This window comes from Nocardia arthritidis NBRC 100137 (assembly GCF_001612765.1).
Classification (GTDB): domain Bacteria; phylum Actinomycetota; class Actinomycetes; order Mycobacteriales; family Mycobacteriaceae; genus Nocardia; species Nocardia arthritidis.
Genome location: NZ_BDBB01000003.1, coordinates 113,187 through 193,941, shown reverse-complemented (window position 1 = coordinate 193,941; position 80,755 = coordinate 113,187). Strand labels below are relative to the sequence as shown.

The 80,755-nt window shown below is 68.8% G+C and carries 56 protein-coding genes and 1 pseudogene (1 of these 57 running past the window's edge); 28 read left to right on the top strand and 29 right to left on the bottom strand.

Going from position 1 to position 80,755, the window contains the following annotated elements:
• On the top strand, positions 1 to 1,138 hold a 1,138-nt coding region (locus NA8_RS03585), incomplete at its 5' end, for an acyl-CoA dehydrogenase family protein (RefSeq protein ID WP_169810453.1).
• 220 nt (positions 1,139 to 1,358) lie between these two features.
• On the opposite strand, the gene NA8_RS03580 is transcribed toward NA8_RS03585, so the two are convergent.
• From NA8_RS03580 to NA8_RS03560, 5 genes are all read right to left on the bottom strand, one after another.
• Positions 1,359 to 1,562 (bottom strand): hypothetical protein, encoded by a 204-nt coding sequence (locus NA8_RS03580; protein ID WP_063048906.1) that lies wholly within the window; start codon positions 1,560 to 1,562, stop codon positions 1,359 to 1,361.
• The gene (locus NA8_RS03575; protein WP_157106507.1) at positions 1,556 to 26,050 is read right to left on the bottom strand and encodes a non-ribosomal peptide synthetase; all 24,495 of its coding nucleotides are present in this window, start codon (positions 26,048 to 26,050) and stop codon (positions 1,556 to 1,558) included. The genes NA8_RS03580 and NA8_RS03575 overlap by 7 nt, the downstream gene beginning before the upstream one ends.
• A gap of 1,126 nt (positions 26,051 to 27,176) precedes the next feature.
• The gene (locus NA8_RS03570; protein WP_157106510.1) at positions 27,177 to 27,629 is read right to left on the bottom strand and encodes a pyridoxamine 5'-phosphate oxidase family protein; all 453 of its coding nucleotides are present in this window, start codon (positions 27,627 to 27,629) and stop codon (positions 27,177 to 27,179) included.
• Positions 27,630 to 27,815: 186 nt separating this feature from the next.
• The gene (locus NA8_RS03565; protein ID WP_063048904.1) at positions 27,816 to 29,183 is read right to left on the bottom strand and encodes a wax ester/triacylglycerol synthase family O-acyltransferase; all 1,368 of its coding nucleotides are present in this window, start codon (positions 29,181 to 29,183) and stop codon (positions 27,816 to 27,818) included.
• A gap of 183 nt (positions 29,184 to 29,366) precedes the next feature.
• Positions 29,367 to 38,474, bottom strand: a complete 9,108-nt coding sequence (locus NA8_RS03560; protein ID WP_063048903.1) for a non-ribosomal peptide synthetase — start codon at positions 38,472 to 38,474, stop codon at positions 29,367 to 29,369.
• Positions 38,475 to 38,781: 307 nt separating this feature from the next.
• Here NA8_RS03560 and NA8_RS03555 point away from each other — a divergent pair, with 307 nt between their 5' ends.
• On the top strand, positions 38,782 to 39,864 hold the full coding sequence (locus NA8_RS03555; RefSeq protein WP_084466492.1) for a cupin domain-containing protein: 1,083 nt from the start codon (positions 38,782 to 38,784) through the stop codon (positions 39,862 to 39,864).
• Between the two features lie 32 nt (positions 39,865 to 39,896).
• Entirely contained in the window at positions 39,897 to 41,531 is a 1,635-nt protein-coding gene (locus tag NA8_RS03550; RefSeq protein ID WP_063048902.1) for an FAD-binding oxidoreductase, read from the top strand.
• A gap of 89 nt (positions 41,532 to 41,620) precedes the next feature.
• Here the strand turns inward: NA8_RS03550 and NA8_RS03545 are convergent, their stop codons facing one another.
• Entirely contained in the window at positions 41,621 to 42,589 is a 969-nt protein-coding gene (locus NA8_RS03545) for a TIGR03557 family F420-dependent LLM class oxidoreductase (protein ID WP_063048927.1), read from the bottom strand.
• Between the two features lie 178 nt (positions 42,590 to 42,767).
• Positions 42,768 to 43,544: an MHYT domain-containing protein gene (locus tag NA8_RS03540; RefSeq protein ID WP_157106506.1), complete on the bottom strand. Its 777-nt coding sequence runs from the start codon at positions 43,542 to 43,544 to the stop codon at positions 42,768 to 42,770.
• A gap of 383 nt (positions 43,545 to 43,927) precedes the next feature.
• Between NA8_RS03540 and NA8_RS34840 the strand changes: the two genes are divergently transcribed.
• The 3 genes from NA8_RS34840 (at position 43,928) to NA8_RS03525 (ending at position 46,436) form a co-directional block, all read left to right on the top strand.
• Positions 43,928 to 44,632 carry an MBL fold metallo-hydrolase gene (locus NA8_RS34840; protein ID WP_245663656.1) on the top strand — a complete coding sequence of 235 codons (705 nt, stop codon included), beginning with the start codon at positions 43,928 to 43,930 and terminating at the stop codon, positions 44,630 to 44,632.
• Positions 44,633 to 44,649: 17 nt separating this feature from the next.
• Entirely contained in the window at positions 44,650 to 45,180 is a 531-nt protein-coding gene (locus tag NA8_RS03530) for a hypothetical protein (protein ID WP_063048900.1), read from the top strand.
• 152 nt (positions 45,181 to 45,332) lie between these two features.
• Positions 45,333 to 46,436, top strand: a complete 1,104-nt coding sequence (locus NA8_RS03525) for a CapA family protein (protein WP_063048925.1) — start codon at positions 45,333 to 45,335, stop codon at positions 46,434 to 46,436.
• Here the strand turns inward: NA8_RS03525 and NA8_RS03520 are convergent.
• Both NA8_RS03520 and NA8_RS03515 read right to left on the bottom strand, forming a co-directional pair.
• A pseudogene (locus tag NA8_RS03520) lies at positions 46,417 to 47,064 on the bottom strand (dienelactone hydrolase family protein); the annotation flags it as partial. The gene NA8_RS03525 and the pseudogene NA8_RS03520 overlap by 20 nt on opposite strands.
• 114 nt (positions 47,065 to 47,178) lie before the next feature.
• On the bottom strand, positions 47,179 to 47,937 hold the full coding sequence (locus NA8_RS03515; RefSeq protein ID WP_157106505.1) for a hypothetical protein: 759 nt from the start codon (positions 47,935 to 47,937) through the stop codon (positions 47,179 to 47,181).
• Positions 47,938 to 48,491: 554 nt separating this feature from the next.
• On the opposite strand from NA8_RS03515, the gene NA8_RS33435 reads away from it, so the two are divergent.
• From NA8_RS33435 to NA8_RS03495, 5 genes are all read left to right on the top strand, one after another.
• Positions 48,492 to 48,662, top strand: coding sequence for a hypothetical protein (locus NA8_RS33435; RefSeq protein ID WP_157106504.1), 171 nt, complete (start codon positions 48,492 to 48,494; stop codon positions 48,660 to 48,662).
• A 226-nt stretch (positions 48,663 to 48,888) separates the two neighbouring features.
• The gene (locus NA8_RS03510; protein WP_063048898.1) at positions 48,889 to 49,647 is read left to right on the top strand and encodes an SDR family oxidoreductase; all 759 of its coding nucleotides are present in this window, start codon (positions 48,889 to 48,891) and stop codon (positions 49,645 to 49,647) included.
• Between the two features lie 86 nt (positions 49,648 to 49,733).
• Positions 49,734 to 50,288 (top strand): class I SAM-dependent methyltransferase, encoded by a 555-nt coding sequence (locus tag NA8_RS03505; RefSeq protein WP_063048897.1) that lies wholly within the window; start codon positions 49,734 to 49,736, stop codon positions 50,286 to 50,288.
• 9 nt (positions 50,289 to 50,297) lie between these two features.
• A complete protein-coding gene (locus tag NA8_RS03500; protein ID WP_063048896.1) occupies positions 50,298 to 50,723 on the top strand; it encodes a MerR family transcriptional regulator in 426 nt (141 codons plus the stop codon).
• Between the two features lie 173 nt (positions 50,724 to 50,896).
• The gene (locus NA8_RS03495; protein ID WP_063048895.1) at positions 50,897 to 51,097 is read left to right on the top strand and encodes a hypothetical protein; all 201 of its coding nucleotides are present in this window, start codon (positions 50,897 to 50,899) and stop codon (positions 51,095 to 51,097) included.
• 43 nt (positions 51,098 to 51,140) lie between these two features.
• Here the strand turns inward: NA8_RS03495 and NA8_RS03490 are convergent, their stop codons facing one another.
• Entirely contained in the window at positions 51,141 to 51,419 is a 279-nt protein-coding gene (locus tag NA8_RS03490; protein WP_040866913.1) for a hypothetical protein, read from the bottom strand.
• A 181-nt stretch (positions 51,420 to 51,600) separates the two neighbouring features.
• On the opposite strand from NA8_RS03490, the gene NA8_RS03485 reads away from it, so the two are divergent.
• Complete coding sequence (locus NA8_RS03485; RefSeq protein ID WP_063048894.1) at positions 51,601 to 51,885, top strand: ANTAR domain-containing protein; 285 nt, start codon at positions 51,601 to 51,603, stop codon at positions 51,883 to 51,885.
• 112 nt (positions 51,886 to 51,997) lie between these two features.
• On the opposite strand, the gene NA8_RS03480 is transcribed toward NA8_RS03485, so the two are convergent.
• Entirely contained in the window at positions 51,998 to 52,759 is a 762-nt protein-coding gene (locus NA8_RS03480; protein WP_063048893.1) for a trans-aconitate 2-methyltransferase, read from the bottom strand.
• 251 nt (positions 52,760 to 53,010) lie between these two features.
• Here NA8_RS03480 and NA8_RS03475 point away from each other — a divergent pair, with 251 nt between their 5' ends.
• Both NA8_RS03475 and NA8_RS03470 read left to right on the top strand, forming a co-directional pair.
• Complete coding sequence (locus NA8_RS03475; RefSeq protein WP_063048892.1) at positions 53,011 to 53,202, top strand: hypothetical protein; 192 nt, start codon at positions 53,011 to 53,013, stop codon at positions 53,200 to 53,202.
• 72 nt (positions 53,203 to 53,274) lie between these two features.
• A complete protein-coding gene (locus tag NA8_RS03470) occupies positions 53,275 to 53,721 on the top strand; it encodes a nuclear transport factor 2 family protein (protein ID WP_063048891.1) in 447 nt (148 codons plus the stop codon).
• A gap of 30 nt (positions 53,722 to 53,751) precedes the next feature.
• On the opposite strand, the gene NA8_RS03465 is transcribed toward NA8_RS03470, so the two are convergent.
• Positions 53,752 to 55,059, bottom strand: a complete 1,308-nt coding sequence (locus NA8_RS03465) for a glycosyltransferase 87 family protein (protein ID WP_084466490.1) — start codon at positions 55,057 to 55,059, stop codon at positions 53,752 to 53,754.
• A 168-nt stretch (positions 55,060 to 55,227) separates the two neighbouring features.
• Between NA8_RS03465 and NA8_RS03460 the strand changes: the two genes are divergently transcribed.
• Both NA8_RS03460 and NA8_RS03455 read left to right on the top strand, forming a co-directional pair.
• On the top strand, positions 55,228 to 55,857 hold the full coding sequence (locus tag NA8_RS03460) for a UdgX family uracil-DNA binding protein (RefSeq protein ID WP_063048890.1): 630 nt from the start codon (positions 55,228 to 55,230) through the stop codon (positions 55,855 to 55,857).
• A 19-nt stretch (positions 55,858 to 55,876) separates the two neighbouring features.
• Positions 55,877 to 56,269 carry an ankyrin repeat domain-containing protein gene (locus NA8_RS03455; protein WP_063048889.1) on the top strand — a complete coding sequence of 131 codons (393 nt, stop codon included), beginning with the start codon at positions 55,877 to 55,879 and terminating at the stop codon, positions 56,267 to 56,269.
• A gap of 5 nt (positions 56,270 to 56,274) precedes the next feature.
• On the opposite strand, the gene NA8_RS03450 is transcribed toward NA8_RS03455, so the two are convergent.
• Positions 56,275 to 57,648, bottom strand: a complete 1,374-nt coding sequence (locus NA8_RS03450) for an FAD-dependent oxidoreductase (protein ID WP_063048888.1) — start codon at positions 57,646 to 57,648, stop codon at positions 56,275 to 56,277.
• 152 nt (positions 57,649 to 57,800) lie between these two features.
• On the opposite strand from NA8_RS03450, the gene NA8_RS03445 reads away from it, so the two are divergent.
• Together NA8_RS03445 and NA8_RS03440 are read left to right on the top strand one after the other, a co-directional pair.
• The gene (locus tag NA8_RS03445) at positions 57,801 to 59,363 is read left to right on the top strand and encodes an amino acid permease (RefSeq protein ID WP_063048887.1); all 1,563 of its coding nucleotides are present in this window, start codon (positions 57,801 to 57,803) and stop codon (positions 59,361 to 59,363) included.
• Positions 59,364 to 59,440: 77 nt separating this feature from the next.
• The gene (locus NA8_RS03440) at positions 59,441 to 60,148 is read left to right on the top strand and encodes a hypothetical protein (RefSeq protein WP_063048886.1); all 708 of its coding nucleotides are present in this window, start codon (positions 59,441 to 59,443) and stop codon (positions 60,146 to 60,148) included.
• Between the two features lie 16 nt (positions 60,149 to 60,164).
• Here the strand turns inward: NA8_RS03440 and NA8_RS03435 are convergent, their stop codons facing one another.
• A complete protein-coding gene (locus NA8_RS03435) occupies positions 60,165 to 60,656 on the bottom strand; it encodes a carboxymuconolactone decarboxylase family protein (RefSeq protein WP_063048885.1) in 492 nt (163 codons plus the stop codon).
• On the bottom strand, positions 60,653 to 61,735 hold the full coding sequence (locus NA8_RS03430; RefSeq protein WP_063048884.1) for an NAD(P)H-dependent amine dehydrogenase family protein: 1,083 nt from the start codon (positions 61,733 to 61,735) through the stop codon (positions 60,653 to 60,655). The genes NA8_RS03435 and NA8_RS03430 overlap by 4 nt, the downstream gene beginning before the upstream one ends.
• 311 nt (positions 61,736 to 62,046) lie before the next feature.
• Between NA8_RS03430 and NA8_RS03425 the strand changes: the two genes are divergently transcribed.
• From NA8_RS03425 to NA8_RS03415, 3 genes are all read left to right on the top strand, one after another.
• Positions 62,047 to 64,131, top strand: a complete 2,085-nt coding sequence (locus NA8_RS03425) for a tetratricopeptide repeat protein (protein WP_063048883.1) — start codon at positions 62,047 to 62,049, stop codon at positions 64,129 to 64,131.
• Between the two features lie 294 nt (positions 64,132 to 64,425).
• Complete coding sequence (gene erm / locus NA8_RS03420; protein WP_063048882.1) at positions 64,426 to 65,238, top strand: 23S ribosomal RNA methyltransferase Erm; 813 nt, start codon at positions 64,426 to 64,428, stop codon at positions 65,236 to 65,238.
• 62 nt (positions 65,239 to 65,300) lie between these two features.
• The gene (locus NA8_RS03415; RefSeq protein ID WP_245663655.1) at positions 65,301 to 66,464 is read left to right on the top strand and encodes a lactate 2-monooxygenase; all 1,164 of its coding nucleotides are present in this window, start codon (positions 65,301 to 65,303) and stop codon (positions 66,462 to 66,464) included.
• Between the two features lie 98 nt (positions 66,465 to 66,562).
• Here NA8_RS03415 and thpD read toward each other — a convergent pair whose 3' ends face one another.
• The 7 genes from thpD to NA8_RS03380 all read right to left on the bottom strand — a co-directional run bounded on the left by thpD (position 66,563) and on the right by NA8_RS03380 (position 72,432).
• Positions 66,563 to 67,468 (bottom strand): ectoine hydroxylase, encoded by a 906-nt coding sequence (gene thpD, locus NA8_RS03410; protein ID WP_063048880.1) that lies wholly within the window; start codon positions 67,466 to 67,468, stop codon positions 66,563 to 66,565.
• Positions 67,469 to 67,476: 8 nt separating this feature from the next.
• On the bottom strand, positions 67,477 to 67,875 hold the full coding sequence (locus tag NA8_RS03405) for an ectoine synthase (RefSeq protein ID WP_063048879.1): 399 nt from the start codon (positions 67,873 to 67,875) through the stop codon (positions 67,477 to 67,479).
• A complete protein-coding gene (gene ectB, locus NA8_RS03400; RefSeq protein WP_063048878.1) occupies positions 67,872 to 69,149 on the bottom strand; it encodes a diaminobutyrate--2-oxoglutarate transaminase in 1,278 nt (425 codons plus the stop codon). The genes NA8_RS03405 and ectB overlap by 4 nt, the downstream gene beginning before the upstream one ends.
• Positions 69,146 to 69,604, bottom strand: a complete 459-nt coding sequence (ectA, locus tag NA8_RS03395; RefSeq protein ID WP_245548964.1) for a diaminobutyrate acetyltransferase — start codon at positions 69,602 to 69,604, stop codon at positions 69,146 to 69,148. The genes ectB and ectA overlap by 4 nt, the downstream gene beginning before the upstream one ends.
• Positions 69,605 to 69,831: 227 nt before the next feature.
• Complete coding sequence (locus NA8_RS03390; RefSeq protein WP_063048877.1) at positions 69,832 to 70,872, bottom strand: sensor histidine kinase; 1,041 nt, start codon at positions 70,870 to 70,872, stop codon at positions 69,832 to 69,834.
• 55 nt (positions 70,873 to 70,927) lie between these two features.
• The gene (locus NA8_RS03385) at positions 70,928 to 71,638 is read right to left on the bottom strand and encodes a response regulator transcription factor (RefSeq protein WP_063048876.1); all 711 of its coding nucleotides are present in this window, start codon (positions 71,636 to 71,638) and stop codon (positions 70,928 to 70,930) included.
• A gap of 446 nt (positions 71,639 to 72,084) precedes the next feature.
• A complete protein-coding gene (locus NA8_RS03380; protein ID WP_245663654.1) occupies positions 72,085 to 72,432 on the bottom strand; it encodes a hypothetical protein in 348 nt (115 codons plus the stop codon).
• Positions 72,433 to 72,602: 170 nt separating this feature from the next.
• On the opposite strand from NA8_RS03380, the gene NA8_RS03375 reads away from it, so the two are divergent.
• Positions 72,603 to 72,899 carry a hypothetical protein gene (locus NA8_RS03375; protein ID WP_063048874.1) on the top strand — a complete coding sequence of 99 codons (297 nt, stop codon included), beginning with the start codon at positions 72,603 to 72,605 and terminating at the stop codon, positions 72,897 to 72,899.
• Between the two features lie 27 nt (positions 72,900 to 72,926).
• Here NA8_RS03375 and NA8_RS03370 read toward each other — a convergent pair whose 3' ends face one another.
• The 4 genes from NA8_RS03370 to NA8_RS03355 form a co-directional block, all read right to left on the bottom strand.
• Positions 72,927 to 73,712, bottom strand: coding sequence for an RNA polymerase sigma factor SigF (locus tag NA8_RS03370; RefSeq protein ID WP_063048873.1), 786 nt, complete (start codon positions 73,710 to 73,712; stop codon positions 72,927 to 72,929).
• Positions 73,702 to 74,079: an ATP-binding protein gene (locus tag NA8_RS03365; RefSeq protein WP_245663653.1), complete on the bottom strand. Its 378-nt coding sequence runs from the start codon at positions 74,077 to 74,079 to the stop codon at positions 73,702 to 73,704. Before NA8_RS03365 ends, NA8_RS03370 begins: the two co-directional genes overlap by 11 nt.
• Positions 74,080 to 74,297: 218 nt before the next feature.
• A complete protein-coding gene (locus NA8_RS03360; RefSeq protein ID WP_063048871.1) occupies positions 74,298 to 74,981 on the bottom strand; it encodes a PAS and ANTAR domain-containing protein in 684 nt (227 codons plus the stop codon).
• Between the two features lie 86 nt (positions 74,982 to 75,067).
• Positions 75,068 to 75,481: an STAS domain-containing protein gene (locus NA8_RS03355; RefSeq protein ID WP_063048870.1), complete on the bottom strand. Its 414-nt coding sequence runs from the start codon at positions 75,479 to 75,481 to the stop codon at positions 75,068 to 75,070.
• A gap of 378 nt (positions 75,482 to 75,859) precedes the next feature.
• Here NA8_RS03355 and NA8_RS03350 point away from each other — a divergent pair, with 378 nt between their 5' ends.
• Positions 75,860 to 77,071, top strand: coding sequence for a glycosyltransferase (locus tag NA8_RS03350; protein WP_063048869.1), 1,212 nt, complete (start codon positions 75,860 to 75,862; stop codon positions 77,069 to 77,071).
• A 16-nt stretch (positions 77,072 to 77,087) separates the two neighbouring features.
• Here the strand turns inward: NA8_RS03350 and NA8_RS03345 are convergent, their stop codons facing one another.
• Together NA8_RS03345 and NA8_RS03340 are read right to left on the bottom strand one after the other, a co-directional pair.
• Positions 77,088 to 77,600, bottom strand: a complete 513-nt coding sequence (locus tag NA8_RS03345; protein WP_063048868.1) for a DUF6328 family protein — start codon at positions 77,598 to 77,600, stop codon at positions 77,088 to 77,090.
• Positions 77,587 to 77,886: a ChaB family protein gene (locus tag NA8_RS03340; RefSeq protein WP_063048867.1), complete on the bottom strand. Its 300-nt coding sequence runs from the start codon at positions 77,884 to 77,886 to the stop codon at positions 77,587 to 77,589. Before NA8_RS03340 ends, NA8_RS03345 begins: the two co-directional genes overlap by 14 nt.
• Positions 77,887 to 78,028: 142 nt before the next feature.
• Between NA8_RS03340 and NA8_RS03335 the strand changes: the two genes are divergently transcribed.
• Genes NA8_RS03335 through NA8_RS03325 form a run of 3 tightly spaced genes read left to right on the top strand, consistent with a single transcriptional unit; the run spans position 78,029 to position 79,587 of the window.
• Positions 78,029 to 78,592: a nucleotidyltransferase gene (locus NA8_RS03335; protein ID WP_063048866.1), complete on the top strand. Its 564-nt coding sequence runs from the start codon at positions 78,029 to 78,031 to the stop codon at positions 78,590 to 78,592.
• Positions 78,593 to 78,862 (top strand): BON domain-containing protein, encoded by a 270-nt coding sequence (locus tag NA8_RS34835; protein ID WP_063048865.1) that lies wholly within the window; start codon positions 78,593 to 78,595, stop codon positions 78,860 to 78,862.
• A gap of 5 nt (positions 78,863 to 78,867) precedes the next feature.
• The gene (locus tag NA8_RS03325; protein WP_063048864.1) at positions 78,868 to 79,587 is read left to right on the top strand and encodes a metallophosphoesterase family protein; all 720 of its coding nucleotides are present in this window, start codon (positions 78,868 to 78,870) and stop codon (positions 79,585 to 79,587) included.
• Between the two features lie 13 nt (positions 79,588 to 79,600).
• Here the strand turns inward: NA8_RS03325 and NA8_RS03320 are convergent, their stop codons facing one another.
• Positions 79,601 to 80,020, bottom strand: coding sequence for a CBS domain-containing protein (locus tag NA8_RS03320; protein ID WP_063048863.1), 420 nt, complete (start codon positions 80,018 to 80,020; stop codon positions 79,601 to 79,603).
• 196 nt (positions 80,021 to 80,216) lie between these two features.
• Between NA8_RS03320 and NA8_RS03315 the strand changes: the two genes are divergently transcribed.
• Together NA8_RS03315 and NA8_RS03310 are read left to right on the top strand one after the other, a co-directional pair.
• The gene (locus NA8_RS03315; RefSeq protein ID WP_063048862.1) at positions 80,217 to 80,558 is read left to right on the top strand and encodes a hypothetical protein; all 342 of its coding nucleotides are present in this window, start codon (positions 80,217 to 80,219) and stop codon (positions 80,556 to 80,558) included.
• A 62-nt stretch (positions 80,559 to 80,620) separates the two neighbouring features.
• Positions 80,621 to 80,755, top strand: the 5' end (the start) of a protein-coding gene (locus NA8_RS03310) for a hypothetical protein (protein ID WP_063048861.1). Its footprint extends 324 nt past the window's final position; 135 of the gene's 459 nt are visible here — the first part of the coding sequence; its start codon is at positions 80,621 to 80,623; its stop codon lies off the right edge, out of view.

Genomic DNA, 80,755 nt, shown 5'->3' with positions numbered 1-80,755 from the left:
GAAATTCCACTTCGATCACGAGACCGGCGAGCTGGGCGAGCGCAACGGCGTCTTCGTCACCAACGTCGAGCACAAGATGGGCCTGAAGGCCTCCGCCACCTGTGAGGTCACCTTCGGCGGCCACGGCATCCCCGCCAAGGGCTGGCTGGTCGGCGAGGTACACAACGGCATCGCGCAGATGTTCCAAGTCATCGAGGAAGCGCGGATGATGGTGGGCACCAAAGCCATCGCGACCTTGTCCACCGGCTACCTCAACGCCCTCGAATACGCGAAGACACGCGTGCAAGGCAGTGATCTGACCCGGATGGCGGACAAGGCCGCGCCGAAGGTGACCATCACCCGGCACCCCGACGTGCGCCGGTCGCTGATGATGCAGAAGGCGTACGCCGAGGGGCTGCGCGCGATCTATCTCTACACCGCAGGCCATCAGAACGACGTCGTCGCGCAACACATCTCGGGTGCCGACGCCGATCTGGCCGCTCGGGTCAACGACCTGCTGCTGCCGATCGTCAAGGGCGTCGGCTCGGAGCGGGCCTACCAGTACCTGACCGAATCGCTGCAGACCCTCGGTGGTTCCGGCTTCCTCCAGGACTACCCGATCGAGCAGTACATCCGCGACGCGAAGATCGACTCGCTCTACGAAGGCACCACCGCCATCCAGGCGCAGGACTTCTTCTTCCGCAAGATCGCCCGCGACCGCGGCGTCGCACTCGCCCACCTCGCGGGCAAGATCCGCGACACGGCGCAATCCACCGACGGCAACGGCCGGCTCAAGGCGGAGAAGATCCTGCTCGCCACCGCGCTCGAAGACGTCCAGGACATGGCGGGCCGCTTCACCCAGCACCTGCTCGCCGCCCAGCAACAGCCCACCGAGTTGTACAAGATCGGGCTGAACTCCGTTCGCTTCCTGCTCTCCGTCGGTGACCTCCTCGTCGCCTGGCGGCTGATCGTCGCCGCCGAGATCGCCTCGGCCGCACTCGACGCCGGCCCCGGCGAGCAGGACCGCGCCTTCTACGAAGGCAAAGTCGCCGTCGCGTCGTTCTTCGCCAAGACGGTCCTGCCGCACTTGAGCGCGGAATGGTCGGTGATCTCCGACGTCGACATCAGCGTCATGGATCTCGACGAAGCCGCGTTCTGACCCGGGCCGGACCCGCGAAGGGGCCCGGGGCGCGTCGCCGGAACGACGGCTCAGCAGCGGAGTGCGGTCCCGGAAGACCGCGCCGGGAGAGCAGACCGGCACGGGAACAGTCCGGAAAGTTCCGGCTTGTTCCCGTGCCGGGTCGAACATCTTCGATGCGGTGGCACGGTCGCGGCGCGCCGGTCGGGGAACGCGTCAGACGGTCCTCCGGCCGGATGGCTCAGATCTCGGGCAATTCCGTTCCGCGCAGGCTCGGGTCCTGCCGGACGATGTCCCCCGGTCGCAGGAGCGCGGCGGTCAGCCGATAGAAACCGGCGGTCGACATCTCGCTCCACAACATCCGCGCCTCGGCCGGACTGGCGCAGGCCACCGTCCTGCCGTCCTCGAGCCGCAGTTGCTGCAGGCCGTCGAGAGTCTTCAGCATTCGTTCAAGAACCTTTCGAGGATCGGGCCGATAACGGCCAAGGCGGGCGGGTGAGTCAATTCGAGATGTCGTGCGTCGACGACCGTATTGCGCAGGTCGCCGGTGACGAACGGCCGCCACGTCCGCACGGCGGCGTCGTGGTCGGCGCGGTCCTTGCCTGCGGTGAAGAAGACCAGGTCGCCGTCGAAGACGTCCGGCCGGTACTCCTGGGCGATCGCGGTGGCGGTCTGGAAACTCTCCATCACCCGGTCGACCTGTTCGGCGGTGAACATCCCGGTGGCGGTCACCTGCGCACGGATCACCGCCCAGGCCTGCTCATGGGTGTCCGCTGCCACCTCGGCGCCGAGATCGAACAACTCACGCCAGCCACCGAGCAGATCGGCCATCAACTCACCCGGCGCGGGCTCGTTCGCGGTGGCGCTCATCGACGCGGCCAGCGCCTCGGAGTCGCCCACGGCGCTGTCCATCATGGCCAACATGCCGACCTGCTGACCCGCGCGCTGGAGCCGGACCGCGACGGCATGCGCGATCGCGCCGCCCAGTGACCATCCGAGCAGGTGATACGGCCCGCTCGGTTGCACTCGGCGTATCTCGGCCACATAGCGTTCCGCCAGTTCATCGACGGACTGCGCACAACGTTCGCCCGCTACGACGTGCGGATCCTGCAAGCCATAGACCGGCCGGTCCTTGTGCAGATGTTCGACCACGCCGCCGTAGAACCAGGCCAGCCCGCCCGCGGGGTGTACCGCGAACACCGCGGGCTTGCGGCCGTGCGCGCGCAGCGGGAGCAACACTTGCAGGCCCGAGCCGCCTGCCGTGCCGTCGGCCCTGGCCGCCAATCCTCGCGGCGTCGCGTCGTCGAACATCCACGGCAGCTGGATCGTCACGCCGCGGGTGCGCAATTCGGTCACCACCATCGTCGCCAGCAGCGAGTTGCCGCCGAGATCGAAGAAACCATCGGTGACCCCGACCCGCTGGACACCCAGGACCTGTGCGTAGACCTCGCCGATCACTTTCTCCGTGTGGGTCCGCGGCGCCACGAACGCGGTCGTCGATTCCTCGAACTCGGGAGCGGGCAACGCCTTTCGATCGAGCTTGCCGTTGACCGTCAAGGGCAACGCGGGCAACACCATGATCGTCGCGGGCACCATGTAGCCGGTCAGCACCCGGGCGGCGGTCTCCCGGACCTCGGCCGGATCGATCCGCTCGCCGTCCACGCCAACGACGTAGCCGATCAGCTGGTCCACGCCGCGATCGTGCCGGTGCACCGTGACCGCGGCCTGGGTGACGAGCGGGTGGCGCAGCAGCGCCGCTTCCACCTCGCCGAGTTCGATGCGGAAGCCGCGCAACTGGACCTGCGCGTCGGCCCGGCCCGCGTAGACCAATTCCAGCCCGCTCGCGGACTTCCGCCACCTCCCCACGTCCCCGGAACGGTAGAGCCGGGCGCCGTCCCGACCGAACGGGTTGGCCACGAATCGGCCCGCGGTCAGCGCCGCTGCTCCCAGATAACCTCGCGAGAGCTGGCCACCGGCCACGTAGATCTCGCCGGCGACGCCGATCGGCGCCGGACGCAGCCGGTCGTCGAGGACGTACACCCGCAACCCGGGGAGCGGGGCGCCGATTCCGGCCGCGCTCGTCCGCGTGACCTCGGAGAACGTCACGTGCACGGTCGTCTCGGTGATGCCGTACATGTTGACCAGCCGCGGCGATCCCGGCGCATGCGCGGCGAACCAATCGTCCAGCCGGGCGGCGTCCAGCGCCTCGCCACCGAAGACGACATACCGCAGAGCGAGATCCCCTGCGGGACAATTCGATTCGCGATATCGGCGCTCGGCCTCGACGAATCCGTAGAACGCCGAGGGGGTTTGGCTCAGCACTGTCACTCCCTCCCGGGCCACGACCTCCACGAACGTCTCCGGCGACCTGGAGGTGTCGTAATCCACCACGACCACCTTGCCGCCGGACAGCAGCGCGCCCCAGATCTCCCACACCGCGAAATCGAAGGCGTAGGAATGGAACATCGTCCACACGTCATCGGGCCCGAGGTCGAATCGCTCGGCCGCGTTGGTGAACAGGGTGACCGCTTCCCGATGGCTGACCGTCACGCCCTTCGGGCGGCCCGTCGATCCCGACGTGTAGATCACGTAGGCGACGTTGCCCGGCCGCGCACCCGATGCCACCGCCGGACCGGAAGCGTCCGCGCAGTCCTCTACGAGCAGTACCGGTGCGGCGCACTCCGGCACCGCCACGGACATGCCCGCCGAAGTGAGAACCGCAGCCGGACGAGCGTCGTCGAGCATGAATCGCAGGCGCTCCGGCGGATACGCCACATCCAGCGGCAGATATCCCGCGCCGGAGCGCAGGACGCCGAGCAGGCCGATCACCAGGTCGACCGTGCGTGGCAAGGCCACGGCCACCAGCGATTCCGGACCCACTCCGTGCTCGGCCAGCCGGGCGGCCACCGCGGCGGCGCGCCGATCCAGCTCCGCGTAGGTCAGCTGCGACGCCCCGTCGGTCACCGCGATCGCGTCCGGTCGCGCGGCGGCCTGGGCGGTGAACAGCTCGGTGAGTGTCGTGTCCGCCACCGCGGCGCCGGCGCTACCGGCCGCGTCGAGCAGCTCGCGGCGCTGCGCCGGGCCCGCGAGGTCGATGTCTCCGACCGCGATCGCGGGATCAGCGGTCACCTCCTCCAGGATCCGCACGTAGGCCTGCGCGAACCGGGTCATCGTCTCCTCGCCGAACAGATCGGTGGCGTAGGTCAGGCGTCCCCGCATGCCGTCCGGCTGCCCGTGGTCGGCTGCGCGTTCGACCAGGTTCAGATTCAGGTCGGCCTGCGCCGGTTCGAATCCGTTCTCGACCGGTTCGACGGTGAGGCCGGGCAGCTCCAGCACGGCCTTGCTCAGGTTCTGGACATCGAGCGTCACCTGGTACAGCGGCAAATGCGCGGTGGACCGGGGTGGATTGAGCGCCTCCACCACTTGCTCGAAGGGCACGTCGGCGTGCGCGAACGCCGCCAGGTCGGTGTCGCGGGTCGCCGCGAGCAGATCGGCGAACGACTGGTGCGACGACACCCGCGACCGGAGCACGAGGGTGTTGACGAACATGCCGATCAGATCATCGAGTTCGCGCTCCCCGCGTCCGGCCACCGGGGTGCCCACCGCGACGTCGCCGGCTCCGGCCAGCCGCGACAGCAGGACGGTCAGCGCGGCGTGCATCACCATGAAGACCGTCGCGTTCGCCGTGCGCGCGACCGCGCCGATGCGCTCCCGCAGCGAGGCGGAGATCTCGAAATCCACTGTCCGGCCGCGCATGGACGCCACCGGCGGGCGCGGCAGGTCGGTGGGCAGCTCGAGCAGTTCGGGCAGCCCACCGAGGGTGTCCTTCCAGAAGCGCAGCTGCCGGGACATGATCGAGCCGGGATCGCGCTCGTCACCCAGTACGTCGCGCTGCCACAGCGTGTAGTCCGCGTACTGGACCGCGAGGGGCGGCCAGATCGGTTCCGTCCCTTGCTTGCTCGCCTGATAGGCCAGCGCCACGTCCCGCGCGAGTGGCAGCATGGACTGCCCGTCGGCGCAGATGTGGTGCACCGCGATCACCAGGACGTGCTCGTGTTCGCCGAGTCGGAGCAATTCCATGCGCAGTGGCGGCGCCTGCGTCACGTCGAAGCTCGCCGAAACGGTAGCGAGCACCCGCTCCATCAGCCGCTCCGCCTCGACCGGGACGGCGCTCAGCCCGGCCGGGACCTCCTGGGCGGGGACCGCGACCTGGTGTGGCGTCCCGTCGGTCATCGGGAACTTGGTCCGCAGGGACTCGTGCCGATCGATGACCAGCTCGCACGCACGGCGCAGCGCGTCGATGTCGAGTTCGCCCGTCAGCCGGATCGCCAGCGGGATGTTGTAGGCGCCGACGGAGGTGTCGAGCTGGTTGAGGAACCACATCCGCTGCTGTGCCAGCGACAACGGCACCAGTGCCGGGCGGGTGCGCGCTACCAGCGGTACACGGACCGTCCGCTCGGAGTTGTCCAGGCGGGCGGCGAGTTCGGCGACCGTCGGCGCTTCGAACAGGTCGCGCACGCCGACGCTCACTCCGAGTGCGGTACCCAACTGGGCGGTCACCCGCGTCGCCGACAGCGAGTTGCCGCCGAGGTCGAAGAAGCTGTCGGTGGCTCCGACCCGGTCGATGCCCAGGACGTTGCCGAAGACCTCCGCGACATGCCGTTCGGTTTCCGTACGCGGAGCGGTCCAGGCCCGCGCCGAGAACTCCGGTGCGGGAAGCGCCAGGCGATCGAGTTTCCCGGTTCGGGTGAGCGGGAATTCGGCGAGCACCATGCACAGATCGGGCACCATGTGCGCGGGCAGCCGCAGCCGCGCGGCGGCCCGGACATCCTCCGGATCCAGGTCCTCGGAGCCGACCAGGTAGCCGACGAGCCTGCCGACGCCGCGCTCGTCTTTGCGCAGCACGACCACCGCGTGTTCCACACCGGGTTGTCCGGCGAGAACCGCTTCGATCTCACCGAGCTCGATGCGTTGACCGCGGATCTTGACCTGGAAGTCGCCGCGGCCGAGGTATTCCACGGTGTGTTCCGGGGTCCAGCGAGCCAGGTCGCCGGTGCGGTACATGCGTGATCCCGGCGCGCCGAACGGATTCGCCACGAACGCGCCCGACGTCGCCACCGGCCGGTTCACGTATTCGCGGGCCAGTTGCACTCCGGCGAGATACAACTCACCGACCACGCCGACCGGCACCGGTCGCAGCCACGCGTCCAGCACGACGGCCTCGACGCCGCGGATCGGGCCTCCGATCGTGACGGTCTCGCCGGGATACAGCGGATCACTGATGCCGGCCAGGATTGTCGCCTCGGTCGGTCCGTAGCCGTTCAGCAGTCGCCGTCCCGGCGACCACTGCGTGACGATCTCCGGTGTCACCGCCTCACCGCCCGCCATCAGCACTCGGAGGGAATCCAGCCCCTTCGGGTCCATCGTCGACAGCACGCTCGGCGTCATGAACGAGTGCGAGACACGTTGCGCACGAATGAATTCGGCCAGTTCCGGGCCGCCGAAAACGTCCGGCGGCGGCACCACGAGCACCGCGCCGTTGGCATGGGCCAGCAGCAGCTCGAGGACCACCACGTCGAAACCGGGAGCGGACGCGTTCAGTACCCGCGACCGGTTGTCCACGCCGAATTGATCACGTTGCACGGCGGCGAAATTGGCCAGTCCCTCGTGGGTGACGGCGACGCCCTTCGGTGTGCCGGTCGAGCCCGAGGTGTACAGCACGTAGGCCGTGTCGCGATGACGCGGCTTGCGCACCCTGTCCCGGTCGGTCACCCCGGCCGAGGACCGCGCCTCGATCGCCTTCCGGGTTTCGGGATCGTCGAGCACAAGCCGCCGGACCGGGTCGGGTACCAACCCTCGCGACGCAACCACCGTGAGCGCGACCCGCACCCGCGAGTCGGCGACCATGTGCGCCACGCGTTCTGCCGGATTCCGTGGATCCACGGGCAGGAACGCGGCCCCGGTCTTGGCGACCGCCCACATGCCTGCCACGAAATCCACCGAGCGCGCCATCGCCAACGCCACCTGGTCACCCGGGCCGACACCCCAGTCGATCAGCTCGCGCGCGACACGGTTCGACCAGGCGTCCAGCTCGGCATAGGACATCGTGCCCTCGTTCGAGACCACCGCCGTCGCGGCCGGTTCCACCGCCACACCGGCGGACAGCAACTCCGCCAGCACTCGGGGCGATTCGGCGCGGCCGCCGCTGGCGGGCACCAGATCACGGCGCTCGGCCGCGGACAACAGGTCGAGCCCGTCCAGCCGCGCCCGCGGATCGCTCGTGATGGCGCGCAGCACGGTCTCCAGGCGGGCGGCCAGACCCGCGGCCGTCCGGTCGTCCACGCGTGCCTGCTGGTAGCGGATCATGATGTGCAGCCGGTCGGTCTGGTGGGCCTGCACGGTGATCGGGTAGTGCGCGGCATCGCTGCCGTCCGCCGCGACCACCCGCATGCCGTCGATGTCCGCGTCGCCCAGGCCGCTGCTGTCGACCGGGTACGACTCGAAGACGACCAGGGTGTCGAACAGCTGGGCAGCGCCGGCGGCCGACAGGATCCGGGACAGCTCGATGTCGTGATGATCGAGCAGGCGGGTGTTGTCGGCCTGCAGCCGCCGCAACGCGTCCTCGATGGTCGAAGCCCGCGGGACGTGCACGGGCACCGGAATCGTGTTGATGAACAAACCGATCATCGATTCCACGCCGGGGAGGTCGGCGGGACGTCCGGAGACCGTGCTGCCGAACACCACGCGCTCGACGCCGAGCAGGTTGCCCAGGACCACCGCCCAGGCGAACTGCACGATCGTCGCCATGGTCACCGCCCGCGTCCGGGCGAATTCCACCAGCTCGGTGGTGGCGGCGTGATCCAGGACGACCGCCAGGTCGACCGGGATGCCGACCGTCGTGTGCGTGCGCGCATCGGCGACCACCGTGGGTTCGGTGAACTCACCGAGGGCTTCGCGCCACACCTCGACACCGGCGGATGGTTCGCGCCGATCCAGCCATTCCAGGTAGCTGCGGTACGAGGCCGCGGCGGGCAACAGTTCGGCGCGCGCGCTCACCGCGTAGAGGCCGATCAGCTCGCGCCACAGCAACGGCAACGACCAACCGTCCAGCAGCAGGTGGTGTGCCGTCAGCACGAGCCGGAAGTCCTGCGGCGCCACGGCGATGAGCAGGAACCGCAGCAGCGGAGGATCAGCGGGATCGAACGGGACCGCACGCTCGGCCTCGATCAATTCCTCCGGTGTGGTCGTGCCGTCGCGCAGATCCACCCGTCGCCAGCGCACCGCCGCGGCCGCCGGAATCACCTGCGCCGGAACGCCGTCGGCCGTTCGGACGAAGGCGGCGCGCAGGTTGGGATGACGCTCCAGCAAGGCCGCCGCGGACCGCTCGAGCCGATCCTCGTCGATCACGCCGGCGAGGGCCAGTGTCGATTGGGCCGTATAGACGTCGAGATCGCCGGCGGCGAGTTCGGCGTGGAACAGCAGGCCCGCCTGCAGCGGAGCCAGCGACCAGACATCGCCGAGGGATCCGTAGCGCCCGGCGAAGGTGTCCAGGTCCGACTGCGTGACCGCGACGAGCGGAACGTCGGCGGGTGAGAAGCCCCAGTCCTCGTCGGCGCGGGCCGCCAGGGCGATCCCGGTCACCGCGTCTACCCACGCGTCGACGAGTTCGGCCACGTCGGCGTCCTCGAGCAGCCGGGACGCGTAGCCGATATGCGCCGACAGTCGAGGTCCCGCCTCGGTGTCCACGATGTTCACATCGATCGTGATTGCCGCGGCCGCGGGCATGTCCGGATCGAAGGCGCCCCGCCGGTCGAACGGCTCGTCGGTCGGAATCCACGCGAGGTCCGACAGCGTCGTCAGATCGACGCCGACCCGTCCGAGGTTGTTGAAGCTGATCTGCGGCTCCGGCAGTGCCGCGAGCAGGTCGGACGTGCCCGCGTGCAGGTAGCGCAGCAGACCGTAGCCGATGCCCTTGTCCGGGATTCGGCGCAACTGGTCTTTCACGGACTTCACCGCGGCGCGCGGATCGTCCGGTTCGACGCCGCTCAGGTCGAGCGCCACCGGGTAGGTGTTGGTGAACCACCCGACCGTGCGGGAGACATCCGCGCCCTCGGCGATCTGCTCCGCACGGCCGTGCCCTTCCAGCAGAACTTTCACACCCGCGTGCGCGATACCGCGTCGGTGCCGCCAGCGTGTCGTCGCCATCGCCAGACCGGCCAGCAACGCGTCGTCGACGCTGCCGTGCGCGGCCCTGGGTACCGCGTCGAGCAACGCCGCGGTCACCTCCGCCGGGAGGGACACCGTCAGATGCCGCACGGTCGAGTGGGTGTCGAGGGCGGGATCGAGCACCGCGCTGCCGAGCAGCGGATCGGGGGCCGCGCCCATCCGGCGCCACAGCTCGAGCTCCTCGGCGCGGGCCGCTGCGGCGTCGGCCACCGCGTGCGCCCACCGGCGCATGGAGGTGCCCTGTGCGGGCAATTCCACCGCGCGTCCCTGCGTGACCTGCTGCCAGGCGGTCGCGAAGTCGGGAATCAGGATCCGCCACGACACACCGTCGACCGCCAGGTGATGGACGACGACGAGGGCGCGCGCTTCGGCGTCGACACCGGGTTCGGGCAGCAGGCACACCACCTGCACCATCCGGCCCGCCGCCGGGTCGAGACGGTCGGACGCCTCTCCCAGCGCCGCTTCCACCACCGCGGTGAAACCTTCGCTGCCCGGCGGCTCCTCGGCGCGGAAGGTGCGCGTGAACACCGCGCTCGCCGCGTCCGCAGCGCTCGGCGGCGGCACCTCCAGGCACTGTTCGCGCAGCCGCGCGCGCAGCATGTCGTGCTGTTCGAGCACTGCTCGTACCGTCGCGGTCACGTCGTCGACTCGCGCGTCGCGCGGCAAGCGCACCAGCATCGACTGAGCGAACCGCGGGGCGGCGCCGAGGCGTTCGGTGAACCAGGAGACCACCGGCGTGAACGGGACCTCGCCCACGCCGCCGCCCGGCAACTCCGCGAGCGAGACCCGTTCGGCGGCCGCGGCGACCCGCGCCAGCCCCCGGACGGTCTTGTGCTCGAAGATGTCGCGCGCCGTCACGATGACACCCGCCGACTTCAACCGCGAAGCCAGCTGGATCGACAGGATGGAATCACCGCCCAGGGTGAAGAACGAGGTGGTGACGCCGACCGACTCGATCCCGAGAACGTCCGCGAACGCGGCCGCGACGGTGCGCTCCACCTCCGTCGTCGCCTCTGCCGCGTCGTCCCCGGCAGCTCGGAAAACCGGTTCCGGCAGAGCTTTCCGGTCCACCTTGCCCGTCGAGGTGATCGGCATGCGGTCGAGCACGGTGACCACCGACGGCACCATGTGCGCGGGCAATACCGACGCGACGTGATCGAGCACGGTGTCCGGGTCGAGGACCCGCGCGGCCTCGGTCACGATGTACGCGGCCAGCAGCGGCTGTCCGCTCGGCCCCGTACGGCTGACCGTGACCGCCGCGGCCACCTCGGGATGCGTGAGCAGCGCGGCGTCGATCTCACCGAGTTCGATGCGCTGGCCACGGATCTTGATCTGGAAATCGCTGCGGCCGACGTACTCCAGGGTGCACTGCGCCGTCCAGCGGACGATGTCGCCGGTGCGGTACATCCGCGCGCCCGGCCCGCTGTAGGGATTCGCGACGAACGCGCCGGCCGTCACGGCGCGCCGGTCGAGGTAGCCGCGCGCCAGCTGCGCCCCCGCAAGGTACAGCTCCCCCGCGACCCCGACCGGCACCGGGCGCAATCGCGCGTCCAGCACCAGTGCCTCCGCGCCCCGGATCGGGCCGCCGATCGCGATCGGATCGCCGGGCCGCACCGGATCGCTCATCGTGATCACGATCGTGGTCTCGGTGGGGCCGTAGATGTTGTGCAACCGCCGTCCGGGCGCCCAGGTGGCGATCAACTCCGCGGGCACCATCTCCCCGCCGACCGCGAGCATCCGCACCGACTCGAGACCGGCGGGTGACATGGTCGCCAGCACGCTCGGCGTCAGGAAGGCGTGCGTCACCCGATGCGTGCGGATCAACTCGGCCAGATCCGGGCCGCCGAACACCTCCGGCGGCGAGACGACCAACGTCGCGCATGCCGCGTGCGCCATCAACGCTTCCAGCAGCACCGCGTCGAAGGCGGGCGCCGCTACCTGCAGAACGCGGGAGGACCCGTCGACCCGATAGCGATCACGCTGCTCGGCCGCGAAGTTCGCCAACCCCGCATGCGTGACCATCACACCCTTCGGCGTTCCGGTCGAACCGGACGTGTAGATCAGGTAGGCGGCATCCTCGGTCCGCAGAGCACGTCCGCGATCCACGTCGGTCACCGACCGGTCGGACTGGGCGGCGATCTCGTCGGCCGTGCGGGAATCGTCGAGCGTCGACCAGCGCACGCCGTCCGGCAGCGACGCGCGCGCGGCCGCGAGCGTGATGCCGATGGCTACACCGGAATCACCCACCATGTGCGCGATCCGCTCGACGGGGTAGCGCAGATCCACCGGAACGAAAGTGGCACCGGTCTTCGCGATCGCCCACATGGCGACGTGATAGTCGATCGATCGGGGCACCGCCAGCGCCACGAACACTCCCGGCCCCGCGCCTCGGCTGATCAGATGGCGGGCGAGCCGGTTGGCCCTGCGGTCGAGTTCGGCGTAGGTGAGGGTTCCGGTGTCCCCGATCAGGGCCACCGCCGACGGCGCCGTGGCAACGGCCGTGGCCAGCAGGTCCGGCAGCAAGCAAGGCCGCGTGTCGTCGCCGCCGCGCGCAGGCACCAGGCGTTCGGTGTCGGCGGCGCCCAGCAGACCTATCCGGCCGATCGGCCGCGCCGGCTCGGAAGTGACCGCCTCGAGGACCCGGACGAACCTCTCGGCCAGCGAATGCGCTGTCGACTCGACGAAAAGATCGGTGGCGTAGATGATCTCACCGTCGATCCCGGCGGGCCGATCGCCCTCGCGGCGTTCGGTCACCAGCACGGTGAGGTCGGCCTTGGCCTGCGCGATACCGGGGTCGAGAACCTCGACACCGATGCCGGGCAGTTCGAACCGGGCCGCCCGGGTGTTCTGCAACCCGAACATCACTTGGAACAGCGGCGAATACGCCGTGGAACGCGGACGGCCGATCACGTCGACCAGCCGTTCGTAGGGCAGGTCGGCGTGGGCGAGCGCTCCCAGGTCCACGTCGCGCACCTCGGCGAGGAGTTCCCGGAACGACCGGTCGTCATCGACCCTCGTGCGCAGCACCACCGTGTTCACGAACATGCCGACCAGATCGTCGAGTTCCGGCCTGCCGCGACCGGCGACCGGGGTGCCGACCGAGATGTCGTCGCTGTGCGCGCTGCGCGCCAGCAGGATCGCCAGCGCCGCGTGCAGGACGACGAACACGGTGACGCCCTCGCGGTGGGCCAGCCGCACGATCTCGTCGTGCAGCCGCGCGGGCATCTCGAACCGGATGGTACCGCCGGCGGTGGAGATGGTGGCCGGGCGCGGCCGGTCCGTCGGCAGGGCCAGCAGCTCCGGGGAACCGTCGAGAGCGTCGGTCCAGTAGTCGATCTGGCGCGCGATCAGCGACGACGGGTCGTCCTCCGAACCGAGCAACTCCTGCTGCCACATCGCGTAGTCGGCGTACTGCACCTCCAGCGGTTCCCATCGCGGCGCGTGGCCGCTCACCCGCGCCCGGTAGGCGGCGAACACGTCGCGGGCCAGCGGAGCCATCGACGCGCCGTCGGCCGCGATGTGATGGACCACGACCACCAGCACGTGCGCGTCGGGGGCGGTGCGATACAGCCGCGCCCGCACCGGCGCCGAGTCCGTGATGTCGAATCCCACTTCGACGGCTTCCCGGATCCGGTCGGCCAGTTCCGTCTCGCCGTCGACCGGCTCCGGTGCGAACGTCACGTCCGCGCCGATCGCCGTGACATCCCGCACGACCTGGCAGGGTTCGCCGTCCACGAGCGGATACACCGTCCGCAACGGCTCGTGCCTGGTCACCACGTCGAGGAATGCGGCCCGCAGCGCATCGGTGTCCAGCGAGCCGGTCAGCCGGGCCGCGAAGCAGATGTTGTAGGCCGCCGAGGCGGTGTCGAACTGGTTGAGGAACCAGATCCGCCGTTGCGCCGCCGCCAACGGGACCGCACCGAGACGTTGCCGCGCGGTCAGCGGAGCAACGGTGGACCGGGTCCGCATCGAAATCCGTTCCGCCAGAGCGGCTATCGTCGGTGCGTCGAACACGTCCCGGATGCCGACGTCGACACCGACTGCGGCCTGGGCCCGCGCCGCGAGCTGGGCGGCAGACAGCGAGTTGACGCCGATCTCGAAGAAGTTCGCCGTCACGCTCACGCGGTCGGCTCCGGTGAGTTCGGTGACCAAGCGCGCCAGCGCCGCCTCGGCGTCGGTGCGCGGCGAGACGAAGGTTTCGCCGTCGTCGAACACCGGCCGGGGCAGCGCCGACCGGTCGAGCTTGCCGTTGGCGGTGAGCGGCATCGCCTCCAGCACCTGCACACTGTCCGGCACCAAGTAGGACGGCAGTGCGCGGGTCAGCTGTTCGCGGATCGCGCGGCCGTCGGTCACCGCGCCGGGAGCCGATGTCACGTATCCGACGATGCGTTCGGTGGTCACGATGGCCACCGCGCGCGCCACCTGCGGAATCGCGCGCAGCGCGGCTTCGATGTCACCGGGCTCCACCCGCTGACCGCGCACCTTCACCTGGAAGTCACCGCGGCCCAGATACTCCAACTCCCCGGTCTTGCGCCAGCGAACCAGGTCGCCGGTCCGGTACAGCCGCTCCCCCGCCGCGCCGAACGGGTTCGCGACGAAGGCGGCGCAGGTGAGTCCGGCACGCGCGTGGTAGCCGCGCGCCAACTGGACGCCCGCGACGTACAGCTCACCGACCACGCCGGCGGGCACCGGCCGCAACCGTGAATCCAGGACGTAGACCTTCATGCCCGCGGCAGGCGCTCCGATCGGCACCGTCGCGGCAGTCGTCTCCCGCTGCGCGCACCGCTGGGCGGTGACCACCTCCGCCTCCGCGGGCCCGTACCAGTTCACCACCTCCGCCTGCGTGAAGACACGCGCCGCGGCGTCGACCGTGCGTTGCGCCAGCGCCTCACCCGCGACGAACACCCGGCGGACCGAAGGCAGCTCGGCGACGCCCGCGGATTCGAGCAGGACATCGAGCATCGACGGCACGAAGTGAACGGTGGTGATCTCGTGCCGCGCGATGACGTCCGCCAGGTACGCGGGGTCGCGATGTCCGTCCGGCTCGGCGACGACGATGTGCGCACCGGTCTGCAACGGCCAGAACAGCTCCCACACGGCGATGTCGAACGTGATCGGCGTCTTGTACAGCACGGCGTCGGACGTTCCGTGCGGCCACTGCCGTTGCGCCCACGCCAACTGGCTCACGGTGGCGGCATGGGTCAAGGCCACGCCCTTCGGGACGCCGGTGGACCCGGAGGTGAACAGCACATAGGCCAGATGGTTCGGCCGCAGCGGTGTGCGCCGCTGCGCGTCGGTGATGCGGTCGCCGGACAGATCGGTCACGTCGAGCCGGTCGATCGGCGCGTACTCGAAACCCTCCGGCAGATCGCCGCCATCGGCCGCGGTCGTCAGCACCAGCAGTGGACGGGCCGCGCCCAGCACGTGCGCGATCCGTGCGCTCGGGTGATCAGGGTCGATCGGCAGGAACGCCGCGCCCGCCTTCACCACCGCGTAGACAGCCGTGACCAGTTCGGCCGACCGGCGGATGGCCACCGCCACGATCGTTTCCGGCCCTGCGCCGCGTGCGATGAGCCATCGGGCCAGCTGATTGACCCGTGCGTCGAACTCCCGGTAGGTCGAGGTGCTTCCATCCGGAAGTCGCAACGCCGTGTTGTCCGGGGTGCGCGCGATCTGTTCGTCGAAGACATCGACGAGCGTGCGGCCGGGTGCGGCAGAGCCCCCCGTGTCGTTCCACCGTTCCAGTACCCGGGACCGCTCAGCCTCGTCGAGCAACCCGATCTCGCCGACGGTGGCCTCGGCGTCGCGGGCCGCGGCGTCGAGCACCCCGACGAATCGGTCGGCGAAGCGCCGCACGGTGTCCTCGTCGAAGAGGTCCGTGGCGTAGGTCAGGCGCAGCGTCATACCCGTCGGCTCGTTGTGCGTGCCGTGGCTCTCGCTCACCATCAGCAGCAGGTCGTAGATCGCCGCGCTGTCGCCGGGGTCCACGTTCTCCACGGTGAGCCCCGGCAGCTCGACGCGAGCCCGCGCCATGTTCTGATAGGCCAACAGCACCTGGAACAGCGGCGTGTGCGCGGTCGAGCGCACCGGGTTCAGCGCGTCCACCAGTTGCTCGAACGGCACGGTGGCGTGGTCGAACGCCTCGATGTCGGTGCGCCGTACCTGGTCGAGCAGGCTCGAGAAGCTCTGGTCGAGCGTGATCGGCGTCCGCATCACCAAGGTATTGACGAACATTCCGACCAGGCCGTCCAACGAACGGTCGCCGCGTCCCGCGTGCGGCACGCCGACGGTGACGTCGTCGCTGCCGGACAGCCGCGACAGCAGCACCGCCAGGGCCGCGTGCACCACCATGAACGTGGTGGCCCCGGATCGCCGCGCGAGCGCTTCCACCCGACCTTGCAGTTCCCCGGTGATGGGGACTTGGATCACCGCGCCGCGCTGGGACTGTTCGAGCGGCCTCGGCCGGTCGGTCGGCAACTCGAGCAGATCGGGCACACCCGCGAGTTGTGTTCGCCAGTAGGCGATGTCACGGGCCACGTACGAGTCCGGGTCGTCCGCGGAGCCGAGGACCGCACGCTGCCACAGGGCGTAGTCGGCGAATTGCACGGGCAGCGGCGCCCAGTCCGGCGCGGCGCCACCGGAGCGCGCTCGATACGCGGTCACCAGGTCGGCGGCCAGCGGAGCCACCGAGAAGCCGTCGCAGGCGATGTGGTGGGCGGCCAGCGCGAGCGTCCACGCTTGATCCGACAGCTGGTACAGCGCCACGCGCAGCGGCACGCCCACGGCGACGTCGAATCCGGCGCCGCAGAACTCGGCCAGCCGGTGCGGCAGTTCCCGCTCCCCGACCGCCTGCGGGGTGAGGTCGCACGTCGCCAGCACGTCCTCGGCGTTCAGCACGACCTGGGTGGGCGTACCGTCGACCGCCGGGTACATGGTGCGCAGGCTCTCGTGCCGCTCGACGACATCGCCGACAGCGGCCGTCAGGGCCGCCGGATCGAGTTCGCCCTCCAATCGAATCGCCAGCGGCACAATGTATCCGGGGGCGGACGGATCGAACTGATTGAGGAACCACATCCGGGTCTGCGCGTGCGACAGCGGGATACGGTCCGGCCGCGGGGCCGCGGTCGGCGCCGGAAGACTCGGGACCGCGCGCAACCGGGTGATCCGCTCGGCCAGACCGGCCACGGTCGGGGCCTCGAAGATCGCGCGCACCGGAATGGTCACGTCCACGACGTCGCCGATCCTGCTCAGCGCGCGCGTCGCGACCAGCGAGTTGCCGCCCAGCTCGAAGAAATTGTCGTCCGCGCCGATCTCGGGCCGGTCGAACAGTTCCGCGAAGACCGCGGCGATCGCCTGTTCCACCAGACCCCGGGGGGCACGGAACTCCGACTCCTGAACACCCGGGTCCGGCTCGGGCAACGCCCGGTAGTCCACCTTGCCGTTGGCGTTGAGCGGAATCGAGTCGACCAGGGTCACCGACGACGGCACCATGTAGGCAGGCAGCCGATCCAGCAGGAAGCCCCGGATCTGCCGTACGTCCAGCGCCGCGTCCGCGACCACGTAGACGACCAGCCGCTGCTCGCCGCCGTCGGCGCGTACCTGTGCGACGGCCGCGTGCACCTGCTCGTGCGCGATCAGCGCGGCTTCGATGTCGCCGAGTTCGATGCGCAGACCGCGCACCTTCACCTGGGTGTCGGCGCGGCCGACGTAGCGCAGCTCGCCGGCCTCCTCCCAGCGAACGAGGTCGCCGGTGCGGTAGAGGCGCGCACCGTCCGCGCCGCCGAAGGGATCGGCGACGAACGTCGCCGCGGTCAGGCCCGGACGGTCGTGGTATCCGCGAGCCAGCTGGACGCCGCCGAGGTACAGCTCACCGGTGACGCCCACCGGCACCGGATGCAACCGCGAATCCAGCACGTGCACGGTCACATTCGCCTCGGGCACGCCGATCGGTACGGCCACGCCCTCGACCGCGTCGATCCGATGCGCGGTGACGCTCACCGCCGCCTCCGTCGGACCGTACAGGTTGTCGATGCGGGCATCGCTGAATTCCCGGAAACGGCGGACCGTTTCGGCCGGCAGCGCCTCCCCGATGCACAACACACGCCGCAGGGCCGGGAACTGCCGGGAGGCAGCAACCTCGAGGAACGCCGAGAGCAACGATGGCACGAAATCCACCGTGGTCACTCGGTACTCGGCCAGCAACCGAGCAACCTCACGCGGATCGCTCTGCGCGTCGGGACCTGCGACCACCAGCGCCGCGCCACAGGTGAGGGCGGAGAACAACTCCCAGACCGACAGGTCGAACGTCACGGGTGTGCGCAGCAGCATGACGTCGTCGCCGCCGAGACGGTAGTGCTCACGCATCCAGCGCAACTGGTTCACCACCGCGGCGTGCGGGACGGCCACGCCCTTGGGCACACCCGTCGAACCGGAGGTGTAGATGACGTACGCCAGATCCTCCGGGCGCAGCGGCCGCGTCCGGTCGGCATCGGTCAGCGCCGATCCGTCCAGGTGCTCGGCCTCGAGGTCGCCGAGCGCCCAGACCGGCACGCCGGTGGGCAGATTCGCCCGGTCGTCCGGACGGGTGAGCACCGCGACCGGCCGCGCGTCGGAGAGGACGGCAAGCACCCGGTCGGCCGGGTGGTCCGGATCCAGCGGCAAATAGGCCGCCCCCGCCGCATGGATGGCGTACAGCGTGGCCAGCAGATCCACCGAGCGGCGCATCGCCACCGCCACCACGGTTTCCGGGCCGGCTCCGCGCCGGATCAGCGCACGGGCCAGGGAATTCACCCGCGCACCGAATTGCTGGTAGTCCATCCGCGCCCCGCTCACGGCGTCGATCACCGCCGGGTATTCCGGAGTCAGTGCGACTTGCACGGCGAACAAGTCCGCGACCGTCACCGCCGGCGCCCGCGTGTCCGCACCGCTCGACCGCAGCGCGATCCGCCGTGCCTCCTGCTCGGTCAGCAGATCGATGTCGCCGATGGCGCGGGTGGGATCGAGGACGATCGCGCGCAGCAACAGCAGGTAGCGGTCGAACATCGCCGCGACCGTCGCCTCGTCGAAAAGATCTGTCGCATAGCCGAATTCGACTGCCATGTCACCCGGTTCGCCATCCGGCTCCAAGGCGTCGACCAGGTTCAGGTGCAAGTCGTACTTCGCCACGCTCGGATCGGCCATCTGCGCCGAGACCGTCAAGCCCTCGAACCGCACCGTGGGGATCTCGATGTTCTGGAACGAGAATCCCACCTGGGTCAGCGGCGCGTGTGCCGTCGAGCGCGGCGGATTGAGCACCTCGACCAGACGCTCGAACGGGATGTCGGCGTTCTCGAACGCGGCCAGGTCGGTGGCTCTGACCTGATCCAGGATCCGGACGAAGGACGCGCCGGGCGCGATGTAGTTCCGCAACACCAGCGTGTTGACGAACATGCCGACCAAACCGTCCAACCCCGGCTCGCCACGACCGGCGATCGGTGTGCCGACCGCGATGTCCCCGGTACCGGACAGCCGCGCCAGCAGCGCCGCGTAGGCCGCGTGCATCACCATGAAGACCGTCGCGTCGTGACGGCGGGCCAAGGCGACCACCGCACGGTGCAGATCCGCGGGCAGGACGGCCGAGACGGTCGCGCCGCGGAACGACTGCTTCGCCGGCCGCGGACGGTCGGTGGGCAGATCCAGCACCTCGGGCAGGTCGGCGAGGGCCGCGAGCCAGTACCGTGTCTGGGCGACGGTCGGGCTGTGCGGATCGTCCTCGGTGCCCAGCATCTTCCGTTGCCACAGCGCGTAATCGGCGTACTGCACCGGCAACGGCGCCCATTGCGGCGCCTGGCGGCGGACCCGAGCCCGGTACGCGGTCATCAGGTCGGCGGCCAGCGGCGCGAGCGAGGACCCGTCGAAGCTGATGTGATGGACGACGAGCACCAAAGCATGGTCGCCGGGAGCGCTGCGCAGCAACGCGACCCGGAACGGAACCTCGATGGTGACGTCGAAGCCCACCGTGACCTCGGTGGCGACGCGCGCCTCGACCTCGTCGGCCGCGACCGGTACCGGCGCCAGCGGGGGCAGCGCCGTTTCCACCGGGACGATCACCTGATGCGGCCCGCTGTCGCTGTCCGGGTAGACGGTGCGCAGCGCCTCGTGCCGTTCCAGCACGTCCGCGACGGCCGCGTGCATCGCGGCCACGTCGAGGTCACCCGACATCCGCACGACCAGCGGAATGTTGTAGACCGGCGAGCTCGTGTCGAACTGGTTGAGGAACCACATGCGGGCCTGAGCGGGCGACAGCGGGATCCGCTCCGGGCGCTCCTGCGGCGCCAGCGGCACCCGGGTCGCCGCGTCGGCACTGCGCAGGCGCTCGGCCAGCGCACCGATGGTCGGCGTCTCGAAGATGGCGCGCAGGGGCACCTCGACACCGAACGCGCCGCTGAGTTGCGCCGCCGCGCGGGTGGCCGACAGCGAGTTGCCGCCGAGATCGAAGAAGCTGTCGAGCACGCCGACGCGGTCGATGCCCAGCACGCCCGCGCAGATGTCGGCGACGATCTGCTCGGTCGCGTTGCGCGGCGCGACGAACTCCACGGCGGGCGCGAATTCCGGTTCCGGCAGCGCGGCGCGGTCGACCTTGCCCACCGACGACAGCGGGAGGGTGTCGAGCACCATGACGGTGTCCGGAACCATGTGCGACGGCAGGCGTTGTGCCGCGTACTTCGTCAACTCCGCGGTCTCGACGGCGCCGCCGGCGGGCACCACGTACGCCGCCAGCCGTGATCCGCTCTCGGCGTGCACGCCCACCACGACCGCTGCCGCGACGCTCGGATGCCCGGCGAGGACGGCTTCGATCTCGCCGAGTTCGATGCGCTGGCCGCGGATCTTCACCTGGAAGTCGGTGCGCCCCAGGTATTCCAGAGTGTGATCGGCGGTCCAGCGCGCCAGGTCGCCGGTGCCGTACATGCGGGTGCCCGCGGGGCCGTACGGGTTGGCCACGAACGTTGCGGCCGTGGACGCGGGCCGGTTGAGGTACCCGCGCGACAGCTGCACGCCCGAGACGTACAGCTGACCGGTCACCCCGACCGGGACGGGTCGCAGCCGTTCGTCCAGCACCACCGCGTCGACGCCGCGGATCGGGCCACCGATGGTGACCGGGTCGCCGACGCACAGCGGATCGCTGATCGCGACCATGATGGTGGTCTCGGTGGGCCCATACCCGTTGTGCAGCCGTCGCCCCGGAGCCCACACCGCGACCGTCTCGGCCGACACCGCTTCCCCGCCCGCCACCAGCACCTGCAGCGAATCGAGACCGGCGGGCGACATCGTCGCCAGCACACTGGGCGTCACGAACGCGTGCGAGACCTCCTGGGCGCGTATCAATTCCGCCAGCTGCGCCCCGGCGAACACCTCAGGCGGCGACACGACCAGCAGCGCGCCGTTCGCGTGCGCCATCAGCAGCTCCAGCATCACCGCGTCGAAGCCAGGCGCGGCCACCTGCAACACACGTGACCTGCGATCGACGCGATAGCGCTCACGCTGCTCGATCGCGAAATTCGCCAAGCCCTCGTGCGTGACCGCCACGCCCTTCGGCTTGCCGGTCGAGCCCGAGGTGTACACCACGTAGGCCGCGTCGGCCACCCGGCAGGCGCGCACGCGGTCCGCGTCGGTCACCGCGGCCGCGGACTGCGTGGCGACGAACGCCTGGGTGCCCGGATGGTCGAGGATCAGTTGCCGGACATGCCCGGGAAGCAGGGTGCTCGAGGCCTCGACGGTGAGCGCGACCTCCACATTCGAGTCCGCGACCATGTGCGCCACCCGCTCGCCGGGGTAGCGCGGGTCCACCGGGACGAACGCGGCACCGGCACGCGCCACCGCCCACACAGCGACCACGAACTCCACCGACCGCCCCATCGCCAGCGCGACCTGGTCCCCCGGCCCGACGCCCCAGTCGATCAGCACTCGCGCGAGACGATTCGACCACTCGTCCAGCTCCCCGTAGGAGAGCACCCGAGCGCCCGCCACCACGGCCGGCGCGGTGCGATCGCCGACCAGCAGCACATCCGCCAGCACCCGGGGCTTCTCGGCGCGACCGCCGGAGGCCGGGACCAACCCCAGCCGCTCGACACCGGACAACAGATCCACTTCGCCGACCCGGGCCCGGGGATTCGACACGAACGCGTCGAGCATCCGGTTCAGCCGCTCGGCGAGTTCTTCGACGGTCTCCCGGTCGAAGAGGTCCGTGGCGTAGTTGATGCGCAGCGCGACATCGCCGCCCGCCGCGGTGTTCTCGGCGACGGTGACGATGACGTCCACCTTCGCCGGTTCGGCACCTGGATCCAGCAGCTCGACGGTGAGTTCGGACAGCTCCAGGCTCGCCCGGTCCATGTTCTCGAACGCAAGATACACCTGGCACAGCGGCGCGTACGCCATGGACCGCTTCGGATGCAGTTCGTCCACGACACGCTCGTAGGGCAGGTCGCTGTTGGCGAAGGCATCGACGTCGATGTCCTTGACCCGCGCCAGGAACTCGGTGAACGACTCCTCGAAGGACACCTCGGTGCGCAGCGGCACGGTGTTGACGAACATGCCGATGAGGGGCTCGAGCGCACGCTCGCCGCGGCCGGCGACCGGCGTGCCGATGGTGATGTCCGCCGAACCCGACATCCGCGCCAGCAGCACGGCCAGCGCGGCGTGGACCACCATGAACGTCGTGACGTTGGCCGCGCGGGCCAGCCGCTCGATTCCGGCGAAGGTCTCGGCGGGGATCACGGTGTCCGCGACGTCGCCGCGCATGGATTGGCGGGCCGGGCGCGGACGGTCGGCGGGCAGCTCCAGGACCGGCGGCATGCCCGCCAATCGCTGCGACCAATACCGCAGCTGCTGGGCGGCTCGCGACTCCGGATCGTCCGGATCGCCGAGCAGGCTGTGATGCCAGACGCTGTAGTCGGCGTATTGGACGCTCAACGGCTCCCAGTCCGGACGCTTCCCCTGCACCCTCGCCTCGTAGGCGACGGCGACATCGACCGCGAGCGGCCGCAGCGAGGATCCGTCACAGCAGATGTGGTGCAGGATCACAGCCAGCACATGTCGCGAGCGGTCGGTCGTGGCCAGCAGCGCCACCTGGATCGGGGCACGTTCGCGCAGATCGGTCCCGACCGATGCCAGCTCGCGGATCCGGTGCGCGATGTCGTCCGGATCGGTCGGCTGCGGGGTCAGGTCGAGACCGGCGGCGACCTCTTCGGCGGGCAGCACGACCTGGGTCCCCTCGCCGTTCACGGCGGGGTAGACGGTGCGCAGCGATTCGTGCCGATCGATCACGTCGGTCAGCGCGACGCGCAGCGCCGCGGTGTCGAGACGTCCGGTCAGTTGCACGATCAGCGGGATGTTGTAGGCGGCCGAGGCCGGGTCGGTCTGGTTGACCAGCCACATCCTGTTCTGCGCCGGCGCCAGCGGAATGGGCTCGGGCCTGGCTGCCGCGCGCAGCACGGGCCTGCCGGAGCGGCCACCGTCCTCGAGGTGCGCGGCGAGTTCGGCGACGGTCTGCTTGACGAACAGGTCGCGGACCGACACGTCGCACCGGGTCACCTCCGCGATGCGCACGGCCGCGCTGGTCGCGGTGATCGAGTTGCCGCCGAGTTCGAAGAAGCTGTCGAACACGCCCACCCGGTCGGTGCCGAGAACCTCCGCGAACACGTCCGCGATCGACTCCTCGACCACCGTGCGTGGCGCGACGTAGGCGGCGGCCGAATCGAAGACCGGCTCGGGCAGCGCCCGGTAGTCCACCTTGCCGTTCACCGTCAGGGGCACCGCCTCGAGCACGACGACGCTCGACGGCACCATGTATTCCGGCAGCATTCCGGCGACGTGCGTACGCAGGGCGTCCGGCTCGCAGCTCGCGCCGACGGCGGGCACGACGTAGCCGACCAGCCGGGCGGCCTCCGTGCCGGCCAGATGCACGACGACGACGGCTGTGGCGACGCTGTCATGGCTCAGCAGCGCGTTGCGGATCTCGTCCAGCTCGATCCGGAACCCGCGCAACTGCACCTGCTGGTCGGCGCGGCCGCGGTATTCCAGCTCGCCCTTGTGATTCCAGCGCGCCACGTCCCCGCTGCGGTAGAGGCGCTCCCCCGGCAGCCCGAACGGATTCGCGACGAAACGTCCCGCGCTCAGCGCCGGTCGCCGCAGGTAGCCGCGAGCGAGTTGGGCGCCCGCGACGTAGATCTCGCCCCAGGCGCCCAGCGGGCACGGACGCAAGCGCTCGTCAAGGACATATGTTCGCAAGCCCGGCAACGCCGGGCCGACCGTGCTCGGCGCTCCCGGAACGGCGATGTCCGGCGTGAGGTCGGTGTAGGTGACGAACACGGTGGTTTCGGTGATTCCATAGCTGTTGGCCAGGACCGGAAGATTCGGGTTGTGCTCGTACCAGTCGGCCAGCGCGGCGGGATCGAGAGCTTCACCCGAGAGGACGACCAGCCGCAGCGACAGCGCACCTTCGGGCTCCCCGGCGTGCGCGTAGCGCTGTCGTGCGGCCGCGAACTGGTAGAACGCCGACGGCGTCTGGCTGAAGACCGTGACCCGTTCGCGCGCCGCGAGACGCACCACGTCGTCCGGCGATCGGGTGGTGAGGCTGTCCACGACGACGATCCGGCCGCCGGTGCTCAGCGCACCGAAGATCTCCCAGACCGAGTAGTCGAAGGCGAAGGAGTGGAACAACGTCCAGACATCGTCGGACCGGATGCCGATTTCGGCGCACGAGTTCACCAGATAGGTGGACACGGCGCGGTGGGTGATCGAGACGCCCTTCGGCCGGCCGGTCGATCCGGACGTGTAGATGACGTACGCGAGGTGGTCGGGGCGCAGCAAGCCATTCCGATCGGAATCGGTGATCGGGTCCGCGGCCCGCTCCCCGGCGAGAAGGTCGTCGAACAGCACGACGCGGCCGGGATCGCCCGGTACGTGCTCGCGCATGCTTCGCTTCGTCACCACCGCGATCGGGTTCGCGTCGCCCAGCACGTATTCGAGCCGGTCGGCCGGATGGGCTGTGTCCAGCGGGAGGTACCCGGCGCCCGACTTCAGCACCCCGAGCACGGCGACGATCAGATCCGCATCCCGTGGCATCGCGATGGCCACCAACGATTCCGGCCCCGCGCCGAGTGCGATGAGCCCGCGGGCGAACCGATTGGATCGTTCGTCGAGTTCGCGGTAGGTGAGCGTGGTGGCCTCCGAGGTCACCGCCACCGCCGCCGGCGTGGCCTCCGCCTGTGAGGTCAGCAGTTCCACCAAGGTGGCGGAGGGGGATTCACCGTCGTGGCCCGCGAGCTCCTCGACGATGCGCAGTTCTTCGGCGGGTCCGACGAGCTGGAGGTCGCCGATGCGGGTGTCCAGGGGCGAGTCCATCATCCGGTGCAGGAAATCGAGGAACCGGTCGGCGTGCGACTCGAGTTCGTCCTGCCCATAGAGGTTCGGGTTGCCGTGCAGCTCGATGAGCAGCGGGGCGTCCGCGCCCGAGCGGTACAGGTTGAGCTGCAGATCGTCGAGCGCGCCGGAGGTCAGTGCGCGATAGCGGCCCACGGCCGAGCCGAGCCGAATCTCGGAGTCGAAGAACAGGATGTTCACGATCGGGCCGAACGAATTCGCGGCCGAGTCGATCGCGGCCGAGTCGCGGCGCAGATCCTCGAACCGGTACAGCTGGTGGCGCATCGCCGAGACGAGCTCGGACACCGAGGCGCGGACCAGTTCCTCGACCGTGGTCGAGTGGTGCACGGCGAAACGAATCGGCACCATGTTCGCCAGCATCGCGGCGGCGTTGCGCAGGCGCTTGGTCACACGGGCGGTCACGGGCAGAGACAGCGCGACGTCCTCGGTGCCGGTCATCCTGGCGAGGAAGGCGGCGAACGCGGCGATCACCACCTGCGCGGCCGACGCGTTCACCTCGTCGGCGAAGCGGTCGAGCCGGTCGGACAGGTGGGCGGGCAACTGCAAACCGGCCACGCGGTCGACCTTGCCGAAACGGGCCGTGCGGCCGGACAAGCTGACCGGCGTGGGCAGGTCGGAAACCTTGTTCAGCCAGAATGTCTTGTCCGCCTCGTAGCGTGAACTGGTGCGATAGGCGTGCTCCGCTTCGACGATGTCGCGCAGGCTCGCCGCGTCCAGTCGCGTCGGAGCCCTGCCCTCCAGCAGCGCGTTGTAGTGCTCGGCCATCCGGGTCAAGCTGTTGAAGGCGCCGTACCCGTCGATCACCAGATGGTGCGCGCGGCCGTACCAGAAGTAGTGGTCTGCACCGACCCGGATGAGCCGCGTCTCGGTGAGCCGGTCACGGCTGAGGTCGACCGCCTTGGTGTTGTAGTCGCGGCGCATCCATTCCATCGCCGCCGCGACGGGATCCTCCGCATCGCTGAAGTCCAGCACCGGCGCGTCGTAGATGATGCTTCGGTCGACGAATTGATACGGCCGACCGTCGGATTCGACCACACGCACCACAAGGGACTCGGTTTCGTGCCCGCCGTCGTTCACCGCCCGCGTGAACACTTCGTAGTCCACCGGGCCCTTGATCTCGACGCAGTGTGCGATGTTGACAGCCGGTCCACCGGGCATATGGTCCGCGAGCCACATACCGTACTGCGCACTCGAGAGCGGAATCAGCCCCTGATCGCCGTCGGCAGTTCCGTCTGACTTCAGATTCATCGCATGACCCCTTATTAATACCCGGACGCGCGAAGGCACGACGGAAGGACGTCGGCCCACCGCATCCGAGATCTGGCTCTTGTATGCACTTCATCTACTTCGCAGCGGCGCCACCCCTGCTCCGCGCCGCGCCGTTCAGGTTTCGCGGGTAGCTCGATCCGCCGGTGTCCGGCATGAACCGGACATTCTCGGCGACTTCCACACCTCCCGTTTGTCGGTATTTCAGTCGTCTCAAAATCTGAAAACAGAACTTTTGAATCTACCGTGAAGCATCGACACTCTGGCGGGACAAGCTATCTGACAGCAGCTCGGGTCAGTCTAGTGGTATCAAACCTCCCAGCTCCGCACGGAGGCCGGGCGTTTCGAATCTCGTTTCGAGCAATGCGACCGTGACGCCGCCCGCGCGATGGAGCCGCCGCGCGCACGTATCGCTCCTGGAAGTGCCTGGTGCAAGCGGGCGGATCCAGACAGGAACACCCGCGATCGGGCATCGTACATCCCGGGCAGGGGCGGGAATCAAGCCGGGAGGCCATCGTCATCCACGCAGCGGACAGCGTCCACCGACAGCCGATCTGCCGCTCGGGAGATTGCACCACAAGGGAATCTGCATCACCGATAGCAATATATCGGCAATCACTCATCGCGAGAGCGCCCCCGCATCAATTTCCATTCGGATCCGTCATGCAATTTTCCGAATACCAGTCCATGCAACTCAACCCCAAAGGAATCTCGTTATACGAATTCTCGATACATAGTTCCGCCTGGAATCAGGTACGTGTTCTTTCGAATTCCGCGTCGGGAGCCGGAGTCTTTCCGAAAGGATGCCGCCGAACACGGGCGTTTCAGCGCTTACGTTTCGCACGGTTCGGCGCGCGGACCGGCGGCGGGCGCCGGTCGGCGGAAGGCCGCCGAGAGGTATCCGGCCGGTCAGACCGCGAATCGACGCCGCCGATCGGCGCGAGGCCGCACGCGCGAGGGCGGCGTCCGGTCGGTACAAACGCCCACCGCGGCTACGCCGAGCATGCCCACCCGCCATGGAGTGCGCTATTCCCGCAACGAACTCGCACGTCGGGGCCGAACCCGCGCAGGACCTCGCCGGATATGCCCACAAAGAATTCTCGGGATGATGGTTCGGTAAATCCGAACTACTCTCTCCCGCTGCGGCCTAACGCTGTTGCTCGACGAGCCGGAAGCCGGTGACGATGGTGGGTTCGATCGCGATGACCGTATCCATCATCCCCTCGGCCCACGGGCGCAGCAGCCGCGTATAGCGCGCGACCCGAGCGGGATCGGTGACCGTCCGGGCCAGGCCGGTCACGACGACCGACCAGCCCACATGGCTCACCGCGTCGATGTCGTCGGCCTCATAGGCCACGACGACGGAGGGATCGGTACGGACGGTGTCGGTGAGCCGCGACGTGACCCGCGTACGCACGATGACCGCACCACCGTCGACGAAATGGTTGACCGGGCGGATCGCCGGGAGGGCATCGCGGGTGAACACCACACGCCCGTAGGCCACACCGGCCAGCAGCCGCAGCGCCTCGTATCGGTCGATCTCGACCATCGCGCGGCCGAGGATGCCGCTGTCCGCGACGCGGCCGCCGGAGGCGATCATGACCTCGTGCTCAGGCACATCGTGCGTGCTCCCACCTGGCAACGACCTCGCTTTCCGGTCTTCACTCGACACCACGGCCTCCCATACCATCACCGGGTCCCACTGCCGGACAGGGCAGAAAGTCCCCGATCGGTCCTCTTCCGGCAGGCGCGACGGCGGCCCGAGCCACCCGCCGACCGACACTCCTCACGGCCCGGTCGCCTCCGGCCGGGACGGTCGCCGGATCCCCGCACGCTCCCGCAGCCGCCGGATCTCCCGCTCGATGCCCTCGGCGAGCACCGCGATATCGGGCGCGCTGTCGTAATCCCCGGTGATCCCGAACGTCAGTTGCCCCGCATAGCTGAGCACCGCGATCGCGGTGCGCAACCGCATGGCGATGGGCGTGGCCGGCAGCAGTTCGGTTACCGCCTGCCCCCGCACGGTCAACCGCTCGCGTGGGCCGGGCACGTTCGTCACCAGCGCGGCGACGGTTCGCTGCGGAAACCGCGCCAGCAGACGCAGACTCCACGCGATGGGCGCGAACGGGAGCCGGCCCGCCAACGCGAGCACCGAGTTCTCCGCTTGCGCTTCACCTCGCGACTTGTGTCCGGTCATCCGCCGCCGAATAGCGTCCAGCCGCTCCACCGGGTCGGCGACATCGATAGGCAGGAATGGCAGCATCGCCGAAACACGATTGTCGAGCGTGGATTTCGCCTGCTCGGATCGCATCGACACCGGGACGAGAACGCGCAGTTTGTCCGGTGCAGGCCGCTCGGCACGGCCGACCAGCAGGTCGCGATAAGCGGCGGCGACCACGGCCAGGACAACATCGTTGACCGTGACGTCGAACGCCGCGCGGATCTCGTGGATGTCCGACAGAGCGGCCCGGGCCACGACGTACCGGCGCTGGCGTCCGATCGGTCCGTTGAGCGAACATTCCGCGGCGGGGGACACGACGGCGGACACCAGGGGGGTCAGACCGCGCGTCATGGCGGCCACTGAGCGCGGCACGACGACGGGCAGCCGCGTCACACCTCGCACCACGTCGAGCCACCGCATCTCGGTGCGACTTCGCGGCTCGGGCGCGGCGTTCTCGGCCTCTCCCGGTACGGCGTCGCAGAGACTCCGCAACACCGAGAGACCTGACACGCCGTCCACCAGGCTGTGATGCGCTTTGACCAGCAGTGCCCAGCGGTCCCCCGCGAGATGTTCGACGACGACGCATTGCCACAGCGGATGGTCGCGATCGAGCCGCTCCTCCAGTTCCGTGGCCACCAGTTCACACAGCCCGCGCTCGTCACCCGGCGTGGGCAGCGCGGTCCAGCGGATGTGGTGTGCGAGGTCGAAATTCGGGTCGTCCTCCCACACCGGCGTGGCCAGGTCGAGCGGCGCCCGCCGCACCTTCTGGCGCAGGCGTGCGTTCTGTTCCACTCCCCTGGCGAGGATGCCGCCGAACTCGCTCCTGTCTGGCGGAGCACCGGAGATGATCGCTACCGCGCCGATTCCGAGACTGATATGCCGGTCGGAGTCCTCTAGTTCCATGAAGCCCGAATCGAGGGGCTGCAGTTCTGTCATGGGCATGCTCATTCCGGTTCGTCCTCTCAGCATGGCGCAAAGCGCCGGGCGAGATGATGGCCGAAGGTCACCGAAAGCAGGGCACTCCGGCTTCCTCCGCGGTACCGCGCCGGTCGCACGGTTCTGCGCGCCGTCGGTGGAACCGGCCGAAGGCCGCCGCCGAAGCCCGGCCGCGCCGCTGATTCACCGGCGGGCCGGGTGTTCCCCCTCCGGTTCGCCCGCATGCCACGCCCGTGTCAGCACTTCGGCGATCCGGGCCAGACCCGATGCCGTGGTCATCCGCCAATGCGTCGTCGGCACGGCGTGGTTGTGCACTCGGCCGTCGATGACCTCGCTCCAGATCGACGCGCCGACAGCCCCGGTCGGATCGTCGAGCGCGGCGGTGAAGTAGACGACGTCGCCCCGGTACACGGGCGGGTCATAGGCGCTGCGCAGCGCCACCGAGTGCACCGCCGCGTCGAGGATCCGGGTGACGCGATCGGAGCCGAACGACGCGAACGGCTCGGGGAGTTCGGCCATCTTCTGGGGAAGCGCGGCCCAGTCCACATCCGCGACATTGCCGAGGTCGCCGGCCTGCTCACCGAGCAAACCGCCGATCAGCTCGGCCACCGGCACCTTGCCGGCGTCGCCGGGCGGGGTGCCCGGTGGGTCCGCCATGTAGCTGTCCATCACCGCGAGCAACGCGACCTGCTCGCCTTCGCGTTGCAATTGCACGGCCATCTCGTGCGCGATGACGCCACCGAAAGACCAGCCGAGCAGATGGTAGGGACCGGCCGGTTGTTTCGAGCGGATCAGCCGGATATAGCGGTGGGCCCATTCCTCGATCGAAGCCGGCATCATCTCGTCGGTCGCGAGCACGGGCGTCTGCAGACCGTAGAGGGGTCGCTCGGGGTCGAGGTAGGCGGCGAGGCCGGCATACGACCAGGAGATTCCCGAGACGGGGTGCACGCAGAACAGCGGCGCGGCCGCACCCGCGGGGCGCAGCGGCAGCAGCATGTCGAAGGCCGCTTCGGTCTCCACCGTGCCGCTCGCACGGCGGGCCAGGTCGGCGACCAGCTGCGCCGGCGTGGGTGCGGTGAACACCCGCATCACCGGAATCCGCGTGCCGAGCGCGGTCGACAGCCGAAGCGTCAGCTTCGCGGCGAGCATGGAGTTTCCGCCGTGTTCGAAGAAGTTGTCGTCCATGCCGAAGCGCTCGGCGCCGAGCACCGCGGCGAAGGCGGCGGCGACGGTCGCCTCGGCAGGGGTGGCGGCCGCGCGGAATCCACGCGTCCGGAATGCGGGCGCGGGAAGGGCCCGCCGGTCGAGCTTGCCGTTCGGGGTCAGCGGGATGGCATCGATCACGACGATCCCGGCGGGAACCATGTAACCGGTCAGGTATTCGGCCACCCGACCGCGCAATTCGGCCGGGTCCAGCCGCGCGCCCGGCTCGGGTAGCACGTAGCCCACGAGCTGATCACCGAGGGCGGGATCGGTCCGGACCAGTGCGACGGCCTGGCACACGCCGGGACAACGCAGCAGCGCCGCTTCGATCTCGCCCAGCTCGATCCGGAAGCCGCGCAACTGCACCTGCTGGTCGCCGCGACCTGCGTAGGCGAGCCCGGCGTCGTCGCCGAATCGGCCCCAGCGCGCGAGGTCGCCCGACCGGTACATCCGGGATCCGGGCGGGCCGAACGGATTCGCGACGAACCGCGTCGCGGTGAGCCCGGGCCGCCCCGAGTAACCACGGGACAGCTGAGCGCCCGCGACATAGATCTCACCGGGAGTACCGAACGGCGCCGGGCGCAGGCGGAGGTCCAGCACGTGGGTGTTCAGCCCGGGCAGCGGCCGGCCGATCAGGCTGACCGGACTGTCCATCAGGTGCGCACCCACCTCGAGGAAGGAGACGTGCACGGTGGTTTCGGTGATGCCGTACATGTTGACCAATCGCGGCGTGTCCCCCGAATGGCGCTCGGACCAGCGTCGCAGGTGCCGCAGATCCAGCGCCTCGCCGCCGAATATCACATACCGCAGGGAGAATTCGCCGGAGGCGGGCGAGGCGTCACGGTCGGCTTCGACGAGTTGGCGGAACGCCGACGGCGTCTGGTTCAACACCGTCACCCGCTCGCGAATGAGCAGTTCGCGGAACAGCTCCGGTGAGCGCGATGTCGCATAGTCGACCACGACGACCGTGCCGCCGGTCACGAGCGCGCACCACAGCTCCCACACCGAGAAGTCGAAGGCGAAGGAGTGGAACAGCGTCCAGACGTCACGCTCGCCGAAGGCGAACAGCGGCTGCGCCCCGGTGAACAGCCGCACCGCATTGCGGTGCGTCACGCCGACACCCTTCGGCATGCCCGTCGAGCCCGAGGTGTAGATGATGTAGGCCAGGTTGTCCGGAAGCAGCGGCGCCGTCCGGTCGGCATCGGTGATCGGATCGTCGGCGAACTCCGCTGTCTGCTCGAGCAAGACGGTGCGCAGTTCGGCGTCCGGGAGCGCCGGGCGCTCCGCAGCGGTGGTCAGCACGCACACCGGCGCCGCGTCTGCGAGGACGAAGGCCAGGCGCTGCGCCGGATAGGTGAGGTCGATGGGCAGGTACGCGGCGCCGGCCATGAGCACACCGAGCAGCGCGACCGGCAGGTTTTCGGTACGCGGCACCGCAACGGCCACAACGGTTTCGGGGCCCGCTCCGGCCGCGATCAGCGCGCGGGCGATGCGATTCGCGCGCCGCCGCAGCGCCCCGAAGCTCAGCGTGGCGGCACCGAATCGGACCGCCGTCGCCCCGGGCCTGCGCCCGGCCTGCGCACCGATCAGCTCGGGCAGTGTCGCTGTCGGCGCATTCTCTGCCTCGCACGATCGCGCTATCGGCGGAAAGCCTTCGTCCTCGTCGAGAATGTCGATGTCCCACACCCGTGCCGAGGGATCTTCCGCGACGGCGGACACGATGCGCTCGAACCGGCGGGCGAAGGCGCGGACGGTCGGCTCGCCGAAGAGTTCGGTGGCGTAGGTGAAGGTCACGGCCAGTTCCGACCGGCCGTCGTCGCGAAGCCGTGGCTCGACGGCGACGTGCAGATCGAATTTGGCCGTGGTCTCGCCGTTGCCGACAGCGGTGATCGTCAGGTCCGGCAGTTCCAGAGTGGGTTGCTCGATGTTCTGGAACGACAGCACCACCGGCAACAGCGAGTTGTGGGCTCCGGTGCGCGCGGGGGCGGCTTCCTCGATCACACGCTCGAACGGCACGTCGCGGTTGGCGAACGCCGACAGAGCCGTTTCCCGGGTCCGGTCGACGAGATCGTCGAAGGTCGCGCTGGGATCGACCTCGACACGCAGCGCCAACGTATTGACGAACATCCCGACCAGGTCGTCGAGTGCGCGGTCGCCGCGCCCGGCGACCGGGGTACCGATCACGACATCCGTGGCGCCGCACAGGCGTCCGACCAGTGTGGCGAGCGCCGCGTGCACCACCATGAACAGCGTCGCGTTGTGGTCGCGCGCGATCCCGGTCAGCTGCTCGTGGATCCGCGCCGGGATGGTGCGGCCGATCGACGCGCCGCGGGTCGATGCCGTCGAGAGGCGCGGGTGATCGGTCGGCAACTCCAGCGGCCCCGCGAACCCGGCAAGCTGGTCTCGCCAATACGACATTTGTTGTGCTGCTATGGAATCGCCGCCCTTCTCGGATCCCACGACGGCGCGCTGCCAGATCGCGAAATCGGCGTACTGCACCGGCAGGGGCGGCCAGTCCGGCGCAGCGCCCGCGAGACGGGACGTGTAGGCGGTCACCAGGTCGCGGGCCAGCGGCGCGAGCGACGAGCCGTCCGCCGCGATGTGGTGGGTCACGATGACGAGCAGGTGATCGCGGTCCGAGCTGAACAGCCGGAGCCGAATGGGTGCGGCCGCAGTCACGTCGAAGCCCGCGGACATCAGCTCGTTCACCCTGTCCGCGACATCGGCGACGCCGTGCTCGACCGCGAGGCCTGCGGGTAGTACCGCGCCCGCGGAAAGAATCTCCTGATACGGCTGTCCGTCGGCGTCGACCGGGTAGCGGGTGCGCAGCACCTCGTGCCGTTCGATCACATCGGCGACCGCGCGACCCAGCGCGGTCGGGTCGAGGACGCCGGTCAGCCGGACGGCGAAGGGCAGGTGGTAGGCGGGCGAGTCCGGGTCCATGCGGTTGAGCAACCACATCCGCTGCTGCGCGAGCGAGAGTGGGATGCGATCCGGCCGCCGCGACCGCGCCAAAGGCGGACGAGCAGTGCCCGCGCCACCGGCCTCGACCCTCGCGGCAAGCGCCGCGACCAGGGGCGCCTCGAACAGGTCGCGCACGGTGACCTGCGATCGCAGCGCCTCGTTGACCCGCGCGACGGCTCGGGTCGCGAGCAGCGAATTGCCGCCGAGGGCGAAGAAGTCGTCGTCGATGCCCACTCGCTCGACGCCGAGCAGATCGGCCAACACCTGCGCCACGGCCTGTTCCACGGGGTTGCGAGCTGCCCGGAACTCCCTGACCTCGACCGCCGGCGCGGGCAGCGCCTTGCGATCGAGTTTGCCGCTGGCGTTCAGCGGCAGGGCGGAGAGTTCCACCAGTGCGGACGGCATCATGTACGCGGGGAGGACCGTCGCGATCGCGGCCGTGAGTTCGTCGCGGTCGATGACCTGCCCGGGGCACGCGACCACGTACGCCGCCAGCCGCTCCCCCGACGCCGAAGGCATCACGGCCGCGACCGCTTGGCTCACCGACGGTTGTGCGAGCAGCGCGGTCTCGATCTCACCGAGCTCGATCCGCTGTCCGCGGAACTTCACCTGGAAATCGGTGCGCCCGAGGTATTCCAGTCGCTGGGGCTCGTCCGGGGCGGGTGCGTGCCAGAGGGCCAGGTCGCCCGTTCGGTACATCCTGGTGCCGCGGCCGAACGGGTTCGCGACGAAACGGCCCGAGGTCTGTGCCGCCTGGCGCACATATCCACGGGCGAGCTGGTCACCGGCGAGGTACAGCTCGCCCGGAACCCCGGGCGGCACCGGCCGCAGGCGCGAATCGAGCACGTAGACCTGGGTATTCCACTGCGGCCTGCCGATCGGCACCGTCGTCGCGTCGCCCGTCCCGGCGGGCTGGTATGTCACCGACACCGCGGCCTCGGTGGGGCCGTACAGGTTGTGCACCTGCGCACCGGTGACCGACCGGATCGCGCGCACGGTCTCCGGCGGCAGAGCTTCGCCGATGAGGAACAGATACCGCAGTGTCACAAGACTTTCCGCCGCCGCGTGCGCGGCGAACGCGGTCGCCATCGAAGGCACGAAATCGGTGACGGTGATGCCGTGCTCGGCGATGGTCGCGGCGAGATAGGCCGGGTCGCGGTGCCCGTCGTGTTCGGCGACGACGAGCTTCGCGCCCGACCGCAGCGGCATCAGGTAGCCCCACAGCGAGACGTCGAAGGTGGCAGCGGTCTTCTGCAGGTACGCATCCCCAGGTCCGAGGGGGTACTGGGCGAGCATCCACTCGATCTGGTTGCCGATCGCCTTGTGCGAGACCGCCACGCCTTTCGGGCGTCCGGTCGAGCCCGACGTGAAGATGACATACGCCGGGTGCTCCGGCAGCACCGTGCGCGCCAGTTCCTCGGAACGCAGTGGAGCGCCCGAACGCCGATCGGCTCCGAGGGCGTCCAACTGCAGGACGGCGACGTGGCCGGGCATCGGCACCGCGTCGGCGGATGTGGTGAGCACACAGACGGGGCGGGCGACGTCGAGCACGTGCGCGATCCGCTCGGCGGGATGGTCGGGGTCCAGCGGCACGTACGCGCCACCGGCGGTGAGAATCGCGTACATGCCGACCACGAGATCCAGCGAACGCCGAACCGCCAGCCCCACCAAGGTTTCCGCGCCGACACCGTGGTCGACCAGTACCCGGGCGAGCCGGTTGACCCGCTCGTCGAACTCGCGATAGGTCAGTTGCCGGTCCAGGTAGACGACCGCCACATCGTCCGGATGCCGTTGCACCGCACGCCGGTACCCGTCGAGCACCAGACCGGCGGGGATCTGGTGGCGGGTGTCGTTCCACTTGACCAGGATCTCGGTGCGCTCCGCGGCGTCGAGCAGTTCGATCTCCCCGACCACGTGATCGGCCGAATCGGCCACGGCCGTGAGAATCCCGCACAGCCGCCGGGCGAACCCCGCCACCGTCGCCTCGTCGAACAGCTCGGTGGAATAGGTGAACGCCGCCGAGATCCCCAGCGGCGTCCGCTCGTCCTCGTGCGGCACCATGGTCAGTTCGAGATCGAATTTCGTCAGCGGCAGCGTGAAGTCCAGCGCGGAGACCAGGAGCGCGGGCAGCTCCAGCGTCGCCTGCGCGAAATTCTGGAAGGTCAGCATCGTCTGGAACAGCGGGTGATGGGCGCTCGACCGCACCGGGTCCAGCACCTCCACCAGGCGTTCGAACGGCACGTCGGCCTGCCCGAACGCCTCGAGGTCGCGGGTACGCACCCGCTCGAGCAGCTCGGCGAAGGTGTGGCCAGGATCGATCTCGGTACGCAGCGCGAGGGTGTTGACGAACATGCCGATCAGGCCGTCCACCGCGGCTTCGCCGCGGCCGGCCACCGGCGTGCCCACGGTGATGTCCCGGGTGTTCGACAGCCGGGCCAGCAGGACGGTGTACGCGGCGTGCACGACCATGAACAACGTCGCGTCGTTTCGGTGCGCCAGCCGGTTCAGCGCCGCGTGCACCGTCGCGTCGATCTTGAATTCGTGCGTGGCGCCCCGGCCCGAGAACACCGCCGGGCGCGGGCGGTCGGCGGGCAGGTCCAGCCGTTGCGGCAGCTCGGCCAGCCGCTCCCGCCAGAACCCGAGCTGACGGGCGAAGAGGGAATTCGGATCGCTCTGCGCGCCGAGCATTTCGCATTGCCACAGCGTGTAATCCGCGTACTGCAAGGGCAGCGGCGTCCAGGCGGGAGCGCGGCCTGCGGCCCTGGCCGAGTACGCGGTCATCAGGTCGGCGGTCAGGGGGCCCATGGAGGAGCCGTCCGCGGCGATGTGGTGGACCACGCCCACCAGGACGTGCTCGGTCTCGTTGGAGCGCAGCAAGCGCAACCGGATCGGCGGCGCCGCCGTGACATCGAAGCCCTCGACCACCGCGGCGACCGTACGCTCGGGGATCTCGGCTTCGGCGACGTCGAGCACCGGCAGCTCGGGTACCGCGACCGGATCCGTCATCGGGTGCACCCGTTGGCTGCCCATCCCCTCGTGCTCGGGGTAGCTGGTCCGTAGTACCTCGTGCCGCTGCACCAGGTCCCGGATCGCGGCCCGCAGCGCGTCCACGTCCAGCTGCCCGCTCAACCGCACCGCCAGCGGGATGTTGTGGCTCGCTCCGGCCGGGTCGAATCGGTTGAGGAACCACATCCGCCGCTGCGCGAACGACAGCGGCACCCGCTCCGGTCGAGCCATCGGTCGCGGCACGGAATGCGACCCGGGGCCCAGTTCGTCCAGGCGTTCGGCCAATTTCGCCACCACCGACGCCTCGAACAGCAGCGCGACCGGAACGCGGACGCCCAGCGCGGCGCCCAGCCGCGCGGCCGCCTGCGTCGCGATCAGCGAATTGCCACCGAGCTCGAAGAAGTCGTCGTTCGCTCCGATGCGGCCGGGCTCGGCGTCGCCCGGCGGCAGGAGCAGCGCGGCGAAGACTTCGGCCACCACCCGCTCGGCCGGCGTACCGGGCGCCCGGAACTGCCTGGCGGTGAGTACGGGCTCCGGCAGCGCGGCGCGATCCAGCTTGCCGACCGGGGTCAGGGGAAGCTCGTCGAGTACCGTGATCGCGGCCGGAACCATATAGGCGGGAAGGGTTTTCGCGAGCAGACCGATGAGTTCGGCGGTATCCAGCGCCACCCGGCCGCTACCGCACGCAGTGGACTCCACCCGTGGCAGCACGTAGGACACCAGCGCCGCGCCACCGGACGGCAGCGTGGTGCCCAGGGTCGCGGCGTAGTCGATGTCGGGGTGGGCGGTCAGCGCGTTGTCGATCTCACCGAGCTCGATCCGCAGCCCCCGGATCTTGACCTGGAAGTCCACCCGGCCGTGATGTTCGAGAAGTCCTGCCGCGGTGCGCCGTACCAGATCACCGGTGCGATACATGCGAGCGCCGGGTACCGCCGCGAACGGATTGGCGACGAACCGGTCGGCGGTCGGCGCGGGTCGGCCGAGGTAGCCCTCTGCCAGCGCGGGACCGGACAGATACAGCTCCCCGACCACGCCCGTGGGCACCATCCGTAGCCGCGCGTCGAGAACATGGACGCCCAGCGCCGGCACCGGAGTACCGATATGGGTCGCGCCGCCCGCGCACAGCGCCTCGGTGCCGGTCGCGAAGATGGTGGTCTCGGTGGGGCCGTAGACGATGTAGAAGGACCGGTCGCCGGTCGCCCACCGGGCGGCCAGTTCGGGGCTCACCCGCTCCCCACCGCACAAGATGGCCTTCAGATCGCCGAGTCCGGCCGGCTCGATGGATTCGAGCGCTCCCGGGGTGATGCACAGATGCGTCACGCGCTCGCGCCGCAACAGATCGGCCAGCTCGACCCCGCCGAACACGGTGGGCGGCGCCACGACCAGAGTCGCGCCCGCCGAGAAGGCGAGCAGCATCTCGATCACCGAGAAGTCGAAGCTGGGCGTGCACAGGTGCGAGACACGCGATCGGCTGGTCACCGCCCGCGCGGCGATCTCGTGCTCGACCAAGCTCGCGAGGCCGGCATGGGTGACCGCGACGCCTTTCGGCTTGCCCGTCGAGCCGGAGGTGTAGATCACGTAGGCGAGGTGCTGTTCGGTCAGGGCACGCGACCGGTCCAGATAGCAGACCGAATGACCGGGCTCGGCGGCAGCCCGCTGCCGGTGGACCGCGGAGTCGAGTTCGATCCACTCCATCCCGGGCGCGGTGAGTGCGGCCCGGTGCGCCGAGGTGGTGAGGCCGACGACCGCGCCGGAATCCGCGATCATGTGCGCGATTCGCTCCGCCGGATACGACGGGTCGATGGGCACGTAGGCGGCGCCGGTCTTCGCGACCGCCCAGACCGCCAGCACCGACTCGACCGAGCGGGTGATCGCCACCACGACGAAGTCTCCCGGCCCCACACCGAACCCGATCAGGTAGCGGGCCCATCGCGAGGACGTCTCGTCCAGCTCCCGATAGCTGAGCTCACGCTGATCCGCGGAATCGCCCGTCGGATTGTACCGGATGGCCGCGGAATCGAACGCCGTATCGACCGCAGCGGTAAGCAGTTGAGGGAAAAGGAGATTGCGTGCTCGTGAATGTGGGGCGCGACGTGCGGAACGGCGTGTCGTGGTCATACGGCGGCGAGTTCACTCTCTGGTCGATCACTGTCCGCTCTGGCGATGGAGCCAGAAGCAGTGCCTCAAATGCGTGAACCATGACCCGAGCGTGCGGATCGGACCTTAGCGAACTCCGTGCGGATCGGCGCGCCCAGGTTGGGAAAGGCAACAGGAGTACCCCGGCACACTTTGGGCTACGACATGGTGTGATGTGAAGTACATTCATCTCTGTACGTAACAAATGTGATCTAAATCACCTCACGTGAACGCGGATTTCTGCCTTCGGACTCCGGGTTTCCCGGAGACCTCACGAGCCGAGACCGGCATGATCGAACCGGAACGATCCTTTGACCGCGAGCGAGGAGGAACCGTGCGAAGTCCATCCCTTCATGTCGCCTCTCTCCGCAAGGGCGAAGAGATCTACCGCAGCGAACTCGGCTCACTCACGCGGCTCACCGCCGACAGCTTCCCGATCCTCAGCGGGCTGTCGATCAAACGCCTGACGCTCGCACCGGGCGCGATCCGCGAACCGCACTGGCACGCCAACGCCACCGAACTCACCTATTGCACCGCGGGACGGGCACTGGTTTCGGTTTTGGACGACGGCAGCCGATTCTCCTCGTTTCTGGTGCGCGCGGGCGAGATGTTCCACATCGATTCCGGCGCGCTGCATCATGTGGAGAACGTCGGCGACACCGAGGCGGAGTTCATCCTGGCCTTCCGCCACGAACGCCCGGAGGACTTCGGCTTCGGCGCCGCCCTCGGCGCGATGACCGATTCGGTTCTCGGCAATACCTACGACCTGCCCGCCGAGGACTTCGCCCAGATCCGGCGCGACACCACCGCGAAGTTCGTCGTGAAACGCGACGGTGACCCGGACATTCCCTCCACCGCCCACTTCGGCGACCCGCACCACTTCGCACTCGAGGCGATGCCCGCGCCGGTGGCCTCGCCGGTCGGCTCTGCGCGCACCGCCCGCGCACAGTTCTGGCCGGCACTGCACGACATATCGATGTACTCGTTACGGGTCCGGGAAGACGGTATGCGCGAACCGCACTGGCACCCCGTGACCGCCGAGATGGGCTACGTCCACCGAGGCTCGGCACGGATGACGATCATGGATCCGGACGGCGCCTTGGACACCTACACCGTGCACGAAGGCGAGGTGTACTTCGTCCCCCGGGCCTATCCGCATCACATCGAGGTCGTGGACGCACCGGAGATCCACCTGCTGATCTTCTTCGACCAACCCACGCCCGCCGACATCGGCTACCGTGCCTCGATGAGCGCCTACTCCCGCAAGGTGCTCGCCGCGACCTTCGGCGTCGCCCTCGACGCACTCCCAGACCTGCCCTTCACTCCCACCGACCCGTTGATCGTCACCCGGAACAACGCGCTCGCCCCGTAGCCGAGGCCGCGCGTTCTGCGAATGGAGCCGAGATGGCCACGAGGTCATGGTGGGGATGGGGCAACCGGGAAGACGCGGTGACCGGCCGCGAACGAGAGGCGCTGACCAAGCGCGTGGCGGCCCTGCTCCCGACCGCCGATCCGACAGTGCACGACGCGCCGGACCCGACGTCGCTGGAGGTGCCCGCGTCCCGCGTCCGGGTGCCGGATTCCCTGGCCGCGCTGGCCTCCGAAGACCTCGGCGATCGCGTCGCGCACGGCAACGGGCAGGCGTTTCGCGACGTGGTGCGCAATCTGCTCGGCCGAGTCGACCACGTACCCGATCACGTATTGCGGCCGCGGACCGAGCAGGACGTGGTCGACATCCTGGACTGGTGTGCGAGCGCGGACGTCGCCGTGGTGCCGTTCGGCGGCGGGACATCGGTGGTGGGTGGTGTCGAAGCCCGATGCGCCGACGCCTACGCCGGGTCCGTGGCGCTCGACACCGGCCGCATGAACCGGATCGTGGAACTCGACCGCACCAGCCGGGCGGCGCGGATCCAAGCGGGCATTCTCGGTCCGGCGCTGGAAGCGGGATTGCGGCCGGATGGCCTGACACTTCGGCACTTCCCGCAGTCGTTCGAGTTCTCGACGCTCGGCGGCTGGCTGGCCACCCGGGCGGGCGGCCACTACGCCACCGTCTACACCCACATCGACGACATGGTGGAATCGATGCGGGTGGTGACACCGGCCGGGATCAGCGAATCGCGCAGGCTGCCCGCGTCGGGCGCGGGCCCCTCGCCGGACCGGATGTTCCTCGGGTCGGAGGGCGTCCTCGGGGTCATCACCGAGGCGTGGATGCGCGTGCAGGATCGTCCGCGCCTGCGGTCCAGAGCCTCGGTGGTGTTCGACGACTACGGCGCGGCCGTGGCCGCGACGCGCGTCATCGCCCAGTCCGCGCTGTATCCGGCGAACTGCCGGCTGCTCGATCCGGTGGAGGCGTTCATCAATGCGGGCGTCGAGGCGGCCGGCGGAGTGCTGGTCCTCGGATTCGAGTCCGCGGACCACCCCGTGGACGAACCGATGCGCCGGGCAGCGCAGATCTGCCGCGAGCACGGCGGCGCCATTCCGGACGGGATCCGCACCACCGACTCGGCGCGAGAACCGGCACGCGCGGGCGCGGCCGACACATGGCGCTCGTCGTTCCTCCGCATGCCATACCAGCGCGACGCGCTCGCGGCCCAGTCCGTGATCGTGGAGACCTTCGAGACCGCCTGCACCTGGGATCGTTACGAGGCCCTGCGCGCGGCAGTGCAGGAAGCGACCGCGGCCGCGTTCCGATCCGCCGGGGTTACCGGCGTGCTGACCTGCCGGTTCACCCATGTCTACCCGGACGGGCCCGCGCCCTACTTCGGCATCTACGCCGCGGGCCGCTGGGGCCGGACAGTCGAGCAATGGGACGAGATCAAGACCGCCGTCTCGGAGGCACTCCACGTCAGCGGTGCGACCATCACCCACCACCATGCCGTCGGCCGCGACCACCGCCCCTGGTACGACCGCCAGCGGCCCGAGCCTTTCGCCGCGGCTCTGCGGGCGGCCAAATCGGCGCTCGATCCCGCCGGAATACTCAATCCCGGCGTCCTGATCGACCCGGTCCATCGCCTGCCCGCACCGGAGGCCCGTGAGTAGACCGGGCACCGAGGAGCGCCGCGCGAGCTGGCTACACACCCCGCGCCGCAGCGTCGATGCCGCGAGCAACGCGGCCGGACCTCTCGGGCTCAGGCGCTCGGCGTCAGAGCCCGGAGCGGCTTGTCGAGTTCCCGACGATAGAAGTCCAGGAAGCCATCCGGGTCGGGGCCCGCGTTCTGCATCACGAGGTGGTCGAAGCCCGCGTCGGTGTACTGCTTCGCGGCCTCGAGGTACCGGGCCGGGTCCGGACCGCAGGCGAAGTTGTCGAGAATGTCCTCCAAGCGGACGGTGGTCGTCGCGGCGGCGAAATTGACCGGGTTCGGCAACTCGCTCATCACCTTCCATCCCGTCACCGCCCAGCGCGTCGTATCGAGCACCGCCTTCGCGGCCGTCTCTTCGTCGTGAGCCCACGCCATGCCGACCTCCGCGTATCGGGGGCCCGCGCCGCCCGCCGCGCGATAACTGTCGACGAGTTCGGGCTTCGGTTCGGTGGCGAACAGGCCGTCACCGAGTTCGGCCGCGATGCGGGCCGCGTCCGGCCCGCCACCGGCGACGGCGATCGGCGGGAGCGTCTCGGGCAGGTCGAAGACACGAGCGTCGGAGACGGTCAGGAACTCCCCGTCATAGGATTGGTAGCCGCCGCTCCAGAGCAAGCGGATGATCTCGAGGGCTTCGCGCAGCATCCGCTGCCGGATACGCACGGGCGGGAACTCACGGCCGACGACGTGCTCGTTGAGACGTTCGCCCGAACCGACGCCGAGGGTGAAACGGTTGTCGGACACGATCGCCAGAGTGGCTGCCGCCTGCGCGATGATCGCGGGGTGGTAGCGCAGGATGGGGCAGGTCACGCCGGTCGCGAGTTCGATCCGCTCGGTCCGGGCCGCGATGGCTCCGAGCACGGTCCAGGCGAACGGCGAATGCCCCTGGTTGTCCAGCCAGGGATGGAAGTGGTCGCTGATCTCGACGAAGTCGAACCCGGCCTCTTCCGCCCTGACGGCTTGGCGGACAAGCTCGTTCGGGCCGAAAGCCTCGGCCGCCAGTTTGTACCCGATGCGCATCGCCACCTCCTGCTTCGGCTGGGAGCGGCCGGTCATCTCAGGAACCGGCTCTCGGCGCGCTTACCCGGGATCCGGCAGCGAAAACTTCGCCGCACCGTGCGCGGGGTCCGCTCCTGGCGGCAGCCACCGCGTCACCCGACCACGGTCCGGACCGACGACAGGAGACCGTACGGTTCGTTCAGTCGCGAGTCGGCCAATAACTGGCGGCGTGCCTGCCCTGCGGGACATAAGTGTTCTCGTCCTCGACCTCGGTCACACCGAGGTGGAGCAGTAGCAGCACGGTCACCAGGCTGATGCTCACAATGAGCGGAGTGAGCAACTGCGTCGCGCCGGCCCCGGAGGGCGGATGCATGTGCTGGGTTTCGTGGGCATGCATCGCGAACATGCCCGTGTAATGCATGCCCGACACCGCGACACCCATCACCAACGCCGCGCCGATGGTGGCGGCCGTACCGCGGACGTGCAGTGTGAACCACAACGCGGCGGTCGCCGCGACAACGGCGATCACCATGGACAACGCGACGATCCGTCCGTCGTAACCGATCATCGCGTCGGATTTCATCGCGTACATGCCCGCGTAGTGCATCGCGCCGACGCCGAGACCGGTGACCGCGCCGCCGGAGAACAGCGCCAACCGCCCCAGCGCCCGCTGATGGGCGATGCGCAGTCCGATCCAGACCACCGCGATCGCGATCAGCGCGCTGATCAGGGTGATCGGGACGTCATACCGGATCGATGCCCCGTCGATGGCGAAACCGAGCATCGCGATGAAGTGCATGACCCAGATCCCGGTGCCGCCGATCGCGATAGCCGCGGCGAGCAACCAGCCGTCGCGGGCGGAACCGCTGCGGGATCTGACCATGCATCGCAGTCCCAGCAATGAACCGGTGAACGACATGACATAGGCGACGATGGGTGTGAGCCACCCGTGGCTGAAGTGGTCGATTTCCAGCACGCGACACTCCCTCGCTGGATAGATTCGAGCCTCGCCCGGAGGACGCCCGAATCTCACATAGTGAAACTGCAGGTAGATGGTTTAGAGTACTACTATCCTTTTTACAAACATAGGATGAGTCTCAAATAGCGGGAAATGCGCTGAAGCTCGGCTGAAACGTCGCCTGCCGATGCACTCTGCCCGACCCGACCCTGTAAGCCCCCATCAGCTAGCAGCTGGCTTCCGAGTGCCATCGCGGGCGCGCATGTCGATCGAGCGTCCCCGCACAGTCCGGCCGCCGCTCCGGCGTTCGGACGATCGGATCTGCGACGACATCACGGCTGCCGCTCCGGCCGCCCCGGAGAACCAGGATTCGCCGCACGGCGTCCGGGCGATGCACGACAATGGGCGAGGAGCCGTTGCTGTTCCACTGCGGCATGCGCGCGCTGTTCCCCGTGGTGTCCACGGAGATCACGCGGATCATGCCGGTGGAGCGGTTGCGCTGGATCACCTTCGGGCACGTGGAAGCCGACGAGCGCGGCGCGATGAACCTCTTCCTCACCGCCGCACCGCACGCCCACGTGGCCCACGGCCTGGTCGGATGCCTCGTCTCGCTCGACGATCTGGCCGACCGGCTGCCCCGCCGGTTGTCCGACGGCGAGGTGATCGATCTCGGCGGCCGTCGCGTGCGGCATCTGGACACCCCGCACGCACCGCACAACCCAACTCGGCGACGGTCCGGCCTCAGGTCATACGTCGAAGTGCCGCGAACGGCAGACGAACTCGTTTCCGAATGCACGTGCATATGTCGATTCGCGAACAGCGGCCGACTCTTTCGGCAGACGGGTACGGGCACAATCGCAGTTAACCCCGTTCGCGGAACACTGCCATCGCTTCGCCGCGAGCGCCCGCGACCGCTCCGGCACTCCCCTGCCACACCGCGGAACTCGCTGGGCCGCTGTCCAGCGGAGGCCCGAACCGGGGGTCGGGCCAGACGCTGGTTCCGCCGCGCAGCAAGCGGACTCAGCGGTCGGCCGCACCTTTTCAGGAAGGCGATTCACGACACCTGGCGAACTTCCAGCGTTTCTTCGTATGTCTCACCCGGGTAACGGCGTATTGTCGCGCTATGCCGACTGCGACGTCGATCGACACCGGAGCCGAACACCTCGCCTGCTGGGTCACCGTCGTCGGGCAACGTCTACATCAGTTGCCCACCGCAAACCCGCACGTCCTGCTCGCGCACGCGATGAGCGGGTTCCTGGCGATCGGGCGAGCGAGCATGACCCTGCTGACCACGTCCGCGAATCCCACCGACATCCGAGACCACGATCTCGTCTTCGAGATCACCGCCGACGCGGAGCGATGGCTCACCGACGCGGCGACCGAACCGGTCGTCAACCAGATCACCGACCGTGGTGAGCATATTCAGCGCTACCTCAGTCCCGTCGCGCTGGATACCGTCGCGAAAGCCCGCCTACGGCGCTGCGCGCAGACAACGGCGATCCACACCCGTGATCTGCTGGCCCGGATCGACACCACCCCGGACGCCTCGGACGAGATCCGTGACCTCGCCCGGGATCTCGCCGCGCGAGCGAACGTCATCGCCACCGTCTACGCCGAGGACCCGCAACAGCTGCTCTCGATGTCCAGCAGGTGATCCGCCCGGCCATCCCGGCTCGGAAGATCCGAAGACGACACCGCACGCGTTCGTCTACAAAAGTCGCGGCACCCTTCGGCAGCCGGAACCGGCTCGTGAAAGTCGACGAGCACGCGTTCACATCGCCATCGCGATGATCGAGAATGGTCTTCATGGCGACCGTGCTGCTGGGCGGCGACGTGATGCTGGGGCGGGGTGTGGACCAGATCTTGCCACACCCCGGCAACCCGATGCTGCGCGAACGGTATGTCGACGACGCGCGAACCTACGTCGAGTTGGCCGAACGCGCCTACGGCGAGTTCACCCATCCGGTCGACTACGGGCAACTGTGGGGTGATGTCCTGCCCATCCTCGCCCAGATCGCCCCCGAGGTGCGGTTGCTGAATCTGGAGACCTCGATCACCGCGGACGGCGCGTTCGCCCCCGCGAAAGGCATCCATTACCGGATGCATCCGGACAACATGCCCGCGTTGACCGCGATCGCACCGGTGGTCTGCGCGCTGGCGAACAATCACGTCCTCGATTTCGGAATTCCCGGGCTGGCCGACACCCTCGCGGCGCTCGACGCCGCGAATATCGGCCATGCCGGCGCCGGGGCGGACCTGGCGGGCGCCCGTGCGCCCGCTACGGTGGAACTCACCGATGGTCGCCGCGTGGTGATCGTCTCGGTCGCCGCCGGTTCGAGCGGGGTGCCGGAATCCTGGTCGGCACGCGACAAGCGGCCGGGGCTGTGGCGAGTGGGCTACTCTCCCGGGGCCGCGGCCGCCGAGGATGTCGCGGTCGAGGTGGCGGCACACAAGCGCGACAACGATATCGGCGTCGTCTCGGTGCATTGGGGACCGAACTGGGGTTACGAAGTAACGCGAACCGAAATACAGTTCGCGCATCGACTGATCGACGCCGGAGTCGACGTGGTGCACGGGCACTCCGCCCATCATCCGCGTCCGATCGAGATCTACCGCGGCAAACCGATCCTGTACGGATGCGGCGACGTCATCGACGACTACGAAGGCATCCGCGGCCACGAGCGATATCACGCCGACCTGCATCCGTTGTATCTGGTATCACTCGATTCCGGCTCGGCGGAGGTCCGGCTGATTCCGCTGCGCGTGCGGCATATGCGCCTGGAATGGGCTCCGCGCAGCGAATCCCGCTGGTTGTGCGAGAAGATCGAGGACATCAGCCGTGGCTTCGGCACCCGCGTAGCACCCCGATCCGACGGTCTGCCGGTGGTGTTCAGTGCAGCACGACGGTGAGATGGCGGTGGAACCACTGGACCGCCAGGTCGGCGACTTGTTCGAGTGCGCCGGGCTCCTCGAACAGATGTGTCGCGCCAGGGACGATGTCCAGCTCGCTCGGACACGGCATCCGTAGCTGGGCCTGCCGGTTGACCTCCAGCACCCACTTGTCGTCACCGCCCACGATGAGCAGCGTCGGTGCGCGGACCGACCCCAGGCGCGGACCCGCCAGGTCCGGTCGACCGCCCCGGGAGACGACCGCGGCGATCTCGGTCCCGGGTTCCGTCGCCGCCCACAGTGCGGCGCCCGCGCCGGTGCTCGCTCCGAAGTATCCGGTCGGCAGGCCGCCGACGTCCGCCCGCGTCCGTAACCAGTGGGTCACCTCGACAAGGCGATGTGCCAGCAGCGGGATGTCGAAGACGCGCGCGCGGTCGCCCTCCTCCTCGGCGGTCAGCAGATCGACCAGCATCGTCGCGAACCCCGCCCGGTTCAGTTCCTCGGCGACGAACCGGTTTCGCGGACTTCGCCTGCCGCTGCCGCTGCCGTGCGCGAAGGCGATCAGGGCGGTGCAGTCCGGTGGCACGGCCAGTATCCCGGCCGGTCGGGCGTATTCCGACGGCACGATGACTTCTTCTGTCCGCGTCGGGAACCGGGGTGCGGACGGCATCGAACACCTCCTGGTATCCGGGGTACTCCACGGGCCCGTCGTACGCAAGAGCAGGAATCGCAGGACGGCTCGGTTACGGCCGAAAGCCGACGGTTAGTCCGTGTCTTCGGGTTCGGCCGATGGCTTCGATGAAATGACCTGGACACGCCACGGGACAGTGAACAGACCGCCGGATCTGTTGCGGATCCACTGGGCGAGCGCGGCTACCGCCGAGCTGAGCGACGTCGCGCCGGCGATCAACGCCCACGGCGTCAGACCCGCGGACGAGTACGCGACCTGCCCGATTCCCGGCACGACGAGTCTGCCGTTGCCGAACGCCCAGCTCATCAGCGATCCGATCTGGCCACCGAGATCCGTACGGCGCCCGACCATGGCCTTCAGGTCACCGCCCTTGCTGTTGATGTAGAGCACGGTGAACAACACCAGCAGCGCGGAGACCAGCGAGGACAGCGTCGCAAGCCGACTGAGGGCGGTGATGCGCAGACGCAGGTTGATCACGACCACCAAGATCGTTATGACGATGGCGGCACAGGCGAGCAGTGCCCAGAAACCGGTGATCTGGGCAGGACGCGGGCCCGAGCGGGACCAGACGTTCATGAACCGTGTGGTGATCTGCATCCGGCCGAACGCATTGGTGCTGACGCTGCCATCCGCGCCGCGCGCGGTCATCCACGGCTGGAACAGCAAAATCAGCGTCACGAGGCTTCCGACCGCAGCCCAAACATAGCCCCAATACCCGCGCAGCGCGACCGAAATCGCCTTTGCCGGTACGGCGCCCCTCTCCGCCCAGTTCTGCTTGGCGGGCTGGCCGTCTGGAGTTTCCTTCGACTGCCAGGGCGTTGGCTGCACCATTGTCTCAGTTTAGGGTCGCGCGACCGCCCGATTTCGGGCACGACTCACCGCCAGTGGGAAGTGGCGCAATGCGCGCCGACGACCCCCCGACCGAGAGTTCCGGCTTCTGGTGTCGACGGCGTCGAACCGGGGCGGACCCAGGGCTGAAACGGTACGGAAGCGGACGCGGGCCGCATCGGTCAGGTAACGATCCCCGTTATCGTGCGTCGCCCCATCGCCGATCAGCTGTCCACCGACGCCGACCGCAGCAGCCGCACCTACCGTAGACCGTCGCGCACACGCCACTACCTGGCAGCGCCGGTCTCCATTGCGCAAACATCCGCCTGGGTTCATGGATATGCGCAATTAGGGCACGAGGTGGGGACCTAGAAATCTTTCGGTATGTTTCGGACCGACATTCAGGTCCACTGCCCCGAAAAACGCACCAATGGTGATCTTCCTGTTACGCAACGCCGGGGACCTTGACATTTCTTTGCCTGGTGTTCACTGCCCTTAAGGTGAAGCATGAAATCCGTGAGTCAGAGATAAATTTCACTCGAGTCGAAGGATGCGTAATGTCCACCAGAATCACGAAAGTTCTCGCCGCGACCGCAATGGCCGTTTCCGTGGGTGTCCTCGCGGCTCCCGCCGCTTCCGCCGAAACGACGCCGTCGGATCTGGCGACGCCGGTCTGGGGCTCCGTCGTGCTCTGCCTCCCTCTCGGCAGCGCCGTCTGGTGCATCTGACAGGACCGGGTGTGCGACCGCGCCGATCCGAGGCGGGTCGCACTCCGGCGGCATGCGCGGCATTCCGCCGGGGCTCGCGCCCACGGACCGAGGGAGGTGCAGCACAGTAGTTGCCGCCGCACGTGGATCGACCGTCGCGGCGGCACTATGACGCGCGCCCCTTGTGTCACACTCCGCCTCGCCGCTTCGTCCACTCGATGAACCAACGAGACCTGAGGAGTAGGCGATGCGGATAGCGGTCATCGGTGCAAGCGGGCGGATCGGCCGGGACGTCATCGACGTCCTGGCGAACCAGGGTCATGAGGTCGTGCGGATCAGCCGATCGACCGGCGTGGACGTCTACACCGCAGATGGTTTGGCGGAGGCGCTGACCGGGGTGGATGTGGTGATCGACGCGGTGAACGCCATGACCACCGAGACCCATGCGGTGACCGACTTCTTCCGCACCGTCGCGCGCAACGTGCAACGTGCGGCGGCCGCCGCCGGGGTGCGCCGGATCGCGGTGGTCTCCATCATCGGCATCGATTCCTTCACCGCCGGGCACTACGCCGGAAAACTGGCCCAGGAGAACGCCTACCGCGAAGGCCCGGTGCCCGTGCGGATCCTGCGCGCGGCCCAGTTCCACGAATTCACCGAGATGATGCTCGACTGGACCACTCGCGGCGACACCGCTTATGTCCCGAAGTACCGGGCTCAGCTCGTCGCCGCCCGAACTGTCGCCGAGCATTTGGCGCAACTGGCCATCGCGCAGACGGCGCCCGAGCGCGTCGAGATCGCCGGGCCGGAGGAGTTCGACCTCGCCGCTGCCGTGGCCGAGGTGGCCGCTCGACGGGGCGAACCGGCTCGGGTGGAAGAGATCGTCGACACCGGCGACCCGGATCACGAATTGCAGGCCGGTGGCGCACTCTTGGCCGGACCGGGCGCGATCCTCGCCGGGCCCACTTTCGAGCAATGGCTCGAGCAGAAATACCCGGCACAGCCGTAACCTGTGCGCGGAGCGCGGGCTCGCTTTCCCTTGACTTCAGGTCGACCTCAACTCGCAAGCTGAACGCACTGCGAGGAGAGGGAAACATGACAACGTTCGGAGAAAAGCAGAGCCGAGACTACGACCAGCGAGCTTCTCGCCTGCTCGGGGGTCTGTACCGGCGGATCGCCGCCGACATCGACGCCGCGGCGCAACCGGGCGCGGGGATACTCGACGTCGGGACCGGGCCGGGAAAATTGCTGGCGCAGCTCCATGCTCGACGACCGGACCTGCGGCTGCACGGCGTGGACCTGTCGCCGCACATGATCGATCTCGCCGATGCGGCGCTTTCCGGTGACGCGGTGGAACTCTCGGTGGGTGACGTCGCCGCGCTGCCCTACCCCGACGACAGCTTCGATTTGGTCGTCTCGAGCCTGAGCATGCACGAGTGGCCGGAGGTCGACCGCGCGAGCACCGAGCTGGCGCGCGTGCTGCGCCCCGGCGGCACCGCGGCGATCTACGACTTCCGGTTCGTGCGCTCGGCGGCCGCGCAGAGCGCGTTGCGCCGGTCGTTCGAGGCCGCGACGGTACGGCGAGAGCAGATACGTCCGCGGTGGCATCCGATCGGGCTGTACATGCGGCTCACCGCCCGCGCCGCCTAGAGTGCGGGTATGGCGGGCGGCGACATGTCCATCGGTGAGCTCGCGGCGCGCTTCGCCCTGGCCACCCATGTACTGCGGCACTGGGAGGAGGTGGGATTGCTCGCGCCGCGGCGCGACAGCGCGGGCCGACGTCGATATCACCACGACGACGCGGAGACCGTGGCGATGATCCTGCTCGGCAAGCAAGCGGGTTTGTCACTGGAGGAACTCGCCGCGCTGTTCACCGAGGCCTCCGACCAGGCCGCTCGCCGCGATCTGTTGCGTGCGCACCGCGATCGGCTCGTCCGTCGCATCGCCGCGGCCACCGCCGCGCTGGATACCGTCTCGCACGCTCTCAATTGCGCCGTCGAGGACTTTCGCGAATGCCCGCACTTCCAGGCCGAGGTCGCCGAGGCGCTCGCTCTGGTCACGAACCGGTCAAGGCCGCGAGGGTAAATCGTTATGGCGCACCGAATTCCGCTTCGACGACGGAGTTTGCGCCCGTGCGGCCCGCGCTCCGCGCATCGGTGGCGACCGAAGGGTTCTGCGCCCGCTTTCTCGGATTAGGATCGATTCCTGCGAACAGTGACACAGCAGCCAGTGACACTTCGACTCGATAGAGGTGCCCCGTGAGCAGGACAATTCGAATTCCCGCAGCGGAACTCGCCGACCATGTCGGCGAATCCGTCGTCGGGTACGGCACCCTCACCCAAGCGGGCGTGGTCCAGCCGGGCGGCGACCTCGTGGTCGCGGTTTTCGGCGTGGAGACCAATCGGCGCGAGAAGTCTTTCACGCCAGGTCAATTGGTGGAACTGGAGGTTACCGACTAACCGCGGCCACGGACGGGTTACCGCTCCCGCCACACCGGCCGGCTCACCCGATCAGCGCGTTCATGATAGTTCCCGCACTGGTCGCGATGACGCCGCCGAGCATGCCGCCCGCGACCATTTTCGCCGATGCGAGCGGACCGCCGTTCCACTTCTCCCAGGCAAATCTTCCGCCTGCGTAGGCGATTCCGGTGACGCCCGAGAGAATCACGAACCAGGTGAAATACCGGAACAGCTGGAGGATTTTTTCCGAGTTCGGGGGAGCTTCGGGGACCGGGTCGTCCACCTGAGCCAGGAGAAATGCTTCGACTGCCGTATGGATCATCATTGATCTGTCTCCATCGCGTTTCCGCAGGACGAGTTATACGCAATCGATATGACGTTCGAAGTATCGCGATCCACGCGGCCCGCGTCAACCCTCCCCCGGGGCCGAGGACATCCGCGGCGTCGCCGTTTCTCCCGCCGTGAGGCCGTGTCAGACCACCGCGGGCGGGTAGTGCGTCACTGTGAGCGACGACGGCGACGGCCCAGCAGCCGGGGATCTCGATCCGGTAGCCGCGCGCGCGGTGATCGAACAAGCCAAGGGCGCGGTGATGCTGGTCTACGGCCTCGATGCCGACGAAGCGTTCGCCATTCTGCGCGTTCGATCCCAGGAAACCAACACCAAGCTGCGGGTTCTCGCCGCCAACGTGGCCGCCGAGCTACCGTCGATCGGCGTTCCCGCCGTGTCCGGCGCACTACGCGACCGCGTCGACCGGCTGCTGTCCACGGCGCACGAGCAAGCCACTTGACGGCCGGCGAACCGGCGAGAGCATCGACGGCCGGGCCGACGCGGCGAACAGCTCGAACGCCGGACGCGGACACCTGATTGTCCGGCCTCGTCCGCAGCCGCCGACGCGTCGGCTACCGCTTCTGGGCGACGACGAAGACCCGTCGGAACGGGAGCCAGGTCGTGCCGTCGGCGCGCCGGGGGTAGGCGCTGCGCAGCAGCGGGGCCAGTTGCGCGGTGAACTCTCGCCATCGCGAGTCGTCGAGCGCGCCGCGCACGGGTCGCAGCGCCGTGCCGGAGACCCACTCGAGCACCGGATCGTCACCGGTCAGGCGCTGCACGTACGTCGTTTCCCAGGCGTCGACCGCCGCACCCGCGGCGAGCAGGTCGGCGTATCCGGCGGGATCGAGCACCGCTCGCGGTTCGAGCAGGCCCGCTCGGCCGAGACTGTCGCGCCACTCGTCGCGGGCGGCCACGCGACGGATCGCCCGATGGGAGGGCGCGTCGAAGTTGCCGGGCACCTGAACGGCCAGGAACGCACCCGGGGACAGCGCGCGCATCCACTGCACCAGCAGGTCGGGATGACCGGGCACCCAGTGGAGGACGGCGTTGCACACGACGACATCGGTCTCCGGGCCCGGCTGCCACTCTTCCACCGCGCCGAGCGTCGTATCGATGCCGCGCTCACGCGCGGCCGCGACCATCTCCGGCGAGGAGTCGAGTGCTCGCACGATCGCCTCGGGCCAGCGCCGTGCGAGAACGGCCGTGAGATGCCCCGGACCGCAGCCCAGATCCACCACTTCCCGCGGCCGGGCCGCTGTGACCCGGGACAGCAGGTCGAAGAAGGGCCGGGACCGGTGGTCGTCGAACGCGAGGTACTGCTGGGGATCCCACATCGGCCACTCCGAGACGCTCTACCAAACCGTACGTACGTACTGTACGCCCGCCTGTCGCTCAGGAGTACGAAAGGCAGAAGTACGCGAGAGAGCGGCCCGTATGCCGCCCTCAGCGTGGAGGGCCGGTGCTGCGACTCGTGGCTCGGTCCTGCCGGAGGCGCGGAGAAGACCCTGACCAGCGAACACGCGCGGGCAGGAAGCCGACTGTCCATCACGGTTTCGTAACGGCCCGCTCTGGGTAATACATAGCTATGACGGATCACCGACCAACCCGCATCGCCGGTGTGGAACCGGGAACCGGCGCGCTCGCTTCAGCCACGTGCCTTGCCTTTTCCATCGGCATCGCGACGATCACCCAATCCGCGTTCACCACCCTGGTGGCGTGCGTGAGCATTGTGGCGGGGCTCACGCTGGTACTGAACATCCTGCCGCACAGGGCGTAACCACACGGCCCTTGCCTCGCACGCCGAATCCTGGTGGCATCTACCGGGTATCGACGTCAATCGGAGGCAGGCATGCTGTCGTTGCAGGAGATTTCGGATCGACTCGAGATCGAAGACCTGATGGTGCGGTATTCGCACGCGGTCGACACTCGGCAGTGGGACCTGCTGGATGAGGTATTCACCCCCGACGCGCACATCGACTACTCGGCCATGGGCGGCTCGGTAGGCGATCTGGCGGCAACGAAAGAATTCCTCGCCTCCGTCCTCCCGAACTTCCCGGCCTTTCAACATCTGATCAGCAACTCGTCCATCGCGGTCGACGGTGACACGGCAACCGGGCGGACGATGTGCCACAACCCGATGCTGGTATCCGGCGGTGACGGGCCGCCGACGATGATGCTGTGCGGACTGTGGTACATGGACACGTTCGTCCGCGCAGACGGCCAGTGGCGTATCAAAAAGCGCGTCGAGGAGAAGAGCTTCCTTTTCGTCGCGCCGTCCGCGCCAGGCATGGGCTGACGCGGCAAGAGGTAGCCGCCGTTCCCCGCCTCAGCGTGCGGTCAGCGCCGAGGGCGTGGCATCGGACGCGTGAACCGGTTCGTCCGGCAACGGGTTCGCGACCCTCGCGACGCTACGCCTGCTGCTGATCAGGAACAGCACGACGAGCACCACGCTGAACCAGACGTAGGTGTTGCCGATGAAGTGCTGCCAGGGCGTCCACGCGGTCTCCCGGTGCTCGCCGTCGGGCAGCCAGTTGTGCGGGCCGATGACGAACACCGCGGCGGTGACCACGAACGTCACCCACCAACCGATCGCCCGCCGGACGGGCAGGCGGGTCGCGTACCCGACGACGGCGAACAACGCGGGCGCGATCCACACCCAGTGGTGCGACCAAGAGATCGGCGAGACCAGCAGCGTGAAGACGGCGTTGAGGGCCAGCGCGAGCGCGGGCAGGTCGGCGGCCCGGCGCATCGCGGTGACGACCAGCGCGAGCACCATGGCACCGAGGACCAACCAGATCGCGGTGAAGGCGGGCTCCGGCACTTCGAACCGAGCGAACACCGCTTGAATCGACTGATTGGTGTGGAATGCCGAGCCGCTCAGCCCGGACACGTTGCCGAGACCGCCGAACCAATACTTGACGGATTCCTTGGGCAGGATCGCGAAGCCCAGCGCCGTCGCGGCCGCACCGGTGACCGCGGCGGTCGCGGCCGCACGGTAGTCCCGGCGGACCAGGAAGTAGAGCACGAACGCCGCGGGCGTCAGCTTGATCGCGGCGGCGATGCCGATCAGCATGCCCCGGGGCCAGCGCGGCTTGTGGGTGAGGCAATCGGCGGCGACCAAGGCCATCAGCAGCAGGTTGACCTGACCGAAGTCCAGCGTGGAGTGGATCGGCTCCAGCAACAGTCCCAACGGAGTCGCGCACGCGGTGGCCCAGACGGCGAGCCCGCGCTGCGACTCGTGCGGCCAAACCCGCCGCGCCACCAGATAGAGCGTGAGAGCGAGCGCGGCCACCGAGGAGAAGAAGAAGCTCGGTGCGGCCACGTCCCAGGGCAGCATCGCGAACGGGCCGAGCGCGAGCGAGGCGAACGGCGGGTAGATGAACGGCAGACCCGCCCCGATGGTGGTCTGCGGCAGTTGCCCGTACATGTCGGCGCCGTGCCGCATGGCGTCCACGCCCAGTCGATACACCTGCAGATCGATGAACCCGCCGGTGATCTTGTGGAACGGCCAGACCGGTGTCAGCAGACAGAACGCGGAGAACGCGATCGAGAGGACCGGCGCCAGCCGAAGCACACGCCAGAGTCGACGGTTCTGGGACATCGGCGTTCCGGCGGTGGCGGTGACACTACTCATCCGCGGCGACTATACCGACCCATGCCCGGTCGTTCAGCACGTGGGAGGGGAGATTCGCGACCGGCGCGTGAGGCCCGTGCAAACGGGTAAGCCGCCGACAGCACCGGTGGGCAGAGGAGGTCGGCGAATGGCGGTCGCAGCCCCGCGGAGGGCAGGAGGCCAACAGCGATGAAGGCGCCCGGCGCCGCGATGTTCGTCCCCGAGGACGCGGACCTGGCGCGGCTGCGCAAGGCGGCGTGCGATTGCCGTGGCTGCGATCTCTACCGCCACGCCACGCAGACCGTCTTCGGTGCGGGTCCTCCGGACGCGGATGTCGTGCTGATCGGCGAGCAACCCGGCGATCAGGAGGACGTGGCGGGGCAGCCGTTCGTCGGACCGGCGGGACGGCTACTCGACCGGGCGCTGGCGGACGTCGGCATCGATCGCGACGCGGTCTACGTGACCAATGCGGTGAAACACTTCAAGTTCGTCGAGCGCGGCAAACGGCGGATCCACAAGCCACCCGGCCGCACCGAGGTGGTCGCCTGTTCGGCATGGCTCGACGCCGAACTCGGTCTGCTGCGTCCGCGATTGGTGGTGTGTCTCGGGGCGATCGCCGCGCAGGCGCTGCTGGGCCCTTCGTTCAAGGTCAGCGAACGCCGCGGCGAGGTCGTCGAGACAGCGGAGTTCCGCGCGATCGCCACGGTGCACCCGTCGTCGGTGCTGCGCGCGCACGACCGCACCGCGGCCTACGATGCGTTCGTCGCCGATCTGCGCATTGTGCGGGAACAACTGGGAAAGCCTGCGGCGACGCGCTGACCGGGAGAGGAGTGAGCGGATGAGCGCCGAGGAGATCGATCCGGAACTGCTCGAGTTGGCCGGCAAGGTGTTCGACTTCGCTCGCCGAGGTGACTCCGCGCGGCTGGCCGCCTATGTGGACGCGGGCGTGCCGGTCGACCTCACCAACGACGCGGGCGACACGCTGCTCATGCTCGCCGCCTACCACGGACACACCGAGGCCGTGGCGGCGCTGCTGGAGCGGTCGGCCGATCCGAACCGCGCGAACGACAAAGGCCGAACTCCGCTGGCGGGGGCGGTTTTCAAGGGCGAGACCGAGATCGTCCGGCGCCTCACAGCGGCCGGAGCCGACCCCGACGCGGGCACTCCGTCGGCCCGCGACGCCGCGGTCATGTTCGGCAAGAACGAACTGCTCGAACTCTTCGGCGCCTGAGCGCGCTACCGGCGCTCGCGCACGGCGGTGACGGCTTTGCGCGCGGCCACCAGAACCGGGTCCCACACCGGGGAGAACGGCGGCGCGTAGCCGAGGTCGAGCATCGTCATCTGCTCGACGGTCATCCGGGCGGTCAGCGCGACCGCCGCGATGTCGACGCGTTTGCCCGCGCCCTCGCGACCCACGATCTGCGCGCCGAGCAGACGGCCGGTGAAACGCTCGGCGAGCATCTTCACCGTCATCGGCGCCGCGTCCGGGTAATAGCCCGCCCGGTTGGTGGCCTCCACCGTGACGGTCACGAATTGCAGACCGGCCGCCTGGGCGTCCTTCTCGCGCAGGCCCGTTCGGGCCACCTCGAGTTCGCAGACCTTGCTGACCGCGGTGCCCACGACGCCGGGAAAGATCGCGTATCCCCCGCCGATGTTCGCGCCGATGATCTGACCGTGTTTGTTGGCGTGGGTGCCGAGCGGAATGTGGCGTTCCCGGCCCGAGACCAGATCCAGCACCTCGACGCAGTCGCCGCCGGCCCAGATGTTCTCCTGCCCGCGCACCCGCATGGCGAGATCGGTCCGCAGCCCGCCGTGCTGCCCCAGCGGAAGTCCGGCTGCGCGGGCCAGTTCGGTCTCCGGGTGCACGCCGATGCCCAGCACCACGATGTCCGCCGGATATTCCGCGGCATCGGTGACGACCGCGGCGACCCGGCCGTCCTCGGCGGTCCGCAGCCCGGCCACGTCCGCGTCGCCGACGACCTTGATGCCCATCCCGCACATCGCCTCGCGCACCAGCGCGCCCATATCGGGATCGAGCGTGGACATCGGTTCGGGACCGCGGTTGACCATGGTGACGTCGTAACCACGCCGGATGAGCGCCTCCGCCATCTCCACGCCGATGTAGCCCGCGCCCACCACGACGGCGCGGTTACCGCGCGCTTGCTCCAGCGTCCCGAGCAGCGCCTGCCCGTCGTCGAGGGTCTGCACTCCGTGCACACCCTGCGCGTCGATACCGGGCAGCGGTGGCCGGACCGGGCGCGCGCCGGTGCCGATCACCAGGTGGTCGTAGGGCATCCACGCCGAGGCGCCGGTCTGCCGGTCGCGGTAGCGCACCCGGCCCGCGTCGACGTCGATCTCGGTCACCTCGGTGTACAGCCGCAGGTCGATGTCGCGGGAGCGGTGTTCGTCGGGTGTGCGGGCGATCAGGGCGTCCCGCTCGGCGACGTGCCCGCCGACCCAGTAGGGAATGCCGCAGGCCGAGTACGAGGTGAACCCGCCGCGTTCGAAGACGACGATCTCCAGCGCGCTCGCGTCCTTCATCCGGCGTGCCTGGGAGGCCGCCGACATGCCCGTCGCGTCACCGCCGATGACCACCAGTCGCTCGCTCATGGCCCTCACGCTACGTTCGGCGTCCCCTGGGCGGGCGCCGGGGCCGCCGTTTCGCGAATTGGCTGGTTGCCCTGCGGTCGACCGGTCGGTACCGCACACTGATCTTCTGGCAAACGCGATATGAGGGCAGCGTTTTCACCCGGGAGCACGATATGACCGACACCCGACCCCCTTCCGACGACGAACGTCGGCTCGCCGAACTGGGCTACAAACAAGAACTCGCCAGATCCTGGTCGGGCTTCTCCAATTTCGCCATCAGCTTCACCATCGTGTCCATCCTGACCGGCGGGTTGGCCAGCTACGGCATCGGTTTGGCGAACGGCGGCCCGATCACCATGTCCTGGGGATGGCCACTGGTCTCGATCATGGTGCTGTTCGTGGGGCTCGCCATGGCGGAATTGGCTTCCGCCTACCCCACCTCGGGCGGGCTGTACTGGTGGGCCGCCGAACTGGGCGGACCGGTGTGGGGGTGGTTCACCGGGTGGTTCAACCTGATCGGACAGATCGCGGTCACCGCGGCGATCGATTACGGCGCGGCCATCTTCACCACCGTCGTGCTGAACGTCGTCGGGATCGAGATCGGCACCGACCGCACCGCGATCTTCCTGGTGTTCGCCGCCATTCTGGTCTTGCACGCGGTCTTGAACGCGCTCGGCCCGCATCTGTCGGCGGTGATCAACAATGTGTCCGCGTGGTGGCATGTCGGTGGCGTGGCGATTTTCGTAGTCGTCCTCGGTTTCGGGGCGCAACACCACCGAAGCGCCGGATGGGTCTTCACCGAGGCCGTCGACAACAGCGCGATCGGATTCGGCGGGGTCGCGTTCAGCTTCCTGCTCGGCCTGCTGCACGCGCAGTACACATTCACCGGCTACGACGCTTCGGCGCATATGTCGGAGGAAACGCACGACGCGTCCCGGATGGCCGCCAAAGGCATCATCAACACGATCGTCGTGTCGGCGATCGCCGGATATCTGCTCATCATGGCGGTGACGTTCGCCATTCCGAATCTCGACGATGCGCTGGACCCGGAGAAGAACAGCGGCTACCCCGTCATCTATATCCTGGAGAACTCGCTGAGCGGGTTCTGGTCGGGACTGCTGCTGATCATCGCGGCGATCGCGCAATTGTTCTGCGGATATGCCTCGGTGACCTCCGCCTCCCGGATGCTGTTCGCGTTCGCCCGCGACGGCGCGGTGCCCGGGTCGAAGTTCTGGTCGAGGCTTTCCCCGCGGAAGGTGCCGGTGCACGCCGTGCTGTTCATCTCGTTCTTCGCGTTCGTGCTGCTGATTCCCTCGATGCTGGTACCCCCGGCGAACGCACCGACCGCCTACGCCGCGGCCACCTCGATCGCGACCATCGGGCTCTATATCGCCTACGGCATCCCGATCCTGCTGCGGCAGCGCCACGGTGCTCGATTCCGCACCGGTCCATGGCAACTGGGGTCGTGGTACCGCCCGGTCGGATCGGTCGCGCTGATCTGGATCGCGCTGATCAGCGTGCTGTTCATCCTGCCGACCGACGCCCGCGGGTATCCCTGGCACAGTGAATTCACCTGGAGCAGCGTGAATTACGCCCCGATCACCCTGGTGGGCGTGGTGGGCGCGATCGGCATCTGGTGGCTGGTGTCGGCCCGGACCTGGTTCACCGGGCCGAAGCGGACGGTGGACGAGCCTCCGGCCGCTCAACCGGAGGAGGAGACACCGGCCAACGCCTGAGGCGGAACCCGGCACGGCGCGGCTTCCCGGTTCTGGCATGTCGAGTTTGTCGGTCTCGGTCGCTAGGGTGTGTCGGCATGGAAAGGACCGACCTGGTGCGTTTCTCGCCCGCCGGGAGAATTGTGTTCCCGGGAAATCCGTGGCCGGAAGGGCACGCGATCGAAGAGTTCGCGTGGACCGGCCGCATGGACCAGGCCGGCAGCCTGTGGTTCGATCTGCATCTGCGCTCCGCGGCGTACAACGCCGAACGCGACGCCGCTGACGACGAGGACAACGGCGAGAGCTGGATGTCGCCGATCACCTGGCAGAACTATCACAGCTGCACGCTGTCGTCCACGTATTGGGGCGAAGACGACGCCACCGGGCTGCGCGCCGCAGCCCCCGGCCGTCCTTTCCTGCTGAGGTCCGAACAGCCGCAACGTCTCACGGTCGATCCACTGCCCCTCGCGCACGCCGACGACGTCGAATGCCTGGCGTTCAACATCTATCTGCTCGGGCACGACTCGGTCGCCGACCAGGAGGTGTTCTTCACCCGGCGTCCCGACGGCAGGCACGACATCGACTGGCAGGGCCGCATCGCGCTGACCTACGCGGGTCACGTCGAATTCCGGTACCGATTCCGAGCCCGGATATCCGGCGCGACCCTCGAATACATCCGTTTTCCGGCGGAGATCTCGGCGCAGCGAGCGCTCCGTCAACTCGGCGCCGTGCTGGATGCTCCCGAGGAGTTCGAATTGGGCCTGGTCGACGGGCAGCCCGCCTGGGTGTCGAGAATTCCGGCTTAGCTTCTCCGGCGCCGATTCATCGACCGGCGGAATGATCGGGCAGTACGCAGACCGAATCGAGGCCGAGCACATGATTCAGCCGGCCGAAAGCGAGCCACGAGCCGATGCTCATGCTCAGCTCCACCACTTCCGCCTGGGTGTAGTGGGCGAACATCCGGTTCCAGAACTCTTCGTCGAGATTGTGGTGGTCGGTGGCGTAGCGTTCGGCGTATTCGGCGGCGAGCCTGGTGCGTTCGTCGAAGGCGTCGGTGGTGCGCCACCGCGTGACCGCGTCGGCGAATTCCGGCTCGACTTTGGCGCCGTCCCGTTCGGTGCGCCAGTCCATGCAGAACAGGCACCCGTTGATCTGGGCGATGCGCAGTCGGGCCGCCTCGAATTCGCGCAGGCCGAGCGTGCTGTGCGAGTACACCGACAGCGAGAAGTTCGAGGCCGCGACGCCGATGCCGGGAACCATTTCGCCCCAGACGTAGCCGATCGGATCCTTCCCCTCGGGGACATCGATGATCATGGGTGCTTCCTTCCGAGTTTGCCGGCCGCGGGCCGCAGCGGGATGTCCAGTGCGTCGTAGAGTCCGGGTCGCGCGGCCATCAGCCAGTCGATGGCGCCGACCAGGCGGCCGACGGCCGTGGCGTTCCCGCCCGCGGAGCGGTTGCCGTCTTCGTCGGTGGCCTCGACGGTCACCTCGATGCGCGGGTGACCCTCGATGATCACCCGGTGCGCACCCGCGCCGCCGTCGGCCGGTGTGGGCCAATCGGGCGCGCAGGAGGGATGGATGCGAGTGACGTGCTCGATGATCAGACGCGGCCGCCCTTCGACGATGCCCTGGACTTCGAATCGCACGGCGCCCTGCGTGCCCGCCGCGAACTCGCCCATGGATGCCGTGATGACGGTGGCATCCAGGGCACGCCGGTCCAGCGTCTCGCGGATCTCGTCGAGTTCGGCGCCGAGCGCCCGTGCCATGAGCCGGATCTGCCCGCCCCACACCATGGTAGGCACCGACGGCGCGAGCATCGGCGGCTGATAGTCCATCGGCTGGCCCATGCCGACCAGGTAGCGCACCGAGTCCGGCTGGTCGTAGGTGGAGTAGTCGAAGATCTCCTGACAGCGGATCGTCTCCACGGTGCTGCCCAGCCCGCTGATCAGCAGGGGCAGCACATCGTTGCCCCAACCGGGGTCGATGCCGGAGACGAACAGCGAGCCGCCGCCCTCGGCGATCGCGGCCAGCACCGGGTCGCGGACCTCCGGCGGTGCGTTGCGCGGATCGTAGAGGGCGTAGAGGGCCGGGGTGACGACCACCGCGCCCGCGCGGAGTGCGCGCAGGATATCGGCCAGCGCGTCGTCGGGACGGATATCGCCGGAAGCCGCGTAGACCACCGCGTCCGGGTGCGCGTCGAGAACGCCGCCGACGTCGTCGGTGGCCGGGACGCCGAGATCATGGCCGAGCCCACCGAGTTCACCCGCGTCGCGGCCGATCTTCGCCGGATCGTGCACGAGCACCCCGGTCAAACGCAGCGCCGGGTGGGCCTCGACGGCCCGGATGGCCGCCCGGCCGACATTGCCGGTCCCCCAGACCACCGTGCAGATCATCAATCGAGCGTAGCAAGCGCTTGGTCGACTGTTCGCCGTTCCGCGGAAGCGCTTCCGGAGCCGGTCGCCCACGCTGCCGGGTGGCCGAGTACAGCACTGCGCGACCCCGCTGTCCAGATGGCCGGGTGCTGACCATGGGGCGTTGCGCACCATTGGGAAATGAGACGAACCCCCCGGTAGCGTTGGGGCTCGGGGCATTTCCTACGGGCAGGGGATTGCAAAGCAGTCGTGGTTCGCGGCGAGTACGGTATACCCCGCCGCCCGGCGCGGGGGCGGCGGTCGGGATCGGGTGGAAAGGCAGGCGCGCGACAGTGAACGAGCGGTATTCGTCGTGGGCTGCCCGGAATACGCCCGAAGAGCTGCCGCTGGCCGCGCGCTACCAGAGCGCGGACCCGATTCGGTGGCACGGCAGCATGGTCTACCCGATGTACACCGAACAGGTCGGCCCAGCACCCACCACCGTCACCTTGACGATGATCTCGGCGGCCCCACCCGCCGGACTGCGCGGGCTCGGGATGGGACTCTCGGTCGTCGACGGGCACCTGGACCTGCACGGACGTTCACTCGCCGGCGTCGACGCGTGGAGCGACGCGCTCGCGGCGGGTGTCAGCTTCGACGTCACGCCCGCCGCGCCGGTGACCCTGGTGACCCTGACACCGGTCTGGGTGGACGAATTCGGCACGCAGAAGTCCTGGGCGGGCAACTACGGCATCGTTGTCGAGCACCAGCCCAACGGTCGCGTCGTTTTGTGGTGCAGCATCGGCGAGGGACCGCCGAACTTCGCGAACCTGGTGGTGGAAGTCTCTACCGCTCCCACACCCCTCGCCCCGGAGCCGTCGGCGGCCGCCACACCCGCGACGACTCCGATCGGCATGAGCCCGACCCCCTCGCTTTCCGCTTCTTCGGCGGGTCCGCCCACCGCGCCGACCATGCCGGTTCCGCGGATCGACGCGACCGCGGCCTCGCTCGAACCCGCGGCCGCGGTCGAGTGGCTTGCCGCCGATCCATCCGCGGCCGTGGGTGGCGGGAACGGGCAAGCGTCGCAGAGCACGCGGCCCCGGCGAGCGGGCAGCCTTTTTCCGAACCTGCAGTCGTCGCGCGCCGCACGATCCACTCCGGAAGCTCCACACTCTGCTTCCGGCTCCCCAAGCCCGGACAACCCGCAAGCGGCGCCGAGCCTGTTCGCCGGGCAATCCGCGACGGACGTCGCACACAGTGGTCCCGATCCACGCACCGCCGACAGCCGGTCCGAAGTGAATGGCGTCTGGCGGAATCCGCAGACGCATGCCGAACTACCCGCGCAAGGTTTCTACATCCGTCCTCGCACCGAGAGATCCACGGCGGACTCGTACGGCGCCTTCGGCCCCCCGGTCGCGCATACGCATCCGCCAGAAGACCCGGCACGCCCGGTAGCCGCCCCACTGATCGGCAATACGCCACCCGCACCGGAATTCCCGCCCATCCCTCGCCCCGGGGCCGACGGACCGCGCACCGGCTCCAGCCCGCTGGTCGCGAACCCCTGGAGCGCACCGGACCCCTTTCGCGCGTTCGCCCGCAACGGCGGGCACACCAGGTCCCAGGCGGAGATTTCGCCTCCTGCGTCTGCGCCTCCGCAGGAGGACCCGCATCCCGCCGAACCCTCCCCCGGCTCTGCCACCTCTCGATCGGCGGCGAAAGGGCCACACACTGATTCCGGCTCGCCGGTCGCGGACCCCCGGACCGCAGCGGACCCCTATCGCGCATTCGACCCCATCGGCACCCACCCGCAGCCCGTGGCAGACACTCCGCTCGCCGATCCCGGCGCCGCGAAGCCGAATCCCGCACCGGACGTGTCGGAATTCTCCGGCCAACCGGTGTCGCAGACGGCGCCGCCCGCAGCGAATACACCCGCCGGAGTGATCGGCCCGCTGGTGACGAGCACTCCTCCCGCGGCGAGTACGCCGATCGCCGCGCCCGGCATCCAACCCGACGCCCCGCAGGCTTCGGACGGGCTACCACGACTCGCCGAACACCCCGCCCCGGTCGATGCGCCGCCGCGGGCGAGCGAGGAAAAGCAGTCCGGCGATCCCGGATATCGTGGTGCGCTCTACGACCTGGGCGTAGCGATGTACCGCCGGGGCGAGGAGGACCAGGCGTGCGGATTGTGGGCGCAGGCCTCCGAGGCCGGGCATGCCGGCGCCGCATACGAACTCGGCATGGTTCGACTACGGCGCGGCGATCCCGTCGGAGCCGAGTCCTGGTGGCGCACCGCCGCCGACCGCCGCGAGCCGCGGGCCATCGCCGAACTCGCCGATCTGCTCGACCAGCTCGGCAAACACGCGGAGGCCAAGTCCTGGCGGACATTCGCCGCCGAGCTACAAGACGCGGACGTGGTGGGTCAGCCGACATCCCCCTGAATCCCACCCCCGACCCCGCGGGAAAGAAGTGGCACCGGGATGCGCGGATGTCGTACGTTGCGGGACATGTGTGGCAGTCCTGGCGTGAACGGAGCGTACGCGGTCGGCGCGTATCACATCCGGCTGCGTACGGAGGCCCGGGTTCTGCCGGCGCACCGTATCGCTCCGATCTCCTGATCCGTTCGAGCGGTATCCGCATCGGCGGCCGGTAGCGGCCGCCGGGTTCTTCGTGCCCCGGCATGGGTCCGGGCGAATCGACCTTCCCGATTCGACCACTCCGTTCGGAGGACACCCATGTCCCACCATCGTTCCCTCTCGCGTGCCCGCGGCAGTGCGGCCGTCGCCTCGAACACGCGAAAACTGCTGTCGCAGAATTTCCTCACCGATGCCGGCGCCGCCCGGCTGATCGTGCGCGCCTCCGGCATCACCGCCGACGACCTCGTCCTCGAAGTCGGACCCGGCGACGGCATGCTGACCAGGCAATTGCTGAAGGCGGGCGGCCGTGTCCAGGCATACGAGAAGGATCCGCGCTATGCGGCACTGCTACGCCGCCGATACGCCGACGATCCGCGAATTCGGTTGTACCACCGCGATTTCCGCACGGTGCGCCCGCCGCGTCAGCCGTTCGCGGTAGTGGCCAACGTGCCGTTCGGCCGCACGACCGACATCGTGCGCTGGTGTCTGGCCGCCCGAGGACTCACCTCGGCCACCCTGCTCACCCAGCTCGAATTCGCCCGCAAGCACTCCGGCGACTACGGGCGATGGACCAAGCTCACCGTCGGCCACTGGCCGACGACGGCGATCGAGCTGGGTGCGCGCGTCGGCAGGCTCAGCTTCCATCCGGTTCCGCGGGTAGATGCCGCCATCCTGCGGTTGCGCACCCGGCCGGCTCCGCTGCTGCCGCGCGAACGGATCGGCGAGTACCGCAGGCTGGTCGAGCTGGGCTTCTCGGGGGTCGGGGGCAGTGTGGCCGCGTCGTTGCGCCGGGAGTTCCCCGCTCGCGCGGTGCACAGTGCCTGCCGGGCAGCCGGGATCTCGCTCGAACAGCCGGTCGGGCTGGTCTCACCCGATCGCTGGCTGATCCTGTACAGCGCACTGCGCGCGTGAACCGGGCTCGCTACAGGAACGTATCGGATACATTCATGCATCGAGACGAGGACAGGAGCGGCGTGACCAACTTCGGCGACTATCAGAACGAGATCTATTTCCAGGGCCTCGCAGGTGTGCTGCCCGATTTCCCGATGACCTACGCCGAGCTGGAAGCGAAGGCCCAGGCGGCGCTACCGCCAGGCATCTGGTCGTATGTGGCGGGCGGAGCCGGCGACGAACTCACCCAGCGTGCCAACGTGGTGGCTTTCGAGAAACTGGGCCTGGTCCCTCGCATGCTGCGCGCGAACAAGACGCGAGACCTCTCGATCGAGCTGTTCGGCATGACGCTGCCTACGCCGGTCTTCTTGGCCCCGGTCGGGGTGATCGGATTGTGCGCCCAGGACGGGCACGGCGACATCGCCACCGCTGAGGCCGCGGCGCGCACCGGCGTCCCGATGGTCGCCTCCACCCTCGCCGTGGATCCACTCGAACAGGTGGCGGCGGAGTTCGGTGACACCCCCGGAATGTTCCAGCTCTACACCCCAACCAACCGGGACCTCGCGCAGAGCCTGGTCCAGCGGGCCGAGGCGGCAGGCTTCAAGGCCATCGTGGTCACCTTGGACACCTGGGTGCCCGGCTGGCGCCCGCGCGATCTGGCGATATCCAACTTCCCGCAGTTGCGGGGGCACTGCCTGGCCAACTACTTCAGCGATCCGGTGTTCCGCGGCTTGCTGTCCAGTCCACCCGAGCAAGATCCGAAGACCGCCATCCTGACCTGGATCTCGCTCTTCGGCAACGCGTTGACCTGGGATGACCTGGCATGGCTTCGGTCGCTGACGAAGCTGCCGCTCGTGCTGAAGGGCATCTGTCATCCCGACGACGCGCGGCGAGCCAAGGACGCGGGCGTGGACGGCCTCTACTGCTCCAATCACGGCGGCAGGCAAGCCAACGGAGGTATCCCGGCGATCGAGCATCTGCCCGAGGTGGCGGCGGCGGCCGACGGTCTGCCCGTGCTGTTCGACTCCGGCGTCCGCACCGGCGCCGACATCGTCAAAGCGCTGGCGCTCGGTGCGACGGCCGTCGGGATCGGCCGTCCCTACCCGTACGGACTCGCCCTCGGCGGCGTCGACGGCCTCGTGCACGTGGTGCGTTCGCTGCTCGCCGAGGCGGATCTGCTGATGGCGGTGGACGGGTACCCGACGATCGCGGATCTGGGTCCGGAAGCGATCCGACGGCTTACCTGACCCGTGCGTGCGCGAGATCGGCGGCTGCCGTGCGAAACGCCCCGCGCGTGCGGCCCGCCCAGCGGTTGGGCGGGCCGCACGCGCGGGGCGGCTCCGGCTCAGGCCGACAGCGGCGTGAAGTCGCGGCTGCCGATGTAGCCCGGTCGCGGCGCGGGCGCGGCGAACGGTTCGACGAGCGTGTTGTGCACGCTGTTGAACACCACGAAGATGTTCGATCGCGGAAACGGCGTGATGTTGTTCGACGACCCGTGCATGAGATTGGAGTCGAACAGCAGCGCCGAGCCCGCCCGGCCGGTGAACTGACTGATCCCGTAGCGGTTCGCCAGCGCGGTGATGTCGTCGGTCGTCGGCACGCCGATCTCCTGCTCCTGCAACGACTCCCGATAGTGCTCGGCCGGGGTGCTGCCCAGGCACGGCACGAAGGTGTGGTGCGAGCCCGGCATCACCATGAGGCTGCCGTTGATCGGGTAGTTGTCGGTCAGCGCGATCGACAGGCTCACCGCACGCGGCGCGGGCATGCCGTCCTCGGCGTGCCAGGTCTCGAAATCGGAGTGCCAGTAGAAGCCGGTGCCGCGGAAGCCGGGCATGTAGTTCACCCGGCTCTGGTGCACGTACACCGGCGACCCCAGCACCTGCTCGGCGAGCCGGAGCACCCGCGGCTGCCGCACCAGTTCCGCGATCGCCTCGCTCAGCTCGTGCACTTCGAAGACCGAGCGCACCCGGTTCGAGGACTTCTCCACGATGACCCGGTCGTCGTCGCGCAGGGCCGGATCGTTCGCGAGCCTGCTGATCTCGCCGCTGAACTCGGCCACTTCGTCGGGCGTGAGCAGCTGGTCCATGATGGCGAACCCGTCGGCGTCGAACGAGGCGAGCTCCGGGCTCTCGATCTCTCCCCACACCGCGGGGTCGGCGCGCTCCAGATGCGGAGCGGGCGTGCCGAGACGGGTCGGGTAGCGATCGTAGCGGGCCGTCTCGGGCCGGGTTTCGGTGTGCTGCAGAACCATGGGTGTTCTCAACCTCCGATGTTCGCGGCGACCAGCGGGTAGACGCCGTTGCTGTCGTGAACCTCCTGCCCGGTGACCGGCGGATTGAACACGCACATCATCCGCATCGTGGTGCGCACTTCCAAGCGGTGCCGCTCGTGTCCGTCGAGCAGGTACATCGAACCGGGTGCGAGCTCGTAGGTGACGCCGTTGTCCAGATCGGTCAGCGTGCCCTCGCCCTCGACGAGCCACACGGCTTCCACGTGATGCACATAGTGGAACTCGTGCACCGTCCCCGCGTCAATGGTGGTCTCGTGGAAGGAGAAGCCGACGCCGTCGCCGCCGAGGATGATGCGCTTGCTGCGCCAGCCCTCGCCCGCCACATCGCGCTCGGTGCCGGTGATCTCCGCGGTGCTGCGCACGATCATGCCATCGCCCCCATTCCGCCGCACACCGACTCGACGGCGCCGGTGAGGATCTGCAAACCCTGGTCGAGTTCCTGGTCGGTGAGCGTCAGCGGCGGCAGCAGCTTCACCACCTCGTCGGTGGAACCGGAGGTCTCCACCAGAAGCCCGCGCTCGAAGGCGATCTGGCAGACCTTGCCCGCCTGCGAGGGATCGTCGAACACCACGCCTTGCACCAATCCGCGGCCACGGGTCGAGACCCCGGGGAAGTATCCAGCGAGCTCACCGAGGGTGCGCGCGATCTTCTCGCCCTTGACCTCGGTCGCCTTCTGCAGGGCGTCGTCGGACCAGTAGTGGCGCAGTGCGGTCGTCGCGGTGACGAACGCGGGGTTGTTGCCGCGGAACGTTCCGTTGTGCTCGCCCGGGGACCACTCGTCGAGTTCCGGCTTGAACAGCACCAGCGCCATCGGCAGGCCGTAGCCGCCGATCGACTTCGACAGCGTGACGATATCGGGCGTGATGCCCGCGATCTCGAAGGAGAAGAACGGCCCGGTGCGGCCGCAGCCCATCTGCACGTCGTCGACGATCAGCAGGATCTCCCGCTCCGCGCACAGGCCGGCGAGGTGCCGCAGCCACTCCGCGCGGGCGACGTTGACGCCACCTTCACCCTGCACTGTTTCCACGATCACCGCGGCCGGGCGGTCGAAGCCGGACGACGTGTCGTCGAGCACCTTCTCCATCCACTGGAAGTCGGCGGTGGTGCCGTCGAAGTAGCCGTCGTAGGGCATGTGCGCGGCGTGCACCAACGGCACACCGGCGCCGGCGCGTTTGGCGGCGTTGCCGGTGACCGACAGCGCGCCGAGGGTCATGCCGTGGAATGCGTTGGTGAAGCTGACGATGGTCTCGCGACCGGTGACCTTGCGCGCCAGCTTGAGCGCGGCCTCGACCGCGTTGGCGCCGGTGGGGCCGGGGAACTGGACCTTGTAGTCGAGCCCGCGCGGGGTGAACAGAGTGTCGCGCAACGTCTCCAGCAGTTCGCGTTTGGCCGCGGTCGACATGTCCAGGCCATGGGTGATGCCGTCGCTCGCGATGTAGTCCAGCAGCGAGCGCTTGAGCACGTCATTGTTGTGGCCGTAGTTCAGTGCGCCTGCGCCCGCGAAGAAGTCCAGGTACTCCTTGCCTTCCTCGTCGCGCAGCCAGCTGCCCTTCGCCGTGGTGAACACGGTGGGCCAGGCACGGCAATAACCGCGCACGTTCGACTCCAGGCTTTCGAAAACGGTGGTGTCGGCGTTGATCATCGGTGATCCTCCTCGGTGGTGCGGGCGGTCGGGGCGATGTGATACAGGTCTTCGGGTGCATGGCTGTCGGGGAAGACGCCGGCGTCGAACAGGGGGCGCTTGGTCAGATCCGCGCCCCGGGCCGCCGCCACCGACGTGAACAGGGCGATAGAGCCTGCGTTGTCCGGTGAGATGGTCGTTTCGAGCACTGAAACGCCCTGCGCCGCAACACTGTTCAGCAACGTGTGGAGCAGCTCGGCACCGATCCCGCGTCCTCGCTGCGAGCGGTCCACCGCGATCTGCCAGACGAAGACGGTGTCGGGCGCCTGCGGGCGGACGAACCCGATCACGTAGCCGACGACGCGGCCGTCCAGTTCGGCGACCACCGACGTTCCGGCGAAATCGCGGCACCACATCAGGTACGCGTAGCTCGAATTGAGGTCGAGCACCGCGGAATCCTTCGCGATGCGCCACATCGGAGCGCCGTCACCCAGGCGGGGCGTGCGCAGGACCACGGCGGGTCCGGTGTCCTTCCGAGACGGGGTGGCCCCGAGAGCGGCAGCGGCGTTGCCGACGCGCGATCGCTCGATCTCCGCTGGGGACAGGGTTGGCACTGACATACAACTCCCTCGTCGATCAGCAGTACTTATCCAGGCTTACGAAGCGACTTTGAGGTGAACCAGTCGACTTCTTTACGGTCGTATTACGGTTGGATGTCACCGAGCCGGGGCAACCGCACGACGAATCGCGCGCCCCCGCCAGGGCGGTCTGTGCAATGCACCCGTCCGCCGTGTGTGGCGACCGTCTCGGCGACCAGCGCCAGGCCGATGCCGGTCCCGTCGGGCGAGCGGCGGCCACTGCGGGCGGTCGCGAAGCGTTCGAATATCCGGTCGCGATCCACGGCCGGTACTCCGGGGCCCGCGTCGTCGACGGTGAGCACGGCTTCGGTGCCATCGCGGTCGACGGTGACCGCGACCACACCGCCGCCGTGCCGGTCGGCGTTGTGCAGCAGATTGGCCACTGCCCGCTCCAGCTCCACCTTGCGGCCGCGCACGGTGACGTCTTGGCGTACCGAGAGCAGCTCGCCCGGGTAGCGGCGATCGGCCAGGGTATGGACCAGCAGGTCGCGCACCGACAGGGGTTCGGCGTCGCCGTGGTGCATCCGCGCCTCCACCCGCGCCAGGGCGAGCAGATCGTCCAGCAGCTTGCGCAGATGCTCGACTTCGGCGGTGACCAGGCCGAGCGCCCGCTGCGAACGTTCCGGCAGATCGCCGCGATGCCGGTTGAGCACGTCGACACCGGCCATCAAGGTGGTCAGCGGCGTACGCAGCTCGTGGCTGACGTCACCGAAGAGCCGGTGCTCCCGCTCGATGCGCCGTTGCAGCGAGTCCACCATGGTGTTGAACGCCTCGACGGTGATCGCCAGGTCCTGGTCGTCGGTCGCGGGCAACCGCTGGTCGAGGTCGCCGGAGGCGATCCGCGCGGCCGTGCCCGCCAGCTGGTGCAGCGGGGTCAGCACTCGCCTGCTCGCCCACCAGCCCACCGCGGCGCCGATCAGGGTGACCACCACGGCGCAGCCGATCAGCACATTGCGCAGCAGATCGAGATCGGCGTTGAGGTCTCCCGGCGATTCGCTGCCCGCGTGCGGCCGCTGCGCTTCCAGATAGCCACGGCTGATCACGAACACCGAGACGACCAGCACCAGCGACATCAGCGCGGCAATCGTCGCGAAGACGGCGGTCACCCGGGCGCGCAGACTCCAAGCGTTCGGACTCCAGCGTTCGGCGTCGAGACAGCGTTCAGCGCCGCACATCGAGGCGGTAGCCGAGCCCGCGCACCGTCACCACGATGCGTGGATCGGACGGATCCCGTTCGATCTTCGTGCGCAACCGGCGCATGTGCACGTCCACGATTCGCTCGTCGCCGAAGAATCCACGGTCCCACACGCGTTCGAGCAGCACCGTGCGGCTGAGCACACGGCCCGGAGATTCGGCCAGCTCACAGAGCAAACGGAACTCGGTGAGCGTGAGCCGGATCTCCTCGTCGCCGCGGCGCACCACACCGCTGTCCTGAGCGAGGACCAGCGGGGCCGTGTCGTCGGCCTCGAGCACCATCTCCTGGGGCGTCTCCCGTTCGGAGGAAAGCCGGGACCGGCGGCGCACCGCGCGCATGCGGGCGGTGATCTCCTTGATCTCGAACGGCTTGGTGACGAAATCGTCGGCGCCTGCCTCCAGCGCGGCCACCACGTCGTGGGTGTCGTCGCGGGCGCTGACCACGATGATCGGGACGTCGTGGTCGCGGCGGATCTCGCGGATACATTCGAAGCCGTCCATGCCGCCGAGCATCAGATCGACGATCATCACATCGGGAACACCATTGCTGCGCAGATGAGTGAGCGCGTCCTCGGCTTCTTCCGCCTCGTCGACGTCGTACCCTTCGTCTTCCATAGCGAGCCGCAACGCACCACGGACCCGGTCGTCGTCTTCCACGATCATCAGGTTTGCGCTCAAGACCCTATCCCTTGCAGACATGCGCAAGCGCGTCACGATGCGGACAACCGCATCCCCATACCGACGCGACCTTCCGCTTTTCGAGCAACCTTTGCTCGATTTCGAGTACCCCGGTGCCCCGCCGGTAAACGTCCGGCAGACCGACGCGGGGCTTCCTCGTCCTTCCATCGACGCTATACGCCCGCCCGGCTCGCCGGACAGCGGGGCGGTGGCGCAGCGCGGCTCTCGCGCGCCGCGTGCAGTGCGCAAAAGAGGTCTCCGTCCCCGAAAGGACCTTGGTAGCAGGTTATTTAGCTCGAACGATCGAACGAGCCGCAACCTGTGCGGCGCGCAGGACCGAGTGCGAAGCCCGCCAGGACAGCGTGCCGTGTGTCACACACTCCGGCTACGACGATCGCGGAGGCTCGCAGGTGATCGGTCTCACGGCAGTGCCAGCGGCCCACCGGCTATCGCGGCGGCTCCAAACGGTTGAAGTTGCTCGGCGGACGGCCGGCGCCGGGCTCTTGATACCAGAAGCGCAATCTACGGGCATCGAAGGTGGCGAACCACTCGTCCCAGTCCACCCGGCGCAGCACCGCTCCTCCGTACCCGGGAAAGTCGAAACGCAGCACCCCGAGCCGTCCGTCGTACTCGCTGCCCGGCACAGTCGCAGGCCGTGCGCCGCGCTGCTCGGCCCAGCGGCGGATAACGTCGTGGTTCCTCGTGACGGAAATACCGCGAGCATGGGGCGACAACCCTGGCCCACCCGGTCCGAACCGCGGATTCCGGGTGCCTGGGCGGCGCTGGTCGGTCATGACGAGCTCCTCGAGCCATCGGCATCTGTTGTCCGGTTCCTGTCTTGATACCCGTCCGCGAACTTCCGCAAACTGGTCGGCCGGACCGCGGGTGACGCGAGGGGCAGACCGGTTCGTCCGGCGGCCGATGGGTAACCGGCCGATGTTCGCCCGTACGAGAAGGAGTTGGCATGTCCAGTCACACCGCGGCACAGCCGGTCCCGCCCACACCCGATCCGGATTCGGTGCCGCCCATCCCGGAGCCGGACCCGGTACCGCCGATTCCCGAGCCGGACCCCATTCCGGATCCGAATCCCGTTCCGCCGGAACCCGATCCGAATCCGCTGCCGCCGGTGCCCGGTCCCGCGCCACGGCCACCCGCACCCGGCCCCGCGCCGACGCCTCCGATACCGGACCCCGGCCGCCCCTCGCCGGACCCCGGCCTGCCCGGGCCGTCGCCGGACCCGGCTCCGCCGAATCCGGTGTAGGCCGAATCCGATGCAGCCGACCCTGGGTCAGTCCCGCATCGCCTGTTCGCGCAGCGAATTCAAGGTCCGGGACAGAATGCGCGAGACGTGCATCTGCGAGACCCCGAGCCGCTCGGCGATCTGATTCTGCGTCAACGATTCGAAGAATCGCATGATCAGCACCTGACGCTCACGTTCGGGGAGCTCACCGAGCAGCGGCTGGACGGCCATGACGTCCTCGACGAGGTGGTAGGTGGGCTCTTCGATGCCGAGGCTGTCCAGCAGCGGCTGCGGAGCGCTCTCGGCGTCCTCACCGGCGACCGCGTCGATGGACGCCGACTGGTAGGCGTTGCCCGCGATCAGCGCTTGGGTCACCTCGACGAGATCGACCTCCAGCTCCGCCGCGATCTCCCTGGCCCGCGGCATCCGGCCCAATCGCTGCGACAGCGTCTCGACCGTGGGCCCGATGCTCAGCTGGATCTCCTTGGTCCGGCGCGGCACCCGCACGGCCCAGGTGTTGTCCCGGAAATGCCGCCGGACCTCGCCCATGATGGTGGGGACCGCGAAGGACAGGAACGGCGACCCGCGCGACACATCGAAACGGTCGGCTGCCTGCACCAGCCCCAGCCGCGCCACTTGCAGCAGGTCATCGAAGTTCTCGCCGCGCCCGGAGAACTTCCGCGCGATGTGTTCGGCGAGGGGCAGGCATCGTTCGATCAGCTCCAAGCGCATGGCCTCGCGCCGCGCGTCGCCGGGTTCCAATGCGGCGATCTTCTCGAACAGCGGCTCGATGTTGTCGTAGGTGTCCCCACGCGACCTCGATTCACCCGCCATTGCGGGCACCCCGCACCCAGCTGAAATCGATCACTGTCGGATATCCCCCGCGAACGCTGTCGTAGGACCCCTGCGCGGCGGCGATCGAGTCGCTCAGCGTGCGCACGATGTGCCAGCCCAGGCCGGCATGACCCATCACCGACTCGGTCACCGCGACCGACGAGACGTGCACGAACATCTTGTCGGTGTCGTAGGTGAACTCGCAGTCGATCGTCGAGCCCGCCGCAGCGTCGAGAATGAGGGAAGTCGCCACTTCGTCGAGCGCCAGGCGGATGTCGGTCACCTCGTCCAGGGCGAAGTCGGCGATGAGGGCAACGGTCTCGGCGAGCGCGCGCAGCATGGTCAGCTGCTCCAGCCGGGCGGGCACCCGTACACCGATAGTCGTTGTGTCGGTAAAGGATCGGGAAGTCCACTCCCCCATTTGCCCATCACCACCTTGTCCTCACAGCCACTCCACCGTGGCCTGCGTACCGCTGCGGTTTTCCTCGACCACCGGAACACCGCAGGCGCCGCGGACTGTGGAGCAGAAATACCGCCGCGTTCCTCGTCGAGGACGTACCCGCCGCGACCGGATCGAAACGCGGGTCAGTCGGCGGCGCTGCGCTCGTGAGCGGTGAGCAGCAAATGGTCGAACTCGGTGCGCAGCCCGGGCGGGACACCGGTCAGACCGGGCAGATCGGCGACCAGCCGGGCGGCCAGTATCCGCAGCTTGACGTTGGTTTCCTGCGATCGCCAGCTCAGCACCCGGAAAGCCTGCTCGGGACCGATGCCGTAGATCAGCATGAGCGCGCCCTTCGCCTGTTCGATCACCGATCGGGCGGCGTACAGCTCGGGCAGGGCGTCGTCCAGCGCCTCCTGCCGGTGTTCGGCGAGGGTGCCGGTGACGTCGATGTAATAGCCCGAAGTGCCGACCACCCGGCCCCCCTCGTCGGTCATCCGATCGGCGACCAGGATCACGTGATGCACCGCGCCTGCGGTATCGATGATGCGATGCCTGCTGGAGAACGGTTCCGCGTCGGCGATCGATCGCGCCAAGGCGCTGGCCACCGCCTCGCGGTCGTCGGGGTGTTTGTGCGTCAGCAACAACTCCGTCGTCGGCGTCACCGACCCCGGTCGGTAGCCGTGCATCGACGCGACCTCGTCCGACCACTCCCATCGCTGGTCGGCGAACCAGAAACGGAAACCGCCGACGCTCTGCGGCGTTCCCGTACCGATCACCCGATCCAGCGCGAGCGCCTCCTCGGGCTGGACCGACCTGCTTTCACTCACCGCAGAAGTATCCGATGCCAATGCACCCGGTGTGACCGGATCGGGGGGGTCACACCGCGGGCACGGGCTTCGAGGCGGCCTCCGGCTCAGGCGTCCAGTGCTGTCCGCATGGACGAGTAACGGGGGAACAACGATCGCACGCCGGTCACCTCGAGTGCTCGCTCCACTCCCGGTCCGCCCGCGACGATCCGCAGATCCGGACGCCCCATCACGTCCCTGCGCAGCGTGCCGAGCCGCGCGGCCGCGCGCAGGCTCAAAAACCTCGCCGCGCGCAGATCGATCACCACCGCATCACACGGTGACTGCAAGGCCCGGTCGACCGTCTCGAAGAACTCGGCCGACACGGCGGCGTCCAACTCGCCTTCGACTCGGACCACCACGCATTCGCGGCGGCGATCCACCCGCTGTGCCCACAACCGGTTGTCCCGACGACGTCCCGGTCCCGAACCATTGAGATGCACGCCCTCGGCATGCTCTCGTAGCAGAGAAATGGCAGACAAGTCGAACCTCCCGTGTAGGGGGTTTCCAGTCCTCCGCGGCGGCCGGGACGAGGGCGAATCGGTTGCCGTGCCGTCCCATCGACCGGCTGCGCCGAATGCGTCGAACCGGGGTCGGCTGTGATCTCAACCTTCCTACAGTGTGGCACGGTCGACACGTTCCCGACAGCGTTCGGTAGGAGAACGTGACCCGTCGCCGGTGGTCCCGAAACCGGGAAAAACCGACCGTTCGGCTCGCGATCTGCCCGCTGACGTGGGGTTTCATCGGCGCGTCTCCGGGCATACCTCGACATATTCCCGAACGTCACGCGATGCCGGTCGTAGGGCAAGCGCGCGGATGAGCGCGTCCGCACGGCGCCCGCGACGAGAACGGAGCACCCGGTGAAGATTGCCATCGTTTCCGAAGACGCCAGCCCCCTCGCCGACGGGAGCCCTGCCGACGGGGGCGGCCGCGGTGCGTACGTGGCCGAATTGTCGGCGGCCTACGCGCGCCGCGGGCACGAGGTGACGGTCTATACCCGGCGCATCGGTCCGCGGGCCCCCGCCGAGCTGCTCGCCGAGGGCGGCTATCGCGTGGTGCACGTCGCAGCGGGACCGCCCACCCCGCTGCCGAGCGATCGGACATTGCCCTACCTCGGGGATTTCGGCACGGTCCTGCGGCGGCACTGGGCCGCCGAACGACCGGATATCGTGCACGCGCACTACTGGAAATCGGGACTCGCCGCCGAGCTGGCCTCGCGCGCCCACGGCATCCCGGTGGTGCTGACCTTCCACGGCCTCGGCACCGTGCAGCGGCGCTGCGAAGGACTCGCCGACCCGAGTCCGCGCTCGCGGATCCGATTCGAGCGGCTCATCGCGACGCGGGCCGCGCACGTGGTGGCGACCTGCTCCGACGAGGTCGCGGAGCTGGCCCGGATGGGTGTGCCGCGGTTCCGGACCACGATCGTACCGCACGGCGTCGACCTCACCGCGTTCACCCCGGAGGGCGCGGTCGCCGATCGGCACGCCACACACCGATTGCTCGCGTCCGGAGAGTTGGTGCGGCGCAGCGGATTCGACCCGGTGATCCGAGCGCTGCAGGACCTCCCGGACACCGAACTGGTGATCGTGGGAGCCCCCGCCGCCGACGACGAAGACGACGCCGAAGGTCGCCGGCTGCGCCGCCTCGCCTCGGATCACGGTGTGCGCGAGCGTCTCCGGCTGGCCGGAACGGTGACGCGGCAGACGTTGCCGCGGCTGTACCGCTCCGCGGACGCGGTGCTCTGCACGCCCTGGTACGAGCCGTTCGGCCGGGTGGCCCTGGAAGCGATGGCCTGCGGCAAGCCGGTGATCGCCACGCCCGTCGGCGGTCTGCTGGACACGGTGGTCGACGGCGTCACCGGACGATTCGTCGCCCCGCCCGAACCCGACGCGATCGTCCGGGCCGTGCGTCCCTTGCTCATGGACTCGACGCTCCGCGAAACCTGGGGCGCCGCAGGCTATCAGCGGGCCGCGAGCCGGAATTCCTGGGATCGGGTGGCGACCGAGACGCTCAGCGCCTATCACCGCGGCGCCCCCGCCCACGCGGGAGAAGTGGTCTCCTGGGCTCGCTGACTCGGGAGTGTTCGCGTCAAGAGTGGTCGGCGCGGACATCCTCGGAGCCGCTGCGCCAGCGCCACGGCGCGATGAGCCACGTCACCACGAACAACGCGACGGCGACGACGCCGGCCCCCACTGCCGCGGCCGTCCCCGTCACGTAGTCGACCACGAGGATCACCGCGCCGATCAACGCGAGACCCAGCAGTGCTACGCCCGCCATCGCGCACCGGTGCGCCGCCGCGACGACATTGCCCAAGCGGTGACGGCGGAACAGGATGCGATGCCAGGACACCGGGGCGATCAGGAACACCGTAGCCCCCAGCACCGCGGCCAAGGTGGCCATATAGAGCGCTCGCATACCCGGTGACAGTGTGCCGAACGACGCCTGGAACGGCAGGACCAGCAACGCACCGAAGAGGAACTGCACGCCGGTCTGCACGACACGCAACTCCTGGATCAGGCTGCCCCAGTTCCGGTCCAGTCGTTCGAGTTCGGTCTCGCCACGGGCGCGACGCGCCCAGGCGTCGTCCTCATCCTCGGGCACGCGCCGACTCCCGGCGATTGCGTTTCTCGAGCGCCTCGACGAGTTCGTCCGTGGTCATCCGCGAGCGACCGGCGATGTCCAGTCGCCGGGCGATGTCGAGCAGGTGCTCCTTGGACTTCAGTGCGGCGTAGGCGACGCGGTAGGCGCGCTGCTCGTCGCCGTCGTACTGTTGGAGCGCGGCGTCGTGCGCCTCGGCGAAGGTGCGCTGAGCCTTCTCCTCCGACCGCTGCAGCGTGCTCGGCAACTCCGACTGCTCGACGTCGCCGCGTGCTGTCGTCTTGGGCATAATCGCTCCTCTCCCGTTCCGAGGCCGGTGGTCCGGAGTGGTGCGAAAGCCCGGGTGCGCCGCCGCGTGGGCCCTCCGGATATCCGGACGCATACCCGGTGAAACGCCGATTAACCCGGTATCCGCCGGGTACCACCGCTGCATGGCCGTTACCACCGATCAGCTGCTGCATGCGCTCACCCGCACGGTGAACGCGTTGGCGGCGACAGATATCCGATTCGCGGTGGCGGGCGGCTGCGCGGTCTATGCCCGTGGCGGCCCCACCTCCCAGCACGACGTCGACATCTTCGTCAAACCAGAGGACAGCGGGCGAGCGATCCACACGCTGGCCCGCGCGGGCCTGCGGGTGTGCGACCCGCCGGAGAACTGGTTGCGCAAGGTCTACTCCGACGACATTCTCGTCGATGTCATCCACCGCCCGAATGATCGCGACGTGACCGACGAATTGCTCGACCGGGCCACCGAGATGCGAATCGGTCCTGCGAAGGCACCGGTGATCAGCGGCACCGATCTGATGGTGGACAAGATGCTCGTCTTCGACGCGCACCGCCTGGATCTCAGCCCGATTCTGCACATCGCGCGCGACCTGCGCGAGCAGGTGGACTGGGAGGCGGTGCGCGAACAGACCAAGGCCTCGCCCTACGCGCGAGCCTTCATGGGCCTGCTCGACGATCTCGGCATCACCCGCACCGGAAAGGTGGAATAGATGGAGCAGCCGCAATACCTGGTCGCACGGTTGCGCCGGGCGCTGGCCGAGGATCCCCGCACCGCCGAGCTCGGCGTGCAGGTGACCATTCGTGGCGACGTCGTGGCACTCGGCGGTGAGGTGAGCAGCGAGAGCTGCAAGCAGCAGATGGAAACCGTCGTGCACGAGCAGCTTCCGCACGCGCGGATCCACAACGACGTCCATGTCAACCGTCCCACGGCACCCGTCGAGACCGAGACGCTGCAGCCGGACGCACCCGAAAGGAGTTGAGCCGCATGCGGATAGCCGCCGTCGGTGATGTACATCTCGGCGTGGATTCGCGCGGGCAATGGCGACCCGCCCTGGAGGGCCTGTCCGAGCGAGCCGATGTGCTGCTGCTGGCGGGCGACCTGACACGCCACGGCAGCGCCGACGAAGGCCGGGTGGTCGCGGCGGAGTTCGCCGACCTGGGCCTGCCGGTCGTGGCCGTCCTGGGCAATCACGACTATCACGGCGACGCCGAACGCGAGATCGCGTCCGCGCTGACCGACCACGGCATCACCGTTCTGGAAGGAACCTCGGTGACGTTGAACGTCGACGGGAGCACGCTCGGGGTCGCGGGCACGAAAGGTTTCGGCGGCGGGTTCGCGGGCAAGTGCGCGAGCGTCTTCGGCGAACCTTTGATGCGCGAATTCGCCGCGCACACCGTGGACGTGGCCGCCGCGCTCGGCGAAGCGCTCGCCGCGCTGCGCACCGACATCACCATCGCGCTCACGCACTACTCCCCGATCAGCGACACGCTGCACGGCGAACCGAGGGAGATCTACCCATTCCTCGGTTCGTACCTGCTCGGCGAGGCGATCGACGAAAACGGCGCCGACCTGGCATTGCACGGTCACGCGCACGCCGGGACCGAGCGCGGCACCACTCCGGGCGGCATCCGGGTGCGCAATGTCGCCCAGCCGGTGATCCGAGCGGCGTACGCGGTCTACGACATGCACCCGGCCACGGTCTGAGGAAACGCCCAGCTCAGAAGTCGGTCGAGATCGCCTCCACCGTGCTGCCCGATTGGGTGTTGTCGACGGCGGTGGCGACGTCGGCCTGCGCGATGATGCCGACCAGCCTGCCCTGCTCCAACACTGGTACACGGCGTACCTGATGCTGCGACATGACCGACATGACCTTGCGCACGTCGTCGTCGGCTTCGACGGTGAACAGCTCCCCGCCTCCGAGTTCGCCCGCGTCGACGCCGAGCGGGTCCTTGCGCTGAGCGATCACTTTGACCACGATGTCGCGGTCGGTGAGCATTCCCTTCAGCTTGTCGTCCTCGCCGCAGATGGGCAAGGCGCCGACATTCAACTCCGCCATGCGCTGCGCGGCGGCGACCACGGTGTCGCTGGACCGGATGCATTCCACATTCACGGTCATGATGTCCCGTGCTGTTGTCATCGGGATCCCTCCTGGGACTTCTCTACCGGTAAGAGCGGCCCGAATCGGGCTGCTCGCTGACGTCGTACCCCCGTTTCGGATCCGTTAACGCGGGCATCCGACCGGTACGGCCGCTCCGGACGGGCCCGGCTCGAACGCTCGAGCCGTGGGCCGTCCGTGCACCGAAGACGTTGCCGCTCAGCAGAAAGGACATCCGATGCTGCCAGCACCGAACGAGCCGAACGCGGGATCCGGCGCCGGAGAGCAGCACGCACCCCGGACCCACACGTTTCCCGACGACACCCGCACCAACCGCACACACGCCGGTGAATCCATCGAGGACACCCGTAACTGGCCGGGCATCATCCTGGTCGCGATAGGCATCGTGGCCATGGCGCTCACGCTCACCGCCGCCGGGTACGGATTCGCGGGCTGGGCGGTGATCGCGGGTGTCGTCTGCGGCGTGTGCCTCATCGCGGGCGTCCTCGTGATCATCGCCGAACATCGCCGGATCAAGGCGCGAGAAGGCAAGCGGCTGCGCGACGCCGCCGGGCACTGATCGCCAGCCCGCCCGTGACGCCGCCCGGAAGACGCGGCTTCGACATTCAGGAGAAAGAAAGAATGACAAACCAGCCCAACCGGCCCTTGGGCCGCTTCGCGCTGCTCATGGGCGCGCTGGCGGCGGGCTCGGTGCTCACGGCGTGTTCGGCCGACGACGGTGATCCGGCCGCGGACACGCCCGCACCCGCGACCGTC

Coding starts and splice junctions, on each gene's coding strand:
- NA8_RS03580 (WP_063048906.1), bottom strand. CDS start 1,562: ATGCTGAAGACTCTCGACGGCCTGCAGCAACTGCGGCTCGAGGACGGC.
- NA8_RS03570 (WP_157106510.1), bottom strand. CDS start 27,629: ATGATCGCCTCCGGCGGCCGCGTCGCGGACAGCGGCATCCTCGGCCGC.
- NA8_RS03565 (WP_063048904.1), bottom strand. CDS start 29,183: ATGACAGAACTGCAGCCCCTCGATTCGGGCTTCATGGAACTAGAGGAC.
- NA8_RS03560 (WP_063048903.1), bottom strand. CDS start 38,474: ATGACCACGACACGCCGTTCCGCACGTCGCGCCCCACATTCACGAGCA.
- NA8_RS03555 (WP_084466492.1), top strand. CDS start 38,782: ATGATCGAACCGGAACGATCCTTTGACCGCGAGCGAGGAGGAACCGTG.
- NA8_RS03550 (WP_063048902.1), top strand. CDS start 39,897: ATGGCCACGAGGTCATGGTGGGGATGGGGCAACCGGGAAGACGCGGTG.
- NA8_RS03545 (WP_063048927.1), bottom strand. CDS start 42,589: ATGCGCATCGGGTACAAACTGGCGGCCGAGGCTTTCGGCCCGAACGAG.
- NA8_RS34840 (WP_245663656.1), top strand. CDS start 43,928: ATGGGCGAGGAGCCGTTGCTGTTCCACTGCGGCATGCGCGCGCTGTTC.
- NA8_RS03530 (WP_063048900.1), top strand. CDS start 44,650: ATGCCGACTGCGACGTCGATCGACACCGGAGCCGAACACCTCGCCTGC.
- NA8_RS03525 (WP_063048925.1), top strand. CDS start 45,333: ATGGCGACCGTGCTGCTGGGCGGCGACGTGATGCTGGGGCGGGGTGTG.
- NA8_RS03515 (WP_157106505.1), bottom strand. CDS start 47,937: ATGGTGCAGCCAACGCCCTGGCAGTCGAAGGAAACTCCAGACGGCCAG.
- NA8_RS33435 (WP_157106504.1), top strand. CDS start 48,492: ATGTCCACCAGAATCACGAAAGTTCTCGCCGCGACCGCAATGGCCGTT.
- NA8_RS03510 (WP_063048898.1), top strand. CDS start 48,889: ATGCGGATAGCGGTCATCGGTGCAAGCGGGCGGATCGGCCGGGACGTC.
- NA8_RS03505 (WP_063048897.1), top strand. CDS start 49,734: ATGACAACGTTCGGAGAAAAGCAGAGCCGAGACTACGACCAGCGAGCT.
- NA8_RS03500 (WP_063048896.1), top strand. CDS start 50,298: ATGGCGGGCGGCGACATGTCCATCGGTGAGCTCGCGGCGCGCTTCGCC.
- NA8_RS03490 (WP_040866913.1), bottom strand. CDS start 51,419: ATGATCCATACGGCAGTCGAAGCATTTCTCCTGGCTCAGGTGGACGAC.
- NA8_RS03480 (WP_063048893.1), bottom strand. CDS start 52,759: ATGTGGGATCCCCAGCAGTACCTCGCGTTCGACGACCACCGGTCCCGG.
- NA8_RS03475 (WP_063048892.1), top strand. CDS start 53,011: ATGACGGATCACCGACCAACCCGCATCGCCGGTGTGGAACCGGGAACC.
- NA8_RS03470 (WP_063048891.1), top strand. CDS start 53,275: ATGCTGTCGTTGCAGGAGATTTCGGATCGACTCGAGATCGAAGACCTG.
- NA8_RS03465 (WP_084466490.1), bottom strand. CDS start 55,059: ATGAGTAGTGTCACCGCCACCGCCGGAACGCCGATGTCCCAGAACCGT.
- NA8_RS03460 (WP_063048890.1), top strand. CDS start 55,228: ATGAAGGCGCCCGGCGCCGCGATGTTCGTCCCCGAGGACGCGGACCTG.
- NA8_RS03455 (WP_063048889.1), top strand. CDS start 55,877: ATGAGCGCCGAGGAGATCGATCCGGAACTGCTCGAGTTGGCCGGCAAG.
- NA8_RS03450 (WP_063048888.1), bottom strand. CDS start 57,648: ATGAGCGAGCGACTGGTGGTCATCGGCGGTGACGCGACGGGCATGTCG.
- NA8_RS03445 (WP_063048887.1), top strand. CDS start 57,801: ATGACCGACACCCGACCCCCTTCCGACGACGAACGTCGGCTCGCCGAA.
- NA8_RS03440 (WP_063048886.1), top strand. CDS start 59,441: ATGGAAAGGACCGACCTGGTGCGTTTCTCGCCCGCCGGGAGAATTGTG.
- NA8_RS03435 (WP_063048885.1), bottom strand. CDS start 60,656: ATGATCATCGATGTCCCCGAGGGGAAGGATCCGATCGGCTACGTCTGG.
- NA8_RS03430 (WP_063048884.1), bottom strand. CDS start 61,735: ATGATCTGCACGGTGGTCTGGGGGACCGGCAATGTCGGCCGGGCGGCC.
- erm (WP_063048882.1), top strand. CDS start 64,426: ATGTCCCACCATCGTTCCCTCTCGCGTGCCCGCGGCAGTGCGGCCGTC.
- thpD (WP_063048880.1), bottom strand. CDS start 67,468: ATGGTTCTGCAGCACACCGAAACCCGGCCCGAGACGGCCCGCTACGAT.
- NA8_RS03405 (WP_063048879.1), bottom strand. CDS start 67,875: ATGATCGTGCGCAGCACCGCGGAGATCACCGGCACCGAGCGCGATGTG.
- ectB (WP_063048878.1), bottom strand. CDS start 69,149: ATGATCAACGCCGACACCACCGTTTTCGAAAGCCTGGAGTCGAACGTG.
- ectA (WP_245548964.1), bottom strand. CDS start 69,604: ATGTGGCGCATCGCGAAGGATTCCGCGGTGCTCGACCTCAATTCGAGC.
- NA8_RS03380 (WP_245663654.1), bottom strand. CDS start 72,432: ATGACCGACCAGCGCCGCCCAGGCACCCGGAATCCGCGGTTCGGACCG.
- NA8_RS03375 (WP_063048874.1), top strand. CDS start 72,603: ATGTCCAGTCACACCGCGGCACAGCCGGTCCCGCCCACACCCGATCCG.
- NA8_RS03370 (WP_063048873.1), bottom strand. CDS start 73,712: ATGGCGGGTGAATCGAGGTCGCGTGGGGACACCTACGACAACATCGAG.
- NA8_RS03340 (WP_063048867.1), bottom strand. CDS start 77,886: ATGCCCAAGACGACAGCACGCGGCGACGTCGAGCAGTCGGAGTTGCCG.
- NA8_RS03335 (WP_063048866.1), top strand. CDS start 78,029: ATGGCCGTTACCACCGATCAGCTGCTGCATGCGCTCACCCGCACGGTG.
- NA8_RS34835 (WP_063048865.1), top strand. CDS start 78,593: ATGGAGCAGCCGCAATACCTGGTCGCACGGTTGCGCCGGGCGCTGGCC.
- NA8_RS03325 (WP_063048864.1), top strand. CDS start 78,868: ATGCGGATAGCCGCCGTCGGTGATGTACATCTCGGCGTGGATTCGCGC.
- NA8_RS03320 (WP_063048863.1), bottom strand. CDS start 80,020: ATGACAACAGCACGGGACATCATGACCGTGAATGTGGAATGCATCCGG.
- NA8_RS03315 (WP_063048862.1), top strand. CDS start 80,217: ATGCTGCCAGCACCGAACGAGCCGAACGCGGGATCCGGCGCCGGAGAG.